Genomic DNA, 115,343 nt, shown 5'->3' with positions numbered 1-115,343 from the left:
GACAAAAAGCACTTTAAAATTACAGGTGATTTGACCGTAAAAGGTGTGACCAAACCTGTAGTCTTGGATGCTGTGCTTAATAAACAAGGCGAGCACCCAATGGCGAAAGTGCCAGCGATTGGTTTTAATGCGACAACATCATTTAACCGTTCTGCATTTGGCATCGGAAACTATGTGCCTAATGTAGGTGACAAGATCACTGTCAATATTACCACTGAAGCAACTGCTGCAAAGTAATATCAAACCAATCTTAGATTGATAAAAAAGCTCATGGAATTAATCCCTGAGCTTTTTTAATCTTACGTGTAAATTTGGTGTATTGATTCAATATTATGCTGTTGCGTTAAAAGCTTCGGCATAAACAACGCTACCTGTTGGGATGGTTTCGGAGAAAGCAAGCACCTGAAAATATTCAGCAGGTACATTTTCTAAAACCAGTCTTGAATCTGCTTTAAAGCCAAACCTGCCATAATATTCAGGTTCACCAAGCAATACACATCCTGCTGCTCCCAAATTCTTCAATGCAGCTAAACCATCATTGATTAACTTCGAGCCAACACCTTGTCCTTGATACTTAGGTAGAACTGAAACTGGCCCGAGACCATACCAACCTGTTGATCCATCTGAAATGGAAACAGGAGAAAATGCAATGTGTCCAATCACTTCATCGTTATATTCAGCAACCAGTGAAAGGGTTAATTGACCTGAATTACGCAGCGCATTCACTATAAATTGTTCAGTATGGCTGGAATATTGCTGATCTTTAAAAGCAACCTCAGTTAAATTAAAAATAGCCTGAATATCGGATCTTTGTTCATTTCGAATATGAAAGTTCATGTTTTGTTTGGTCCTAATAAAATTTCCCAATGTATGTATGGAATGAATATAAACGATAAATCATTGTTTCATGGTATCCATCCATCATGGCTTTGTGGAGTAGGATAGCTTAGGTTTTTGTATTTAATCTGATAGGATGAATAATTGTGTGAATTTGATTTTATAATCAGGATTAAACGATCCATTATTCTTTAGCTTAGGGCATGCACATGGTTGATCAGGATTTCATACAACAGGCAGTTGATTTGGCTTTGGAAAATGCACGGTCAGGTGGACGGCCTTTTGCCGCATTGGTTGTAAGAGATGGCAATGTGATTGCAACTGGCGTAAATCAGATTAAATTAACCAATGATCCTACGGCCCATGCAGAATTATCGGCATTGCGTGAAGCAGGAAAAGCTCTGGCAAGTCCTAATCTGGAAAATTGTGTGGTATATGCCAGTGGGCAGCCTTGTCCAATGTGTTTGGCTGCCATGCGTATGTCTGGGATTCACCGTATTGTTTATGCATTTTCCAATATTGAAGCTGAACCATTTGGTTTATCCACTACAAAAATTGCCCAGATATTAAGAATGCCACCTGAAAGCCAAGAGGGCCTTTCTTTTGTACAAGTCAAGCCGAAACAGGATCATGTTTTATATAGCCTATGGCAAAATTTACAGACCGAATAAATCAACAACCTGAATTTACGCCTACATATTTTAATCCTTAGCTTGTTTGTCCTTTGGTAATAAATATGCGGGAACAGACTTTTTCGTCTGTCTGTGCAGCATCATCTTGATATATAGGACGATTGCAAAACACGCCGTTGCAATCGTCAGCATAATACTGTTCATATAGCTCATGACTGAGCTGACATAACCAATGGTCGTGAGACGGCGTTGCATACGCTCAACCTGCGTGCTGGACTCAATACCCGTAACTGCCCATGTGCATAAATGTTCACAGTTGTTGATAATCAAATGATACTGGTTTTCATGCATACGTGAACGCATACGCTTCACTACAGCTTTGGCCTTGTAGCGAGGGGATGGATAATTCTTGATATGGATTGTTTTTCCATGTGAAAAACGTTGCAGTGAGGTTATTTCAATCGGCCGTTTCTTAAAAATATGGGCAAAGCCTGAATAGTGAATCACTCGCCCACGGCCTACATAAATACCATGATGGCTATAACCAAAATGTTTAACAATTAGATGGGCACCAAGTGGATAGTGTTGTTTCTGTTGCATGTGGATACAAAGTTGATTGTATTTACATTTGTATTTTAATAAAAAAATAAGAACCAATCGAGCAGATTTATAAGATCAATCATGTGAATATGTGGAGAGTTTGTATCTACTATTTTGTGCTTTGCCTGACTGTGTGAGAATAAGCCATATTCAAAAGAAAGTTTAATAGCCTAATGAAAAAATATCTTTTAATTGTATTGGGATTGGCAATTGTTCCAGCAACTTACGCAATGCGGCAACAAACATTTAACGTACAACATGTTCAATATGAGGTCATCAAAATTGAGGATCTGAAACAGCTTAAATTGTTTCTAAAAAGTCTTAACACAGATCGTTATTACCAGAAGTTTTCTAATATTCAACGGGAGTTGCCAAAATGTGTACAGTTAAATTTTGCCATGAATGCAGGGATGTATCATGCTGACTTTCAACCTGTTGGGTTATATGTCGAAAATGGAAAGGAAATAAATCAGTTAAATGAAGAAACAGGTTTTGGTAACTTCTTTATGCAACCGAATGGGGTGGTTGCCTGGAATGATAAACAAGCGGTGATTAAAACAACCACGGACTATAAACATGATGGGTTTAAGCCTCAGTTTGCCACTCAGTCAGGACCTATGCTGGTAAATAATGGCAAAATGAATCGCCAGTTCTTGCCTGGCTCAAATTCCTTAAAAATCAGGAATGGTGTGGGTATTAAGGATAATCAATTGTATTTTGTCATTTCGCAACAACGGGTCAGTTTCTATCAGTTTGCACAATTTTTTAAGCAACAGTTAAACATAGATGATGCTTTATATCTGGATGGTTCAATTTCAAGTCTGTACTCAGCACAAAATCATCGCCATGATAAAGCCTTTAATTTAGGGCCAATTGTTGGGGAAGTGAGTCGGAAAGATTGTCCCTAATCCCATTCAAGAGATTAGGGAGAATTTTATTTTTATTGGATTGGCGGCTTGATGAGTGCAAGTAATTCCTTGCGACTGTAGCCTCGGGAAATCAATACTTTTTTGATGCCTTTAATCACATCTTCATCTGTTGCTTTAACCAAAGCATCCAGCAGTTGTTCATTGGTTTTGCAAGAACAATCATTTTCAACGCAAGAAGTCTGGTTCTTGTGTTCGTTATATTGATGATCCGCATTGAACAATTTTTGCCAAAAACTCATAGGGCCTTCATAACTAACCTAACATAGCTCGAAATATAATCAATTTAAAATAAAATACAAGTCAACTAAAGTGATAAAAGCAGCAGTCAAACGTCAATTTTTTCGATGAATTTTCCCTGAATTAACGAAATTATGACAGCCTAATGACTTGACCTTTGAAAAACATACCTTTTTTATAAATATTCCTTGAGTAAAAATAAAGGGTTACTGGAACCCTTTATAAATTATTGTTACGTTGCAATAATTTGTTTAAATCTTCTCAAGTAAAATGCCTGACTCAACATGATGGGTAAAAGGAAACTGATCGAATAGGGCAAACTTCACAATTCGATGGGTTTGAGCCAGTGTTTTTAGATTGTCATGTAGGGTATCTGGATTACACGAAATATAAATAATACGCTCGAATCCTTGTAATAGTCTAAGCGTTTCATCATCAATTCCTGCACGAGGAGGATCGACAAAAACCGTGTCAAAGTCATAGCTTTGAATGTCGATTTCAGCTTCTTGTAAACGTCTAAATTCACGTTCACCTTGATAGGCTTGGGTGAACTCTTCCGCAGATAAACGTGCAACCTGAATATTTTCGATCTGGTTTTGCTCAATATTCCATTGCGCTGCATACACCGATGATTTTGCCAGTTCGGTTGCCAGTACACGCTTAAATTTTAAAGACAGTGGCAAGGTGAAGTTACCATTGCCGCAATACAGTTCTAATAGGTCTTTTTGCGCACCATTCGCAGCGTCACATGCCCATTCCAGCATATGTTGGCAAACCTGTGCATTGGGTTGAGTAAAGCTGCTTTCAATTTGTTTATATTTAAATGTGCGACCATGAACATTAAGTTGCTCAACCACATAGTCATCGCCAATAATGACTTTTTGCCCACGACTACGACCCATAATTTTAATATTCAGTTTTTCAGCTAGCACTTTAGCCGCTGTTTCCCATTCTTCATCCAGTTTACGATGGTAAATCAGCGTAACCAGCATTTCACCACTTAAGGTTGAAAGAAAGTCTGCTTCAAAAACACGTTGTGAGAGAATTGGGACTGCTTTTAATTCTTCTAATAGGCGGGGCATTAAATCATTAATGCTTTGATCCGCGATGGGAAATGTATCCACACGAATCACTTCTTTTTGCTTACCGTCTTCAGCACGTTCAAACATGGCATAGAACAAATCATCTTCGGTATGCCAGATACGAAATTCTGCACGCATACGGAAATGTTGTTCAGGCGATTGAAACACTTCTAAAGCTGGTGGATTGAACGGGGCAAACTGTGTGGTAATACGTTCAACTTTCTCTTGAAGTTGCTGTTTGTAAGATGCGGTCATAAAAAAGAAAACTACAGGTGAAATCTAAACGGGAATGGTATCAAAAAAGCGCAATCATTTGCAGGAAATTATGAAATTCGCTGATTTGCATCATTACTCCTGATCAAGGATTTGCTGAATAAAATTAGATTTAATTTCCCGATATTGCTCTTGAGATGAGCCAACACATCTTTGTTTGAGCTGATTATATTGAGTGACTAAATCAGGGAATCGTCTTAAGCGATCTCGGAAAGTCAAAAAGTTGCAAAATTCTGAACCTGTCACCACGATTTGCAATGCCACATCATGCTGTTGTGATTCCAGCATACAAAGTTCATGAGTACGTAGTGTATCAAGTTTTTCTTTGAAATTAAGCGTTTTCAGTTGTTCAATAGAATTTAAAAAATATTGAGATGGCACTTCAATATAAATATCTAAATCACCTTTTGAAATTGCATTGGGAATGGCGGATGAACCAATATGCTCAATAGTGGCATAAGGAATAAGCTGCTGGATTTTATTTTTATAATCTTCAAAAAGCTGAGCGCAGTTGGGTTGATATTCAGGAGCTGAGAAAAACTGCATATAAGTGATCTCATTTTATTATTGCTATTTAAAGGTAACGTTAAAATAATAAAAAACCCGAACCATGTAAACATGATTCGGGCTAGGATGAGGAACGTTCGAAGTTCCGCAAGAGACTGAAAATTAGTCTTCAGATAAAGTCATTAAACTCGCATTACCACCTGCTGCTGCAGTGTTTACGCTAATTGCTCGTTCAATGACTAGGCGTTCTAAAGGAATTTGTTCATTTGCTTGTAACTGGGTAATCCCGACAATCGCACCTGAACGATTCGCAACTTTAGTTTGCAAGTCTTGCAACTGTTCAACAGAACCATGATGAAGTACTGCATCAAAAGCATCTTTTTCAACACTTGAAATCACAGTGATTGCATCTAACACGTCTTTTGGTAAAGACGCTTTGTGTTTTACTAAGAATGCATTGTCTTTCAACACAGCCGCAGTACTGCTGACGGAGAAAATCGCAAGTAATTGTTGAAGCTGGCTTGCTTCATCATTCGCAATCGAAAGCACACGATGACGAGGCAAGATAATGTATTGGTTGCTTTCACCAGTAGGGCCTTGCAACTCGTAGAACTTACCTACACCAAATGCTGGAATCGTTGGAATTGCTTGAGGCATATTTTGGTTTGCCCAAGCCAATAAGCTTTGATAAGCAACATTTGAGACTGCATCAAAGTTAGAGATTTCAGCTTTCACCGCAAATGGGGTTGCCAATACTTTCTCTGAACAATGCTCCATCAAACGGTACATATAAAGAGGACCACCCGCTTTAGGACCCGTACCCGATAAGCCTTCACCACCAAATGGTTGCACGCCGACTACTGCACCCACGATATTGCGGTTGATATATAAGTTACCTACCTCAGCACGTTGGATCACTGTATTAATGGTTTCATCAATACGTGTGTGTAGACCCATGGTTAAGCCATAGCCTTTAGCATTGATACGGTCGATCAGTTGCTCAAGCTCACCATATTTATAAGTGATGATATGCAATACAGGACCAAAGACTTCACGTTCTAGATCATCAAGATTTGGTAATTCAATCGCTGTTGGCGGAACAAATGTACCTTGTGCAAGCGCTTGTTGGCTTACCGCATCGTTAAACATTAATTGATGAACAGGGTAGCCCTTAGATTTCATCTTTTGAATATGCGTATCGATGGTTTGTTTTGCTTCAGTATCAATTACAGGTCCAATGTCAGTTTTTAAGATTGCAGGGTTGCCTACGATCAACTGTTGCATTGCACCTTTCAACATTTTGATGACTATTGCAGCACTGTCTTCTTGCACACATAAGATACGAAGTGCAGAACAACGTTGACCCGCACTGTCAAATGCAGAACTGACGACATCGAGAACGACTTGTTCAGTAAGCGCAGATGAATCTACGATCATTGCATTTTGACCACCCGTTTCCGCGATTAACGGAATTGGTTGGCCGTTTGGAGACAAGCGTTTTGCGACAGTCTTTTGCAAAATTTTTGCAACTTCAGTCGAACCAGTGAACATGATGCCTTGAACACGATCATCTTGGCTCAATTGAGCACCAACTGTTTCACCGCGACCTGGAAGAAGTTGAACAACGCCGTGTGGCACGCCAGCTTCCCAAAGCATTTGAACCGCTTGTGCCGCAATCAATGGTGTTTGTTCAGCAGGTTTAGCAATAACACAGTTACCACTCACCAATGCAGCTGCAATCTGACCAGAGAAAATTGCAAGAGGGAAGTTCCATGGGCTAATACACAATACGGTACCCAATGGTTTGACTTGTGCATTTGCAGGCAAGTTTTCGATTTGTGTTGCGTAGTAACGTAAGAAATCGACTGCTTCACGTACTTCGGCAATTGCATTGGCATAGGTTTTACCACTTTCACGGCAAAGTAATACCATTAATTCTTGAATGCGAGCTTCCATCAAATCTGCAGCGCGTTTTAAGCAAGCTGCACGTTCTGCTTTATCAGTAACAGCCCAGCTTTGTTGTGCTTGTACCGCTGCTTCTAGCGCCAGTTGTACATCTGCGCTGGTTGCTTCATTGACATGACCAACAACTTCACTGTTTTGTGCTGGGTTTGTAATTGCAATCGCATTGCTTTGATCGTTAACTGTTGATTCAAAACCAAGTAACGGGGCGCTTTTCCATACGTGAGTACGAAGTTTTTGTGCAGTTGCATCTAAGTCTGCTAATGGTTGATCGTTATTCAGATCAAAGCCATTCGAGTTTGGACGTAATGGATAAAGATCATGCGGCAGTGGAATTGCAGGGTGTTTTAAGCCAAGCTGACCTTCGTCTTTTGCAGAAGTTTGAATGTCTTTGATTGGAGACTGAATCAGGTCTTCAACTTTTAAAGTCTTATCAGCAATACGGTTTACGAATGAGGTATTTGCACCATTTTCAAGTAAACGACGGACTAAGTAAGCCAATAAAGTTTCATGGTTACCCACTGGCGCATAGACACGACATGGTACGCCTAATTTACCATCTTCTTTAGACCCAACCACTTGTTCGTACAATGGCTCACCCATACCGTGCAAGCATTGGAATTCGTATTGACCAGGATAGTATTTGCTTGGATCAGCCAAGTTGTAAATCGTTGCAAGTGATTGCGCATTGTGTGTCGCAAATTGCGGATACACTTGATCAGGTGCAGCAAGTAATTTCTTCGCACAAGCAACGTATGACAAATCCGTGTGAACTTTACGGGTAAACACAGGGTAATCCGTCATACCATCAATTTGTGCTTTTTTGATTTCGCTATCCCAATACGCACCTTTCACCAAACGGATCATCATGCGTTTGTTACTGCGTTTTGCAAGGTCAACGATATAATCAACAACGTAGAAGCAACGCTTTTGATAAGCCTGAATAACGAAACCAATGCCTTTCCAGTTGGCAAGTTTTGGTTCGAAACATAAGCGTTCAAGTAATTCGAGTGAAATTTCTAAACGTTCAGATTCTTCAGCGTCGATGTTTAAACCGATGTCATATTGTTTTGCCAAGCACGCAAGTTCGAAGACTTTGCTATAAAGTTCGTGATGAACACGTGCGATTTGTGCACGTTGGTAGCGTGGGTGTAACGCAGAGAGCTTGATTGAGATACCAGGGCCATCATAAACGCCACGGCCATTTGATGCTTTACCAATGGCATGGATCGCTTGAGTGTAGTCGTTATAGTAACGCTCAGCATCATGTTCAGTTAGCGCGGCTTCACCCAACATGTCGTATGAGTAGCGGAAACCTTTGTGTTCGAACGGTTTAGCATGTTCAAGTGCTTCTTCGATGGTCTCACCCGTAACGAATTGTTCACCCATCATACGCATTGCAACATCAACCGCTTTACGGATGATGCCGCGACCACTACGCGCCAAAAGACCTGTCAAAACACTGGATAAGCTGGTTTGCTTAGGTGTTTCCATCAGCTTACCAGTCAGCATCAAACCCCATGCAGCAGCATTGACGAACATCAGGCTACTTTGACCAACATGCTCTTTCCAGTTGCCCTGGTTGATTTTGTCACGGATCAATAAATCACGGGTTGCTGTATCTGGAATACGAAGCAGGGCTTCTGCCAAACACATCAGAGCGACACCTTCCTGAGAAGAAAGGGAAAACTCTTGCAGTAGACCTTGAACGATACCAGCTTTACCTGCCGAGCTTTTACGCTCACGTAAGTTGTGCGCCAGGCTAAAAGCCAATTCATAAATTTTTTGATCAAGATCGGGAGAAATATTTGCTGCTTCAGCAAGCTCTGCGACTGCTTCAGGTTCTGCACGTCGCCAAGCGGTGTTAATGCGTTGCTCAAACTCACTTTTTTCTTTAAATTCGGTGATATAACCACCGTTGTTGTGAGTTGTGTCCATGTCTGCGGGGATATCCAAAGTATTCATGCTAAATTCCGATAACAATCTATCTCTATTGAGTAGAGAGGTTTAGATAATTTATGATTACAGAATAAAACCCGAGTAACTCACTATAATTTACCCATTTTTTAGAGGAAAATTCAGTTGAATGGCCCCATTTATAGCTTAGACCGTACCGATCTAAAAATTCTGGATATTCTTCAAACAGATGGGAGAATTTCCAATAGTAAATTGGCGGAATTAGTGAACCTTTCTCCCACTGCGGTGATGGCGCGTGTCCAGAAGCTTACCAAAGATGAATTTATCCTGGGATATGAGGCAAAACTCAATCCAGGCAAGCTCAATGCAAATTTTCTGGTGTTCGTTGAAGTGCTGTTGGATAAAACCACACCAAACGTTCTGGATGATTTTATTGATGCGGTGACGCAATATCCTGAAATTGTGGAATGTCATATGGTGAGTGGTGGCTTTGATTTCCTGATCAAGCTACGTTGTAGCAATATGGAGGAATTTCGCCGTATTTCAGGACAAATTTTGTGGCAACTGCCTGGAGTGAAAGAAACTCGCAGTTACCCAGTGATGCAGGTGGTCAAAGACAGTTCGAAAATAAAAATTAAGTCAAAAACAAAATTTTAGACCAAAGAAAAGGGGCTGATAAGCCCCTTAAATTTTCCCGTAATTAATTCATTTCACGGGTATAAATCTCATCCGCTTGTTCAAAACGGCTGGTTACTGTAGCGTTTGGTGCCTTACCGAGTAAGCTCACCACAACAATACTGATCAATGCAAAGATGAAGCCAGGAATGATTTCATAAATCCCTGTATCAGCAAATAAGTTTTTCCATACAATCACGGTGAGAGCACCAACCACCATACCCACCAAGGCACCGTTCAGGGTCATACGTTTCCAGAACAGGGACATGATAATCAATGGACCAAATGCGGCACCAAAACCTGCCCATGCATAAGACACCAAGCCAAGCACCTTACTCTCAGGATTCTGGGCGAGGGCAAGAGCCAGCATTGCAACAGCCAATACCATCGCACGACCAATCCAGACCAGCTCTTTTTGAGAGGCATTTTTACGGATCAAGCCCTTGTATAAATCCTCTGTCAGGGCACTTGAGCAGACCAATAGCTGACAACTCAAGGTACTCATTACCGCAGATAGAATTGCAGCAAGGATGACACCCACAACCCAGGGATTAAATAAGATTTTGGTGAGTTCCATAAACACGGTTTCTGGATTGGCACTTACCGCTGCTGCAAGTTCAGGATGCTGCTGGAAATAGGCAATACCGATAAAACCAGAACCGACAGCGCCACCCAAACACAAAATCATCCAGGCCATGCCGATACGACGGGCATTTGGAATGGATTTAACTGAATCGGCTGCCATAAAACGTACAAGGATATGTGGCTGACCAAAATAGCCTAAGCCCCAGGCTGCTGCTGAGAGTATCGCAACAAAACTTAAATTTGAAGCAAAATCATAAGCATGAGGGCGTGCTGTTTCAATAAGTGCGGTAAATTCTTCTGCACCTATACCCAAAGACATATAGGTCACAATTGGAAGCAACAGCAGGGCAAAAATCATGAGACCTGCCTGAAAGGTGTCCGTCCAGCTGATTGCCAGAAAACCACCAATACACACATAGCCAATGGTTGCAAATGCACCCAGCCACAAGGCTGTGCCATAAGGCAGGTGGAACAGGGTTTCAAACAGGCGCGCGCCAGCCACCATGCCAGAAGCACAATAAATTGCAAAGAAAATCAGGATGATCAATGCAGAGGTGACACGCAGGATTTTTTTCTGGTCATCAAAACGACCCGTAAAATAATCAGGCAGGGTAAGGGCGTTGTTCTGCACTTCGGTATGTACACGTAGGCGACCTGCAACCAGATACCAGTTCAGCCATGCACCAATGATCAGGCCAATGGCAATCCATGACTCTGATAATCCTGACAGGTAAATCGCACCAGGCAAACCCATGAGTAACCAGCCACTCATGTCGGATGCACCCGCTGACAATGCGGTGACAAAACTACCTAGACTTCGTCCTCCAAGAATATAGTCATCAAGGTTTTTGGTGGAAAAATAGGCGTAGAAACCAATGCCAAGCATGGCGATGATATACACCACGAATACAACCACAGTGGGATTCGAAAAATTCATAATGGATGCCTGTCCTTACATATCCATAATTGTGCAATCCAATCTGAATAGCCAAAAAATTGATTTACTATTCTAATAAGACTGATAAGGCCAGAGATTCAAGCACGAATGTTTTTTGAAATACTGTTATTTTTATGTATTTTATTTGTGTGTTTTATGTAATTTAAATTAAGTGCATGAATCTTAATTTCTAAATAGAAAAATCATCACTTTTTTTCTTATAAAAACTTATTTTATCCCATCAAAAAATAAGCGATATATTTGGAAAAATTACAAAGAGCAAAATTTCCTCTTAAATTATACTTTTTATACCTCAAAATAAGTTTAAGAATATGACACATGATGTTACAAAAGCAACAGTTTAGAGAAATTCCATTATAAAAAGAGTGTAAGGCTAAGCAATTTTGCTAATGAAAATTTACTTGAAATATTTCATATTATTTCTTTGCACCAACAGAGTGCATGTTCTGAGAGAAATGAAAAGTGAATACGGTTCAAACGGCAACCATAAGAATAGAGCATGATTTGCTCGGCGCGAAAGAAGTTCCAGCAGCATGTTATTATGGAATTCATACTTTACGTGCAATTGAGAATTTTAAGATTTCTTCGCAAAAAGTTGGACAGAATAGCCACTTTATTCGTGCATTGGCACAGGTAAAAAAGGCATCAGCTCAGGCGAATCTAAGTTTTGGTAAACTGACTGAAACACAAAGTTTGGCAATTCAGCATGCCTGTGATGCATTAATTACGGAAACAGAAAAGTGGCAAGACTCATTCCCGATTGATATTTATCAGGGGGGAGCAGGTACTTCAATTAATATGAATACCAATGAAGTCATTGCAAATATTGCACTTGAGTCGCTGGGACATCAAAAAGGCCATTATGATGTGATCCATCCAAATGATCATGTCAATAAATCACAATCGACCAATGATGTATATCCAACTGCAATTCGTCTATCAACCCATTGTTCATTGGATGCCTTGTTTACACAAATGGATAAGTTGATCACTTCATTTGAAAATAAGGCCATTGAGTTCCGCTATGTGTTAAAGATGGGACGTACCCAGCTTCAGGATGCGGTTCCGATGACATTGGGACAGGAGTTCCATGCATTTGCAACTCTGCTAAAAGAAGATGTTCGGCTAATCAAGCGTACCCGTGAGTTGTTGCTTGAGGTAAACCTGGGTGCAACCGCAATTGGTACAGGGGTCAATACGCCGAAAGGTTATGCGCTAAAAGTAATTTCTTGCCTGAAAGAGATTACAGGTTTAAAGCTTGTGGGTGCGGAAGATTATGTTGAGGCAACCAGTGACTGTGGCGTATTCATCATTTTATCCAGTGCACTAAAGCGTTTGGCCTGTAAACTGTCAAAAATCAGCAATGATTTACGATTGTTGAGTTCTGGGCCACGTACAGGTTTGGGTGAAATCCAGCTTCCTGAATTACAGGCAGGTTCTTCAATCATGCCTGCAAAAGTCAATCCAGTCATTCCAGAAGTGGTGAACCAAATTGCATTTAAGGTGATTGGTAATGATTTGACCATTACCTTTGCCGCTGAGGCAGGTCAGTTACAGCTTAATGTGATGGAACCCGTAATTGCAATTTCATTGAATGAGTCCATTGAATTACTGACACATGCCATTCAAAGTCTGGATGAAAAATGTGTACGCGGAATCAGGGCACATGAACAGGCTTGTCATGATGCTGTGATGCGTAGTGTCGGGATTATTACCTTGCTTGATCCATTATTGGGTCATGCGCTCTGTGATGAAATCGGTAAGCAATGTATTGCGGAGAACAAAACCATACAGGCCATCGTTTTGGAGCGTGGTTTATTGACTCAGCAACAACTTGATGAGATTTTCTCTTTTGAGAACCTAGTCTCTGAGGTTGATGGTATTCCAGTGGACTATGTCGCCTAGATTGCCCGATTCATATCTTTAAAAAAGCCCAGTTCAATATGACTGGGCTTTTTATCTTCAAGTTTATAAAGAATTATAAACCTGATTCGTATTCTTCATTGGAAAGCAGTTTTTCAACATCAGCGATATTGTCTGGCTTGATCTTGTAAATCCAGCCTTTGCCATACGGTTCTTCATTGACGAAATCAGGATCATCTTCAAGCGCAGTGTTGACTTCAACCACTGTACCTGAAACAGGGGCATGAATGTCAGAAGCAGTTTTGACTGATTCAACAATACCCGCCTGTTCAGTTGCAGTCACATGGCTGCCTACTTCTGGTGTTTCCACATAGACTAAATCGCCCAACTCATCCTGTGCATGGTCACTAATCCCCGTAACAACCAGGTCACCCTCAATTCTTACCCATTCATGCGTACGCGCATATTTCAAATCTGCTGGATGGTTCATGACAACTCCTTAACAATCTGTCTCATCATTTTTGTCTGGTTTTATACAGGTTTTTTGGTCAAAACAAAAGTATTTAAAATGAAGCACTTTGCAATATTACAAATAAGGGTCTTTACGCCAGTTGCTTGGGCTACGACCACTCCAGCGCTTAAAGGCACGGCTAAAGTTTGCCACATCAGAATAGCCCAATTCGTCCGCAATTTGTTCCAGACTATAATCTGTACGTGACAGTAGAGAGGTGGCATGACGATAACGCACTTCATCCACCAGTGTTGAAAAAGATGTACCCTCGGCTGCAAGCTGACGCTTTAAGGTGCGGTCAGACATGTGCAGACGTTCAGCAACGCTTTCAATACTTAAATAATGCTGTTCAGAATTGGTCAAAATATCACGGACACGCATGGCCAGACGGCGACGTTCACCTAAAGCAGACAGTTCAGTTTCACACTGGTTAATGGCAATCTGGCTGGCAATTGGGTCAGCATTGACCATCTTTAAGCCAAGATATTTTTTATCAAAACTTGAAATGAGATGCGGTTGGTTAAAGCGAATGGTGCTGCTTAATTTATCCCTATATTTGTCAAAACCCGCAGGTTCAGGAAAATCTAGGTCAACTTCACCTTTTAAATCCTCAATTCCAGTCAGGGCCTTTGCCATGGTCATAATACCGATGGTGAGGCCGAGAATAATTTCAGTGCGTAAAGGTTCAACTTCGATGTCACACTGCAACTGCAAGGTGGCTTTAGGTCCGAACGTAGAAAAATAGAGCTGTAAAAAAGGCAAGCGTAACTGAATAAAGCGGCTGGCGAGCGCAATGGCATCGGTAATGTCATGCGCGGTCATAATGGCATAGCCAATGAAGCCATGAATTGAAATTCGCATTTGCGTACCTAAATGAAAGCCAAGCGTGCTTTCACCCGTTAGGCTCAAAGAATGCTTCACCAGTTCATTTGCAATCGGTGTTGGAATTCGATAATTTGGATCGGCCAGTTGCTCACTGGTTAAACGAAATGGAGCAAATAAGGTTTCATCGTTATATCCCCAACGAGAAACAACATCCAATAGCAATAAGCCATAGACGCCTGGTATGCCTTGATCTTGACGAGTTGAGGTTGTTTTCATGTGCTTTCCGTGGCGCTCATCAATTTTGCCAATATCTTTTAAACATATAAGTCTTAAACATCTTTACATGAAATAAAATTATCAATCATAAAAATTGTTGGACAAAAGAGTCACCTAATCGTTCAAAAATCAGGTTGGTTTTCTGAAAACCATAATTTTGGTTGTAGATATTAATAGCACATCCCCATGTTGGTTCAAAGCCTGAGTGACATAGCTGACGATACCACGATCAATTTTGGTTTTAGATGGCACAATTGCCGTAATTTCAATTTCAACATGAATTTTATCGCCAACACGGGTTGGACGTGGCCAGCGTAAACTGGACTCTGTCCCCAACAGACCACCTGCGACAGGAAAACATTCAGTCCATAAACGCATGGTGACTGCTGAGGTGTGCCATCCACTCGCCGCCAAACCCTGAAAGACAGGATGCTGTGCGGCCGCATGCTCATCCAGATGAAAAGGTTGCGGGTCATATTGCCCAGCAAACTGTTTCACCTCATCAAGTGTCATTTCATATTCACGGCTGATGAAATGATCTCCAACCTTTAAGTCTTCTAAATACAACATTATTCTGTGTCCTGAGTCACTCGCTGTTCAACCAGGAAACCACCCGTTTGACGTTTCCATAGCTGAGCATACAAGCCATCATGAGTAATGAGCTGTTCATGTGTACCTTGCTCGGCGATTCTGCCCTGATCAAGCACAATGAGACGATCCATCTGGGCAATAGTAGATAAACGGTGTGCAATTGCAATAACCGTTTTGCCAACCATCAAGTCATTTAAACTGCTTTGAATGGCTGCCTCGACTTCTGAGTCAAGTGCACTGGTGGCTTCATCCAGTATTAGAATAGGCGCATCTTTCAGGAAAACCCTTGAAATTGCAATACGTTGGCGTTGTCCACCAGAAAGTTTGACACCACGCTCACCAACATAGGCATCAAAGCCAACACGACCTTTCTGGTCAGTCAGTTGGGGGATGAATTCTTCTGCCTTGGCTTTTTTGACAGCAAGCTGAATTTCAGCCTCAGTCGCGTTGGGGCGACCATACTTAATGTTTTCAGCAACCGTACGATGCAGTAGGGAGGTGTCCTGAGTCACGAGGGCAATGTTGGCACGTAAACTATCCTGTGTGACTTCCTGAATATCTTGCCCATCAATCAGGATACGGCCTTGCTTGATATTGTAGAAATGCAGGAGCAGTTGAATCAGGGTGGATTTTCCTGCGCCAGAGCGACCAACAATCCCAATTTTCTCACCTGGTTTGATGGTCAGGTTGAAATGATCAATGACATTCTTTTGGCTGTAGGCAAAACTGACATCTTCAAAACGAATTTCACCGCGTTGAACGGTTAACTGTTTTGCATGTGGTTTATCTTGAATCTGAATCGGTTTACCTAAGGTTTTCATACCATCCTGAATGGTACCGACATTTTCAAACAGCATGGTGACATGCCACATAATAAATTCTGCAAGACTGTCCAGTTTAAGTACCATTGCTGTGGTTGCCGCAATCACACCAATGGCAGCCTGACCCTGCGTCCATAACCAGACTGATGTGCCAATTACGCCAATAAACAGAAAGGCACTTAATAGGCGAATACTGATCTGGTATTTCACCCCCAGACGCATTTGCTTATAAACCGTGACCATAAATTCCTGCATGGATTCTTTGGCATACTGGCTTTCACGGCCTGCATGGGCAAACAGTTTCACCGTTTGAATATTGGTATAGGCATCGGTGACACGACCTGTCATCACTGCACGCGCATCAGCCTGTTCCTGCGAGACTTTGCCCAGACGGGGAATGAAGTAACTGGCAATCGCAATAAATAGGGCCAGCCATAAAATTAAGGGAATAATAAGTACAGGAGAGATTGAACCAAGTACCAGACTAATTGTAATAAAGTAGATCAGCACATAAACCAGCATATCACCGAGGATCATCCAGAATTCACGGATGGCCAACGCGGTTTGCATCACCTTGGCTGAAAGCCGTCCAGCAAAATCGGTATGGAAGAAATCCAGACTTTGTTGCAACAGTAAGTTGTGAAAAAGCCAACGCATACGCATTGGAAAATTACTGAACAAAACCTGATGCTTGATGACAGACTGTAGGCTGACAAAGAAAATATTGGCAAACAGGATGCTAATCAGAATAGTGAGGTTTTGTTGGTTGGCTTCTAAAAAGGTGTTGGGTTGGCTTTTTGTGAGCCAGTCAACTAATTTTCCAATATAGGAAAAGAACAATGCCTCGAAACAGGCTGCGGCTGCGGTACATGCGATCAATAAAAATAGAAAAGGGCGAATGCCTTTGGTGGCTTGCCAAACGAAAGCAAAAAAAGTGGTGGGTAATGGTTTGTTTAAGTCTTTCGTTGGATATGGATCAACTAGTTTTTCAAACCATTGCAGCATTGTTTCTTTCCTTTTTGCTTAAGGTGTTGATTATCAAAAAATAAGTGACTAATGTTTTAGAAACATATACTTAAGCTATGGTACGTTTCCTGTTTAAACATGCGTAAACCTGTTTGAAAACGCGCTAATCACTTTAAAATTACGCCAAAGTTTACGCCATAATAAAAAAAACCAAAAAGGCGTAAATCATGGGTTCAATCAGGCAAAGAAGCCTTACAGATGGTACGTTGCGGTTCAGGGCGGAGATTAGAATCAATCGTAAGGACTATCCTGAGTACAACGAAAGTAAAACCTTTAACTCCCGTAGAATAGCAGAAAACTGGCTATATAAACGTGAGAAAGAGCTTAATGATAACCCAGAATTATTATCGGGGAAAAATAATACTCAAAATCTAACACTGGGTCAGGCTATTGCAAAATACCTTGACGAGGTGGATGGGGTTTATAGCAAATCAAAAGTAAATACACTTAAACTGTTGCAGCGACTACCCATATCAAAAAGGCCATTAAAACAAATAAAGCCTGTCGATATTTCAGATCATGTGAACCTGAGAAAAGCTGGATATCCAAAGTTAAAGTTAAGCAGTGTTATTCCCAGCACCATACAAAATGAGTTAGTGCAAGTTCGGGTGGTTTTGGTACATGCATCAATTATGTGGGAGATGGATATAGATATTAACAGTTTTGACAAGACCACAGCGCAACTTAGAAAAACACGACAAATATCAGCCAGCAATAAAAGAGATCGGCTGCCAGACAGTGATGAGCTAAAAAAACTATTGCAGTTCTTTGCGCGTAAATGGAATGAGCAGAAACATAGTAGATATCCAATGCATTACATCATTCTTCTGGCCATTTTTTCATGCCGACGGGAATCTGAGCTGACACGTATGCACCTCAGTAATTTTGATGGTTACAATCAAACATGGTTGGTGAAGAATTTAAAAAATCCTAAAGGCTCACTTGGGAATAACAGGGAATTTACAGTTCTGGAGCCTTGCCAAAAGGTGATTGATTTATTTATGCAACCAGAATTAAGAAAAAGAATGTATAAAACCAGGCTGGATAAAGACCTTTTATTGCCATTAAACCCGAAAACAATCGCTTCTGAGTTTACCCGTGCCTGTATGATTTTGGGGATTGAGGATCTTCGCTTTCATGATTTTAGGCATGAGGGCTGTACACGCTTGGCTGAGCAGGGTTTTACGATTCCACAGATTCAACAGGTTAGCCTGCATGAGTCATGGAATACCTTACAAAGATATGTCTCTGTTAAAAAGAGAAGATATGTTCCTACTTTGGAGGATTTACTAAGCTTCATTGATGAAGCTTAGTATGGTCGCTGGCTGATTTTTCATACTCATCTTCTATCGCTTTTGCCAGGTCGTTGATATGGACCAGATAGGGCGCACGTTTACTCTTATCTAGCTTGAATACAGAAAATGGAAAAGCCTGATCACCCGCTTTTCTCAATGCTTCCGCCTTGCTTAAGTGGGGGTAATAGTCTTTCACAATATCCATGAGATTGGGTGTCATTGATCTGTACTTGACGAATAGTATCTCAGCAATAGTTAATTGAACTGCTGTCATTTTCTGCCCCTTAAACTTTCAGCGTCAATTTTTCTTTTTTTGTCCATATACCAGACATTATGTGTTGTTGTATTCATTACTGTCTCCAACACGCCTCTTTAAATTTTGCATCTGTCACAAGGTTTTCAATTTCACCTGGACACACATTTTGGTAAATGTGCGTCATGTGGTATCCCCAAACTGTTAAAACCCGTGTCCTTGAGGAGTAGCGATATTTCATGGCCATATCCTCATTTTTTCAAAAGACTGCTGACGTGCAGCCTTTTGGTTGGTCAATAGGGAAACTGAAACATCCCTGATCAGTTCATTGCCCTGCAATACCCTTTGTTTTGCCTGGAGAGCTGTCGTAGCCTCTACACGTCCCCGTAAGCTACCTTTGCCGTGAAGCTTGGCAACATACTTAAAGATGTAGGTTTTTACGCACTCCAACCCTCCATGTCCTTTTTTGCCTTGCACGCCTGTACAATCTGGTTTTCGTAGCGTGTTCCCTTAAACTGCTTGTAGATCACACCCAGATCGGCCTCGTTCTGTGTGTGGTGAATGGAGTTTAGGGCCTGCTGAAAATCCTGGGTCAGTTGCTGCGCCGCATTAGGCTGAACCGCTTGATTTTGCTGCTGCGGTTTCGGCTGTTGCTGTGCAGGCTGGTTCTGGCTGCGCTGCTGGTTTTGGGCAGAGGCATTCTGCTGGTTGTTCCGAGCCTGTGTATTGTTTTGCTCATGGAAAGCATCGGTATCAGGATCTTGGGTGTCATCAATCAGGAACAGGCCATTCAGTGCATATTTACGGGCATAGGAACTGGATGCGCCAAAAGTCTGGGCCACATCCATGCCTTTTTTGTTGATGTCCACACCTGCATGGGCGGAGATCACGGTCTGCTTGCCCTCGGCATCGGTAAAGACTGCCTTGGCGGTAATGACCACCACTGGTCCAACCTGCTGTACCTCATCACTGACCACAAGGGTCGCACCGTACTTTTTCAACAAGGGTTTTACACCCTCAAGAATGTCCTCAAGGCTACGGTAGTGAAAACTGCCAAACTTGTTCCATTTGCTTTTAGGTGCCTTTAACTCCAGCTGGATAAGCTGTAGGGCATCCTGAGTGGTGGCCGATGCCATTTGTTGATTCACTGCTGCATTCATCTTAAATCTCCTTAGGCACCGTTGTACTGCGCGTTGCGGTAAGCGATACGCTGCTCTTTGCTGTAGCGTGGAGTCTGGCTTTTAGCCCTGCGTTCTATAGCACGCTGGTAATTTACGATTTTCCTGATATTACCCTTGAACCAGTACATAGCCAGTTCATCCTCATTGATTGGGCGTGGCTGACTGTCTGGAGTTTCCTTTACCAGAATGGAATGCCAGTCAAAGGCGGCCGCCTGGGCACCGCCAAAAAATTCGGCATCAAACTCTGGTGTATAGTTTAATGACACCTTGGCCAGATAGATTTTTGGGCCAAGGCGTACGTTGTAGTAGCCGTTCACGTCTTTACAGATGAACTGCGCGAAAGGTGTGGTATAGCGTTTCTTTTGCATGACAGGCTCCAAATTACTGGTCTTACCCTGTGTATATGATGCTGAATCCCTAGTATTTACAGGGCTTTCAAGTCGCTGTGCGCCATAACTTGTCGGTTGTTTTTTGTGCGTCGATGATGGTGCAAAAGACTTGGTTTTAGGGTTTGAAATTGTTCGTAAATAGGTCATGGACTTACCCTCCAAACATGCCGTAAACGACAAAGGTAAGGGCAATCCAAAGCATGAATATCACCATAAGGACAGGTAATAGCTTTAGGGAATCTATGAAATTGGCTTTGAAAATTTCTATCTTGCTGACACGTAGTTCGGCAGCAGTAGGGTGCTGGTGTAAACGTTGGGACGTTTGACTAGGTATAGGCTTTTGTTTCATACTTATCTCGCTGTAATGCAAAGCCCCGTCGCCGTCCAAAGTTTCGGGGCTTTTTGTTAGTTACGAAATAAATATTACCAAAAAGGTAATTAATTGCAAGAATTATTACCTTGTGTTTTGTCAAAAGCACCTAGAGTGTAGGGGCTGATGGAGCTTTATTAATTAAGATGGGTAGTAGAACCCGAATCTTTGATCATTCTTGCGCCCAGTAAATTCAATAAAGTTCATTTGTGATTTAACAGTGTCTGGTGGAACGTCATTTTCGATTATAATAATTTGTCCTCTTAATTTATATTCAGAAAGCCAAATATAAAAATTATCTGCAACCGATTGTTGAATTGAGTCAAAATCATTTTTATTTATTTTTGGATCTTTGTGTGTAACTAGTGGCGAATCTATTATAATAAAACCCAAATGAGGATGATTATTTTCAATTGCATATTGCATTATTGCAACTAAATATGCTGTTAAAAATATAGCTCTTTTACCTTTACCATACGAGATTCGTTCTCTTTGGTTTATTCTTAAGTCCATAGTTTTTTCATCAATAAAAACATTCATATTGATGTCAAAACCCCATTTTATTAATAATGAATAACATATTTTTGAAATATTATTGTATTGATTTGATAATTCCCTTTGAATTTTAGGTTTTGATGTTTTTCTCTGGGTTGCTATAGATAATAGTTTCTCTAATTCATTTTTCTTGTTTATAAAGTAATGAGAACTTTTTAAATTAATTTGCTTTTCCAGTAGTTCATCAAAAAGATCATTGTTAATTTCATTATGATAACTTTCTTGAATATTTACATTGTTAAATATTGCTGAATCTAATTCTTTAATTTTATTATTAATTTCTATTTTTTCATCTTTAGTTGAATTCATAACACCCAATAGTTGTGATTTTAGAATATTAGTAGATTGGTATTCATAATTTATATTATGCATAAATTCTAGGTCTTTGGTTGGTTCTGGTAGCTCAGCAGAGCATAGTGGACATGCATGATTGTTATAAGTCTCTAAAATTCTTTGTGAGTTTAAAGTGGCGGATATCCTATCAATATCACTTTCATATTTATTTAAAAGAATTTGAAAATTAGTCATATTATCTTTAATGTTTGATAATAACTGAGATTGATAATCCCTTTCTGCTCTTAAATCATTAAGCTCACGGTTTAATTCGTTTATCATAATTTTAGATGTATATTTAACTTGATTTAAATTTTGTATTTGACTGTCAATTTTAATGATTTGATCTTCAACTTCTTCAGTAGTAATATTGTTGCTGAGTAGCCAGCTATTTATACTAATTAATTCATTTTGATATACATCTATTTTACCAGTTAATTGATTTTTTTCATCTGTTGATGGTGGTAAAATAATATCAGAGTCATCTCTACCGAGTAATGAAAATGCAAGGATTGACTTTTTCTTTGTGTAGTCACCATCTTTTATTTTACCAATAAAATGTTCTTGTGAAAGGGTTCTCGATTCATCAGAAAATGATAAAGACTTAAGGGCGGAAAGAGTTACATTGGATCTTATCCCTGATTTAGTAAGAATTTGTTTACCCTTTAAACCTAAATTTTCAATAAAAAATCATTAAATTTTTTTTCAATTAGATTATCATTGTTTTCTGGTAATCTTGAAATGAATCCCTTATAAATACGTTCGATATTAAAGGCATAGTCTCTTATAATGCTATACTTATCATTATTAATATGAAAATTTAATATAAATTTAGTATATCCATCTGATAAACCAATATTTCTCGGAATTTGAGTGCTGCCTAAACAATAATTTAAACAATCAATTATATAAGATTTCCCCGTATCCGAAGGACCTTGAATTATGGAATTTTTGTCTAAAAAATCTATAGATACAGGAATTTTATTTTCCCCATAAACGATTAAGCTATTTAATGTTATATACATTTTATTTTCCCAAAACTTCTGAGGATAGAATTAATTCGTAAAGTTCATTTTCGTTAAGATGGCCAAACCTTTCAGCAACAATTTGGCATTTAACTATTAAGTCTGTATGGTATTTATTATCTAATAAGTGAATAAAAGAAAAGGTGTTTTCACCTTTTTTATAGTGAATTTCATTATTTAAAATCTCAGTATTTACTATTCCTTTTTTTATCATCTGAATTAATCCAGATTTTAAAGCTTCATATCGCAAAAGAAACTCCATTTGATGCATTGGAACTTCAGGATGAAGGCTTTCTATTCCAGTATAATTTTTTGAATAAATTGCAATATAGTCTAAATATGAAATCTTATTTATTGTTGCATAATTAGGTGATATATAGTTTAGTAATATACTAGCTCTAATTCCAAGTTCGGTTGGTGTGTTATAAATCTTCATCGTCGACCCATTTTAGTTTTTTATCATTTACTAAGTGATGACAACATCCTGATAGATCACCTGATTTTAATCTAAGAGACAGAGGATTATTACTTACATTGCAGTTATTGGCATGTTCAATAATTTTTGTGTGTTTTTCCATATTATTTTGATAAAAATTATAAAGAATTACTTCAATTGAAGTGAGTAAATCCTTAAGTAAGTCGTCAAAAGCATTTGGTATTTTATCGCGGCTAAACCGTTTTAAGCCCTGAGCCATAAAAAACACTTTTCTCTGAGCATTTAAATGTCTTTTATATCTTTCTGCTAACGTATCTAAAGTGAAATCACCTTTGGTTATGTTGTTATAAAGAGCCAATAGCTCATTAATATAGGTTTCTTCAAAATTTTCATAACTTATTGGAAGAGCAGGATCTTCTCCACGTCTTGGAAGTTCCCCAAACTTTTCCCAGTGTTTCGGGGATGTGCTATGAATAGCAATTAAACTCTTTGGTAAATAATAATGAAAAATTGTAAAATCAAAATCTTTTACAAATTTTTTGAACTCATTAATTTCTGCTTTAACAGTATAATTAGAAAAAACCCCATTATTTTTTTCAATTTTGTCAAGAAAATGAGTTTTAAAATTTTCACTTTCCATAAAAAGATCATGCAGCGTAGAGCCGATTTTTAAAGCACATAAGTAGTATTTTCTCGGTTTCGTATATTCACCCGAAATTAGCATATCAAAAAATTTGGCTAATTCAGGATAGAAATTTGTCGGATTCATTGACTCAGAATTATAATATTTTGCCTGATAAAGATCCCATGTATTTTCATTGGCACTATTAACTTCTAGATAAGCACAAATATCTCGACCTTTATCGCCAGCACCTCCCAGTTTTATAATGTTTTTATAATTTTCTTTATTTTTTAACTCTATGACACAATCCTCAATAAAGTCTTCCCATTTTTGATCATCATTTAATAAAAACAATCTTTCAACTGGGGTTACGGGATTAGGTCCTAAATTGTATGACATATTTTTTCTCAGAATAAATTATACATCTCTATATAACCCAACAACTTTTCCGACCAATTTGCATCCTTCACGAAGCTCCATGATTTTTCCAAGCCATTTCGGGTTTAAGGGTTCTAAATACATACCGTTACTTTCTACTATTAATTTCTTGAACGTTGCTTCTGTTTCCCCATCGCAAGCAACGATAACCAAATCACCTGTTTTTAAATCACTAATTTGAAAGTCAGGATTTACATATATTTTGTCGCTAGGACGGAAGTCAGGAAGCATTGATTCTCCAACAACTTCTAAACCATAGCCATGTTTCCCAGATTTAGGATTTGGGGGAAGCCATTCTTCAAACTGGGTATTGGAAAGTATTGCTTCCGTTGATGTCCAAGTACCTGCTTGTACCCAAGAAATCACAGGGATCAATTTACCGATCAATGGTATTGCTTCAGAAACATTCGCATCTGAAGACTTAAATTCTTCATCATGTGGTAGGTCTAACCATCCATGTGGTTTCCCAAAAGCATCTTCGATTTCACGAGCTACCTTATTACCAATCCCTTTGATTGGCGTAGTGCCTGCAAACTGACTTGTTTGTGACTGACCTTTATTAATCTTATTAGCAAAGTTAGAAACACCTCCTACTTGGTCAACCAAAATACGAGTGTTGTTATATCTAATCGTTTTGCTGTCCATACATTAACTCAACTTTTTAGCAACATTTGCTACAGAAAACACCTAACAGGTAGTTTTTAAAGAGAAAACTACCTGTTAGGTGTAATTTTACTTTTGTCACCTTAAAGGTAAACAAGAAAAAAGGTTGTATTTTAATTACCTAAAAGGTAATATTTGGATTGATTAAAGAGGATCAATCTATGCGATTTAGAGACTTCATTTTAAAAATGACTCCTGAGCAATTAGACAAGTATGCAAAAGCTGCTGGTACAACAAGTGGTTATCTAAAGACCCATCTTTTATATGGGTATAAAGAACCACGTAGAAAGCTCCGTACAGCTTTAGTTAAAGCAAGTAATGGACAGGTTTCAGAACAGGAAGTCTTACAACATTTTGGGTTGTATCCAGTTCAACTATTACCTAACCAAAATGGTAATGAGGTAGCGATCTAATAAACACGTTCAAAAGGACAGCCAATGAACATATTAGATGCGGCTTACCACACGGTTCACGACTTTAAAGGCGGGGCAAATGCACTTGCATTACGCATGGGCATCAAAAGCCCTGCGGTACTCAACAGCAAGGTCAACCCAAACACTGAAACGCATCACCTGACTTTGCTTGAAGCCACAAAACTAATGGGCATAACAGGGGATTTCCGAATACTCCAGGCGATCTGTGCAGCACATGGCAAGGCAGCCATCGACTTACCCGATATACCAGAAAGCCATAGAGATAGTTGCCTGATGGATACCTTTTTAAATCTGGGTATCAAGAAAGGTGACGTAACGGAACTATTTAGGGAAATGCTGGCAGATGGACGAATTACCAGAGGCGAGGCAATTGATATGGCAAAGGTCATACACGACATGCACGTACTACTTGCCACGCTGGAACAACAAATCAACACCTGTATTGAGGGCAAATAAAACCGCCTCCAGTTTTAGCAGCGGGAAGCGGTTTATGGCCTTTTATTCATACTTGCTAAGCGAGAATAAATATGAACGAGCACAATCTAACAAAATTCCCTCCACGGGGCAAATACTTAAATGACCCGCAAGGTCGTTCACAAGAGCAGATAGACAACGACAACTATGCCGATGCGCTGGAACACTACCGAGATACCCGTAATGCACTAGAGCAGGCTCTAGGCGTAGACCGTGACTTTGAGAAAACCAGTTGGCTAGCAGCCGAGGCAGTCGAGGATTCACGCCGTAACGGGGATAAATATGCCCTGATCAATCGTTTTGAAACGGCAGTGATCGACAGGCTAAAGGCAAAGGAGAAACTCTGATGGCTAGAGCAAGAAATATTAAACCGTCATTTTTTCAGAATGAAGATATTGTCGAATTGCCTTGTGAAGCAAGATTGCTATTCATTGGACTGTGGACATTGGCAGATCGGGAGGGCCGTTTAGAGAATCGCCCTAAAAAGATCAAAATGTCCCTTTTTCCTGCGGATGAAATAAACGTTTCAGAACAGTTATTAAACATTTCCAAGTATGGTTTTATCGAGTTATACAACGTTGATGGTATGGACATTATCCAGATAACAAACTTTATCAAACATCAAACGCCGCATGGTTTGGAGAAAGATAGTGAGTTACCTGACCCAAATGGACTATATACGGTCTACAATCGCAACCCGAAAAACAAAACCATTGTTGGAAAACCGATTTATTTAAAACATGAAAAACTCCACGATTTCTATAATAAAACAGGGGAATTTTCAGTCAATAACACGAATCAGGAGGCTGAAAACAGTTTTAACAACTCAATTCAGGACGTCAATAACGATATAGGTTATTTTGCAGAACAGGATAATAACAGTTATGAAACTGTTTCTATCTCAGACCAAAACGCCCTGATTCCTGAATCCTTTAATCTGATTCCTGATTCACTGAATCCTGAAAATAATAAAAACATATGTCCATCTGACGATGAACCTGTGGCTGAGAAAAAAACAAAATCAAATTTTCAAAATGAAATTCAAGAAATCTTTGCGTTTTGGAAAACCACGTTTGGAAAAAATGATCGAACGATTCTGGATAACAAACGAAAGGGCAAGATATTAACCAGACTCAGGGAGGGCTACTCGGTTGAAGAGATCAAAAAGGGCATTGTCGGTTGTTCCAAATCAGATCATCACACACAGGGTAATTACACTGATATCGAACTCATCTGTCGTGATGCTACGCGTTTAGATCGGTTTATTGCCAATTCCAAACAAGTTCAAGGCGGGTATCAACAAGATACACCACACTCTAACGAACCAATAGATTTCTCAAAATACCGTGAAGTGGAGGCAGCTTGGTGATATCACGTATTCACAACATTCCGATGGAACAGGCAGTTCTAACCGCCTTGATGACCACAGCACTTTCGTATGATGTGGTTGGAAATGATCTTGATGAGGATTGTTTCTATCCTGAACGTCATAAGCAAATCTATAACGCAATTGTGGATTTATCGAACAATAACAAGCCGTATGACGCTGTCATGGTTGAACAATGGCTTCGTTCAAGAAATATGCTGCACCTGATGGGTGGTGAACAATATCTCATGGATTTGATGGCTGAAGCACCGAGTAGTTTTTTCAACTGTGACGCCTACATCACCCAACTGAAAAAATTCAAGGCGCATAGACAAGTGGAGTCCATTGGACAACGCATTACGGCAATGGCTCAGGATATGACTCAACCCGATGTATTCGCTGAAGCTGAGAATATTTTAGGACAAACCGATAGTGCTGAACAAAACGACAATGGCTCAAGCTTTGAGGAGGCAATCCAGAGTGCTTTGACACAAATGATTGAAAAAGCTGAGGCAAAGCACAAAAACCAATTTACTGGCGTGCAGTTCAACCTACCTCACCTTGATCGCCTCATTGGTACGGTCCAGAAAGGGCATTTTTGTGTTGTGGGCGGTAGACCAGGTTCAGGTAAATCCACACTGGCACAGATGCTGGCGATCAATACCGCAAAAGTACATGGCAAGGGTGTTTTGTTTGTTTCTGCTGAAATGGATCGGGAGACGCTAACGAACCGTATGATCAGCGCACTATGGTCTATTCCATACCACAATATCCACAACGCTGAGCTATATGATGGGCTTTTAGGTGATTACGCAGCTTGTAGACAGACCTATGAAAAACTACCTATCTGGATTCAACCAAAACAGAAACCATCCATTGGTGAAGTGCGGTCTTATGCCAGACGAGCAAAGCGCCGTTACAAGGGGCTAGGTTGCATCATTGTTGATTACTTGCAGCTTCTTAGAGACCCAAGCCGTAAAGACCGCTTTCACGAAGTGAGCTCGATTAGCCGTGAATTGAAATCAATGGCAAAGGAATTTGAATGTCCTGTGATTGCTCTTGTTCAGCTTAACCGTGAAGCGGAGAAAGGCAAACAGCCTAAAGCTTCGGATATCAAGGAATCAGGGCAAATTGAGCAGGATGCTGACCAGATCATTTTAGTAAATCCATTGGTTGATAAAGACAACCTAACGCCTTTAGGGATGACCCAGTTATGTGTTGTCAAAAACCGCCATGGCAAGAAAGGAAATGTCTGTGTTCGAGATTATTTAGATACATGCCGATTTAAGTGTGTTGAGGAGCAAACAGATCAATAACAACAAACCTCATAAATTTTAATTTGAATTGTTTTAGGTGATGAGATGAATACAGCAGTACACATTATGCAGACGGTGGATTGGAGCAAATATGACCTACCTGATTGGCTTCGTCAGTGTGGTGCTTGGCAACGTTCCTGTAAGGGTGGGAAACAGGCTGCCAACCCAATTGCTGTAGCGATGCAAAAGGCAAAAGTCAGGTTGAAGAAGAAAGATCGGGCCAAACTAATTGCCTACTACCTTTGTGACACTCAGGAGCTACAACAAACTGCACACCACAAAGTGTCGTGTCAGATCACAGATGATGAGGCGAGAGCTGTACAACGCTTAGTGCTTGATATTATTAATGGTACTGATAGTGAAGCGACTCTGGAATGGATGGACACCATCATTGGCCGATATTTCCATGACCGTTCGTGGGCTGAGCTGGAAACGCCTGATCGTACAGTAATGGATGCTAAATATGATGTTCGCTGTGGATTGGCCGCACTCCATGTACGGTATTCGTTCATTCGTTATGTGAAAGGTACGGTTTAATAAGAGGGTACTAAGATGTCAGCTCAACAATTTAAATTGATTCATAATTTTGAAGAAATATCAGCTAGACCAAACTTTATGGAGTCTGTTCATATCTCTCAAAATGAGGATGGTATCAAGATCAAGGATCTCGTTGGACACTATCAGTTTAAGGAACGCATTAAATGCGGTATTGCCCAGTGCGGAACAAAGCATCTGAAAGGCTACATCGTAAAGCTGACAAATGGATTTGAAATTGTTATAGGGCATGTTTGCGGAAAGAATAATTTCGGTGTGGACTTTACCAATAAAGAGCGGGAGTTTAATACTCAAAGAATCCATGCAGAGCAGTATCAGACCTTAAAAGAAACTTTTGAAAAGTTACCTGAGCTTCAACAGCAATTTGAAGAGGTACTGGACCAGACAGGTAGGCTCACGTTTATTGATATCAAAATGGGAATCAAAAGACTGCAAATGGAGGCTTTTGACTACTGGATGAATCAAATTATCAAGGCTAAGGTTACATCGAAAGGCGCGATTACTGAAGAGCAGTTTAAGACTGAACAAGAAAAGGAAATCGAGGAAGAATTTAGTCAGGGTTGGGGTAAAAAGCAGTATGTACGTGATACCAAGACCGTTACCGTTGCTGTCATTGATGAATATGATCTAGTTGCCGAATGGCACGAGGCAGAGAAGTTAAAGGCTTATTTTGAACGTATGCATCGGGAGATCAGAAACCCTGCTGGTATGCCTAATAACGTGTTTAAAAAGCTTATTAAAGACCTGAGAGATTACGAACATAACCTAGATGAGTTAAAACGGTTTTGCACACGTGGTAATCGGTTATTTACACAAGAAAATCTGATGAAGTTCTCGTTGCTATTTAACAAATCGGATGATTTGAGCAAGGTGAGGGTGTTTGCTGAGCGATATGCTTAGTGTTGACAATTGACAACAAGAGATTATAATTTGAACCATAGTAAAAGGATTATGAATGAATAGGCATCCTAATAAACATATCCGAGAGGCGATTGAATATGCAATTGAAAACGGTTGGGATGTTGTTGAAACAGGAAAATCAGGTCACGCATTTTGCCGTTTGAAATGTGTACTTGGTCATTCTGAGCATCAAATGAGTGTCTGGAGTACACCAAGAGACCCAGAAACCCATGCAAAGCAAATCCTTCGTAAAGTTAAGCAATGTAATGGAGATGAACTATGAATACTTATCACTTTACTATTGTGGTACGTGATGCTCGTTCTGACCTAGCCAATCTTGAAGATAAATTTTTTGAAGCAGGTTGTGATGATGCATTAATCTGTAGTTATAACGACACTGTGTATCTAGAGTTTGATCGAGAAGCTGAAAATGCAACACAAGCGATTAGATCAGCTTTGGATAACATTCGCTTATTAGGATTTTCAGATTTGATTGTAGAGGAACAAGGTTTCTCCGTACTTTCTGAAATGGCTGATCGAGCAGGGATGAGCCGTCAGGCACTTTCATTATATGCACAGAATAAACGTGGTGATGGTAATTTCCCTCGCCCTATGTATGGTTTATCTTCGAAATCTGCAATGTATTCTTGGCCAGAAGTAGCAACCTGGTTATTTAAACAGGGAAAATTAGAGAAAACCCATTATGAAGTTGCAAAGGCAGTGATTTAGGGTCTTGACCTTGATCAAGGCAAGTGCTATTTTTGCTTTATAGTGGTCGAAGTGTAAGTAAACCACAGATATTAAAGCTCATCGAAAGGTGGGCTTTTAATATTTTCAATAAGTATGAAGAATCTAAAAATTGGAAATCACGTTTCGATGAACACTTCTAAAAATCATCACTATGTCCACGAGTCGTATCAAAAGAGGTTTTATTCTCAGGATAAGAAGTTGTATGTAATCTTAAAAAAAGATAGATATAGGGTTCAAGAGACAACAGCAGCGAGAATTTGTTATATTCCTTATTTAAATACTATAGAATTTGAAAATAATAAATTTGAAGGAATCGAGACATTTTACAGAAATATAGAGAGCAAATTGGCAGAAATTCTTTTAGAAATAGATTTAATTAATAATGAATATTGTGGGATTTTTGGAAATGTTGTTAGTGAAGAGGAGGGACAGTTACTTTTTAAGACAATGATAGCTTTGATGTTTTGGAGAAATCCGAATCAGACTGTAATTGCGGAAAAATATATCGACAGTATTTTAGAAGTTTATGATGCCGCCCATAGCGAGGCAAAAAAAATGATAGGTTTTGATCGGAAAACAATAAAATTTTTTCAAAAAAATATAAAAAAAGAATCAATAAGGAAATTTGTGCAGTTTGTCTTACTACCGATTTTTACTTTTAAAATATATGAAACAAGCTGTGCTATCAGGAGTTTTAGCACAAACGGTGATATCCTCATTACATGTGATAATCCAATTATATTTAATGAAGACATATCTAAATTGTTTTCATTCGAAGATTTTATAATGCCTGTAGATTCGGGAAGATTTTTTTCTTCAGAACAAAGTAGATTATCGAAGCTAAATATATCTAAAATTAATAGATTATTAGCCGATAAAGCGGAAAGTTATGTTCTGGGTTCTGATCGAAAATATTTAGAAGATTTATCCAATGTTTTAAAAAATATATCTAATATAAGTAAGTAGATAATTTAATAGTCAAGAGAAACCACCTAAAGGTGGTTTTTTAATGGATGAGATTTATGAACGAAGTCGGATTTCTGATTCAGCAGCGCCCGTATCCTCCAGACTGGATTTTCGCACTTGATACCCCAAACTTTGTACCAGCACCTGAATTATGGCGATGGATAAAGTCAATTTTTCTCAATCCTGAACATAAGCTATTTAATCCTGATCATGCCCATTTAGGTGTATATCACTATCCGCAAATCGCTGTAATGTGGGCTAAAGGTGGATTTAAGAAACAAGGTCGCTTTGTCGTTGGCCAAGCCGAAAAGATCATGATCAATGCTGGTGGCTGGAAGAAAGAACGTCAGGAAGAACAGTTTTATCAATGGTTCAATGATCTGCCAGATTACCTAATCACAATTGATGCGACATATGCACAGCAAGCCAATGATATTGATTTCTGTGCCTTGATCGAACATGAGCTTTACCACATTGCACATAAGAAAGATAAATATGGGGTTCCATCCTATAACCGTGAGACTGGTAAACCTAATTTAGAAATAAAAGGCCACGATGTAGAAGAATTTACAGGTGTGGTTCGCCGTTATGGTGCAAATAAGGAAGTGCAGGAAATGGTGAATGCTGCAAATCAACGTCCAACAGTGGCTAAGGCCGATGTCTATCATGCTTGCGGAACTTGTTATTTAAGAGTGGTTTAGAATTTTTTTTACCATTCTACCTTGATGTACCTTGATGGAATGGTTGAAATGGCACGTATTACCAAAAAGGTGAAACTGTTCATCGTTAGGATGCTTGCTGAGTTTGAAACACCCACCAAAACATCCAAAGCAGTTAAAGACATTTTTAATGTTGATGTCTCGCCACAGCAATGTGAGCTATATGACCCTACAAAAAGAATGGGGCAGGATTTAAGTCAGGATTTGAGAGATAAATTTTTTGAGTATCGCCGTATAGCCAATCAAGAACTTGAAGCTATTCCAATTGCGAATATGCGTTATCGCTTACAGCTTCTACAGGGCTTGGTTGATAAATACCCAGACAATCCAGTTTTGATCCCCAAATGGGCTGAGCAGGCTGCAAAGGAAATGGGTGGGCAATATACCAACAAACAGGAGGTGGACCATACAAGCAAGGGGGAATCCATCAATAAACCTACGACCATTGAACTGGTAGCGCCTCATGTCAAAAGTACAGATTGAACTGCCGCCCAAACTCATTCCAATTTTTTCATACCCCAACCTGCGCTACCGATCGTCATGGGGTGGCCGTGGTTCAGGCAAGACACGTACCTTTGCATTAATGACCGCCATTAAAGGCTATATGTTTGCCGAGGCGGGTGTAAGTGGTCTGATTCTGGGTGCACGCGAGTTTATGAACTCTCTTGAAGAGTCATCAATGGAAGAGATCAAGCAGGCAATACGCTCGGTACCTTTTCTGGATGCCTACTACGAGATTGGTGAGAAATATATTCGGACCAGGAACCGCAGAGTACATTATGGTTTCTGTGGTCTACGCCACAATCTCGATAGCATTAAGTCCAAGGCAAGAATTTTACTGTGTTGGGTGGATGAGGCTGAGACGGTTAGTGAGATTGCCTGGCGCAAATTATTGCCAACCGTGCGTGAAGCCAATTCAGAGGTTTGGATCACATGGAACCCTGAACGTCGGGATAGCGCAACCAGTAAACGGTTTAGGCATGGTGAGATTCGGGACACCATTACAGGTGAATTGATTGGCCTGGGTGTGGAAATGAACTACACCGATAATCCGTGGTTTCCAGAGGAACTGGAGATTGAACGCCGTCAGGATCAGGCAAACCAGGATGATGCAACCTACCGATGGGTTTGGGAGGGTGACTATCTTGAAATGTCTGAGGCGCAGATATTTAGAGACAAGTTTGAGGTTAAGGACTTTGTTCCTGATCCATATGGCTGGGATGGTCCCTATCAGGGACTGGACTTTGGTTTTGCCAATGATCCGTTGGCCTGCACCCGATCATGGATTCATGATGATTGCCTGTGGATTGAATATGAAGCTGGCGGTGTGGGTGTTGATTTAGACGACACAATGGAATTGCTGTCAAATCTTATTCCTGACGTAGAGCTATATGTGACCTATGCCGATAATGCCCGACCTGAGTCCATTAGCCATTTAAAACGGCATGGATTAAGCAGGATCAAGCCATGTGAAAAGGGCAAGGGATCGGTTGAAGATGGAATTGCGTTTATAAAGTCATTTAGAACGGTCTACATTCATTCACGTTGCAAAGAGACCCTGAACGAGTTCCGAAATTACTCATACAAGAAAGACCGACTGACTGATGAAGTCTTACCGATCATCGTGGACGCATTCAACCACTATATCGACTCAATACGCTATGCCCTAGAGAAGATATCGAAAGGCAGACACAAATCAAAACCTGCAACGGCAGGGAGCCGTACATTCAATTAAGGTAAACAGCAATGGCAAAGTCTAAAAACAAGGACAAAGCGCCTAAAAAGGCTTTGTCCTATGGCAACTTATACTCTCAAGAAGCTGTTACACAGTTTTTAATCAACTTTGGACGTCAGCCTGATACTGATGAGGTGCTTCGCAAAGCTGGCATTGCACGTCATAAACTAAAGGTCTTGCTGGATGATGATGAAATTGCCCAGGCAGTTGAAACCCGTATAGATGCTTTATTGGCAACGCCGTTTCGCATAGAGCCGAGTGATACCAATGAAGCCGAATTGCTCAATATTGAGTTAAAGGAATGGTTCTTTGAAATCGCATCAGGATCGCTGAATGCACTGTTATTTGGCTATTCAGTTCAGGAAGCGGTATATGAATTTAAGCCAGATGGTTATGTTGGGTTGCAATGGATTGGTGAAAAGCCAATGCAATGGTTTGAACCCAAGAACGATGGACGCTTGATCTACCGTCAGGATGGTACTGGCAGGGAACATGAGGTAGACCAGAAACTAAAATTCTTTCTAACCCGCCGCAAGGCTTCCTATGAACAGCCTTATGGTAAAGCTTTATTGGCAACCCTGTACTGGCTGTTTTTCTTTAAGCAGAATGGCTTTAAGTTTTGGGCAAAGTTTCTTGAGCGGTTTGGTACTCCAATTTTACTGGGTAAGGTTGATACAACCGATACAGGTGATATGGCAGAGGCATTATTGAATGCACATGCCCAAAGTGTACTTGCTGTAGATAAAGAAGATGATGTCCAGGTCCTTACAGCTGGATCGAATGGAACAGCAGGTTCATCCTTTGATATGTTTCATACCGTACTGATTCGCCAAATTCAGAAAGTGGTCCTTGGGCAAACGCTTACAAGTGGCACTGATGGCACTGGTAGCCGTGCTCTGGGCGAAGTACATGAAAATGTACGTCAGGATAAATTAAAATCTGATATGCGTTTAACCGCACCGACATTGCAGGCAGTGGTTGATGCACTGTGCCTACTCAACGGATGGCAAGAACATAAGATCATCTTGGGTGAAAAACCAAAAACGCTAAACAAGGAACAGGCGGAACGTGATGCAAGCCTTTTTGCAAGTGGTACACGTTTTACCAATAAGTATTATATGCGTGAATATGGCTTTCAGGAGGGTGATTTGGCTGAACCGCAGACACAGCAGCCAGTGCCCCAGTTCACCGCGTTACCACAACGGGCTTTTTCATTTGCAGCCAGCGTGAAGAACCTATCGCCAGCACAGCAGGAAGTTGAGGAGCTTACAGACGGGCAGGGTTCAATTGAGTTGCTGAGTCAAAGGCAGGTCAATCAACTGGTCCAGCAAAGTGAAACACCTGAAGCATTGGCCTTTAATCTGATGCAGCTTATGCCAGGTGCATCCAAGACATCATTCACAACGAATCTGGAAAGGGCCTTGTATGCTGGTGATGTGCTTGGGTACGTGACTGCCAGTGGAGGAAAGTAAATGCAGCCAGTTACCTTTCTTGAAGCCATGCAGTACGCCCAGGCGCGTAAAATCATATTGCCTGATGAGTTCTACTCATTTGACCTGCGCACCAGACAGCTTGCTAGCACCGTTGGTTTTCTATCAGGTATCGAACAGATTGAAACGGTGATGAAAGCGGTCAACAAGTCCATTGCTGATGGTTCAACATTTAATGACTTTAAGAAGCTGGTGGCTGAAAGCGAAATTATATTGCCTGAATCTTATTTAGATAATGTGTTTCGGACTAACATCCAATCAGCCTACGCACATGGGCGGTGGCAGCAACAGCAGCGGAATAAGGCAGCTCGACCTTACCTGATGTATTCAGCGATTGATGACAGCAGGGTACGACCCATCCACTTGGCCATGAATCGGATTATCCGTCACATAGATGATCCGTTCTGGTTGACATGGTATCCGCCTAATGGTTTTCGCTGCCGTTGCACTGTAATCGCATTAACCGAGGCACAGGCATTGAAATACGGCATCACGTCAGATGAGGATTTACCACGAGTCGCCGTTGATCTGGGTTGGTCCACCAGTCCTGCTGATTTTGGTGACCTGTCTGATCTGGTTGACCAAAAGATTGCGGACTCAATTCTGGACAAGGAGTTTTTACTTGACCAGAAGCAGGTCATTAAGGCTGAATGGACTGCAAGTGAAAAGCTGACAAGCCTATTGGCACCGATGAATGAAAGGAGCCGTGACCTATTTGACACGATTGCCAATACGGTGATTCCACTTGACCCAACAATCAGGCCCAGCGCAATTAAAACGTTCCTTGATTATGTGATGGGCAATGATGCGGCACTTACAGCTTATCTGGGCAATCAACAAATCAGTTTGGCTGAGGAAGTGCTACGCCGTTGGATCAAGGCAGACATGGCGCAGATTCAGGCGGTGGCATCCAATACGGCCAAGGTTGTTTCAGGTGCATCAACGTTAAATTACGTGGCTTCATTACAGGTTGGGCAAACAATCACTTTGGATTCCCCATTGATGTTGGTGGCATCCAATACCGATGTGGTTATTAAGGTCGAGAATGCCAAGGGTTTGGGCATTGATCTGGAAAAGCTTAACGCTGGACAGGGGGTGTTGTTTGAAATTGGCATTTCATTTGAGGTTGTATCGATCACAACGGAGAAAGGGCAATTGGTTTACACGCTAAAAGCCTTGGTAAATTAACTTTATGAATCTTAAAAGCCGTCCATTTGGGGCGGTTTTTTATTGGGTGAAATATGGCAGATGAGCAAAATAAATTCTGTTTTCGGCTAAATGAGATCGCACTTGATCAGCCAGTTGAAAACAAAAAGCGCACTTTTTCAGGTGTGGCATATAGCGGTGAGGTAATTACCGACCATTGGTATTGGGATCGGGTGATTTTTGATCTTGACTCAATGCAGGTCAAGGGACGTATTCCCGCATTGCTTGAGCATTCATCACGGCAACGTGCTGGGGCAATCAATAGTCATGCAATCAACCATAAGGATGGCTTTACCGTTTCTAGTGACTTGATGAGTAATGAGTTTGGTACTCAGGTCGCCCAGGATTCGGACGATGGCTTTCCGTGGCAAATGTCAGTGCGTATTGAACCCTCAACCATTGAGGAGATTCAGGCAGGTACAGCAGTTACTGTAAACGGGAAAGTGCACCAAGGTCCAATTACTGTGTTCCGTGGTGGCCGTATTCGTGAAGTGTCTTTTTGTGCCCTGGGTGCAGATGACAATACCAACGCTGTGGCAGCAAGTCATAGCCCTAAAAAATTTAATCAACAAGAGGACACAGACGTGACCGAACTAGAACAGGCAAAAGCAGCACAGCAAAAGGCTGAACAGGAACGTGATGCAGCACAGGCTGAATTGAAAAAGTTCAAGGCTGACAAGCGAACTGCGGACATTACAGCACTGGAAACCGAATTAAAGGTTCAGTTTAGTGCTGAGGATAAAACAGCGTACACCAATATGGATGATGCAACATTTAGCTTTACAGCTAAACAGTTGCGTCAATTCTCAAGCAAAACACCTGAACAGCAACCAGCACCACAGCCTACACCTGCACAGCCTAATCCAGCATTAGCGCATCTATTTACGCATCAGGCAAATGGTGGACAGGGTGGTGCAGGTCAGCCGCAGGGTTCCGCACTCGACCAGGCATTTAATAAATTTGCAGCAGCACAAGGAGACCATCAATGAGTCGCACAGTAACAGTAACGGGTGGTAGCACTATCACAACCACTATTGAAAGCCGCCAACTCGTCGTTGGTGATGGTGTTCGTACTGAAAATGCCAAGCCAACAACGGCAACGGCTTATAAACGTGGTGACCTGATCGCCGTGAACGCGGCCAATGTTGCCACGCATCCTGCTGTAACAAGCGGTGTGGTGGGCGACTGGCATGCCATTGTGGTTGAGGACATGACAGCGGAGCAATCCACCTACCATGCCGCAAATGGCCTTGAAATGCCTATCTATGTGCAGGGGCCTTTTGATGTTGCCGTGGTAACGGTCAACGGCACCAAACTGGCTACCAACCAAGTGGATGCGGTTCGCGCACAGGGACTAAAGAACAAAATCGAATTACGCAAAGTCGTGGGGTAAATCATGAGCGTTAGTTTTACATTTCAAAATGCACCAGTAGAACTGCTGGACATTCCTCAGCTGGTCTTGTTAACCGACACCACAAAAAAGGTGGATACCTGGTTAATGGACCGTTTCTTCCCTCAACGGGTGTCTTACTCCAAGAAAGAGGTGCCTGTGGGCGAGTTGAACACGGCCACACCACTTGCGCCGTTTGTCAGCCCCAACGTTGCAGGCCGTCAAATCAATGTGGCTGAATCTGGCAAGGTTGCTTTTGTGAAGCCAGCTTACTTAAAGCCGATGGTGACCATTGTGCCAAGTGATGTTCAGGATTCTGCACTGGTCTCACAGTTACGCCGTTATGGGATTGTTGCAACAGGATCAAATCGTTTAAGTGATGCGGAGTTACTGCTGATTGACCAGGCACAAAAGGCGATTTACCTGCGCCAGTCAATTGAAAACCGAAAACTGCTGATAGCCCGTGATGTTCTGCTTTACGGTAAAACCACATTTGCATCGGCAGACTTTCCATCCTATACCGTTGACTACAACCGTGATGCAGCATGTAACTTTGCGCCGCTGGTGAAGTGGAACCTTGCCAATGCCACGCCTGTTCAGGACATGCAAGGCATGATCAACATTTCGGTTGAATATGCTGGGGTGGCACCCAACCTGGCACTGACCTCATCAAAGGTTTTCAATGCCTTGATCCAGAATGATGAGTTTAAGGAAAAGTTCATTAAGCCGTATGCAAGCATCAGTGTTCCAATCACGCCAACATTTGATGATCCAGCTAAACCGCAGTTCCGTGGCACAGTGGATAATGTCCAGATCTGGACCTATGACGGCACCCACAACATGAACGGATCGGTTGAGCGTTTCATTCCTGAAGATTTCTTTGGGATGATCTCTGATGCCAATGGCTGGATGGCGCACTGTGCGATTCAGAATATTGAGGCCTTTGGTCAGGCATTGGAGTTCTTCTTAACCCAGTGGCAGGAAAAGAACCCATCGAGCATTCAAATGTTGGCTGAGTCCTCACCACTTGCTGTGCCAAACAATAAAAACGGTTTGGTTGGTGGTCGTGGCTTTGTTTAAGGAGAACTAAATGCCAAAGTACATTGCAAAACAATCCATTGGTCATTTCCGACCAGGTAAGGAAGTCACGGGGCTTGAAGATAAACAACTTCAGGCCCTTTTAACATCTGGGGCAATTGAGGAATATACGGAGCCTCAACAGGAACAGTCCGATGATTCCTCCAGCCAGTTGCAGCAGCTTGCCGCTGAAATCGCTGATCTGAAAGCTGATAACCAACTGTTCTCAGATGGCAAGGTAAAAGCGGATGCCGAAATCGCTGATCTGAAAGCTCAGGTTGCCAAGCTTGAAAAAGACTTGATCGCAGCAACCGCGAAGTCCACCAAGGCTGGTAAAGCCACTGCGGATGAAAACGCAGACAAGGGGACGCCAGAACCAACCAAATAAGGTGATTTATGTATGCAACAAGACAAGACCTTGAGCAGAGGTTTGGCGCAGATGAAATAGCAAACCTTGAAGCCATGCAGACTGTACCAGGAGCGCTTGAGGAAGCGCTTCAGGATGCCACAGAGGAAATAGACAGCTATGTCGCTGTGGCCTATACATTGCCCTTGCCTGAAATTCCAAGCACCTTAAAACGTGTGGCCTGCAATATTGCCCGCTACCGTCTGTATTTTCAGCAACCAACGGAAGAAGTGACTAAACGTTACGACGCCGAGGTGAAATATTTACAGCGTGTGGCTGATAAAAAGGCAGTGCTGCCAATTAAGAATGAGCAGGATCAACCAACAGGCGAGCTTCCACCGCAGTCACCAGCAACCATGCCAATCGGCACCACCTACAAGAGTGGTGTTTTTGGCGATGCCGTGCTGGACATGATGCCAGGCATTAAGTGAGGTGCTTATGCCAATTGCCATAACAGTTAAGGCGGATGGTGAATCGCCAATCATGGCCTTAATGGAGCACCTTGTTGGATATGACAAGAAAGCCATGTTTGATGAGATCGGCGCTTATGGCGTTAGTTCGACTCAGATGCGGTTTATTGACCAGTCTGGTGTGGATGGCAATCCATGGAAACAGTCATGGAGAGCCAGGTTGCAGAATGGACAGACTTTGCGAGACACAGGCCGCCTGATGAACAGCATAACCTACAATGTTCTAGGTGATGGTGTTGAGTGGGGTACAAATGTGGAGTACGCCGCCACTATGCATTATGGAGTCACGATCTATCCCAAAACAGCAGGGTATTTGGTGTTTCAGGTGGCAGGTAACTGGCGCAAGGTAAAAAAAGTTGAGATTGAACCAAGGACATTTTTAGGTATCAACAATGAAGATGATGAGTCAATCCTCAACATCATCGGGAGGCACATAGGTGGCTAACTTTTTTGCTGTACGTGCTGAAATTGCTGAAAAGCTCAGGGAAATACCTGGGTTTAAGCAGATTTACACGCCGTTAAATTCTGTTTCTGTCACTGAAATGAGCCAAGTTACACCCGCAGCCCACGTTAATTTCCACCGAGTTCGCAAGGTGGATGATGCGGGACGGGGTAAAAGTAATCTGCTGGGACTGCAATGGGCGGTAACAGTGGCCTGCCGCAATGCCCAGTCACAGCGCAATGACATTACGGCTGTTGCTGATGAGGCGGGTGAATTTCTGGATCGGGTTATTGAGCTTCTGGGTGGATGGGAGCCTGACAGTTCAATAGCACCATTGCAGATTGTTGATGTTAAGGATGGGTATGGTCCAGCATTTGTCTATTACACCGTGATCTTTGAATCACAAATGATTATAGGAGCTGCTTAACATGGCAGAGAAACAATACAGGGCCCTACAACCTGTGGGGCGGTTCAGCAAGGGTGACTTTGTAGCGGGTTTAAGTGATAAGCAAATCACTGATTTACTTGCAGCAAAGGTCATTGCTGAAGTTGAAGAAGAAAAACAGGCCGAAACTGAAACACAGGTTGTGGAAGTTAAGGCAACACCGAAGTCTAATAAAGAGGTCAAGACAAATGGCTAAGGAATATATCTATCTTCAGGGTAAGTTCTATTTATCCAGGATTGCAAACGGTGTTGCAGGGGCAATGCGATTCATTGGCAATGTGCCAGAGTTTGAGATTGCAATTACCGCAGACCTGATTGAGCACACTGAAAGCACATCGGGCAACAGTACAACGGATTTCACAATGGTGAACACCACGGGTGTGGAGTTCTCAGGCCAGCTTGAGGAAATCAATCCTGAAAATCTTGAGTACATACTTTCTGGTACCAACCATGAAGTTGCATCAGCCACGGTGACAGACCAGAACATTGGTACCGTGGTGGCGGGTGAGGAAATCATGCTGGATGGATATAACCTGTCTGCCGTGTCATTTAAGGATTCCACTGGTACGCCCGTTACGGTAGACCCGTCCAAATACACGCTTGACAGTAAGTTTGGCACCGTGGTTTTCAATGATGTGACTGCACTGACCATGCCATTGAAAGCAACCTACACCACAGGTGCAGTGACCCACACCACGATTGCCTCTGATCTAGAGGAAGAGTATGAGCTTTTCTTCAAGGGCATCAACAAGGCCACCAAGAAACACATGGCGGTGCGGTTATGGCGTACCAAGAAGTCACCTGAGACCACATTCCCACTAATTCACAGTGAACTGGGGCAGTATGAGATTCAGGGGCAGGCTTTGTCAGATGTTGAAAAAGAGTCTGATTCAGCGCTTGGGTTATATGGTCATATCGTGACGATTCCAGCAGCAACTTAAACACACCGTGCAGGCACAGGGACGCATCAGCGTCTTTTTTTGTGCCTATATAAAAGCAAAAAGCCCACGATTCGCAGTCGATGGACTTTTTTATTTCCAACCTTTAAGAGTCACGGATAAAGGATGAAAAATTTCTTTAATTATACCCCCAAAAACCAAACAAAGGTAGACGGTAAGATGACAGCAAAAGATTCAGGTGTAGTTGGAAAAATCAACGCTTATGGCGACTTGCTTTTCAAGATTGGCTTAGTTATTTCCATGCTGCTAATTGCATTTACATATTTTTATGTAGGTGTTTTAAAGTGATAGATGAATTAAAAGAAAATTTAAGTGTCATTGTTGATGCTTTTTACCACAATCCAGTCGCTCTTGTATTGGTTATATTGATTGTATTGGGTTGTGGCGCATCAACAATTTTGACGTTTAGGCTTGTCAGGAAATATGAATTTTTAGCTCTATATTTCTTAATTTTTATCGCATTCTTGATCTTTAGCTTCTATGTGAATTTGTTTATAGAATTTATCAAACTAATTAGGTGATGAAATGAATGACTTTTTTCTAGCAAACAATGAATCATTGCCTTATACATTCATTGACCAGAATATCCAGATAAAGCAAATTCAGGTAAAGGATATAGATCGATTTGCACAATATGCCAGTCAGTTTAAAAAATTGGAAAGTTATTCAGTAGAAACAATTACGCCGTTAATAGAGCCATATATTCTTCAGGCTATGGGTGTTTGTTCCATGGCCACTACACTTGATGCAAATAATTTTGCAAAGCATTCAGAAGAGCACACATTAATAGCTGAACTGATTTTAAATATTATCCATGTGAATGAGGCCTATTTTAAGAAAGAAAAGGTGCATCAGGGTTCAGGGCAGAAAACCAAGGATGTGAGTTGGTTCCAGTCATTTGCATACCTGACCAAGTTTGGCGGCCATAGACCTGATGACATTATGAATATGTCATATGGCGCATTCCTAAAGTATCTGGATGAAGCTCAGGCAATCGAACGCCAGCAGATCAAGTCCTATGCGATTGCAACCAGAGTGGCTAACAATGCCAAGCAGAGTGGGTGGGATAAATATTTAAAGCAGTTGGATGGTTGATCTAGCTTAACGCTATTTTGGTGTGTATAATTACACAATGAACAGTAAAGACATTATCAAGCGCTTGGAACAAGAGGGCTGGGTCAAAGTGGGTGGTAAGGGTGATCATGAAAAGTTCAAGCATCCTGAAAAGCCTGGGCATGTAGTTGTGCCACACCCCCGCAAAGATATGCCTATTGGAACATTGCGTAATATATATAAACAAGCTGGCTGGGAATGGAGGTAAATATGTTGTATCCAGTATATGTTCATAAAGACCAAGATTCTGCTTATGGTTTAACTTTTCCTGATTTTGACGGGTGCTTTAGCGCCGCAGATGATATGCAGGATATTGCACGTATGGCTCAAGAAGCTGTAGAAGTGTATTTTGATGGGGAGGATTTAGAGTTACCTGAACCATCAAGTCCTGAGCAGTGGATTGGTGATGATCGTTTTGAGGGTGGGTATTGGTTGTTAGTGGATATTGATACCTCTAAAATCAATAGCAAGTCTGTACGTATTAATATCAGTATGCCAGAGGCATTGGTTAAACGTATTGATGCAGTTGCCAAGAAACAACATTTAAGCCGCTCTGCATTTTTAGCTAAAAGCGCAGAAATGGCGTTGCATTAATTATGGAAATCATAACAACTAGATAAAAGAAAGCCCCAAATGGGGCTTTTCCATTTAGTTAAGACTCAATGTACTGTCGCTCCCGATAGCCCAGTAACCAAGGATGGTAGCTGTATAGGCCGCTTAAAACTGGAAGCTTATACTATCTATAAAATAAAAAGTTAAATATTTCACAGTTTTATAAGCCACTTATCAGTTTTTTCTAAAAAATTTAGTTAGGTATGTATACTGAACTTTCTATATAAAAAGGGTAAAAAACCATGAAAAAAATAATCTTAGGTACATTAATCAGTGCAGCAACAATGGGAAGTACGTTTGCGGCTTGTACCTATAATTTTGATGCAACGGCAGCGCAGCTTGCCCAATTAAACACTGGCACGAGTGTATTTCCAAATATAAATAACCAGAAAGTGGGCTTTAACATTACAGCAAACATGGGAACAATTGGCTATGCAGCATTTAGCTCTGCCTATGCAGCAAATAAGAGCCCTAATAACAATAGTGGTGATGGCGATGTAACATTGCCAGCAACGCCAGGCATATTTGCATTTGAATATAAATTTAAGGTGCCTACCTATTTGTTATCAGGAGATGAGGGCCTAGCTTTTTTTCCAATTGCAGCAGTAGGAACATTCAATAACGAACAAGCTCAAGCTATTGGATTAGTTTATACAAATAATGTTTCAACCAATCCAAATAAAAATGAATTTAGATTATTTATGAATTTTACAGGGAATGGTTTTAGTATGCCTGTTACCACAACTGCTAGTGGATACCAAACCATAGGTATCTATGTAAATATGACTAATGGTCAGGTGGGTGTTGTACATAATGGGGTGAATAAAGGTTATATTGCAACCTTAACAAAATGGTTTGATAAATTTGCTTTTGCAAATGCTGGTGCGCAATATCAATTCGCGAATAACTCATCCAGCTTAGGTCAAGAAGTATCAGTTGAGTTAATCACTGACCACACCAAACTTCAAAATACTTACCCTACAGGAACAACTGATATTTGTGGAAACACAATTTAAACTAATTAACCCGCTTCGGCGGGTTATTAATGAGAACGAAAATGACATTACAAGGATTGATCATTGTTTTATTTGCGATGAGCTTAGCTTTTGTGACCTATTTATATGTAGATTACAAAGAGACAGGTGGATATGATAGAAACAGTCACTAAAGAATGGATGGGTGTAAGAAGTATTTTGAGGTTAATAATTGATTGCTGAAATTAAGAAGATTGTTTTTAGTGTCCTTAACTTATAAATTTTTTGAAAAATACCAAATTACAGTGATATTTAAGTTTTTATGGTCGTGCTACTTTTTAATCTTAATTAATAAATAGTGGTAAAAAATTATGGGAATAATAATCTTAAATCCTGAACAAGCTAAAGGTCAGCTTACCGAGGCGATAAAAACACAATATCCAAACGAATATTCAGATATTATAAAAACTGTTCAGTGGACTTGTGCTGATGAATTGAAGAAAAAGCTTGGTACAAAAGCTATTTTTGGTGTGAATCAAATTTCTGTTAAGGCAGCAGCAGAATTGGGTTTTTCTTTTGGTGAAGCCTCAGTGGATGCATCATCGGTAGTCTTTATTGCTGACTACCTACGCTCTATTACTCAAACCGATATTCCTGAGCTTCCTAAAGAGTTGAGAATAAATAACCCAATTAGCTCAGTTACGTGGGGAGTTGGTTTTAGAATTGCAATTTGTGTAAAACAATTAGAGGCACATGCCAAAATGAGTTTGGGCTTTTTAAGTGCAAGTGCAGATCTGAGTGCATTAGATTCGTCATTTCAATTTGCATCAATGGGTATGCCTGAAGAAACAGTTCCAGAAGTGATTCTTAACAATGATGGTACTTTTAAATCAGAACAGCGTATTGCCTTGGGCCAGTGGATGACTAAAGTAGATAAATTGATTATCAATGATGACGAAATAGGACAAATTAATCCGCTTATAATATCAGCATTTGTAGAGGGGATTAATCCAGCACCTCCAAAGATTCAAACTTCTGAAATTTATGCGTTATCATCTATTTCTAAAAATTTATCATTCAATCAGGCACAAACGGAACTTAAGAATAGTGAAGCCAAACTTAAGACAATTAATTTGTACTCAGTGGGTGATTATTATAAAAAATATATGGGTTATCCAGTATTAGGGGCAAATCCTGGCTTCAGTGAAACGATTCCAGAAGAGGTATTGGTTAATGGCATTCCATTGGATGTTTGGGCTACCAATTATCTTAATGAGTTGAGCTTGATAACAAACTCTTTAAAATAATGAGTGATAGAAATCACTTGATTCTTTTATTTTTAAACCTAATGAATTTACCTTTTAGAATTAAGTAAGATAATTCAGTAAATTGGGAAAAGTTCGAAAAATAAAGGTAGCACAGCAAAAGTTGTGCTACCTTACTAAACCTGCGTGCAATGGTCACACAGGAAAATGGTGAAGTTAAAACAACGAGCTACGCTGTAGCTGATGCATTTGGGAAAAAGCATTACAATGTGTTTCGAGATATAGATAAATTGCGTTGTTCTGAAAATTTTAAAAACCTCAATTTTGAGGTTTGCTATGAAAACAATGAGTTACAGAATGGAAAGCCTAGAAAGTTCTACCGAATGACCAAAGATGGCTGGATGTTTTTGGTTATGGGATTTACGGGTGAAAAGGCAGATTTAATCAAAGAGCAATTTATTGATGCCTTTAATTGGATGGCTCAACAATTAATACAAGTGTTTCAGTCGAAATGGGCGAGATACAATCAAATGTGTCTTGATTATAAAAATAGAAAAGAACAGGTGAGTTGTTCGGCCCGTAATATGCGTTATTGGCAAGATGATAAACCAGTATTTGAAAGTGAATTGACGAAACTGGAAAACGAGTTATCACCACAACTGCAACTTGTGTGACAACATTATGAAATTAGCAAATCAAGGGTGGCATTCGAAATGTCGCCCTTTTTTATTTCCACATTAGAAATGCCGAATTCAAGATTTTAAATCCAGAATTCTTGATTGGATTCTAAATGTGACCAAATTTATTGTGAGAATAAAATGTCTAAAGAACTAGTGTTTAAGGTTGTATTACAGGCTGATACCAAAGATTATGTATCTAATGTTAAGCAGTCGGAAGATGTTACCAAGGCGATTGTTAAAACAATTGCAGAGGAAGCGGATAAGCTACGTGAAGCATCAGAACAAGCGGGCAAGGAAGTCGGGAAGATTGTACCTGATGATTTAAAGTCAAAAGCCGATGATGCCAAAGCAGCAGTGTCAGAAGTTTCCAAGGCAGCAGATGAACTAGAAAAACAGTCGGGTGAAGCATCTGCAAAGGTCGCTGATCTTGGCGATAAGCTAAAAGAAACTGGTAATGATGCCAATATTGCCTTAAAAAATATTGGTGAGATTGTGCCAGAAAGCACAACAAAAATGGCAACTGCGCTTACCCAGAACTTGACCAATGCAACAACGGCCATTAAAAGTGCTGGCATAAATGCAGGTGAAACAGCCAAGAATTTCACTGAGTTTGGGCAGGTTTCAGAAAAAGCTTTGGGAGTACTGAAATCTGATTTAGATCAGGCTAAGCAGAAATTACAGGCTTTTTCTACAACCAACGCCAAGCCACAGGATATTGAGTCAGCCCAACGTGCAGTAGACCAACTTGAAAAAGAAGTTGAGCAGGCAGATCAGGCTTTCAACAACTTTACTCAGGCATCTAATAAGGCAAATCAGGAATTAAGGGAGACTGAAGCGACATCTGATAAAGCTCAGGTTGGCTTTTCAGTGCTTAAAACAACAATCGGGACGCTAACAGCAGGTTTGGCTGCACTGGGTTTGGGCTTGACCATAAATGAGTTGATAGCCACATCTGACGCAACTCAACAGATGGCATCACGTCTCAGAAATGCCACAGATAGTGTTGAAGAGTACAACCAAGTTCAAAGTAGGCTTTTGGAACTTGCAAATGCAACTTTCCGTCCACTAGCAGAAGCTCAGGAGGTTTACCTAGTTACAGCAGGGACAATGAAGTCATTGGGTTATAGCACAAATGAAGTGTTAACCCTGACTGATAGTCTGGCTTTATCATTCACCCATAATGCCACCCGCGCAGATCAGGCACAGTCTGCCCAAGATGCTTTAGCACAATCTTTAGCAAAAGGTTCTGTAGATGCTGATGCATGGATGAGCATCATCACTGGTGCTGATAATGTGGTGGGTGACCTTGCTCGAAGCACAGGACGTACTGAGTCGGAAATTCGCAAGTTAGGTGTAGAGGGTAAAATATCTGTAAATGAATTAACCAAGGCATTGATTGAATCAAGGGATCGAAACTTTGAACTTGCATCAGCAATGGAAAATTCCACTGCGGATGCCATGCAGCAGGTGAGAAACAATATTACAGCGCTCATTGGTCAGATGAATGAGCAATACAATATTTCCAGCCGACTAGCGAGTGTTATTCAGGGGTTGGGCGGTGATCTGGACTGGATCGCAGTATTGTTTGATGATGTCATGTTGGCTGTTGATGCTTTATCTGAAGAGTTCGACAGCATTGATCCAACTATTTTTGAGTCATTAAAGCAGGCTATTTCCTCAGCTTATGATGCCGTAAAGCAAATCAGCATTGGATTGTATGAGTTGGGTGAAATTTCAATCAAGCAGTTAAATGATGGACTCAACAATATTGTAGCAGTTTTGGGATCATTTACTGGAGAAGCAACAAAAGCAGGAGATCAAGTTAGTTTCCTGACACGTACCACCCAAGGCTTGAGTATCACATTTGAAGCTATATCCGATGTGGTATTTGCCTTGCGCCTTGTTGTGATGACTTTGGCTGGTGTTTTTTATGATTTAGGTGTTGTTATCAATGGTGTCTTGGCAACTATTACATTTGGTGATGTGAGTGACCAGTTTGCTGCCAATGCAGAAAAAATGCGACTCAAGGCAAAGCAATTCTATGATGATGTTGACCAGCTCGCTTTAGCACATGAATCTCAGGCTAAAAAGAGGCTGGATGAAGCTGTAGAAAGTGAAAGTGAGAAGAATGCTCGAATCCTTGCTGAAAACAAAAAAGCCCTTGATGATCTTTTGGCTATTCAGGAACAGGAGGAGCAGAATAGTGACAAGCTTCAGTCGCGTAAATTAAAGGCTGTCACTGACTACGCAACAGAAGCAGTGCAAGCCAATAGCGGTGTTTTAAGTTCAGCACTTGAACTGGAATTGGCGCAAAAGGGTTATTTCGCTACGGTTGATCAGGGTGGCAAAGTTGTTGTTACCCGTTTGACAGAAGCAGAACAGGCCACGGCAGCAGCTACCCTTGAGATCAAAAAACAAGAGCAGGCATTTAAGAATGCATCTGATACTGGCGCCAAACTTGGTGTCGATCTGGAACAGGTGGTTAATAAGGTATCTACTGGCTTTAGCGATGCACAAGGTCAGTTAAATAACTTCGTTAAGCAATTAATGATTGCTGGCATTGATGGTGAAAAGTCTGCGGATATGATCTATCAAGCTTGGCAAAAGTGGTTAAGTCAGGCAAAAAATACTGCTGAAATTGATGAAGCCAAGAAAAAGCTCATGGAAATGGGTGTTGCTGGGCAGGTGACTGGTGAGCAGCTTAATGCGGGTTTTAAACTTGCCAGTGCAGCAGCAAGAGACCTAGATCCTGCATTAAATGATGCAAGGGAGGCGGGTAAGGCTTTAGGCATTGATATTGATAAAACTGCCAATATCATGTCGCAAGGATTTAGTCAGGGCAGTACAAGTCTCGATACGTTAAAGCAAAAACTTGAAGAGGCAGGGATCACTGGTCAGGAAGCATCTAACACTTTATATCAAGGTTGGAAAACTTGGCTTGAAAAAGCTGACAGCCAGGTGGAGCTTGATGCAGCCAAGGCAAAGCTTAAAGAGTTTGAGGCGCAGGGCGTTTTCTCAACGAAGCAAGTTGAAATGGGCATGTTGGCTTTGAAATTACAAGCTCAAAAGGCTGCTGAGGCAACTGATGAAACAACAGAAGCATTTAAACGTCTTGGTATTCAAACCAAAGAGCAGTTAAAACTTGATGCTGAACTTGCATTGGCTGCCTTTAATAAAGTTCAAGCAAGTGGTCAGGCTACGGCTGATGGTTTAAAACAAGCTTATGAGCGTGTTATACAAGCTGCTATTGCATCTGGTGATCAGGCCGTTATTGCCAATGCCAAGGCGAAAGCCTCTTCACTGGGCTTGCAAGTTCAAATTGATGAAACAGGCAAGGCTGTTGTCAAAACGACTCAGGAGATCGTTGACGCTTTGTACCCGATTGGTTCTGCCGCTGAAAGTGCCACTGGTCGAGCAGCACAGGGCTTCAGGGACTTAGGCAGAACTGCCCGTGAAGAGGCTCAAAGCAGTGCCGATGCATGGGCTAAGGCAATGGAGGAGGTTGCTGCTAAACGTGCTGCACAGGCAGCGGAAACAGCCAAAGGCCTAGGTCAAATGGCTGATGGTCAGAATGCAATGGCACAGGACTTCTATGACCAACTGATTGCAGGTGGTATGGAAAAAGGCCGTGCAGAGGCACTTAAAAAAGAGGCCATGACACGGATGAACAACCAACTCATGGATAGTTTAAACGGTGGAACAGCGCAAGGCAGGTTTGATGCTGCGGTGGGTGCCAATGCATCAAAAGACTGGATGGACAATATCTTAAAAGGATTAAGCCATTCTGGTTCAGTGTCCACACCTCAGATCAATGCCCCAAGCATTCAGCCACCTGTTATTCAGCAGCCAACAATGCCGAATATCCCAACCGATAGTGGCCCATCTGTAACCTACAACATTCAGTTTGGTGGGAAAACCATGCAGATTAAAGGCTATGAATCCCAACGGGATTTAATGGATGAGTTTATGACAACCCTTGAAAGTTATAAAAAGAGTTCGTGAGATGAATTAAATGAGACTAATACGCAAAGCAACAACCGAAGCCGTTCCATTAGAGAACGGCTTTTTATTTTCTGATGAGTTTGACTGGAAGCCTGTCGAGCAGAATATTGAACGTGCGATCGATGGCACCTTGATTGTTCAAGAGGGCAAAAAGAAGTCAGGACGGCCAATTACCCTGCTATCCAAGACAGACAAACAGGGATGGATTAAACGTTCCAACCTTTCTGTAATTCAGGAATGGTCAGCATTGCAGGGGGAGCAGTTCACCCTTGTTTTTGAGTATCCGCACGACATCCGCCAGTTCAATGTGATCTTCAATCATGCCGAGGGTGCGATTGAAGCAACTCCAGTACGTGGCGTTCCATCCATTTCCGAGGGCGACTTTTACAGAGCCACATTTAGATTCTTAGAGGTGCCTTAAACTATCTATGTGGAAACCCAATAAATTTATCACTTTAAATTAAGGTAGATAATTCAGTAGGTTACTGGTTATTTAAAATCGTTGGGTAGCATAACAAAAGTTGTGCTATCTTGTTGATACTGTGAAAATTGCTGTTGGGTTTTTACTGTAGTTCATCGCACAGATGATTTAGAAAATTTATTAAATATGTCGAAATCAATTTCGAGTGTAGTTCATCGCACAGATGATTTAGAAATTTTAAAATCAAGGGGAATAAGCCTCTTGATCGTAGTTCATCGCACAGATGATTTAGAAAATGTTTTTATTCCTCGATTGTTTTAAGAAAATGTAGTTCATCGCACAGATGATTTAGAAATGACAAAATACCGCCAACATCTTCGTCAGTAAGTAGTTCATCGCACAGATGATTTAGAAATATCGCTTTATTTTTCTACGCGGGAACGCTGTGTAGTTCATCGCACAGATGATTTAGAAATCAACTTCAGAGGCGATAAACGCCTAGTTTTTGTAGTTCATCGCACAGATGATTTAGAAATGAAGCACCAGAGATTATAGATGGTGATCTAAGATTGTGGCTGCATAGAGGCAGAGGACAATATAGATTTACGTCAGTCCATGACGCATAGGTGATGTTGAGCATTTAACTGTATAAATATTTGTATATAATTAAATTTCCATCATAAAAGGAAATAAAATGAAAAGTATAATCTTAGGGGTATTGATTAATACAGCTACAATTGGAAGCGCATTTGCAACATGCACTTATAACCTAGATGCGACTCCAATAGAAATCTCTCAGTTATATTCAGGACAGAATATAACGGAAAAATTTCCTACAGTTGTTTCACAAGATTATGGCTATAAGGTTACTAGTACTTCTGGTGTTTTAAACTCACTTAGACTATATGCTGCTGGCAGTTCAACATTTGTACAAGCTGTATCCTCATGGGATGCCTCCAATTCAAAAGAGGCCACTCTTAATGGTGATATTACATTACCAGCAACAGGAATTTATGCTATTGAGTTTAAAATAAATAGTTTTCCCTACTCAGTGTTGTCTGGTTCCACTGAATATAATTTGGGAGCTATGATTATTGGTACAAGTAATAATCAAAGAGGGGTAAATATTATTCCAACCTTATCCAATACATCGACTGGATTAAAATTAAAAATTGAAATTGTTGATAAATTAGGGGGAACATATTACACCGTAAGTTATCCCGTGCCTACTCAGCTTGAAAATTTTAGATATGGTATATATTTTAATCAAGATTCCAAACAATTAGGAGTAATTGTTAATGGTATAAATAAAGGATATATTGGCAGTCCAATGTCTAATAAAATTGATGCTTTGGGCATTATTTTACAAGGGCGAAATTACAATATACCTAGCTATGCTGCATATTTAAATAAAAATATTACTGCTAAATTAATTACTGATAAAAATCAGATAATCTTTAATTATCCAGTAGGTACTAAGGATATTTGTGGTAATACAATTTAAGATTTGAACCTCTCATGGACGTTTTTTTAATTTTCTATTGAAAAGGTTTACTATTTTCTTAAGAGAAGCCGACCCACCGAGGTCGGTTTTTTTATTGGAGCATAAAATGCCAGTACAAACCAACAACCTTGTTTTATACAAGTCTGAGCGCTTGACTGACACCCCAGATGGCGGAGGTAAGTATTCAGGTCAAACTGTAGTGGACGGGGAAAGCAACAACCTTTTCACCGATGTGTCCGAACTTGACCGCACCATGGGCCGCGTGTCACTGCGTAAAATCTTTGCCGCCGTGAACAACAATGACACAGAGGCGCTGATGGGATCAACTGTATTCATTTCCAGGAATCCAGTTGATCCTAACGTTTCAGCACTGCTGTTCAGCACCCGTTCCCATACGGACACCCGCGATTCAGCACAGAACCGCCTGGAAAACTATCTGGCAAAAGGTGCTCAGGCAGTAGGTTCATTGCTTGATACCGCATATTCAGGCATGAAGTCATTTCAGGTGGCGATGGGTAAAAGTGAAACTGAAAACAATGTCGGTGACACTATTGTCCTGGTTGTAAGTGAGGGGACAGTCAACGAGTTTGCACAGTACGTGCGTATCACCAGCGTTGAAACCCGTATAGCAACCATACGCGTGAACAACAATGATGTTGAGTACAAGATTGCCACCTATGGTTTTCAGGACCCGTTATCCCGCGACTTTGTAGGAGTGTCTGCGTTGCAGTGGTACAACAATGCCAAGCCAGCCACCACGTTACGCGATTCAATTGTTGCCGATGCGGGTGTCTACAACGCAAGTGTTGCGCTGGCGGATGATGTTGCGGTGGGGAGTTTCACGGTTCAGGCTGAGTCTATTTTTTCCCAATTGATTCCCTCGTCACAGACCGAAACGCCGTTGCTGGACCTGAATGCAGTCAGCGAAAACCCTGCACTGGTGGCGGGTAATGTGGGAACCATCACTGTGCAGTACACAACAAACGTAAATACAGCACAGAGCCTTTACCTTGGATCTAGTGTATTACCTGGCTCTTTGTCATTTACCCTGTTTGGGCAGGCAATTACGGACAACGGTGGAACACTGCGGACGACAACAGGCACTCAGGTCGGAACAGTTGACTACCAGACTGGACGCATTGTGTGGACCAATGCCATTGGATCAGGCAACGCAATCCTGAACATTGCCTTTACGCCAGCGTCTGCGCCTGTACAGCCATTTGAATCCTATGCCTTGCCCGTAACCCAGAACAACCAGGGCACAAACTGGACGGGAGTGCTGGTTCCGATTCCCGCACCAGGTGCATTGTCCATTTCGTTCATGGCACAGGGAAAATTCTATGTGTTGAAAGACAATGGAACAGGGCGGTTGGTAGCAGCCAATGAGTCAATCGGTAGTGGCTCAATCAATTACACAACAGGGACATGGCTTTTAACCACAGGTGCATTGCCAGATGTGGGCACACCAATCCTGCTGCAATGGGGTAGCCCGATTACCACCTTTGCCCGTGCCAATCTGCCTGTGCTGCCAGCAGCAATTAATTTTGACCTGGAACAACAGGGAGTCAAGACAGGTGTGGTTGTTACATGGTTGCTTGAGGGTGTCGAAAAAACCGCAATAAGCAATGCACAGGGGCAGTTTACAGGTGATGCCACTGGGACGGTCAATTACGCCACAGGCATTGGCAAACTGATTCCAAACAAGTTGCCACAAAAAAACACCGTGTTTAATTTTGCCTTTGATTTTGGTGATCCAGAAACGCAGACAGCAAACAGCATCACGCCCGACAGCAACCAGAAGCTAAGTTTCACCATTGGCACAGGTACAGCAGTTCAACCCAACAGCGTTGAGCTGACCATTCCTGTTACTGATGAACTAATGGCTGGTGATCAGTATGTTGTACTGACTGACAGCCCAGTCAATGGTACGACTGGCAGTTTGGTGGATTCACTGGGTGTTGTTCGCGGAACAGTCATTTACTCAACTGGCGCAGTTGAGGTCACGCCAGTGTTGAATGCCACTGCTTATAGAAGAGTCTATACAACAGTTACTTATGGAGCAGCATAGTCATGGGTTTTATAATGCCACAAACGGACAACATATTGTCCGAGATAAAGACACTGAAAGCGTTTGGAGCAACAAATATCAGCGTAAAGTATCGCGACACGTCAAGCATATCCGCATCAACCAAACAGGTGACTGCAGATAAACTTGGCTTTGATTTGACTCAAGGTTTTGATGAGCAGATTCTGTCTGGGTCGGTGCGGTTCAAGCTGGGTGCCGATACCTTTATTGACCGTACAGGCTTGCTATACCGTAATGTGGATTCAGCCACAGGCAGTGGCATACAGTCTGGTACCATTCAATATGGTACGGGTATTGCCGAGTTTGACTCGTGGACTCCCAATGTTGACAACCAGCTCACCTTGCAGTCACTCACCACCACGACGGATATGCTGCCGATCCACCATGTCAGCTTTAGGACACCAACAATTCCGATTCGCCCTGGTTCATTGACGGTTGTTGTGGCGGCTATCGCGGGTAGCCAGTTGATATTAACTGCTGATGAGGCAGGCATTATTGAGACGGCTCAGGCGCATGGTTTTGTTAACTATGAGACAGGTTTTGTTGACATTTATTTCTATGTCAAAACTGAGATAACTGGTGCGAATAGAGATGCGATCGAGGCAGAGGAATGGTACCTGCCACAACTTGAGTTTACTGAGGCGGGCAAGACCTACATCAATGTGCCGTACTGGATTGATGCAACTTCTGTACGCTACAACGCCATTGCCTACACCTACATTCCGCTTGATTCAGAAATCCTTGGGTTGAGTGCTACCCGTTTGCCACCTGATGGTCGTGTGCCGATTTTCCGAGTGGGTGACATTGGTGTGATTGCATCATCAAAAAAACAGGAATTACCAAGCCATGTTGCGGGGCAGACTTACCAGCTTGATGACCAGCGTATTTCATGGTGTGAGCTTGAGGACAGCAACGGTGTTAAAGTCCCGTTCGATATGTATGTGGTTGATTATGACTATGGTCGAGTCACCTTAAGTGGTGACTTTGCACTTAATGCCCTGGTTGCGCCTATTTCAGCAGCATATCGCTACCAGGACATGGGCCTCATCAATGATGTGCAGATCAACGGCCAGATCACATTAACAAAGCCTGTCACCCACAACTATGATGCTGACAACTCGATTGTGGGTTCAGCGCTGGTGGTGGGCGATATGTTTAGCCGTTATACATCCAGGTTTGTGCAGGAAACCTGGAACAATGTTTGGGCTGATGTGCCAAGCGGTGCAGGCATTTCAGCAAACTATAACGATGCGCTGTACCCGATTCAGATAACAAATAAGGGCGCGATTCAGGAACGCTGGGCGCTAGTATTCACTGATAATGCAAATTTTAGGATTATTGGCGAAGTATCTGGACAGATCGACACAGGCAATCTGAACTCAGACTGTGCACCAATGAACCCTACAACCAATGCCCCATATTTTAAGGTTAAAAAGGAGGGTTGGGGTACAGGCTGGGCATCAGGCAATGTCCTGCGCTTTAATACAGTGGCAGCCATGTATCCAATCTGGTGTATCAGAACCGTGAAACAGTCTGAACCAACAACATTGAGTGACAACTTCCAGATTATGTTCCGTGGCGACATTGATCGCTAGATTTAAACCTAAACATGGCTGCAATCGCAGCCTTTTTTAATGAGGGAAATTTATGATTAAGCAAACGCAAACCAAGCTGTTTGACTTCTCAGATGTGGGTTTAGATTTTTGCATGGGTTCTAAAAACAAGTTTCCTGAAGTATTTAAAAAAATGCTCTCAGCAGGCTACAACCTAAAGATTGCAAATAGTGTCAGCATCTCAGGCAGTCAGGTCATCCTAACCTATGGTGTAAATCATGGCTATGTTGCTGATCGTGTACTACAGGTCACAGCAACAGGAGGCTTTAATAAAGAGGTTTATATAGACAGTGTGACTGCAAGTACAGTGATCTGTACGGTACTAGATGGAATCACAGCAGGTTTAACAGGGGCTATCAATACTAAAATTGCACCGCTTGGATGGAGTCTTGTCTATGAAGTCGGCAATATCCATGTCTACAAAATGAGGCATCTTGATGATACGGATAGATATGTACGGTTTTGCTTCCAGAATAATCCAAACCATCGAAATGCCATTGCCGTGTGCATTGGTAAAACAGCGAACTTAACAACGGGTGTGATTGATGACCCGCTTGCATTACAAAGCACGGCAAGCATTACGTCACCAAGTGCTGCATGGTTGCCCAAATGGGATACATACTCAACCACCAGTTCACAGGCGAATTTCTCATATTCTGAGGGTTATCCATCCTTTGGCAAGGGCATGTGCGTTGGTAGTCCCTATCATTTTGCTTTTTTGACAAATGATGGCTATACATCCGCCCCTCATCACGTTTATGGAATTTTTCCAACGGTTTGTTACGAATATGAGAAACTGGATTATCCTGTACTGATCGGGATTACCCCCACATCAGGTGGTGATGGTGCAGGGAGCAGCGCAGGCAATTTTTCAAGAACTACTGACACCAATGGTTTTGCATCAATCGGCAATATTCGGGTCCGTTTCGACAGTGCCAGTTCAACTGCATCAGAGTTGATGAACTCAATCACACCAGCGGCAGCAAATTCTTTTTTATCTGCGAATTTTGAAGAGTTCAATACAACAACAGTAAAACCCCTGGAGATTTATGAACACAGTACAGCACAGCATTTGGGCTACTGTTATGGCATATTTCTGTGTCAGTACGGGGTAACTGATACGCCATGGATTGGGATTACAAACAACCCCCTCATTACAACTGATACCGATTTCAACAACTTGATTATTGTTGCTGCTTCTGCCGCCTATAATGAATCTGCCCATACAGCAAGATTCCTTGCAGTACCTGTGGAGACTATCAAGCATGCTTAAAATTTTTAGATGTTTTTATGGTGGTTATGATCCTGACCACTTAAAACTGGCAGAACATGGCTATAAGGTTTTGCTGCTAAATGACTCAGCCAAACGTATTATTTCAATACTAAATTCAAGTCAGGGCTTTGGCAAAATCACAGGCACAACAAAAAAAAGAGGGGGAAACTATTCACCTGTGCCTGTATGTCTGTTTCGTCGTGACAATAGGCAGTTGCTTTGGGAAACACAATCCAAGGCTGATGGTTCTTATTTATTTAGAAATGTTGTGGTTGGGCTTGAATGCTTCATTGTTGCATTTGATCCAAACAATCAATACAACGCCGTGATTCAGGACAAGATAAAGCCATTTGATGGGAGAAAAGATGAATGAGTGTAATTCCATCCTTGGCCGCAGGGCTTGTACAACTGCAAGCACTGGCAAATTTTTTAGATCAGGGTAGCGGAAACGCTACCTTTGTTTATTTTGATAGTACAAAACCTGCAAATGTCGGGATTGCATCTGATCCAGCAGCAAAACTGGTAATGCTCAATTTGCCTAAACCATGTTTTAAAGCATTGCTTGTAGATGGCATTGAACTTCACCCTACAGACACAGGTATGGCAATCAATGCAGGGGTGGTTAAGTGGACACGTTTATATAATGGTGCTGGTGTTGCCGTAGCTGACTTTTCTATGGGTATCGACATTATCTTAAATAGCTACGACATTGCCCTTGGCTCATTTCAACAGCTTGACTCAATAATCTTAAAACCGTTTATGGGGTGATCTATGGCAGGTATTCGTTTAGAGTTTGCACAATTTGGTGACTTTGATTCATTTGATATTCACCGATCTACAACATCGATGGATGATATTGAAAACCTGCCAACAGCTTTGGCAACGGGTTTATCAACCATGTATTACATTGATGCTGATATTGTAAAAAATCAGAAATATCATTACCGAGTTGCGGTGTGGCGTGATGGTGTCAAATCAGTAAGTGAACAAATAACAGCTTGGGCTACAGAAAGTGTTGTTGCGATTTGGTCAGACTTTACAACAAATTTAATAGATGACACTGGGAAAACCTGGACAAAATATGGCGATGCAAAAATTCAGGGTGGAGCACTAACTTTAGATGGGGATGGCGATTATTTAACAACTCCGTTTAGCAATGACTATCATTTTGAAAACGGTGAAGATGTCACAATTCGCTTTAAGCTTAAGCTTACTGGCTACTCATCAGGCAATATTGCAGTTATCTTTTCAGCTTTTCAGCATACACCGACAGATCTTGGCTATGATGTTCGGGTGTCAACTACATATACAGGTTTTGTGACGTGGACAGGTGGATCAGCCATATTCCCTTATGTGATACCCCTGGACACTGAAACTGAAATATCACTTGAGAGAAAAGGGATGGTCTGGCGACTGTATGTAAATGGTGTTCAAAATGAGACATCAGTAACTCAAACATCAAACTACATAAAACCGATAAATCAGGCATCAGTAATCGGTTCGGGTGTACTCTCAGGCGATGGGCTAACCAGGGATTTAAACGGAACTCTACGTTATTTCCAGATTATCAAGGGCAAGGCATTAGGCAATGGGGGGAGTACAACACCCACAATAGTTGAGTAGGTTGTATGAGTGACAGTTACGAACATATCAAACCATATTCGCTCACATGGGTTTATCAAGAAACCCCTCAACAAAGCACACTGACTGCACCTTATGATTTGCATGCAACTTATATTAAAGATGAGGTTGTAAATAACGGGCAATTACTGGTCTTTATTAATGTCTCGTTTGTATCTGTGAGCCATGGAACAGCAGACATTAACTATGTACGTGGATTAAGCCTTGGTTGTGGCTTTAACTACAGGACAGCGGTGCCAGCGTTAATCGATACAGGCTTCAGGTTTGGTAAGGCACGATTCAAGGCGCATAACAGCGCCTTTGTTTTTGAGCGTGGCTTAAGTCTTTCCAATGCTGTGACTAGTGGTTTTGATAAGGGACAGACTCTCCAGCATGCCGTTCAAACTGTATTTGAGGAAGCAACAGGGCTTTCCAGTGATTTACGAATCGTATGGCAGGAGAATGACAAGCGGTTTATTGCCAGGACACTGGTGTTTGAAGAATCAGAAAAGCTGCTGATCAATCGTCAGACTGACTGGCAGGAAATGATCAGGAAACGCAGGAAATTTACCTTTAGTCATGAAGTCGCAGATGTGTTTGAAAAGTGGTTTACGTTCAAACATGACAAGGGACTGGAACTGGTCACGACTGATTCGATTCTCTGGGAAGTGGCAAGGGCTGTTTATTACCGCAAGTCATCTGTCGATCCAATTGAACCACAGCCAAAGCCTGAGTATGTCGGGTCCACCGACCTGAATTTTATCTGTCTGTGCAGTGGGCCTGATCCACATAACCTTGTTTTAAATTTTGGTGCTGATGACTGTATTCCGAGTCTGGCACCAGTCAACTGGTGGTATATCGTGAATGATTTAAAAGTGACACGTTTAGATAACGGGCAGGAAATTCAGGTCTACAATGGTGATTATCGCTGTGACCGTGGCTCATGGTGTTGGTCCTACAACCTGACCATTCCATTTTATGAAAAATCAAAACTGGATCCAGTGGACGGCCAACCTGTGATTTTAAAAATCATGATCAATGGTAATGAGCACCGCATGTTGCTTGAGAACATTTCGCGCTCTAAACAGTTTGCAAAGGATGTCTATAAGCTGTCTGGCCGTAGTCCTACAGCCTTGCTTGATGCGCCTTACTCGCCGACACGATCATTCACTCAGGAAAATGAGCGAACATCAGTACAGTTGGTCCAGGCAGAACTGGATCGGGTGAATAGCGACATTACCCTAAATTGGGAGCTGATTGATGCATTGGGTTGGGTATTACCTGCCAACAGCCTGAGCTATTCAAACCAGACACCGATTGCCGCAATCAAGCTTATTGCCGATGCCGCAGGTGGCTTTATCTACAGTGAGCCAGACAACAACACCTTGACGATCAAGCCTCTTTATAAAAAGACTTTTTGGGATCCAATTGACATATCAGACTATGACCGCGTGATTCCTGAATCTATTGTTACAGACCTTTCAACCGATTATGCAATGTATCCCGACTATAACGGGGTTTTCCTTACCAATGACCGCAATGGTGACACAGGACAGGTGAAACGGGTTGGGACAGCTGGGGATGTTCTTCAGGAGTCGATTAACAATCCACTGCTCACATCAGTAAGCGCCATGCATGAAAAGGGACGTGCAGTTTTAGCCAAGGCTGGCATGGTTGAAAGCCATAGCCTGTTGATGCCCGTGTCAGCACAGGTCGGCTTATGTACACCAGGTGAACTGATTGCATTTAATGGGGATTGGTGGGGTGTAGGTGATGGACTCAGTGGAACATTTTCGCATGATGTTGTGAACCAGACCGTATCAGTGGAGAGGGTGAACCGTGAGTAATGTTTTTAATCGGTTTCTTGATTTAATACCCAAGAATCCCGAATTTATAGCGACAGTGCAAAGTGCGGACCACCCAAGCTACAAGGTTTTGGTTGTGGATGGCACGGGGCTTGTGCTGTGTACCAGTTCAACAGTTTTTAACGTGGGAGACCGAGTTTATATTAGTGGAAATGAAATAAAGAGAAGTGCGCCAACAGGCGTTGTGTATCAGATCGAAGTATAGACTTAATTAAATAAATAGGCCGCTTAAATGCGGTTTTTTCTTTTTTGGAGAAATGAAAAATGGCAGAGCCAGTAAGCAGTGGTGTTGGAATGGCGGCAGCCATCAAGATGTACGGAATGGTTATTTTGTTGGGGATTATGATTTTATCAGCTGCACTGGTGTATCTGGTTGTAGTGATGACACGGATGCCGAGAACCCGCAGTGAATGGGTTGTGAGCCTGATTACCACAGTGGTGGGTAGTATAGCTGGTGGTGGTTTCCTGATTCAGTACTTTGAAATGCATGACTACCTTTTAACATGGTCGGGGTTATGTGCAATAGGTGGTATTTTCTTTGCCGCAGGTTTGCCGTTTTGGGCAATCATTCGGTGGACATTCAACTATGTGAACGCGCGGGAGAATGCAACGATCCTGGATGTAGGAAAAGAACTCAAAGATTTTAAAGACAACTTTTAACAACTCAATTTAAACCGATGCCGCCTTGTGCGGCTTTTTTTACGCTTAAAGGAAAGTGAAATGAAAATGACATCAGGTGGTTTTAATATTTTACGCAAAAGTTTTGGAAAGTTGACTCAGGATCAGGTAGACGGCATTAATTTTCTCGTATCAGCCTTTGATGCTGATAAGACAATTTCTTACCCGCAGGCTGCTTATATGCTTGCAACAGCATGGCATGAAACAGCACAAAAAATGCAGCCAATCACAGAATATGGCAGCGTAAAGTATTTTGATAAGTATGACACGGGTACATTGGCAAAGCGTTTAGGAAACACCCTAGCACTTGACGGTGATGGCTTTAAATATCGTGGACGTGGTTATACTCAAATTACAGGCACGGATAACTATAAGCGTGTCGGTAAAGCACTTGGGATAGAATTATTCAACAATCCTGATCTGGCTTTAAAACTAGATGTCGCTGTGAAAATCATGATTCACTGTATGAAAAATGGTGTATTCACAGGTAAAAAGCTTTCTGACTATATCAACGCAACATCTAAAAACTATTTGAGTGCTAGACGGATCATCAACGGTACTGACCAAGCGCAAAAGGTTGCTGACTATGCGGTGGTATTTGAAAAAGCTTTGAGGTGTCCCTGACATCGTGAAGCGTAATTGCAAACGTTCACTATCATCATTGATAGTGAGTATTTTCATCTACGCCTTTCTACCATAATTTATAAGTTTGTTTTATATTAATTTCTCATAACAAAATAAATAGGTTAATAAAATGACAACAGATGCAGATATTACCACTTGGTCAGGCCGTACTCAGGAAAGTAAGAATAAAGATTTTATAAATGTTGCTGATTATGGAGCCATTGGTGATGGCGTTTTGCATCCTCTATCAGAAAAATATAGTAATTTAGCTGCTGCGCAGATTGATTATCCTCAGGCAACTTCTTTGACAGATTCCATTGATTGGGCTGCATTTCAAAAGGCATTTAAAAATGATGTCAATGTCTATGCAAATCATGGTTTATTTATATTAAATAAACCATTGGTAGTGGGGAAACAATTACGAAGATTCATAGGGACAGGTCATGGGGCTTGGGATACTATTTTCCATAACCGTAAAAAAACATGGGATGGAACGAATTTAATTTTTACAGACTTGGCTAAACTAAATACCATTAAGGGAATTACCTCTCAAAACAAGTTTGGTGGCAGTCGCCCAGACAATGATGATCCAACCAAGATTTATAATTTAACTTCATTTATGCAAAAAGACGGTACAAATACCGCTAAACCATTCTCTGCTGCGATAAGCTTTGAATGGGCAGAGAACTCAGGTACTAATGCCCAAATTCTGGAAAGCTTTAGGTTGGTTCCTGCGAATGGTGAGAATTTTATTTCTGAATATGATAAACCAACAGATTCTCTAGGAGCAGATATTGATATTGGTATTTATCGGTTAAATACTGAATATAATCAGATTCGTAACTTCCAAGTAGTGGGTTATTGGCGTATTGCTGCTGTTGCAGATGTCCAAACTGGACAGGGTGTTGCAGGACGTGGTGAACGTAATACATTAGAAAATGGAACATTACAGGGCTTTTGTGGCTTACTGGAACGAGCTTCAGACCTACAACCAATCACGGCATATACGTCCAACTCTTTTACTATTCCATATTTTGATGAATGGTATTTTAACCCCACAGGTTCTTGTCAGTTAGGGGTTTTATCAGGTTACTACAACTGGACAGGTATAAATGTCAACCAATCAGTCGGTACAATTACATTTACTGGTGTGACACCTGAAATTACAACTAATATTATAGGTTTTCAATTTCGCTCTTTTTTTCGTGGGACTGGTAAGGCAGGAACACGTTATATTAATTTAATGGTACATGGCTTAAATCATAAGTCAGGCAAGACAGGAAAACAGTTAGGCTTCAGCGAGTTTACAAGGGCGCATGAGGTTAGCGGATGGCCTATTAGAGGTGTTGAATATTTTACTTTTAAGTCACAGATGGTGAGTAACGAGCCTCTAAGTGCTTTCTACGGAAACATGGCAGATGCACAATTTTATGGTTCACAGCACGAAAGTGGGAAAGTTCTTGCAACTCCATATACATCACAGCAAACATGGGCAGAATATCCCTGTTTTGATACTCGTGCAATTCGTATGTATTCATGGATTGCTAATGACAAGTCTATGTTTACTCCCCGCTCAAGTTACGATGATCAAGAGCTTTTCAGCATGTCTGACTTGTCTGGATATTTTAAAATCAATTTACCTGCTACTATGTCAACCCAAATAATCAAAAATAACTCGCAATCGATCTATTACTATAACAGTACGGCTGTATTGGGAGGGTGGAATACTTTAGGTAATTTTGAGATAAAACAAAACGTTGTGTTTACTGATAATAGTAGCAAATTAATATTTACTGGTAATGCATACTTACAGGCCAATAGCACGAATAGCCTAACAATTTATGGTGGTTCAGGAACAGTTGCACCAGGTAGAGGAACAAATATCCAATCGCTAGGTTCATCGGCAGAATCTTGGCTTTCTGTTTATTCTAAAAAGTATATGCATACTTCACAAGTTGGGATTTTGTTTGGAGAGGGTGATCCAAATGGACAAATTTCTGCGTCAGTTGGAAGCATGTATTTACGGACGGACGGTGGTGAGGGAACAACATTGTATGTGAAAGAGACTGGAGTGGGGAGTATGGGGTGGGTGGCAAAATAGTTGAAATAGAAAAGCCTCTAGAGGCTTTTCTTGTTACCAAGATATTTGTATAAATTTCCCTGAAAGCTACCTTAAAAATAGATTGATAGAAAAATATGCTTTTAGAGCGATCAATCGGCGCTTCTTTATAGATACACCATTTTACTCATAACCATGTCTCTTGATTAAGTTACAAAATCAAAATAACCATAGTTTCTAAATGAGTTTGATCTAAGTCCATTACCTCAAATAAAACCCAAGACATAAGATCAATACTCCAGGCAACATACATAAAAAGCCCATTGCCTTAGCTTCTTGAGTATTTCTGATGTGTCTATGAAATATATGAGAACCAAAGATCATTCCGAAAATAGCCAAAATGAATCCAATAATTATTAAAAATGCTGACATCGCTTTTTTACTCGTTAAGATGCTTTCTTATCAAAATTAGAGCTTAAATACACAACATTCTTTGGCTCAACCAAAGAGACATTTTTCTTTTCATCTATCACGGCACAAAGGGCAGAGCCGCATAAAATGCGATATTGTTTTGGGCCTGTATCTGTACCAGTTATTTTTACTAAGGGCTGTATTGTCATATCAGTAAGTATTGTTTGGCCAATTGCTTTGCCTTTTTGTTCAATATGGCTAAGAGAAAAAAGTGCCCCAATAAATAGTGTATAAATTATGAATGTTGTCAAAGTAAAAACCGAATAATTTCTTTCTCTTTCATCAGTCAAACTTATGTTATGTGGTTTAACTTCATGTGGAAGTCTGAAATTAATTTTACTTCTCAAAAAGCTAACGATTTTTTGATCTAATTCTGCTGTAACAAAAATATATCTTGAGACATAGAAAAGGGTAGTGATAATAAAAAAGTATATTAAAGGTGCTTGTCCTTTTATGAACCCCCAGTAAATTTTATCTTGGATACTAAAATTCAATACAACAGGGTCAACATAAAAAGGTCGTAGTAAACCCCCTAAGTAAGCTTGCCCCAATGCAAATAAAAAAATTGCTGTTAAAGTAACAATGATTGCTGTATCCAACGAGAAATTAAACTTCATGCTCTTTCCTTATTATTTCTTCTTGGGACAATTCTTGCCACTTCCACCTGGTAAGCAATCACATGCTTTGCCATCTCCATCGCGGTCTAAGCTTTTCCATCCAGTTTGATCAGCTTTTTTACGCTGTTCATACCATGTTTGAGCTTCTTTTTGAGTTCCAAAGTCTGCACATTTCTTTGCATAGATTGAAAGAGGTATGAGCATTAATAGCATTGATAAAATAAGTTTCATTATTTCCCCACTTAAAATATAAGTTTTACTAAACAATAAATTTAGATAAATAAATTAAAAAATACAGTGATTTATGCGCTAAATGGTAGCACAAAGTGCCCCAATATGAGTTATAGTTTATCTATTTAGATAAATTGATTGTTCCTAAATGGGTACTATCAATTCAAACTAGAGGTAAGGAATAATAAGGAATTATGGACACAAAACCCCATCTCTTTAATATAGCAGGCGTAATTCCTCCCGTTGATGAAAATGATGGAGCAAGTCGTCATCGATCACCATATACAATTTCCATTATTACCTTGATTGAACTATTTGCTTATACAGAAGAAAGAAAGGTCATTTTGGATGGTTTACTACGTTATCGAGCAGAATTATATAAAGCTGGAATAGTAACTGGTTATCAATGGCTCGATGGTAGTTTCACTACTGATATCGAGGTTTTAGAAAATAGACCTCCTAATGATATTGATGTTGTTACACTTTTCCATCTTCCAAATGGTGAAACACAACTAAGCTTTTTGCCAAAAATAAAAGATTTATTGACACCAAAACTTACTAAGTTGAACTTTAAAGTTGATGCTTATCCAGTAATTTTAGGGCAAAATTTAACTTATGACTTAATTCAACACATCACTTACTGGTATAGCATGTGGTCACATCGTAAAAGTGATAATTTATGGAAAGGATTTCTACAAGTGCCACTTAATTATGAGGAAGATCAACAAGCTATAACTTTACTTAATTGCAAAGGAGGTATAGAGTAATGAATGCTCTTATGTATGCCAACCTTACTGCGGAAAGAAACACCCTTAAAGAATTATTAGCAAATATTCCAGAAGAGAATGTTATTGATAGATATGGATTGGAAAATAGGCTTGAAGAGGTCGAGAGCTGTTTGGAATCAGTCAATCCTTATCATATTGTAAAAAGAGCCAAATTAACGTTTCGGGGTAATCCTGTTATTGGTAGTGAGGCTATTTCTGCCAGCTTTGCAACAAAGGCGACAAAGATATTTTCTGATGCAGTTTCTGCAATATCAGCAGGCCTAACTGGTGAGTTCCATTTTAAAGGTAAAATACCACATAGTAACTTGAATCAGCTTATGATCACTGGAACTGCTATTGGATCATTTGGTTTCGAGTTGGAGCTGCCAAGACCTGATCAAACTGATTTATGTCCTGAGGTTTCAATTACTGAAAAGTCGATTAATAATATTAGGACCTTATTTGAGTTAGCTGCTACTGGGACAGATGATGAATTAATTGATATTCTTGAAGAGATACATCCAAGAGCTATATCAAAAATCTATGAGTTTCTAAACTTTTTAGATGAACAAGATGCAAGATGTGGATTAGAATTCGATAATCATTTTTTCAGATTTCAGGACAGTAATCAGATTGCTTTTGCACTTTCTCGTTTAAATGAAGATAATTTTGTAGAAAAAATAATTCCATATAGAGGTATCTTTCAAGGGATTTTACCATCAACACATTCATTTGAATTTAAGACAGAGATTGATGGAGAATTGATTAAAGGTAAAATTAGTTCTGATATACCTAATAAGGATTTAATTAATCCTGAATGGTTATTTAAATCAGTTACAGTTAATTTTGCTGTCGCAACTATAGGAAATAGTAGACCTAAGTTTATTCTGAAATCTATAGATAATATTTCATTAAATAAGTGAAAAATTAGAAACCCACATATGTGGGTTTCTGCTTATACTTTATTATTGTATTCATCATCTATCTGATTACATACTATCGCCGTTTGCACTAATGGAGATAATTTATTTAAAAGCTCTATTAGGCTAGGTATGTTGCGAGCAGTAAAGTAAGTAATATCAGATCCTGTTGGACAAAATTCGACAATATATTTTGGTAAAGTAGAATCTTTACTCAATTCATAAAGCTGGATAGGATTACCTAAAACGCTATCATTAACTTGATAAGTACCGAACCCATCTCGATAGCCTAAAGAACTAATGACAATACTCAAATCAGACTCATGATTAATTTCTATGTATTCATCAATGAAATTGTTTTCTTCAATCCAGCCTTTCTTAAAGTCATAACCCCATAATTCAGACATTTTTGCTCCATCACATTTAATTCTAGTAAACGCATTCTATAAAAAGATTTTGTAGAATTTAACTACTCAAAACAATACAACACCTTACCCCGAAATTCCACCCCACAACACCCCCAAGTTGAGGTATATTTAGGGTTTGAACTATTGGTCTATGGGGGCGTAATGTATAGCAAGAATAATATCTTACTTCCAAGTAAATCAGCATATACATTGAAAGAAGCATGTAACGAATTAAATTTATATTTTAACCGAACTGATATTGATGAAAAATATATACTTGATCTGGTACATCAAGGTCATATTTGGTTTTATGCAAGATTTAGCAAGGAGAGTTATATTCTAACTCTTCCCATTCAATGGGAACTAGATGGTAAATTTGAATGTGAGGAGGAAAAAACCATTGAAGAGGTTCTATTTTTCAATAAAATACTGAGACATCAAACTAACTATAATGCTTATGGTGATTATGATTTATATTTAAAGTTAAGTATAATAGACGCATTTTATGCTTTAAATACAAATAGGATAATCGATCCTGTAGTCATTGATATATATGATCCTTACGATAACTTCCATTGGTTAAGCAATAAGCTAAGTGCAGAGAGTGCCCATAACTTAGAGTTGTATAAAGTTCCAGAAAATTTTAATAGAGATGATTTTTTTAGAGTAGTCCTTATCAATCACGAAAAAAAAATATGCATTAAAAAAATTACATGGTTTGATGTACATGATGAAATATATAGAGGGACAGATAGAGAGAATTATTATATAGAAACACCAGAAATGCATGAGATTGTAGAGCTTCATAATCAGGAAGTAGATAGAAAAATAAAACAATTTATCTTAAAAAAAGGCTGGACTCCTTATTATTGGTATGGAGACAAGGATATGGAATCATTAAAATTAGATTTTAGTCTGGAAGATATATTAATATTAAAAGAAGACATGGAGATTTTAAAAAAAGGCGACAGCCGAAGAATTAGAGAACAACCAGGATATACGCTACACTTAGATAAAAAAGAATCAAATGATCTATCTCCAGAAGCGATTCATGCTAATAAAAATGGGATTTCTAGTAGATCTATCAATAAAATTATCTATGCCCTTGCCGATATGGCAAATCTGGATATTTCTCAACCTCAAGCTGCTTTTTCGCAATTACAAATGTACTGTGAGAAAAATGGAGTTGAACTGCCCAATAAAGATACTTGTGGAAAAGCCTTTAAGAATGCAAAGTACCATTTTGATAATTTTAATTCTAAATAGACTCTAAATAGAACAAACCTAGAAAAAATCTAATCATACTAGCCCCATTACATAAAGGAGCTTTTTTATGAACTTATATATTTTAAAAATAAAGTTAATGCTAACTTACTTTTAAAAGTTTATGACTTAAAAAGCACTGGAAGATGTTTTTTTAAGTCTCTGAGGTAGAGTCGCCACGAATTTTTTTTATTAACGTAATACTATTACTTTCTTCCTCTGAAGCATCTTGTGAGACTACTGTTACTTTTGGATTATTTAGTAGATTCGGATCTTCTTGAATTGCCTTGATTGCCAAAATAACTGCATCTTGTATCAAGGATCGAGTGCTTTCATTGTGGCTAAAACTCTGCTCTAGACGAGCCACTACGTCAGCATTGATTGATCTGCCCAAGTTTGAAGCAGATTCAGTAATTTTATCTTTTAGTTCTTGAGGAAGGCGAACTTTTAACTGTGGATCTTCTCTGCTCATAAAGGGTAAACCATAAAAAATTAATCTTATTTTATAGATCACGGTGGTATTGACAATAGAACCACGGTGGTTTAAATTTAATTCGTATGAACCACCGTGGTTCTAAATTGGAGTAACAATGAAAAAAGTCAAAACAGTAGACGTAAAAGTTCGCCTCAACATTGAGCTACATCAAAAGTTAAAAGCGAAAGCACAGCTTGAAGAACGCTCAATGAATTATCTAATCAATAAAGCAGTTGAGTTATTGGTAAACCAAAGTAAGGAGGCAAAAGCATGAATGCACCTTTAAAGCCAATTATTACGATTAGCGGTAAACAACTACCTATTGTTGAGTATATGGGTAATCGTGTAGTTACTTTTGCAATGATTGATGAAGTACATCAACGTCCAGAGGGTACAGCACGTAAACGTTTCAATGATAACCGTGAGCGTTTTATTGAGGGTGAGGATTACTTTAAAGTTTGTGCGTCCGAAATTCGGACGCACAAAATCTGCTCAATATCACCCAAAGCCCATGAAGATGTCATCTTAATTACTGAGTCAGGTTATCTCATGTTAACTAAATCATTTACTGATGATTTAGCTTGGCAGGTACAACGCCAATTAGTGAGTAGTTACTTTAAAGTAAAAGAGTTGGTTCAGGTCTTTGACCCAATGAAAGCTCTATCAGATCCAAATGCTTTGCGTGGTTTACTGCTTGGATATTCTGAAAAAGTGATTGAGTTGGAGCAGAAAGTTGAAGTCATGCAGCCAACGATTGAAGCATTTGATCGTATTGCCAAGGCCGATGGGAGCTTTTGCCTGCGTGACACAGCAAATAACCTACAGATGCGCCAAAGTGATCTAATCAAATGGCTACAGTTAAACGGCTGGATTTACAAACGTCCTGGTAATACTGCATGGCATGGTTATAGCGATAAGCTACAGGCAGGTTATCTGGAACACAAAACTGAAGTGATTACTCGTCCTGATGGCTCAGAAAAAATTACAGAACAGGTGAGAGTGACACCAAAAGGTTTGACGAAACTTTCTAAATTATTAGGAAACAACAATGATTAATTCAGGCAATAAAAAAGCCCTCGACTTTGGACGGAAAAGGGCTTTTGGATTGCTAACACAGGAGTATTAACAATGAGCAGTATAAATGAATTTCCATATAATATGCAAAATATGAAAAAAGCAGAGGCAAAACCATTTGTACCGTATGGCTGTGTGCGCAATTTCTTTACTACTCATCAGGATGCGCAGGAACACCATGCTTACGATATAGCACAATGCTTTTTAACTCAGGCTTTAGCAACGGCTAAACTCCTTATTGATAATGGTGAGGATATAAACGGCTTTCGTTTCAACCACGAAGTGATTATTGATGCAATTTCTGGAATTGAGACTCAAATAGAAATGGCATTAAAAGCTTTGGAACATCAACCAAAGGGAGATACGGTATGAATGCTATTGTCCAGCCAAGTGCAGAAAAACAGGTTAAAACCTATGATGCAGGTGATTTATTGGATGTTTATGCCGTTGCTCATGAGTCAACAGAGTGGCTATCTACACTGATTACCCAAATTAAGAAAGAAGTGAAAAAAACTCAAACGGATCTTGAGGAGAGAGGTATTCATCCAGCAACTTTTTATACATTAGAAAGTTTGTTGGGTTTGACAGAGTATTTTGCTGAAGATCGAGCCAATTTCTTTGATGTACAACGAGAGGAATACGAAAAAGAATGGGAAGCCACTAAGTGATATTTCAGAGCCTTGCGAAAGCAGGGCTTTTAAATAACTTTCAAAGAAGAAAATATCTTTCTTTTATGGTTTGAAAAATTTTACAATTTAATTTTACGCTAAACTCTGCGTCATAAAAATATTTATATTATGTATCTTTTTGATTTTTAAATAATTTCAATAATATTCAAACCATTGCAGCATCATACTTTTCCTCTAATTCTAAAGTACTGATTTAAATTTCAGGGTAGGATAGCAGAAAATTGATCTTGATAGATGAGAAAAGCGTATCTCTAAAAATGAGACATTTGTCCAGCCTAAAGGTTAGGTGATTGATCAGTGGTGAAGAATCATATTTATTGCTCTAAAGCTATAACGTCGGGAAGATAGGCCAATTATTGTCTGAGCGAGATAAAATAATAGAACCTTGTTCAATTTATTAATGGCACTAAAGTAATACAACTGCACTTTATAGATTGTACTTAAAATCCATTGAATAAAAAATTTTGTTATTTAACTTAAAATAAATTATGCTTAAAGCTCCTAAATTTAAATAAAAACGGGCATTTAATGAGAAAAATATTTGCAGGGGTTATTGGGGGCGCAATCAGTTTGGTCGCTGTAAATGGATGGAGTGATACACCATTACAAATCAACTATGGCGCACCATATGCGTTAGGGGAGCAAACAACTCAACCACAAACTCCAGAATATCGGAATGAAACAAGTAGTGGTATTCAGTCATCGGTGTTTGCGGAATATTATGGTTCCAAGGTGGGAGGTGATGATTTTGACCAAGATGAAAAGCTTAATGGAATTGGGACAGGTATAACCTTTACCACGCTGGATACTTTTAGCACTACGCTAGGGATTAATTTCCAGAAAAACTCCGAGTGGAAAAGTACAGAAATAAATGTGAAAGGAGGTTATAAATTCTATAATCAGAACAATACCTATGCAAATGCCACATTGGGTGTCGGTTATGCGTGGTTCAAGGCGGATGATTATGATGTCAAGCTGCGTTATCTGACTTTACCTGTAGAATTTGAATTGGGGCATTATTTCCAGAAAGACATAGCAGGTTATATCGGGCTTGGTTATAAATGGTTATATATTGAAAATATGAAAGATGTATGCACAGGCTACTTCTGTTCCACAGAGGCTTCCGATGCCCTAGATATGGATGGCATCACTTATAAAGCTGGTGTTAGATATAATTTCTAGAAGTATTGTGAATTTTAATTTTAAAAGCTCATCTTATAGGTGGGCTTTTTTCTTAACCTTAATATAGATACTAGGAACATGGTTGGGCTTAACAATCTAGCTGGTCTTATTATTTTTTAACTGATTGAATATCAGTAGTTCCTCATTTACCTCTAATAACGGTTCACCACTGTGAAGCCATTTACTGATCATATCCAGAATATTTTCAGGATTTTTTCTATATTTTCGAATGACGCATTCCCAAATGTTACATACCCGCCAGCCTTTTAATGATCAAATTAACACCATATATTGTGTAAAGCCGTTAAAGGATGTTATTTCTTATTTCATCACTGTGATGTTGTTTTAATAAAACTGATGATCTGGAAATGATGAAAAAACCTGACTGATGTAGAAAGCTAAGAATTATTGGCCTATATATTTTTATAACCTTAAACTTTACATAAAATATGTTTAACTCATTTGGTGTTAAATAAAAATTACTGAATCAAACAGTTAAAAAAAGAATAGCTTTTAATATTAGACATGAATGTTGATATTAGAGAATCGTGAAATGTAAATAATCTTGAATATGAACACAATAACTTTACACAGGTTCCTAGCCTGATTGTGGAAACCCTCATCATTGATCGTTTTAGTCCTCAGTATTGGAGGATTGATGGTCCACAAACGATGTCTTTTGCCATTACAACCTATGGGAATGGCTTTGAGGCATGTTTTCGGTCACGTACCACAACAGACCTTGCGGGTATTAGCTGGGATTCCTATGATTCCAAGGACCACAAGTATTTGGCCTATGAGATCAAGTATGACTACACAGGTGTGATCTGGGATTTTGATATTGAATTGTCAGCTTCCATGCCAGTCCTAAATAATGAGGCCCTGACACCCACCTTAACAGTTCAATATCATGATAATGGTGAAGACAAGGTTGCCTATATTGTATTGTTCAACTATGCCGACCAACCAGCCTCAAGATCAGCACATATCCATATTGATTGGGATAGCGTGAAAGCAGGATTTTCCGCAACAGAGCATTTTCCTGTAAACAATATTCATCGAATTTCCTTTTCAGGAATTACTACCAGCTACACAGGTTCTGCAACAGTTCCATTGACACAAGCCGAGGATGGCTATATTCGTGTCACCAATTCCACTACCACAGGGCCAAACGCAACACTCACCTTAAATCGGGTGGCTGTATCGCAGCATCCCTATGGTATCTGTACGAGCTATGACGACCATTATGACCTGAATCCCCAGCGTCTGGTGGATAATATGCAGGCATTGGGCTATCACGGATTGATCAACCACTATTGTGGTATGTCCAAATATCCTGAAATGTCATGGCGAAATGATCTACATAAATGGCAGATTCCAGATACCCTTGTGACAGGTGAAGATGTAGTGAATCCCTGTACCCGTAAATGGCATGAGCATTTTGCACAGGCGCTGCATCATGCAGATATGCAGCCCGTATTTGGCGTTAGCTTTGAAATGTATTCTCTAGGTGCAAACGAGTTTTGGGCGCAAAGGGAATGGAACAGCAATTTGGGTCATACAGGCTATGAACCCCCAAGCTATTTCTTTAGTCTGTGTGACCAGAACGCGCTGGCATACCTGCATAAAGCATTTGTTGAGTTCGCCGATACCATGGTGATTGGTGGCTGTGAGGTGAATATGCAGATTGGTGAGCCGTGGTGGTGGTATAATCAGGGTACAAATCTGCCTTGTGTTTATGATTTTCCCACCAAGCTGGCATTTAATGCGGATACAGGTTTATATGCACCAGATTTAGGAACCATCTATGATGCCATGAATAAGGTGGGAACACCTTATGATGAGTTTAAGATCTGGCTAAGAAACAGGCTAGGACAAACCTGTCGGGAGATCAGGACGGTGCTTAAGGCAAAATATCCTGATGCAAAGGTCTGCCCATTGATCTTTTTCCCCACCATCCGAACACAGATCGAGACGCTTGCCAGCTATATCAATTATCCAAGTGAGCATTATTCATATCCAAATTTTGACTATATGATGACTGAAGCCTATGACTGGCTATTAGAGGCTAGGCTGGATCTGACTCATCAGACTGTTGCAGAAATCCCTACTCAGGAGCTGAACTATCCCGCAGACAAGGTGGCGTATTTATCTGGATTTGTACCAGACTCATCCATTGCGCATCTTTATGGTTTTGACCCAAACAAACCTTATCGCACACCTATTTGGCAACGTATTTTTGGTGATCTGAAAAATAATGATTCGCTGGGGCTGATGAAACAGTTGATCTGGGCATATCCGCAGGTGATGCAGGACTCAGTCACGATAGATATGGCACAGGCTCCAGATGGATTCTTTATGGAAAATACATTGCATTTCCCAATTACTGACAACACTCCGTATCCACCAGAGATTTATCTATAGGGGAAAGAGGCTGAAAAAATTCGCTTTCATTGATTTTTCAGTATAGATTGCTTATCTGGGTTATATTGAATACAACACTTTAAAGTGCATTGTTATGAAAAACAAAATTTTATTTCTCAGCTTTCTTTTAGTCTTGTTGACTGGTTGTAACAAACAGCCAGAAGTGAAAAATGAGAAAGCTCAAGAGAGTTTTGAGGCCGCGGATAACAAGATTTCCGAGTATCTGGATATTCTAGACAATCCTGACTCTCCAAAAGAGCAGCAGACACAGGTGCTGTGTAAGGACTATCCAAAACTGTATGAATCTAAATATGTACCCGCCTTGTTAAAGCTTGCGCCGAAAGACTATACCAAGGAAAAACTAATGGCTGACCTAAAGGTCTCAACTGACTATTATGCGGATAAGCTGGGTATTAGCTGTAAATAAGCCTGATAAAAATTGAAAAAAATAAAGCCCCAAATGGGGCTTTTCTTTGCGATAAATTTAGTATATTTAGTTAATAATGAGAAATTATGTACATATTTAAGGATAAATATGAGTGAAAAACATGAATTAAAAGAAAGCACAACCAATACCTTTATAGGATGGGCGGTCATCATCTTAAGCTTTATTGCAGGAAGTGTGTTTATTTTAATTTTTGGTCAGGTAGAAAGCCAAAATGACAGTTATGACACTGTGTATGTGTGGTCTGGCGTTATGGTCGCGATTGGATTGGGAATAATATTGAATGGCTTGCTATTTGGTTATTTGATCTTAAAAGTCAGTAGCATTTTGCAATACCATGAACAAAGAAGCATAACAAATATTGCAGAATAGGCACCATAGCCATACAAACAACAGGATATTCAGGTAATTCCAGCATGCTTAAATATTCCTAAAAAGAGGGATGTTTTTATGTGGATTTTCATCATTATGATTATTGTTGGTATTGTCATCACCCTGTTGGCCAAAAAAAATCAACATAATCAAACCTTGTCCACCTCTGCATCTGAGAATGAATCCTTTGCTGATAATGTGCTGTATACGTTTGAAATTGTGGGTGAACAGGCCTATCAGGAAAACCTAAGAAAGATTGCTGGAGTAAAAAATAAACAATCTAAATTTATCGAGGTGATGGCAAGGGTCTTTTCTGAACCATTGAACCAGTTTGACAAACATGCGATCAAGGTTGAAATTAATGGCTTAACTGTGGGGTATCTGAGCAAGGAGGGTGCAGGGAAACTTGCTGGCAATGTAATTGATACAAATGTTGCTGCGGTCATCAATGGTGGCTGGCTTGATGAAGAAGATGAGGGGAGTTACGTTGTAAAGCTTGCAATCCAAAGTTTGGACGATTTGCAAGGTAACCTATAATGATTTTTTGCATTTTTAAAATTTAATAGCCATATTTTATATTTAACGAAATAAAACACTTTTTACTTTTCATAACTCAATGTTGCTGTTTCATATCAGCTTAACTAAATAGATTATTTATTAATCATTTTTTGTTATTTAGTTGGAGCATAACATGGACTCAATCAGCTTTTCCGAATGTGCCAAAGCCTGTATTTCCTGTTCGTTGACCTGTACAACATGTGCAGACTTATGTCTCAGGGAAAATGATATCGACATGATGCGCGAATGTATCAAGAGATGTATTGAATGTTCAGAGATTTGTGCCTTATGTGCCAGGGCTGACCAGAGAAAATCATCTTTCAGTATGGAACTCTGTACGTTATGTGCAAAAATATGTGATGCCTGTGGTAAGGAATGTGCCCGACATAAAGCTGAGCATTGCCAGCAGTGTGCGCAGGCATGTCGTCAATGTGCAATTGAATGTCGAAAAATGGCCGCCTAAATATTTTAACCAGAGATATTAAAAACCGAATACATCGGTTAAAACAGGCGTATACTGAAAGACAACACCAGAACCAAACAGGACTAAAAGATGCTTGTTAAATTTGCAATTCGATTCATGGCTGTTTTGTTTTCAGTATTGGCTTTAGCCGCAATTGTTATTCACTTTTTCTTTTCGAGTGCCTTAACGACTGACTTATGGATTATTGTTGTTCCTGTTATTCTTGGTATCCCGATTCTGACCGCGGTGGTCGTTGCAAAAGATGAGGAACTTAGTGTTCATTGAATTGAGAATAAATCTTAATTTTACTTATTCATACTCAGTTCTATAATCTCATCATCGAAAGTAGATTCAATGTTTTGAGCTTTAAATAAAGCCTCCCATAGGGGAGGCTTATTCATTTGGAAATGGTGTAAAAGTTATCTCAGCCCTCACCCTCATTCAGACCTGTAAGAGAGGTTGGATTTGCAGCCCCAGTATTCAGGTTTTGAAAGTCATGACCTGATGGTGCCTGATAAATTCTCAATCCAAACTCAGGAATAATCGCAATCAAGTGATCAAAAATATCAGATTGAATTGCTTCATAAGATGCCCATGCCGTTGTATTTGCAAATGCATAGATTTCCAAAGGTAAACCCTCACTGATCGGCTGCAACTGACGGACCAATAATGTCTGGTTTTGGGCAATACCCTGATGCTGTTTCAGATAAAACTCAACATATGCCCTGAATGTGCCGAGATTGGTTAAACGTCTTTGGTTGTAGCGGGACTGGTTACTTAGGTGCTTGTTGAAATCCTCAATTTCAGATTGTTTGGCATCCAGATACTGATCCAATAGCAAGAACTCTTTTAACTTTTGCTGCTCCTCATCACTCATAAAATGTACGCTGCTTTGATCAAGAAAAAGTGACCGCTTGATGCGACGGCAACCTGCATTACTCATACCACGCCAGTTTCTAAAGGTATCCGTCACCAGTTTATTGGTTGGAATAGTGGTAAATGTCTTATCAAAGTTCTGTACGGTCACGGTATGTAATGACATATCAATGACATCACCATCCGCATTTAAAGAGGGCATTTCAATCCAGTCACCAATCCGCACCATGTCGTAAGAGGCGATCTGTACACTCGCCACCAAAGACAAAATGGTGTTCTGGAACACCAGCATCAGGACTGCCGCCATGGCCCCAAAGCCAGCAAGCAAGGTGAATACATCCTTTTTAAGGAAAGTACCCAGAATCATCAGACCACACACAACGAACAAAATAAGCTTAATCAACTGTAGATAACCCTTGATCGGCTTGTTCCGTGATTTTGGATTACGTTGATAAATCAGGTTAAAGATATTCAGTGCTTCACTGATGGTCAGTGCAATGGTGAGGAAAATGAATGCCTGGGCACCCATCTGAATAAACATGATCAATTTGGGTGAAAGATGAGGAATGGTGGTAATTCCATTCATAACCACAATGGCAGGCACAACATTGGCGAATCTGCGAATGATACTGTGCTGGGCAAAGATGGACTGATTGGTTGATTTTAGTTTGGTGACTAAATAGCGGATACCTCGAACAATCACTCTCTTGGCAATAAAGTTCGCTAACGCAGCAAAGAGAATGAGAACAATCAAGGCAAGCAGGGTTTCCAGCCACGGATAGTGGCTTAGTTCACTTCGAATATCAGCTATAAAATTTAAATAATCCAAACCTAAACACCTTAAAATTCTTGAAGTGGAATTTTAAGGTGTTAAACGCCGCTATGATAATTTGGTCACAGTTTATATACGATTCTTAAGAAATTTTAACATTTGTTAAAAATGAATTACCACATCAGGTCATCTGGAATCACATAGGCTGCGTATGGGTCTTCCTCATCCGTTGTTTGATCATTGGTCTGTGCATTATTATTCACAATGATAAAGCCCTGCATTTTCTGGTCAATTTTCTCAGCCAATGCTTTAGGGAGATAGGCATAACTCTCCTGATCCTTTGCAATCACAAGCGAACCTGAAACCAGCGCATTATAAACCTGTTGTGAGATATAGACTTTCTTGATCTTGCTGTCATCAATAAACTGGTAGACCGCATCACCGTCAGTTTGATTAACCTTATGTTGTTTAATCATCTGGATAATAGATGCCTTAAGGGCTTTTTCTTCCAATACACGCTGTTTTTCCAGATTGAGTGCCTGGTCTTTTGCCAGTTTCTCCTGATTGACACGGTCAATTTCCGCCTTTAATGCCGCATCATCATTCTGTCCAGTGCGCTGTTCATGCTGGGCTTGCTTGGTCAGTTTCTTTGCTTTTTTATTGTCAACTAAACCTGCTTTTAATAATTGCGCTTGTAGTGCATTTTTAACCATAATTTAATCCAGATTCGGGTGAGATGAAGAACGAAAATAAACGATCCAATACGTCATACTCATGACAAGGCTTAAACCTGCGGGTATGAGAAAGGTTTGTAATTTTAAATAAGGATAAAGCAAACTGGCAATCAGTCCACCCATTAAAAAACCAATAAAGATCAATAAATGTAAGGAAATACGGCGATTTTCAACTTTTAAGCCACGGGCCTTATATCCTAGTGTCAGACCAATATCGGTTAAGACACCAGATAAATGTGTGGTACGGATAATTGCACCTTTATAATGGCTGACCATCGCATTCTGCATGCCCATTGCCACACATGCCCAGAGCAGTCCATAACGTGGGAAAAATGGCAACAGGAGCCAGGTAAGAAACAGGAAAATGGCAACCAGACTAAGGGGAACGCCATAATGCCTGCCAAAGGTCACATGGCCATTCCCAAGAATTAGGCCGCTATAAAAAGACCCAATGATAAAACAAAGGATGACAAGGCTCAGATAGATAAAATGCTCAGGCTGCCAGTCAAGCAGACTCATTGCGAGCATGCTGACATTGCCTGTCATATGTGAAACAGACTGGTGTAGAACCGTGAATAAACCAAGAACGTTCACCATCCCTGCATTTAATGCCAATAGGAAAGCACCAAATTGAATCCAGTTAGGTAAACGTTGTAAGGGCATAGCAAACTCAGGCTACTAATTTTGGCGGTTTCGGAAATCTACAGCAGCAGTAAACAAAACATCGGTTGATGAGTTCAGCGCGGTTTCAGTTGAGTCCTGCAACACACTAATAATCATACCAATTGCAACGACTTGCATCGCAACTTCTGATGATATACCAAATAAGCTACATGCAACAGGGATCAGTAACAAAGAACCCCCCGCAACACCTGAGGCGCCACATGCAGAGACTGCTGCAACAATAGATAAAATCAGCATCATGCTTAAATCAACATGGATACCCAGTGTATTTACGGCGGCGAGTGTGAGTACGGTAATGGTGACAGCTGCACCCGCCATATTGATGGTTGCGCCAAGTGGAATGGATACACTGGCAGTGGCTTCATTGATGCCCAAACGTTCAGCAAGATCCAGATTGACAGGAATATTGGCGGCTGAGCTACGGGTAAAGAATGCAGTAATCCCACTTTCTTTTAGGCATTTAAACACCAGTGGATAGGGATTTTCTTTCATGGTAATGGCAACAAGGATTGGATTGATGACCAATGCCACAAAGGCCATAGTCCCTATCAGAACCATCAACAAATGTGCATAGCTGGACAGGGTTGCCAAGCCTGCATCGGCAAAGGTGACTGCCACTAAGCCAAAAATACCCACAGGAGCAAAACCAATAACGGTATGGATAATTTTATTGACTGCATCAGCAACATCGGTCAAGACTTGCTTGGTTGACTCTGAACTATGGCGGAGGGCTAGTCCTAGACCAATTGCCCATGCCAGAATACCAATAAAGTTCGCTTCGCTAATGGCTTGAACTGGATTTGCAATAAAGCTTAAAAGCAGGTTTTTTAAAATATCGGTAAGGCTTCCAGGTGCCTGTAAGGTTGTCTCGGTTGCCAAATGCAGGAATAGTTGGCTTGGAAATACGATGCTCGCAATCACGGCACTGAATGCGGCAAGCAACATCCCAACCACATACAGCACCAGTACAGGTTTTAAATTTGAGTTTTGTCCCACTTGGAAATTTGCGATTGAGGCAAGAACCAGAACAAACACTAAAATCGGTGCAACTGATTTTAATGCTTTAATAAACAATTCACCTAATAAACTTAGGTAGGGCGTAAAGCCAGGGAACAGCAATGCCACGCCAACCCCTAGAAAAATAGCGATAATAATTTTGCTGACTAAACTTAAGCGAGACAATACATTCAACATATAAAGGCCTTATAAACCAGTACACGGTTTAAGGTTAAACAAGCGCGGTATTCTATACCCAAGAACCGTGAATAATAAATTTTTTTTTGCAACCTAATTACGCTAAAAATATTGTAAAAAATAACGCAATGTTTTTAAAAGTCTTTTATAGAAACCTAGCATATCTTTTTGTATGAAAAAAGACCCGAAATATGGATTATTTGTTCAGGATTTCAGGTGAAAGCGTTTGTATTGCCTGATAGTGGGATAAAAATATTTTTCCATTTAACATATTGATTAACCTAGATGAATTCAGCCGATCCATGACTGGGCTCTTTACTTCAGATAAATGTAGCTGAATTTCCAGTTGCAATAATTCCCCATTAAGCTCTTCCAGCATTTCCACGGCACTCAGGTCAATATTGCTGATGCTGGAACAGTTAATCACCACATGCTGTATCTGTGGATTATGGCTGAGTTCCGTGATGATATAGCCCTTTAGCACATGCGCATTGAGGAAGTTAAGGTTCTCATCAATACGGAAAGATGCAATGGCTTCCGTGGTAAGCACATCATAGCGGGATACATTCCTAAAATGCTGTGTTCCTTCAACCAGACCAATCACGGCAATATGTGGACGGCTAATCCGCCATAATAAAAGAATAAATGTAAGGATGATTCCGATCACAAGGCCTGTCGAAATATCAATACAGGTGACACCAAAGAATGTGGCCCACATGGCCAGCCCATCGGCCTTGGAATATTTCCAGGTTTCAAAAAAGGGCAGGAATGTGACCAGTTTCCAGATGGAAACAAAAATGGTGGCAGCCAAAATGGTCAAAGGTAGGTTTTGAAAAAAACTGGTGAAATAAAGGCTGACCGCAATCATCAATAATGAAGACATGACCCCAGACATAGGCGTTTTGGCACCTGCATCACTATTGACAACCGTACGGGACAAACTTCCTGAAACTGCAAATCCCGTATTTATCCCTGCCGCAATATTGGCCAAGCCTAGAGCGATCAGCTCCTGATTGCTATTGAGGTCATCACGCTTTTGCAATGCGGTGGCCTGCGCAATCGCCAGTGACTCAACAAAACTAATCATTGCAATCATAAATGCGCTGGGAAGCAGTTTCTGAACCAGATCAAGATCCCATGTCGGAAAATGGAAACTAGGTAGACCTGTTGGAATGATCCCAACAGTTTTCAGCCCATGTTGATCCAGACTTAATAGATACACAACAATAATTGAGCTTAAAACCAATAACAGGGGAATGGTCTTATTTAAGAAATCTGATCGCACCCATTTAGGTAGAAAAACCAGTATGGCGATTGCAGCCAAACTCACGCCCACACTTAGAAAACTGATTTGATGGAAGTTGTTGACCAAACTTCCAACAAATTCTGGAATATTGTTGGTCTGTAATGGAATGTCGAGCAGAAACTTAAACTGTCCCAAAGCGATTAACAATGCAGATGCAATAATAAAGCTTTTGATAACGGGATGGCTAATGAGCTGGATCAGGAAGCCAAAACGGAACAGGCCTAAAATCAGTGAAATAATTCCGACCAGAATCGCCAGTAGACAGGCAGCCTCAATATAGGCGGTAGAGCCAATGGCAAAAAGAGGTTGAAGCGCTGAAAAAACCATCATTGAGATGATGGCAACAGGACCAATCGACAGTGTGGTGCTACTGCCTGTAAAGGCATAGATGATCATGGGTAGAATACTGGCATAGATACCCATCACTGGTGGAAGCCCTGCAAGCATGGCATAGGCCATTCCTTGGGGAACCAACATTGCAAGTACAATTAACGCAGCAACTATATCAGCCTTAAAGTGTGTAGGGTGATAGGTCTTTAGCCATTTCAGTGCAGGAAAGATGGACATATTCAGGTTGAACCGTTTTATGTATGAATAATTTATATTATATATAAATATATATTATCCATACAGAAAGCTAAAGCGATTCAGTACCAATTGCTTATTTAAGCGAAAGGTTTATATATTTGGACAGTAGTTTTCGTATAGGGTCTTTAAAACGACTTGGAGTTTAGGGTCACTAATTGAGTAAAAAATTTGTTTGCCTTCACGACGTGTCGTAACTACCTTGCTTTTTCTGAGCATCATTAACTGTTGGGAAAGTGTCGGTTGGAAGATCTGGGTAAGCACTTCAATCTGGGAAACATTCAGTTCCTGCTTGGCCAAGTGGCACAAGATGATTAAACGATCCGTATTTGCCAGAGACTTCAGCACATTTACAATTGAGTCGGCAGACTCTCTCATTGCCTCGATCTCAAGATCCTTTTGCATATTACTCTCACGACATTACAACCGAACTTAGTATAAGGTGAGTGAATCAAAAAATTGAAGTAAAACTGAATAATTGCAATGGTTTTTAATGAAAATATATATAAGTAAAAGTGATATATTGTCTTGTTTTTGCAGATTGCACTATTTTTTATTAAAAAAACGAGGAATATATCACTTTCCCTTTTATTTCATCTATTTTTAAAACATTGGGATAACTTTACAGAATGTGAGTAAACTCTATTATTTAATTTTACTAAACAATAGAATATGAATTTGTGGAATGATAAAGGTTAAAACACCAAAATATTTTCTAAAATCATGATTATATTTTGCCGTTTATCCTTGGTACAACAGAAAGGAAAAAAGTAGGGGAGAATGCTTCAATTTTGGCAAAAAGAATAAATATAAAAAAAATTCAAAAAGTGATTGCGCTTTAGAGAAAAGCATATATAATTAGAGTTAAGACAGAACGATCTGTCTGCATAAAAAGGAACTGGAAAGTACGTTATGTACAACAGCCAGAGGGTAATAATTTTATTATTCTTTATAACTCAGACGCAAGCGTGAGCCAGAAAAATAATTATAAATCACGCTTTATTTTTTCTTATCCATTCTCAGTTTGTTACTTCAAATTAGTTTATCTTCCCCATTTCTGCTTTCAGAAATGAAGAAGATTCGTTTACTCAGGCAAGTTCTTTTTCAAAATTGATTAAATGCTCAACACGTGACCAGTATTCATCTATTTGCACTGAGTCCTTATTGACGTGTGCCTGAATGGTCATGCCATCCAGAATACTGACAATCAGCGTGGCAAGGTGGGTAGGGTTGGGAATGTCGAGATTAGACAACAGGTTCTGGACCAATGCTGTCAACCAGACTTTATATTGTGTCGCAGGCTTTAAGGTAGACGGATAGATCTTAATCACCTCTTCCACTGCTTTCTGGAACATGCAACCATTAAAGTCATCAGTATGAAACCATGAATCGTACCATTTAAAAATCGCCCTGATTTGCGCTAAATGATCGGCTGGATCACATTGGGCCAAGGCTGTATTTAATGATGCCTGGAGGTCTGTATTACGCTGAAGTAGACATTCTTCAATAAGCTTTTCCTTGGATGGAAAATATTTATAAAAAGTCATCTTGGCTACGCCAGACTCACTGATGATTCGATCAACCCCGACCGAGTTATAACTATGCGAGTTAAAAAGTCTTAGTGCAGTGGTAATAATATCTTCTTTTTTTGACATACAAAGCCTCAAATTTGCTCATTGTCATTAGAGCATTGTTTGCATCCCGTTATGCAATTTTGGCAGCGATTTTACATGGTATTTAAAAAATATCATAGGGAAAAATAGCATTATTTATTTAACGGTTTTCTGGTTTTAATTTACTAAATATATGTTAAAAATAAAAACATGAATCTATAGGGTTAATTAAAATAATAAATTTATATACTGTTGTAAATAAATGAAATGGGTGCTTGAGATGGCTTTGATTTCTGAACACTTCTGACATAAAAATGAAATATTGAAGAAAAATAATAATATAATTTTATTTATTGATAATTATTTTCATTTATGCGTTCGATATTGATAAATATTAAAAAGTCAGTTGTTAGAATTACCTAAGTAACTGACTTTTATGATTTTATAAAATAATTTAACCTATTTGTCAGGCAGTCCTGCGATCAGGCTGGAAAAGTTTTGGTAAAGTGTTGATTTTTGAGTAGGGGTATAGACGGAACGTTTAATTACACCTTTATCTGTTTCAATGGATAATTCAACATTGTTTGCATTTTTAAATTCATAAAGAAATAAACTTGGAATTACAAAAACATTTGATGAACGTTTTGGAACTAAACGATTAATATATTTCTGTTCAGTTTTTTCACTCGCACCATAGTTAAAAGACTTTCCGTCGATCCAGAACGTTATCCCCTTGATGTCGTAATATTCATAGGTGCTATTTAATACAACATCCAGCTTTAATTTATCTTTTTGCTGTTTGTCCCACTCCACAACCACATTGGGGCACAGTTCATTTGACTTACAGTTTAAAGAACCTGCGGTGGCAAGGTGATCTATAATGCTTGAGGCTGTAGCGTTGTTTTGCATACTGCCACAACCATTCATCATTACACAGAGACTAAGTAAACAGAATGTTTTTTTCATATTTAATTCCCAGTTTTATAAAAAATTTTAATGATTAATGATGCTGTGCTGGACCAAGAAATTCAAATGGCTTTGTTATTTTAAATTGATCTGTCGCATCACCTGCAAAACTATTTTGCTGGTCTTTTCCAAGATCAAGCTTACGTGTCACACCATTCTTAAAATTGATTTTCTTTAAGTCAACCCAGAAAACATTCGGTGAAACCGCAGATTCAAAAAAATACAGTTGTTGTTTATGGTCAGCTACGGTTCTCCAGCGTGTGGAGGAAATATTGGGTTCCTCCGCAGTATTTAATCCATACGGCACAGATGCATTTCGTATCACACTAAAAACAGAAGCAATCGCTTCCTTGGCGTTGTCATTTTTTGGTATTGCATTGATATAAAAAGAGGCACGTGCAAAACGGTCAGCGGCTCTATTGGTTCCAGGCAACATAACGGTTCCGCCAATCTGTTGCCAATAGCTGTTAAGGGCAAGCTGTTGGTCAAAAGTTGGGGAATTGGTCATGACCTGATATTTTTTATCATGGTGGATGACTTGTTTGCCATTAATATATTCAATGATTGCGCTATCGCCTGTTTTATCTGAGAGTGATAAATGTAAGGTTGCTAGGCGCTGTTCACCTGGAACGCTATCTGTAATCAGATCAAAAGGTTCTTTTTCTAAAGCAGTCACAGCTTCAGAAACAGTTGCAAAATTGTCGAGTGCATATTGTGCCCAGGCGGAAATGCTGAGCTGTGGTTTATTGGATTGTTTGGTATCAGGATATTGGGATTCCACCAGCCATAGCACGTTTGCGACCAGACCTGCCTCATTCATTCCGTCAGTGGTAGAGATGTCATAGCCAGTGGCGATGACGCTACCATATTTGGCTTTCCATTTCAGCGATTTCGGTCCAGCATTGCTATCTCGGTTGACACCACTTGGCATGATCCAGAGATTGGTTCCAACATCCACTTTCCAGTCCATGGAGCGGGCAGTAATAGTATGATCATTATTGCCTAGATATACTGCGCGTGTACATGCCTGAACCGTTTGAAAAAATATCGTAGATGCAATAAATGAACAAAATAATGTTTTTTTGAACATTAAAATTCTCCGTTGTCATAAAAAATAGTTATAAAAGTGATCATGTTTTAATTTGTATATAAATGAGTTTATAAAATTTATTTTTTAATTCAAGGATTAAAATGTAGTCCTTATAGAAAAGCAGGTTTTTGGGTTGATGTTGGATCAATGAGGGCCTTTGATATTTTCCAGGCCCTCATTTTTAGTGATTCATTGAATAGCTGTGATTTTCCAGTTTAATTTGAAGGTAACAGCATTAAAATGGCATCATTCAGCAACTGGGCAATATCTTCCAATATTTCAGTATCATTCAACTGTTTATCAAATATCAGGCTTTCACCATTGGCCAGTTGTTTTAGTTGTTTCTCAAACGCTTCAGAAACATAAACAGGTTCGCCATTTGCCCAAAACTCTAATGATCCATTTTGCTCTCTGTAAAGTAGTCTCATCGCTGGTTCAAGCATCAGCGTATAGCCTGTACCCACGATTTCAATCAGGTCATTTGCCTCAAGTTCTTCTGGTTCAGGAATATTGTCTGGATATTTGACTTCGCTCATATATGCCATAATCGCTGCATCAAATTCGGGTGCTTGATGGAGATAGTCTAATAACTGGCTTTTTAAATAGCTAAATTCTGTCTCGTTTATCTCACCAATCCGTGTTGTGTGTTGACGAGCAATATCAAGCAATGGTTTTTTAAGTAAGCTATTTTCTGCAAATTGATCACTGATTCGATCCATCATTTCTGCGAGGTTTGGCATACGGAAACCAAATGAAAAAGTCAGGCATTCATCTTCCGCAACACCGTAATGGGAAAGTCCAGGTGGTACATAAAGTAAATCGCCTGGCGCAAGAACTTCATCAAAATGAACATCCATTTCAGGCAATAATTTTAAGGGTTGATCTGCCACAAACTCGGTTGATTCATCACACATCTGACCCAACTGCCAGTGGCGATGACCATGTCCTTGCACCAGAAAAACATCGTAAAAGTCGAAGTGTTTGCCGACTGATCCGCCTTTGGGTGCATAGGACACCATAATGTCATCACGTCGCCACTGAGGAATAAAAGGAAACTTTTTCCAAAGCTCTGCAATATCGAAAGAATAGTGATCAATTGCCTGAACCAGCAGTGTCCATAAGTTTGGCAGTTTTTGAAAATCACTTTTATTTAAAGGTGAGGATTTAACATGCCATTCATTTGGGTTCTTGTTTTTTTGACGAATTAAACGTGCGCTGACATGCTCTTCTAGCGCCAGTTCCTTAACATCATCAGGTTCAATCAACCCAACAATTTCGGGCATTGCATTACGTACCAGCAGTGGTTTTTTTTGCCAGTATTCAGTTAAAAATTGTTCTGCGGTAATACCGCCCAATACCGTTAAAGGTTGTGACATGATGATGAAGCCGAAAATAAATCAATAACGTGTATTGTCCCTTGAGTTTAAAGGCGGTGCAAGCCTTGTATCACAGCCAAAAACCCTAATTTTGATCAATCAGTTCGGGATTCATTCACAGCTTCTTAAAAACACAGTATGCTAAAGCGGCTATAAGGAGTATCCATGTATCAAGTATTGGCAAGAAAATACCGTCCACGTAATTTCAATGAGTTAGTGGGGCAGAATCATGTTTCCCGTGCGTTGACCAGCGCATTGGAGCGTGGACGACTGCATCATGCTTATTTATTTACAGGGACACGTGGTGTGGGTAAAACCACAATTGCCCGTATTTTAGCCAAATGCCTGAACTGTGAAACGGGTGTAACCTCAACGCCGTGTGAAGTTTGTGCGACTTGTAAGGCAGTGAATGAAGGACGTTTCATTGATTTAATCGAGATTGATGCTGCGTCACGTACCAAGGTTGAAGATACCCGTGAGTTACTGGACAATGTCCCTTATGCACCAACCCAGGGTCGCTTCAAAGTCTACCTGATTGACGAAGTGCACATGCTTTCAACGCATTCATTTAATGCCTTGTTAAAAACGCTGGAAGAACCGCCAGAGCATGTAAAGTTCTTGTTTGCAACCACTGATCCACAGAAATTACCCATTACGGTGATTTCCCGTTGTTTGCAGTTTACCCTGCGTCCTTTGGCTGTTGATGAGATTACCACGCATCTAACCGCAATTTTAAATAAAGAACATATCGAAGCTGATCAGGATGCGATCTGGCAAATTGCTGAATCGGCACAGGGTTCATTACGTGATGCACTATCCTTAACGGATCAGGCCATTGCTTATGGTCAGGGAACTGTGCATCATCAAGATGTCAAAGACATGCTTGGCTTGATTGACCGAACCATTATTTATGAGCTGATTTTAGCAATTCATCACAACCAGCAAGCGCATGTTAGCCAGTTGTTGTTGCAGTTTAGACAGCAGGCCTTAGATGTTTCTCTGGTTCTGGATCAGTTGGTTTCAACCTTGCATGAGTTGGCAGTGTTGCAGTATCTGCCTGATCTTGCCTTGAAATACAGTGAAGAAATCAATCGAAAAATTCTGCAATTATCTAAACTAATTTCTGCTCAGGATTTGCAGCTTTACTATCAGATTGCATGTAAGGGACGATCTGATCTGCAACTTGCAGTCACGCAAGAGCAAGGTTTTGAAATGTGTGTATTGCGTTTGCTCGCATTTAGACCGCTATCGACTGGTGAAGTCACTATTGCTGCTACAAGTCCACAAAATATTACTGTTTCTCATACACAAGTCGTTTCAACTGAGCCAAGCTCATCAGATATTCAGCAATTGCAGCAAGTTACTATTGTTGAAGAACCCCTTGTTGTTCAGCAAGAAATCGTTAGTGTTGAACCTGAACCTGAACCTGAACCTGAACCTGAACCTGAACCTGAACCTGAACCTGAACCTGAACCTGAACCTGAACCTGAACCTATTATTCAGGATGAGAATGTTATGGTTTTTGATGCAGCGGATGGGCAACTGATTGGGTTGGATGTTTCAACTACCCAGCAAAATGCTCATTCCAGTGAATTCACAGAATCAGATGAGGTATTGATCTTTCCCGTAGAAGAACAAACTGAAGTTACACAAATCATCAATCAAGCACCTGAGCTAAACGTTAAGGCTGAACCTGAATTGTTTGAAGAAACATTTATTGCTACGGAACAGCAAATTGATAACCAATTTGCCATGCCTGTGGTTGATGTAGTTCAACAGGTTGAAACGATGCATTTGGTAGACCAAGCCAATCTCATGCCTCAAGATATTCTTAAACTTCGTGAACAGGTTTTGGAGGGCGAGTGGAATCTGGATAAATGGGAATATTGGTTTAGAAATAGTGAACTTTCGCCAGCCGTTCAGGAGTTGGCACAGCATGGCATTATGCAGGGGCATATTAATGGTTCATCTGTGTTTCATATTCCGCAGAAATACGAGGGCATGTTGTCACAACTAAGGCAGGCATTGGAAGATGCTCTTAAATTACAGTGGCCGAATACACAGTTTAATGTGCAATATCAAGATATTGATTCGATAACACCTTTTACCATGCAGGTCATGCGTAAGGAAAAGGCGTTTCATCGGGCTGTTGAGTTATTACAGCAGGAACCTACCATTAAAAGTTTAATTGAAACCTTTGATGGTGAGTTACAGAATATTCAACTGAAACTGTAATCGGTTGGAATAAAAGGGCTGATCTTTTAGTCCACTAATAAGTATTCAGTCAGTACGTCGCGCATATCTTGTGGAATCGCGGTACTTTTCCGAGTTTCCCGATCCACAAACACATGCACAAAATGCCCTTGAGCCGCTGCTTGCGCTTGGTCTTGCTTAAAAATTGCCAGCTCATAACGCAGTGAAGAGTTGCCAATCTTTCCAATGGCTACACCAACTTCAACCATTTCAGGAAAGGAGAGTTCCTGTAAGAAACTACAGGCTGAATCCACCACCAAACCAATGATCTCACTGTTGTGAATGTTAAATCCCGTTTTTTGGATCAGTAACGAATTGGCTGCGGTATCAAAATAGCTGTAGTAAGTGACATTGTTGACATGACCGTAAATGTCATTATCCGCCCATCGGGTCTGAATTGGAAAAAAGAATTTAAACTGTCCGCGTGTTTTTAAAGTGGGTTTACTCATGCATAAATCGCCTGATAAATCTGTAAAGCATCTTGTTCGGTCATTTCTCTTGGATTGTTCTGCAACAGTCGGGTTTGCAGCATGGCATCCTTAGCCAACTGCGGTAATTTTGCCTCGGCAATATCCAGATCCTTTAGTTTTAGCGTTAGACCACTTTGATCCAGATGGTTTTGCATATGGTCAATGAATAAATCACATAGGCCATCGGTACAGCCTGTGCTGCGAGGGTCTAATAACTGCATTAACTCTGCATAGTGTTGTTTAGCTTTCGGCGCATTGAATTTTAGCACTTCAACCAGCACCAGTGCATTGGTATGCCCATGGGACAGATGGAAATGCCCACCGAGTGGATAGGCCAAGGAATGAACTGCACCGACAGGTGCATTGGCAAAAGCCTGGCCTGCCAACATTGAACCGACCAGCATATTTTGGCGAGCTTCTAAGTCCGCACCATTTTTTAATACCTTGGCAAGGTTATGGTTGAGCAGTTGCAAGGCATTTTTTGCCAGCATATCGGCATAAAAATTTTTCTTGATATTGGAGGTATAAGCTTCAATTGCATGGACCATTGCATCAATACCCGTTGCCGCAGTGATATGCGCAGGTAAGCCTTGCGTAAATGTCGCATCCAGAATGGCAACATCGGCATAAAGGATAGGAGAGACTACGCCCATTTTGGTGGTTGCACCAGTGGTGACAATCGAAATTGGAGTGACTTCTGAACCCGTTCCAGCCGTTGTTGGAATCAGAATAAGAGGTAAGCGGGGAGCCTTGGCCTGATTAACCCCATAAATCTCACTGAGGTTTTGTTGTTGTTCAGGATGTGCAAGCAGGGCAATGATTTTGGCGACATCCATGGAACTACCGCCGCCAAAACCGATGATGACATCAATTTTTTCCTGTTTGGCGAAATCAACCGCTTCTAAAACAATATGTTCAGGTGGGTCAGCCTGAATATCAGAATAAATGATAGGCTTGAGACCCACCTGATCCAGAATTTCCAGAATGGGTAAATGAAGCTGATGCTGAATCATGCCTGCATCAGTGACCAGAAGCGCTTTTTTATAATCATGTTGTGACAAGATGGTTTTAAGTTCTTGTATCGAACCTAAACCCGCAATAATGTTGGGAACGGTCTGGAACTGAAACTGGTTCATACATACATCCTTATTTCTATCTTTGACAAATCATTGTCCATACCTGACCTATGTCGCAATCCTAGACAAAATGCCAACAAATTCTAATAAATACAACATTTTTATATAAGGCAACTATAGGTTTCACTGCACAAATAAATTACCATAAGATGCTCTAAAAAGTGTAGTTTTGAGGTGATTATGCCATCCCCAACGCCCTATAAGGTGTTATGTGTCTGTTTAGGAAATATATGCCGTTCACCCACAGCGGAAGCAATCCTCAGACATTATTGTGATGTGCATGGTTTAAATGTATGGGTTGATTCGGCAGGGACCAGCAATTATCACCCAAACAAGGCACCCGATGCGCGAAGCCAAAAACATGCGCTACAGCGTGGTTATGATTTATCGGGCTTACGTGCCAGACAAATTATTCTTGAAGATTTCATTGAATTTGACCTGATTCTTGCAATGGACCATGAGAATTTTGATGATATTCAGTCACTCCTGTCGAAAGCGGTACGCCAGTTTGGTGCTGAACAGATTCGTGCCAAAATTGCATTGATGAGTGAGCATGATCCTCATTTTAACCAGCAGGCAGTTCCTGATCCTTACTATGGTGGGGCGGATGGCTTTGATCGTGTCCTGAATCAATGTGAATCAAGCAGTCAGGCATGGATCGATATTCTTAAAAAGCAAATGCAGGCAGGGCAATAGGATTTAATTACACATGCATGTACAACAGCAGGTTCAACTCAAAAGATTAAACACGCTCAATTTAAATGCCACTGTTTCGCATTATGTCCAGATCAATCAGCCTGATGATGTGGTTGAGGCATTGGCATTTGCTGAACAGCAGCAGCTCAATGTCCTGATTTTATCGGGTGGCAGTAACCTGTTGTTGCCACAGCGCATTCAGGCACTGGCAATTCATTTAAATATTCAGGGCATTGCAATCCTTACTGAGGATGACCAAACCATCACAGTTAAAGTGGGTGCGGGACAGGTCTGGCATGATTTTGTTTTATACAGCACCCAGCAGAACTGGTTCGGTCTGCAAAATCTGGCCCTAATCCCAGGTTTGGTTGGGGCATCACCTGTACAGAATATTGGTGCCTATGGTGTTGAGGTAGGTGAGTTTATTGAGTCGGTACAGGTGTATGACCGTAAACTGAAATGCTTTGACTCCATTTTAGCTCAGGATTGTCATTTTGCTTACCGTCACAGTATTTTTAAAGATCATCCCAATCGTTACATTATTGTTAGTGTCACTTTTAAGTTATTAAAACAAGCTCATTTGAAACTGAATTATGGTGATTTAAAGCAGGCGGTTGGAGATGAACAAACGGCTGAGAACCTGCAAAATCAGGTGATACAGATTCGTCAAAGTAAATTGCCTGATCCCAAAGCGTTTCCGAATGTGGGCAGTTTCTTTAAAAATCCCGTTCTGACTCATGCTGAATTTGAAAAACTTTCTCAACACTTTCCCAACATTCCGCATTATCCCCAAGCCAACGACAATGTTAAGGTGGCTGCTGGATGGTTGATTGATCAGGCGGGCTGGAAAGGCAGGCAACTAGGTTGTGTTGGCATGTTCCATAAACAGGCACTGGTTTTGGTTAATTATGCCGATGCAACGCTGGAAGATGTGAAAAGTACTTATAGTGCTGTACAAAATGATGTAAAACAAAAGTTTAGTATTCAGCTTGAACCTGAACCTGTGTTATATAGTGAGCAAGGTTTGATTCAGCCCCATACTGCATAAGGAGTGATATGGCGCAAGTACATTGGATGGTCAGTTTAGTGCGGATAGCCACCATACTATTTGTGCTATTGGGCTGCTTTGTGCTTTTTTTATATTCTCCATTTTACTCACAGCTTGTGGTGAAAGGGTTAAATTCTTTTGTACCTGTTGATGTCAATGAGGTGGCCGCTGAAAGCCAGAAGGCAGCGGCTTTAAGTGAGCATGAGAATCTGGAACCTGGTTCCAACTTATGGATTGCGCGTCAGGCCTATTTAAAGCTGATGGAAAAAACTTTTCAGTCAGAAAAACCTGAAGATTTAAGGTTGATACAGGCGCGCTATAAATTGCTGCAACAAACCATTATTGATGAACAGGAAAAAGAAGAGCAAAAAGAGAAGAAAAACAACATTCCATTGCTAAACCAAAAAGCAGAGCAGGATCAGGACAGTTCAGCCGTTGTGATCAGTTCTCCAACGGATTTCTTACAAGGCAATACACCTGATAATCAGGCGCTCATGGGTAAGTATCTGGCATTTTTAGAAACCTATCCTGTTGCATTGCCTGTGAATGAGGATGAAAAGGACGAGACCAATAAAGACCTGGTTGAACTTAAAAAGAATAAAGATGATGGTTTTGAGCCTAAAAATACCTCACAGCCTTATGCAATTGTGGTGCTCGGTGGAGGATTGACCCTTGCTGAAAATGGTAAAGATATTGTGGTGAACAACTACACACGCTTACGTCTGGAAAAGACCTTGAGTGTGGAAAAAAAGTATAACTTGCCGATTGTGTTAAGTGGTGTGGAAGCCCCCTATATGCAGGCATGGTTAAAGCAACGTGGTATTGAGGCCAAGCTGCTTGAAAATAGAAGCATGAATACCTGTGAGAATTCCAGATTCAGCTCTTTGCTCCTGCAAAAGAAAGGCGGCGCGCCCACCGTGATCCTGATTACTGATGAATATCATATGCCACGGACACGCCGTTTATTTGCCTTGAATGGTATTGAAACCGTTCCTGTGTTTGCACCCATGCCAACCAGCTTGACCCGTTGGCGACCTAGCCAACAAAATTATGACCATAGTCGCCGTGCCAATTATGAAATGCTTGCCACGGTTCGTGATATGTTATTTGGCTCTAGTGATTGTCGGGAGATACCATAATGTCCAATATTCCTTTTTTAAATCCGACAATACTCAAACAACTGGATTTACCTGTTCCGAATCGTGAAACCACACCACAGGTTTTGGAGCCACTGGATTTATCAACCACAACTGAACCCTCTAAACCTTTACAGGCCTATCGTAAGCTTTATGGCTTACACTTGCTGGACTGTGAGCATTGGCAGGGTTATGTGGAAATGCCGTTGTTCCGTTTGCATGTGCAGGTATTTCAGCCAAGACAACAAAAGATTCAGGGGACAGTCTGCCTGCTGCATGGCTATTTGGAACACAGTGGAATCTATCAGCCGATTATCCAGGAAATCCTGGATCAGGGATTTAGTGTGATTACCTATGATCTTCCTGGGCACGGACTAAGTAATGGTTCACCTGCCAGTATCCAGAATTTTGACCATTACCAACAGGTTTTACATGCAGTATATGAAGCGGTTCGTGGGGCCAAACAGTTGCCTAGACCGTGGTTAGGCATTGGTCAAAGTACAGGTGGTGCAATCTGGATGCATCATTTACTGGAGTTTGCAGAACGTCGTGAAGATCCAATTGTTGATCGGGTTCTGTTATTGTCACCGTTGATTCGTCCCGCTAAAACCGCCTGGTGGCACAATTCAGTTGGCCTAGGTATTATTCGTCGCATTAAAACCCAAGTGCCACGACATTTTCGCCGTAATAACCATAACCCTGAATTTTTGCGTTTTGTGCGTTTAAAAGATCCATTACAACCGCGTATGATGGGCATGGACTGGATTTTGGCCATGTCAAAATGGATGCTGGAAATGGAACAGCGTCCAGCCTGTCGTATTCCAGTTTGGTTGGCGCAAGGTGCACTCGATCAAACAGTCGATTGGCGCTATAACATTGAATATATTCGCCGTAAGTTTAGGTTGCAGACTTTGTTGATGCTGGAAGAGGGTTCACATCAATTGATCAATGAACGTGCTGATATACGTGCTGCACTGACAGGTTTGATTCCTGCTTTTTTACATGCGAAGCCAAATCACCACTATTACTAGTGGTGATTTCTTATTTAAATTTTGTATTAAAACTGATCCGCATCCGCCAGTTTCCACATTCGATAATAAAAATTTTCATCATCATCCAAATTATTTTGCAGTAATTCATTTTCCTTGAGGAAAAAATGAATCTGGGCATAATTTTTAATTTCACGATCATTTAAACGCTGCGCCAAATGATGCGCCTTAATATCTGAGGGATGACGTAAACCCGCGGCGGCGATCATTTCAGAAAGCGCATGCAGTGTATTTTTATGAAAATTAAAAACACGTTCCGCCTTGCTGGGTACATCAATGGCTTTTTGTCGATCTTTATCCTGTGTGGCAACTCCAACTGGACATTGATTGGTATGGCAACTTTGTGCCTGAATACAACCTACAGCGAACATAAACCCTCGTGCGGAATTGACCCAATCCGCGCCAAGTGCAAATGTACTGGCAATGTCAAACGCGCTGATAATCTTTCCACTGGCGCCGATCTTGACCTGACCGCGTAATCCTGCACCTACCAGCGTGTTATGTACAAAACGTAGGCCCTCTCGTAAGGGAGTGCCAATGTAGTCACTAAATTCAATTGGCGCAGCGCCCGTTCCTCCCTCGGAACCATCCACCACCACAAAATCAGGAATGATTCCAGTTGCAAGCATTGCCTTGACGATACTCATAAATTGCCAGGGCTGCCCAATACATAATTTGAAGCCAACAGGTTTGCCACCAGACAGGTCCCTCAGTTTTTGAATGAAATGCATCATTTCAATGGGGGTGTTAAAGCTTGGATGACGAGATGGGGAAATACAGTCGTGGTCTCTGGAAACACCGCGAATTCGGGCAATCTCCTCAGAGATTTTATGTTTGGGTAAAATGCCACCGTGACCTGGCTTGGCACCTTGCGAGAGTTTAAGCTCAATCATTTTAATTTTTGGATTTTGTGCCTGTAGAGCAAATTTCTCAGGATCAAATAATCCCTCAGGTGTACGACAACCAAAATAGCCACTGGCAATCTGCCAGACAATATCGCCGCCATTTTCCAGATGGTAAGGGCTTAAACTACCTTCACCTGTATCGTGGTAAAAGTTGCCCAGTTGGGCACCCTTGTTTAATGCCCGAATCGCATTGGCACTTAGGCTGCCAAAACTCATGGCTGAGATATTCATGATTGAGGCGCTATAAGGCTGGCTGCATTGCGCATTGCCAATCAGAACACGAAAAGTGGATGGATCGGCAGGTGGGCAGGGTGCCATCGAATGCACAATAAAACGGTAGTTGGGTTGATAGACATCAATGATGGAACCAAAGGGCTTGTCTGCATTTTCATTTTTTGCACGTTGATAAACCAGGCTGCGTTGCATTCTGGAAAAGGGCAATGCATCCTGATCGGCTTCAATAAAATACTGGCGGATTTCGGGGCGAACATCTTCAAAAATAAAACGGAAATGTCCCAGAATTGGATAATTTCTTAAAATCGCATGCTTTTTCTGGAGCAGGTCATATAAGCCAACCACACTGAGCAGGCTTGTCACAAGCCAAAGCCCATTCAATAAAGTGTCGGAAATAAAATAATAAATGCTATGCGGGGTATAAATGACCTTGAACCAGCTAATAGTCAGCGTGATCAGGATACAAAGGAACCAAACCGAATGTCTTGAAAAGAAAGTATTGAGTAATTTATGTCTTATAGCTTGTGCAGGGCTAGCCATAGGCAGGAGATTCCTATAATTAAGCAATCCACAAACCATGCCAAGAACGGTCTCTAACCACAAGTAATGAATTGTTAGACTTGAGAATTATTCTCTTAAATCAGCTAAAATTCAGTTCGACCTATCTGAATAAATTTTCCGATTTCAATATACATTTGCTGATAAGGCCCTTAAATTGTTGCAATCCCTGAATATCCAGACACGCTTGGGTGGTTTCTACCTGTTCTATTATTCCATAGTGGGAACGTTCATGCCTTATTGGAACCTCTATCTACAAGATCAGGGATTTAATTATCAGCAAATTGGGATTTTATCTTCGATTGCAATTATTACCCGTTTTTTTGCCCCCTTGATTTGGGGATGGATTGCAGATAAATCAGGCAAGCGGATGCTACTGGTACGAATTGCGACATGGATGGAAGCCTGTATCTGGTTTGCAATTTTTATAATTCCGAATAGCTTTCAATCGATTGCTTTATTGATGCTGGTTTTCAGCTTTTTCCAGAATGCGATTCTGGCACAGTTTGAGGGGGTGACTTTATTCTGGCTGGGTGAAAAGCGAGCTGAGCTCTATGGCAAGGTTCGGAAATGGGGTTCAGTCGGCTTTATTGTTGGGGTATTTGCCATAGGCGCATTATTGGAAATCATTCCAATTTCAATGTTACCGATTCTACTATTGTCAGTCTCATTTTTGGCCTTTTTATGGTCATTTAGCATTAAGGAGCCTGAACATGCGCCAAGCTCGCAAAAGAGGCTAGAACCTTTATTACCAATTTTAAAAAAACCAATGGTGGCCGCCTTTTTTGGTATTGAGTTTATTTTACTGTTTTCACAGGCACCTTTTTATAGCTTCTATAGCAATTTCCTGAAAGAAATCGGTTTTAGTACCATGCAGATTGGAACTTTATGGGCGACAGGTGTGATTGCTGAGATTGTGATGTTTGCAGTGGCGCAAAAAGTCTTTTTTATCCGCTTTTCCTGGAGGACACTTGTTACTGTTTGTTTGATATTGACCAGTTTACGCTGGTTGTTGGTGGGTATATTAAATACACATTTTGTTGGGCAGCTTTTAGCACAATGCCTGCATGCATTTAGTTTCGGGCTTTTTCACCTGATTGCAATGAAAGTTATCTTCCAGAATTTCTCTGCCGAACAGCAAGGTCGCGGGCAGGCACTTTATAGCACCATGTGGGGGCTTGGCGTAGCATCGGGAAGTTTATTGGCAGGGCATTATTGGCAAATTCTATCAGGTGCCACCATTTTCTTATGTGCGAGTGTGGTTGTTCTTTTAGGCTTGATTTTGGTGGTCTGGCTGCCGAATCAAATTGAAACGACAGCGCCTAAGTTAAATCAAAGCTGAATATTTTTATATTGTGGTATCCACGGTTGCGCCTGCTCAAGCTGTGCGGCAAGTTGAAGTAAACGGTCTTCACGCCCAAATGGTGCAATAAACTGACTGCCCAAAGGCAAGCCATTTTTATTCCAGTATAAAGGCACAGACATGGCGGGTAAGCCTGTGACATTCGCCAATTGGGTAAAAGGCACCCAGCTCAAGTTCTCTTGTACCATTTTCTCGACCAGCTTACCTTGTGCAAGATAATGGGCTTTTCCAACTTTTAATAAGCCTTTTAGGATAGGTTTTTGCCAACTAGGCATTGCAACTTGACCATTTTGGGGTGCAACTGATGCGGTGGTTGGGGTTAGGTAAAGGTCATATTTTTCAAAAAAGATATTCATTTGGGTGCTATACATTCCCCAATGACCCAAGGTATGAATATATTCTGTTGCTGTCGTTTTCGCACCAAAGGCTGCCAAGGCATTGGAGTCAAGCTCAAAATCCTCATCGGTGGCACCTGACATGTGTTTAATTTGTGCCTGCATGTAGGAGAACTGACTAAACCATGTGGTGATAAAGTCTTTAGCAAGTTCCAGACCATTTATTTGCGGACGGTCTTCAACCACGATATGTCCAAGTGACTCTAGAAGCTTGGCTGTTTGCTGAACCGCTTGAATCGCATCTTTTGAAACTTTGGTGCCAATCGGTGACTGGGTATTAAATGCGATTGTTAATTTTTTTGGAGTCTGCTGGATAATATCCAGATATTTCTGGGTTGGAGATTGAATGATAAAAAGTGAGGCCTGTTCTGGACCCTGAACTGCATCCAGCATGGCGGCACTGTCCCGAACGGTTTTACAGAGTACATGCTGCATGGCTGCGCCGTGCATGGCTTCACTAAACTGTGGCCCCCACGGTGTACGTCCACGGCTCGGTTTAAGTCCAAACAACCCACAATAGGAGGCAGGAATACGGATTGAACCACCGCCATCTCCAGCTCCTGCAACAGGGACCAGCCCACCAGCCACTGCTGAGGCAGACCCGCCCGAAGAACCGCCACTATTATGCTTTAAGTTCCAAGGATTATGACATGAACCCCATGCATCTGGCTCAGTAATACCCTTGATGCCAAACTCAGGTGTATTGGTACGGCCGAAAGTCACAATTCCCATTTTTTCCCAGCGATTGACAATTTCAGCATTAAAGTCAGGTGTGTAATTGATTCTTTTAAGGGCATTGCTGCCATAGGATGTGGGTACACCTTGATATTCCTGAAACAGGTCCTTGACCAAAAAGGGAACACCCGCAAATGCGCCCGTAAGGGGTTGCTGGGCACGCTGTTTAGCCTGTTCATACATAGGGATAATGATTGCATTCAGTTTTGGATTGGCTTTGTGGGTGTGTTCCAATGCCACCTGTAACAGTTCTGATGGGTGAATTTCTTTGTCCCTGACCAATTTGGCCAAACCGAGTCCGTCATATTGAATGTATTCAGAAAATTTCATGGCTTTTATCTCTAAAGCTAAACCGTTAATAAACTGGAAAATTTTAACTGTGATTGTGGATAAGAATACCTTAAAAAAATGCAGAACAATCAAATAAATTGCAGAATAAAAATATTGTGTTTATATGGTTATGATTGCGGGATTTTCTTTAAAAATATGCTAAGTTAAGCCAATGCAACGTTTAGATTACGACTTAATTAAATCTATGAAAAATATTTATATTATTGGATTGTTATGGGCTTGCTCAACATGGACTATGGCAGATACGGTTGTGAATGCGAAAACAGTGACACCGCAGCAAATTGCAAAAGCAAATGCAATTCGTGTCACCAGCCGCCCAGAAATTATGGGTTTGTGGGGAATGGAAATTACCAATAACAAGAAATGTGTCGAATATTATAATTTCCGTGGCATGAGTGATGTGGTGATAAAAAGTGGTCAGGAATGGTCTTATGGCCTGTATGATTACCAGCCCTCTGAAGATCATAAGGAACGTTTGCCTGCACTGATCTTGCAGATTAAGTATGACAATAATGAGATGGACTGTTCTGGTCAACAACAGGATCAAACGGGTGAGGTTTCACAATACTTTGTGAAATGGGCGAATGACAATACCATTGATTTTTGTGCCAATGAAAAAGGCGAAAAGTGCTTTGCAACCTTACGCCGTGTTTTACCATAAAGAATTAAGGCCAATAAAAAACCTCTTATAATTTTATAAGAGGTTTTTTTGTTTAAGCAGTTTCAGCCTGTTGTGCCAACTGTTTTAATAAATGCTTCTCAAGATAATGGATATCCATTGCCTGTTCACAGAAATTGGCATCCTGCAAAATCAGGTCTTTATGCAGTGGAATATTGGTCTTGATTCCTGTCAAAATCATTTCATCCAGCGCCTGACGCATACGGGCTAACGATGTTTCGCGATCTTTCCCATGTGCAATCAGTTTGGCAATCATGGAATCATAGTAAGGCGGAATGCTGTAACCCTGATAAATATGAGAGTCTAGACGAATACCTGCGCCACCTGGTGCATAGAAAGTTTCAATTTTTCCAGGGGATGGCAAGAACGTGGTCGGGTCTTCTGCATTGATACGACATTCAATAGCATGGCCCTTAACCTCAATCTCATCCTGTTCAAGGTTTAAACCTAAACCCGCAGCAATACGAAGCTGCTGTTCAATAATGTCCACACCCGTGACCATTTCAGTGACAGGATGTTCAACCTGTACCCGTGTATTCATTTCAATGAAGAAAAATTCGCCTTCTTCAAATAAAAACTCGAATGTACCAGCACCGCGATACTGCATCAATTTACAGGCATTGACACAGGCTTCCAGAATATCTGCACGCGCCTGTTCTGGCAGGTTTGGTGCAGGTGCTTCTTCCAGAACCTTTTGATGGCGGCGCTGTAGCGAACAGTCACGGTCATACAAATGGATTGCATGGCCATTGCCATCGCCAAGTATCTGAACTTCTACATGACGGGGTTTTTGCAGGAAACGTTCCATATAGACGGTATCATCGCCAAACCACATTTCTGCATCACGCTGGGCAGCCTGTACCGATTCAAGCAGGGTATCGACACGCTCGACAATACGCATACCACGACCACCACCACCAGCCGCAGCCTTGACAATCAATGGAAAGCCAATTTCTTTGGCTTCTGCAAGCGCGTTGTTTGGTGTCACCGCATGGGCGGAACCTGGTACAGTTGGAACACCAGATTTCTTCATTGCCATGATCGCTGAAACCTTATTTCCCATCAGGCGGATATGTTCAGGACGTGGACCAATGAAAATGAAGCCAGAATTTTCAACAATTTCAGCAAACTCGGCATTTTCTGACAGGAAGCCATAACCAGGATGGATGGCATCCGCACCTGTAATTTCTGCGGCGGTAATAATGGCAGGAATATTTAGGTAGCTTTCACTGCTTGCACCTGGGCCAATGCAGACCGCTTCATCAACAAAGCGTAGATGCATTAAATCCTTGTCAGCATCGGAATAAATTCCAACAGTTTTAATGCCAAGAGTTTTACAAGCCCGCGTAATTCGTAAAGCAATTTCACCACGGTTTGCAATGAGTACTTTTTGCAACATAGGAATCCCCAGACTCATTAGGCACGGTAGCGGAAAAGCGGTTGACCAAATTGGATCACTTCACCATTCTTAACCAGAATTTCTTCAATCACACCACTTTGAGTTGCCTCAATTGGATTCATGATTTTCATGGCTTCAATAATACCCAGAGTTTCACCTGCAGAAACTGTTTGACCCACATTGACAAATGGTGGTTCACCTGGGCTTGGAGCTGAATAGAAAACGCCAACCATTGGAGAGGTCTCAACCGCCCCACGTGGTGTTTTTGCAGCAGGCGCTGCTGGTGCTGAGGAGATTGGTGCTGCAACAGGAGCCGCTGCGTATACAGGCGTTGGACGAGTCAGTGAAATGGATTGGTCGCCTTCCTTAACTTCTATCGCTTGTAAGTCAGATTCAATCATCAGGTCGATGAGTTTCTTGATTTTACGGATATCCATGAGTGAGCATTCCTAAATGTGTAAATTAGTTAGAAGATTGAATTTTTTCGATGGCATAATCGAGTGCAAAGGAATAACCCCTGACACCTAGTCCACAGATCACGCCAATGGCTTTATCTGACAGGTATGATTGATGACGAAATGCTTCACGGGCGTGAACATTTGACAAATGCACCTCAATAAATGGGATGGCAACACCAAGTAGGGCATCACGTAAGGCCACAGAGGTGTGGGTAAGGGCGGCAGGATTGATAATGATAAATTTTATATTTTCATTTTGTGCCTGATGGATGCGATCCACAATTGCGCCTTCCCAGTTGCTTTGAAAGGTATCCAGTGTCAATGACGAATTTTTAGCCTGAGCAGTGAGTTGCTGGTTAATATCCTCTAGGGTGAGATAACCATAGACTTCTGGTTCGCGCTTTCCTAGCAAGTTTAAATTCGGTCCATGAATCACCAAAATGGTTGAGCTCATTCAGCCTGCTCCAATTCTAAAACTGCAAATATGTTTTGCAAGATGTCTGCAAAGTTTGCTTATTATGGCACAAAATTCTGCAATTTTTTTATAATTTATTTTAATCGATGAAGAAAGTTGCATACCAAGCATGCTGCATATAATGAAAACTTTGCAAGGAATTGGCAATGTTAAAATATGACAAATTTTAGGGTGTTTTGCTTTTGCATTATTCTAAACTGAATTGCCACTTTTCGTTCATGGGATTTGTGTAACTCAATGGTCAAACTCGCCAAATGATGATTTTTTAACTACATGCAAACTCATCATAAATTTCAACTAGCATATACGATTTTGATTCCATAAGGATTAAATTTTATTTTAATTTATTGTTTTTATTTGTTTTAGTTGAAATATATTGTTTTAGATTAATTTATATGGATAGCATTTGTGTTAGGTTTTGGACAGACACAAAAGGTTTTTAAAAAGTGATTGTTCGTTGTACAGCTTTAAAAAATTCAGGGTTGGCAAAAATGATGATTTTTACCATTTCGGGATGGCTGCTAATGACATAAAAATGTCCGAAAAAGATAACCCTTGTTGATTAAGATGGTGAGTACTTAAGAGACTACTTTTGATTGGCGTAATCTCTTATGGGTCTTTCAAAGCTGTCTTTAATTTTAAAGACAGCTTTTTTTTGCCTATTATTTGATGGTCTGTAATGCGATGTGATGTATATCAGGCAACAAACAGTTTTGAGCCTGATGAGTAACAAATTTCACGTCCTGATCAGAACCATTCCATTTCTGCATTTGTTGGAACAGCCATTCAAAGTCACTGAGCTTGGGTTCAGCATTCTCTTGGACAAAATTCCGAACAATATTTTGAATGATATAGTATTTTTCGACATGCACTTCTGTAGAGCAATTGAACTGAATCACATCAAACTCAATCAGCAATTGCCATATAGGTGCAAAATCATCTAGTTCCCGAAGTTCCTGCTGTGCCTTTAGAATGGCACCTGTTAATGCTACGAGGGTATTTGGATGCTGTTGTGCCCATTCCTGGGTCACAGCTAAAACCTTATCTGCCACATTTGGAATAATGTCCTGGCTTGAACAGACAATATGGCTCAGTCCTTGCAGCTCAGCTTGTGTATTCCACGGTTCTCCCACACAGAAACCATCAACCAGATGATTGCTCAAGGCTTCAACCATATACGGTGGGGGCAGTGTTTTCATTGAAATTGACTGAGCCAGTTCTGGATCGGCCAGTGCCAGCCATTCCCTTAAACAGTAATGATGAATGGAGTGTTTAAACACATGGGCTAAGGAAACAGTATGATTTTGTTTGATATGACTGAGCAGTTTTTTTGCAGATGTCTCGGCGGAATCATGTTTTTGAATATCAAGCTCATAACAGAGCTTTTGGCTTAAACTTATAAATGCACGGTTTTCACTTAATACTAAAGGGGTTTGTAAGGCAATACCAATTTGGTCTGCGCCAACCGCAGCAGCAGGTAACATTGCCGATAAACAATGCGCTGCATCCAACAGTCCAAAGGCAAGGCGATCACGTAAACTTGCCCAGGATGCTTCTTTCACCAGTGTGACATCTAGCCCAGCGTCATCAAAGAAACCACGATGTTTTGCCCAAAGCAGTGCAACACAATCCAGCAAGGGAATATAGCCAAGCTGTAATTCGGTTTTTTCCACTTTCTCTAATTCGACTAAATGACTCATCTATTCATCCTTTAGCTGGCTATTTAATTGATTGCTTAAAAGTTGTTGTGCATCGAGTAAACGGCGTGCCATTTCCCCAATAGTCATGCGATGGCTCATGGCGTTTTTGCGCAGTAATTGAAAGGCGGTATCTTCGGTTAAGCCATGCAACTGCATCAGCAATACTTTGGCCTTTTCGATATCCTTGCGGTCAGCAAGTTTGGTTTTGGCATCCTTAAGGTCACATTCCAGTTTTTTATGCTTTTTATATTGTTCAATTGAAATATCCAGAATGGTATGCAGGCGGCTAGGATCAATACCATCCACAATATAGGCGGTAATGCCTGCATCAATGGCCTGTTTAATAGTGTCTTTATCAGTATTTTTGGTAAACAGGACAGTAGGCAGGTCAAAATTGCTGACACAACTCTCAATCACATCGCGATGGGGATGGTCCATATCCAGCAGAATCACATCTGCCTGTAGATGTTCGAGTTTAAAAATATTCAGGTGATCAAGTGTAAAGCAGGCAACCACATCGAAGTCGTGTTCAATCAAACACGTTTTGATGTACTCAGCCCGAGACTGATCATCGTCAATGAGTGCAATTTTAAGTTTCGGCATAAGTGTACAGGGTCAACAGTAGATAGTTGCACATTTTAGGTCGTGCTATGAGTGGGTCTTATGGGCATTTCAACTGCGAAATATGAAAGATCCTATAATTTTTTGAAGCAAAATTAATGCCATAAAGTATGTTTTTAATTGTCTTATTCGGTGCAATTGCCCTCTAACTTATAGGGTTTATGCGCTTTATTGTATCGCTACCTCTCTATTGAAGAAATGAAAATCTGTATTTAGCTATGGAAAATAAGTTTGTGTTCATTTTTAGTGCATAAAAAGAGTTGTTTTGAAGCAGGGCGAATTGTGCTTTAAAACAGGTCAGTGCCTGCTAAGACGGTATGAGAATCCATTGGTCTATCTCCCGATATTTATTTTATATCTATAAAGTTTATAAAAAACAAAGGTTAATGGTAATTGTATAAATGTGTTGTGGAAGTTGGCACAGCATTTGCTAATTATTTTGTGAGTCGAAGATGACTTTTTTAAATTGTAAGACGGCCAACGATGTCCGATCTGATCGGTTTGTTTACACAAGTGAATTGTGTCAGCAAAGCAATATACGTTCAGTATGGGAGATGGCAATGTCTTTTTTATCTACAAATAAAGTAATCGTAAGCCTACTTAAAAATTTCAGTTCCAGCGTCGCGAGCTTGCTCAACAGGGTGGCTCGCTTTTTTATCTGTTCTGGTGCCAGCTGCACATTATTCAATTTCCCAAAACATTTCCAAGTCTTTATCTCAATTACACGCCATGCAAATGCAAGCCATGGCGTGTGGATAAATTCTGCCTTGGTTTTGCAAATCCTTATACCAGATATATCAGCAACAACAGCAACGCAAGCAACCGTTAGCTGAACAAATAGAGAAGAATTGAGGAGAGACACAATGAAATTAGTGATGATTGGTCACGGTATGGTGGGGCACAAATTCATCGAAGCCATCCTGGAGAAAGCTGATGATGAACTGGAAATTACGATTCTTGCTGAAGAGCCACGTATTGCATACGACCGTGTACATTTGACTGAATACTTTTCAGGTAAATCAGCAAAGGACCTATCCCTTGCACGTTTTGACTTTGCTGATGCCTATGGTATTGATCTACGACTGAATACCAAAGCCATTGCCATTGATACCGCAGCACAAACGGTAACCACAAGCCTTGGCGATGTGATTCGCTATGACAAACTGGTCTTGGCGACAGGTTCCTACGCTTTTGTTCCGCCAATTTCGGGCAATGATCGTGAAAACTGTTTTGTCTATCGTACCATTGAAGACTTGGATGCAATCCGTGCAGCAAGCTTAAATGCCAAGTCAGGTGTGGTAATTGGTGGCGGCTTGCTTGGTCTGGAAGCAGCCAAGGCATTGCGTGACTTAGACTTGGAAACGCATGTAGTTGAGTTTGCACCACGCTTAATGGCAGTGCAAATTGATGATCTGGGTGGCAAGGTTCTCCGCCGTAAAATTGAAAACTTAGGGGTAAAAGTCCACACTCAAAAAGCAACGTCATCTATTGAAGCAGGCAATCAATCGACTCATGTGATGAAATTTGCTGATGGCAGCGAGCTTGAAACAGATGTGATCTTATTCTCAGCAGGGATTCGCCCACGTGATGAGTTGGCACGTTCCAGTGGTTTAGCCATTGGTGAACGTGGCGGGATCAAGATTAATGATTATTGCCAAACTTCAGATACAAATGTGTATGCCATTGGTGAATGTGCACTTTGGGACAATAAAATCTATGGTCTGGTTGCCCCTGGCTATGACATGGCACGGATTGCAGCGAAGCATATTTTAGAAGAAGAAACTCATTGCTTTGCTGGTGCGGATATGAGCACCAAATTGAAGTTGATGGGTGTCGATGTAGCATCGGTGGGTGATGCACATGGTATGACTCCAAACTCACTCAGCTATTTCTATGCTGATGAAGATGCCTTGATTTATAAGAAAATCGTGGTGGATGCTGATAAAACCAAACTACTTGGTGCGGTGTTGGTCGGCGATGCAAAGGAATATAACGACCTTTTACAAATGATGTTGAATGGTTTGGCTGTGCCTGAGCTTCCTGAAAGTTTAATCATGCCAGGCTTTGCCGATTCAGGTGCTAAAGCGGGCGGTAGTGGTGTAGATTTACTGCCTGATAGTGCCACCATCTGTTCATGTAATAACGTATCTAAAGCGGATATTTGCCAAGCCATCTGTGACGGTTCAACTTCATTGGGTGCTTTGAAAAAGTGTACCAAAGCGGCAACCGCGTGTGGTGGTTGTGCGCCTTTAGTCACGCAAGTGTTGAAGTCTGAACTGCAACGTCAAGGTGTAACAGTCAATAACCATGTGTGTGAACATTTCCCATACTCACGCCAAGAGATTTATCACTTGGTGCGTGTCAATGAAATCAAAACTTTTGATGATCTTATTCATCAACATGGTCATGGCTTAGGCTGTGATATCTGTAAGCCGATGGCTGCCAATATCTTGGCATCATGCTGGAACGATTTTGTGCTTGAGCCAAGCCATGCAGGTCTACAAGACAGTAACGATTATTATTTAGGCAATATCCAAAAAGATGGTTCTTACTCAGTTGTGCCGCGTATGGCAGGTGGTGAAGTCACCCCAGATGGCTTGATTGCAGTGGGGCAAATTGCCAAAAAATATAACCTGTATACCAAAATCACAGGTGGTCAACGTGTCGATTTATTTGGTGCACAGTTGCATGAATTACCATTCATTTGGGAAGAGCTGAATGCGGCTGGTTTTGAATCGGGCCATGCCTACGGTAAATCATTACGTACCGTGAAATCATGTGTGGGTAGCACATGGTGCCGTTATGGGGTGGATGATTCGGTTGGCTTGGCGATTGAGCTTGAGAACCGTTATAAGGGTTTACGTTCACCGCATAAATTAAAAATGGCTGTTTCAGGCTGTACCCGTGAATGTGCCGAAGCACAAGGTAAAGATGTTGGGGTGATTGCGACTGAAAAAGGCTGGAATTTATACGTTTGTGGTAACGGTGGCATGAAACCACGTCATGCTGAGTTACTCGCTTCTGACCTTGATACCGAAACACTGATTCGTTATATCGACCGTTTCTTTATGTTTTATATCCAAACGGCTGACCGTTTACAACGGACCAGCGTATGGCGTGACAATATGGAGGGTGGGCTGGATTACCTGAAAGCCGTGATTGTTGAGGATTCTCTTGGACTTGCCGAAGAACTTGAAAACCGTATGCGTCATGTCATTGGCACTTATCAGGATGAATGGCGTACTGCGGTGGAAAATCCTGAAATCCGTAAACGTTTCCAAACTTATATCAATGCCAGTGCAGAGGAACAGGCTGATCCACACATTCAATTTACCCAGGTTCGTGATCAAATCCGTCCTTTAAATGATGCAGAGCGTTCGGTAGATCGTATCCCAATGGTAGAAGCATAAGGAGAATCAACATGACTAATTTAAAAATGAATATGCTTCCTGAACAAGAATGGGTTGAAGTCTGTAACCTTAGTGACATTACACCGAATACAGGCGTGGGTGCATTGGTAGGTGATCAAGCCGTAGCGTTATTCCGTGTAGGACATGAGAAACGTGTTTATGCACTCAGCAATAAAGACCCATTTAGCCAGGCCAACGTCATGAGCCGTGGCATCATTGGCGATGTGCAAGGTGAACGTGTTATTGCATCACCGATTTATAAACAACACTTTAGCTTAGCCACAGGACGTTGTCTGGAAGATAAAGATCAAAAGCTGTTGGTATTTCCAAGCAAAATTGTTGATGGTCAGGTTTGGGTCAGTCCAACGCCACAAAAAACGTATATTACCAATACGGGTGCATCATCAGACAAAATGAAACTGGTTCTGATTGGCAATGGTTTGGCAGGGATGCGTTGTCTTGAAGATTTGCTGGATATGGCACCTGACCGTTATGAGGTAACCGTGATCGGTGAGGAACCTTGGGGTAACTATAATCGAATTATGTTGTCACCTGTGCTTTCAGGTGAAAAAACCATTGATGACATCATGTTGCACCCACATGCATGGTATAGCGATAAAGGGATTCAATTTATTGCGGATGACCCAGCCGTTAAAATTGATCGTCCGCGTAAAGTGGTTTATACCGAAAAAGGTGAGAAAGTTGATTATGATCGTCTGATTATTGCGACAGGTTCCAGCCCATTTATTCCACCTGTTCAGGGCGTGGATTTAAAAGGCGTGATTAGTTTCCGTGACATTTACGATGTCAATACCATGATCAAATACTGCGAAACCAAGAAAAATGCCGTGGTGATTGGCGGTGGTTTGCTCGGTTTAGAGGCTGCTTATGGCCTAAAACAACGTGGTATGAATGTGACGGTACTGCATTTAATGGACCGTATCATGGAGCGTCAGCTTGATGGTCGTGCCAGCCGTATGTTGCGCCAAAGTATTGAGCAAAAAGGCATCAAAATTATCACTGAAGCGAATACCGAAGCCTTGATTGGTAAAAAAGGTCATGTGTCTCAAGTCCGCTTAAAAGATGGTACGGTGCTGGATGCAGATCTGGTTGTGTTTGCAGTCGGTATCCGTCCAAATATTGCCTTGGCACAAAGTGCGGGTTTACGTTGTAACCGTGGCATTTTGGTGAATGACACCATGCAAACCTTTGATCCAAGTATTTATGCGGTAGGTGAATGTATCGAACATCGTGGGCAAACCTTTGGTCTGGTTGAGCCGTTGTGGGGACAAGCCTTTATTTGTGCCACCCATTTGGCTGAGCATGGCAGCCTAACCTTTAAATCGCCAACCGTGCCAACGCAGTTAAAAGTCAGTGGTGTGGATGTGTTTTCGGCAGGTAACTTTGAGCCGAAAGAGGATTATGAAGACATCATCCTGAACGATGAAAAACGCCAAATCTACAAGCGTATTATTATCCAGAAAGATAAAGTGATTGGCGCGGTGTTGTTTGGTGATACCGAAGATGGCATGTGGTATGCCGAGCTGATTGCAGATCAGACCCCAATTGTCAGCTTTAGAAATAAATTGTTGTTTGGTAAAGACTTTGCAATGAAAAAAGCAGGCTAAGCAAGACAAGGAAAAAGATTCAGCATGATGCTGAATCTTTTTTAGGGGTGAAGTAAATGCAGCTCAAATAGATTTCTTCTCACTAGATAATTTGCTAGACTAAATCAAAAGATTGGGAGAAAAAGTAGATGAATCATGCAATTCTTGAACAACGCCTGATTGAGCTTGCCCATGAACTGGATGAGCAGGATTTACTGCGTATTTTGTCTTTAATGCAAGAAATAAAACATCATAAAGAATTTGAGCTTTCACAACCAAGTGAAACCTTAGACCTGTCTAAAATTTCAATTGCTGCATTTGCCGATATTCAAGATCCTGTTGGATGGCAACGTGAAATTCGGGATGTATGGTAAATCATGACACTAAAGTTATTTGTTTGATACCAAGCATTGGTATCAATGATTTATAGATTGCGAGTCATGCTTTAGTACAGGAATGTATTTTGGTTACTAATAATACCAAAGAGTTTCAAAGGATTTCTGAATTAGAGCTACAAAATTGGATGTTGGAGTAATTTACTTTTAAAAGGCTGCTAAAAAAACAGCCTCTTTACAATTTTATTCCTATATTGCAATCAGCTTATAAATGTAGAATGCCATTCTCCTTTTCGCATTTTTTTACTCACTAAAGATTTATATGCTTTTGCACTTTTTGGCTGCAATGCTCCTTGATGTCGATAACGATTACAGTAAAGACAAGCGGCAACAATGTTTTCTTTACTATTGTTACCACCATCTTGTTTTGCAATTACATGCTCAGCTGTACATTTAAGCCATTGCGTTTTATCTGATTCAACCGAGAAAGTTTTACTGAATTGCTCAGGTTTCTTTTCCCACATAGGTTGATTGCAATAATAGCATCGCTTGTTTTGATTTACATAAGCTGTATGGCGATTTTTTTGAATTGTATTTTGTTTTCTTTTCATAGTAAGAACTACTCAACTTCACAATATAATAATCAAATTTATAAAAATTTTTAAAAATTAATACCATAAACACAATAAGATAAATTACTGCATTTTAATATTAGCTTAGAAAATATTTTATAAATAAATAACTTTATTAAGCTCTATACGCAAGACTTTTGCTTTTTGTAAGTCATTAATAAGTTGATTACGTTCAGATTCAGAGATACTTCCCTTAAATTGAAACATGGCATCAATAAAGTTTTCTAAGGACTTCACTTTGCTAGGTTTACTTTTTAAAAGACGTTCTTTGATTGAATTGAAGTCAAGTAATTCTTCATTAGCAGAAGATTCATTTACTTGTATGGGTTTGGTGTGTGATTCTTCATTTTCTAATGCTAATTGCATCAGCAAACTAGCTAAACGCAATTTTTCACGAGAAGACAAAGAAATTGCTTCTTTGAAAATAGTATCAAAATTCATAATGAAATTTCTCCTTAAATAAAGAGGGAATAAACACAATGAACTGCACATCCTAAAATAAATCTAATAATGTCAATTTAAACAATAGACATATTAAAGATATAAAAGAATATTCAATCCATATGAACTAAAAATTATAAAATTAATTATAGCAAGTCAAGTATTATTTTCTATACATTATTTTTAATAATGGCATAAATTTTGCTTTTACTATTGTATGTATGGCAACGATGCCAGATCACAAACTAATTTACCGTAAATAAGCGCAAGGCAACGCCGCCTAAGACTGAAAGATGTCTTAGGCGGTTTTTGTTTTTAGCATATGTAGGCCTGAATTTTGTTATTTGCACTGAAATGATCTTTATCAAATAACTGAAAAGCCTAAAATTATTGACTTAGTTATGCTAAAAAGCACTATTTTGGAGCAATGATGAAGAATATGGACAACCTCATGCACATTACAAAAACAACTTGTCCCTATTGTGGAGTTGGATGCGGTGTGGATGTCACTGTCCAACATAAAGCGCAAGGTACAACGATCAAGGTCTCTGGAGATGCAGTACATCCATCAAATCTGGGTCGTTTGTGTATTAAGGGTAGCAATCTGGCGGATACCTTGGGGCTGGAAACCCGTATGCTTAACCCGATGTTTGGGCGAAAAAATCATCGTAAAGTCACCACATGGGATGTGGCGATTGAAAAAATTGCAGATCAGTTTCAAGCCTGTATTGAGCAATATGGGCGAGACAGTGTGGCTTTTTATGTTTCTGGTCAGTTGCTTACCGAAGACTATTATGTGGTGAATAAATTCGTTAAAGGTTATTTAGGTACAGCCAATATTGATACCAATTCACGCCTATGTATGTCCTCTGCGGTTGCTGCACATAAACGCGCCTTTGGTGAGGATATTGTTCCTGCCAGTTATGAAGATTTTGAATATACCGATATGGTGATCTTGGTTGGCTCAAATACCGCATGGTGCCATCCAGTGTTGTATCAACGAATCATGCAAGCGAAAAGTAAAAACCCAGACTTGTTTGTTGTCGTTGTCGATCCACGTTTTACCAGTACCTGTGAACAGGCTGATTTACATTTACCTATTTTACCAGGGCAAGATGTCGCTTTATTTAATGGTTTATTGCAGTACCTTTATAAAAATGATCATGTAGATCACCACTTTGTTGAAAGCTATACCGAGGGTTTAGCAGCACTTTTAGATGCGAGTGAAACAGAAGCAGATTTTAATGCATTGGTGAAGCGCACAGGAATTTCAGCAGAAAAATTACAACTTTTTTTTGATAAATTTGCCAGTACTGAAAAAGTGATGACCTTATTTTCAATGGGAGTCAATCAATCTTCTCAAGGGGTCAACAAAGCCAATAGTATTATTAACTGTCATTTACTCACTGGGAAAATTGGCAAATTGGGTGCTGCGCCGTTCTCGATGACAGGACAACCGAATGCGATGGGGGGACGTGAAGTAGGTGGGCTGGCCAATATGCTGGCAGCACATCTGGACTTGGATAATCCCTCACATCAAGATTTAGTGCAGAGTTTTTGGAATAGTCCCGTGATTGCCAACCAAGCAGGTTTAAAGGCAGTTGATTTATTTCAGGCGGTTGAAAGTGGCAAAATTAAAGCCATTTGGATTATGGCGACCAATCCAGTGGTGAGTTTACCCGATGCTGATCAAGTCAAACGGGCACTGGAAAAATGTGAGTTTGTGGTGGTTTCCGATATTTGTGCGGATACAGATACCACCGCTTATGCTGATGTATTGCTGCCCGCTTTGGGCTGGGGTGAAAAAGACGGTACCGTCACCAATTCAGAACGCCGTATTTCCCGCCAGCGTGCTTTTCTGGCTGCACCAAAACAGGCGAAAGCGGACTGGTGGGCAGTGTGTGAGGTGGCAAAGAAACTGGGTTTTAATGGTTTCGATTTTAACAATATCTGTGACATTTTTAACGAACATGCTGCTTTATCTGCCTATCAAAATGCCAGTGTCGATCAGCGTGATCAGGTTGAAAACTTCCGTTATTTCAACTTAAAAGGCTTAATGAATTTAAGCATGGATGAATATAATCATTTACGCCCAATCCAATGGCCAGTGTGGGAAAAAGGTCAAAGTATTGCGGTTGAGCAATTATTTGATCGAGGTGGTTTTAGCCATAACAATAAAAAAGCCAAACTGATTCCAACAGTGGCTATTGATCCTGTTCATTCGATTTCCGAAGATTATCCATTGGTGTTGAATACAGGGCGTATTCGTGATCAATGGCATACTATGACGCGTACAGGTTTGTCAGCGAATTTAACTACGCATCGTGCTGAACCATTTTGTGAAATTCATCCCAACGATGCCTTGAAGTTTGGTATCCGTGATAAAGCACTGGTTGAGGTTCGTTCAGTTTGGGGCAGTTGTGTATTACGGGTCACGCTGGCACAGGGCGTTCGTCGTGGACAAATTTTTGCTCCAATTCACTGGACAGAGCAAGTGGCTTCGGATGCCCGAATTGGTAAAGTGGTGAATCCAATTGTGGATGCGATTTCAGGCGAACCAGAGTTTAAGCATACACCTGTTTTGATTCAGCCGTTTCATACGACCTGGCAAGGGGTGTTGTATGTTCGAGAGGGTTTTGAGCAGCAGATCAAGGCATCGTTGCAAAGCTGTGCGTGGTGGACCAAGATCAAAACTGCCAAAGCTGTGCGTTATGAACTTGCTGACCGCCAAAGTATTGACCAAACTCAAAAGAACCTCAAAAACTTTTTGCCTTTTGTGGATGAAACCTATGAATGGCTGAGTCTGGAAGATATTTCATCGCAACTGAGCCATAGTATCATTTTAAAAGACGGCATTTTGATTGCCAGTTTATATATTGCACCACCTGACTTATTGCCTGATCGGGACTGGGTGGCAAGTTTGTTTAAACGTGAGCGTTTAAGCGCCTTGCACCGTAAAGCCTTGCTTGCGGGGATGCCAATGACAGCGGCGAATAATGATGGACCATTAGTATGTAGTTGCTTTAAAGTAGGAAAGAACAAGATTATTGAAGCTATAAAAACACAAAAAATGACCCATGAGAAACAGGTCACCGCATGTCTAAAAGCAGGTGGAAACTGTGGTTCATGTTTACCTGAGATTCGTGGCTTGATCAAAACCTGTCAATTGGAGGCAGAAGTATGAGTACAGAATTTCCCGCTACAGATTTGGTGATCCTGGCGGGAGGACAAGCACGCCGTATGAATGGTGTGAATAAATTATTACAACAGTTTGATGACCAGATTCAACTCTCCAAAATCTGTCAACGCTTCAAACCAGAAGTACAACAGCTTTGGGTGAACAGTCACCGTGATAATTCCATCTACAAACAAATTGAGCCAAGCATTCAGTGTTATGCCGATGATCAAACTGGTTTTTTAGGACCATTAATGGGCATGAAAAGCGCATGGACCCATGTGCAATCAGACTATGTGTTATTTGTGCCCTGTGATGTCACCTATATTCCTGCTCAGGTACTTTCGAGGCTACATCGTACACTACAAAAAA

122 protein-coding genes and 1 CRISPR repeat array (2 of these 123 only partly in view) are annotated in these 115,343 nt (G+C 40.6%); of the genes, 77 read left to right on the top strand and 45 right to left on the bottom strand.

The window, feature by feature from the left end:
* Positions 1 to 237, top strand: partial view of a YceI family protein gene (locus QTA56_RS03715; protein ID WP_267979598.1) — the final stretch only. 342 nt of this gene lie to the left of the window's left edge; the window shows 237 of its 579 coding nt (coding positions 343-579); its start codon lies beyond the left edge, outside the window; its stop codon occupies positions 235 to 237.
* 93 nt (positions 238 to 330) lie between these two features.
* Here QTA56_RS03715 and QTA56_RS03710 read toward each other — a convergent pair whose 3' ends face one another.
* Positions 331 to 837, bottom strand: a complete 507-nt coding sequence (locus QTA56_RS03710) for a GNAT family N-acetyltransferase (protein WP_267979597.1) — start codon at positions 835 to 837, stop codon at positions 331 to 333.
* Between the two features lie 209 nt (positions 838 to 1,046).
* Here QTA56_RS03710 and QTA56_RS03705 point away from each other — a divergent pair, with 209 nt between their 5' ends.
* Positions 1,047 to 1,508 (top strand): nucleoside deaminase, encoded by a 462-nt coding sequence (locus QTA56_RS03705; protein WP_267979596.1) that lies wholly within the window; start codon positions 1,047 to 1,049, stop codon positions 1,506 to 1,508.
* A 30-nt stretch (positions 1,509 to 1,538) separates the two neighbouring features.
* Here the strand turns inward: QTA56_RS03705 and QTA56_RS03700 are convergent, their stop codons facing one another.
* On the bottom strand, positions 1,539 to 2,069 hold the full coding sequence (locus QTA56_RS03700) for a lecithin retinol acyltransferase family protein (RefSeq protein ID WP_267979595.1): 531 nt from the start codon (positions 2,067 to 2,069) through the stop codon (positions 1,539 to 1,541).
* 173 nt (positions 2,070 to 2,242) lie between these two features.
* Between QTA56_RS03700 and QTA56_RS03695 the strand changes: the two genes are divergently transcribed.
* Positions 2,243 to 2,977: a phosphodiester glycosidase family protein gene (locus QTA56_RS03695; RefSeq protein WP_267979594.1), complete on the top strand. Its 735-nt coding sequence runs from the start codon at positions 2,243 to 2,245 to the stop codon at positions 2,975 to 2,977.
* Between the two features lie 32 nt (positions 2,978 to 3,009).
* Here the strand turns inward: QTA56_RS03695 and QTA56_RS03690 are convergent, their stop codons facing one another.
* From QTA56_RS03690 to putA, 4 genes are all read right to left on the bottom strand, one after another.
* Complete coding sequence (locus QTA56_RS03690; RefSeq protein WP_267979593.1) at positions 3,010 to 3,237, bottom strand: hypothetical protein; 228 nt, start codon at positions 3,235 to 3,237, stop codon at positions 3,010 to 3,012.
* A gap of 249 nt (positions 3,238 to 3,486) precedes the next feature.
* A complete protein-coding gene (gene trmA, locus QTA56_RS03685; RefSeq protein ID WP_267979592.1) occupies positions 3,487 to 4,572 on the bottom strand; it encodes a tRNA (uridine(54)-C5)-methyltransferase TrmA in 1,086 nt (361 codons plus the stop codon).
* Positions 4,573 to 4,665: 93 nt separating this feature from the next.
* The gene (locus tag QTA56_RS03680) at positions 4,666 to 5,136 is read right to left on the bottom strand and encodes a GrpB family protein (RefSeq protein ID WP_267979591.1); all 471 of its coding nucleotides are present in this window, start codon (positions 5,134 to 5,136) and stop codon (positions 4,666 to 4,668) included.
* A gap of 123 nt (positions 5,137 to 5,259) precedes the next feature.
* On the bottom strand, positions 5,260 to 9,024 hold the full coding sequence (putA, locus tag QTA56_RS03675; RefSeq protein WP_267979590.1) for a trifunctional transcriptional regulator/proline dehydrogenase/L-glutamate gamma-semialdehyde dehydrogenase: 3,765 nt from the start codon (positions 9,022 to 9,024) through the stop codon (positions 5,260 to 5,262).
* Positions 9,025 to 9,141: 117 nt separating this feature from the next.
* Here putA and QTA56_RS03670 point away from each other — a divergent pair, with 117 nt between their 5' ends.
* Positions 9,142 to 9,633, top strand: coding sequence for an Lrp/AsnC ligand binding domain-containing protein (locus QTA56_RS03670; protein ID WP_267979589.1), 492 nt, complete (start codon positions 9,142 to 9,144; stop codon positions 9,631 to 9,633).
* A 43-nt stretch (positions 9,634 to 9,676) separates the two neighbouring features.
* Here QTA56_RS03670 and putP read toward each other — a convergent pair whose 3' ends face one another.
* Positions 9,677 to 11,173: a sodium/proline symporter PutP gene (gene putP / locus QTA56_RS03665; RefSeq protein WP_267979588.1), complete on the bottom strand. Its 1,497-nt coding sequence runs from the start codon at positions 11,171 to 11,173 to the stop codon at positions 9,677 to 9,679.
* Between the two features lie 483 nt (positions 11,174 to 11,656).
* On the opposite strand from putP, the gene aspA reads away from it, so the two are divergent.
* Positions 11,657 to 13,099 (top strand): aspartate ammonia-lyase, encoded by a 1,443-nt coding sequence (gene aspA, locus QTA56_RS03660; RefSeq protein ID WP_267979587.1) that lies wholly within the window; start codon positions 11,657 to 11,659, stop codon positions 13,097 to 13,099.
* Positions 13,100 to 13,172: 73 nt separating this feature from the next.
* On the opposite strand, the gene gcvH is transcribed toward aspA, so the two are convergent.
* The 4 genes from gcvH to QTA56_RS03640 form a co-directional block, all read right to left on the bottom strand.
* Positions 13,173 to 13,547 carry a glycine cleavage system protein GcvH gene (gcvH, locus tag QTA56_RS03655; RefSeq protein WP_004677823.1) on the bottom strand — a complete coding sequence of 125 codons (375 nt, stop codon included), beginning with the start codon at positions 13,545 to 13,547 and terminating at the stop codon, positions 13,173 to 13,175.
* Positions 13,548 to 13,643: 96 nt separating this feature from the next.
* A complete protein-coding gene (locus QTA56_RS03650) occupies positions 13,644 to 14,669 on the bottom strand; it encodes an AraC family transcriptional regulator (RefSeq protein ID WP_267979586.1) in 1,026 nt (341 codons plus the stop codon).
* Between the two features lie 129 nt (positions 14,670 to 14,798).
* Positions 14,799 to 15,239 carry a MaoC family dehydratase gene (locus tag QTA56_RS03645; protein WP_267979585.1) on the bottom strand — a complete coding sequence of 147 codons (441 nt, stop codon included), beginning with the start codon at positions 15,237 to 15,239 and terminating at the stop codon, positions 14,799 to 14,801.
* Positions 15,239 to 17,086, bottom strand: a complete 1,848-nt coding sequence (locus tag QTA56_RS03640; protein ID WP_267979584.1) for an ABC transporter ATP-binding protein — start codon at positions 17,084 to 17,086, stop codon at positions 15,239 to 15,241. The genes QTA56_RS03645 and QTA56_RS03640 overlap by 1 nt, the downstream gene beginning before the upstream one ends.
* A 188-nt stretch (positions 17,087 to 17,274) precedes the next feature.
* Here QTA56_RS03640 and QTA56_RS03635 point away from each other — a divergent pair, with 188 nt between their 5' ends.
* Positions 17,275 to 18,420, top strand: a complete 1,146-nt coding sequence (locus QTA56_RS03635; protein WP_267979583.1) for a site-specific integrase — start codon at positions 17,275 to 17,277, stop codon at positions 18,418 to 18,420.
* Here the strand turns inward: QTA56_RS03635 and QTA56_RS03630 are convergent.
* From QTA56_RS03630 to QTA56_RS03590, 8 genes are all read right to left on the bottom strand, one after another.
* Positions 18,404 to 18,676: a pyocin activator PrtN family protein gene (locus tag QTA56_RS03630; RefSeq protein ID WP_267979582.1), complete on the bottom strand. Its 273-nt coding sequence runs from the start codon at positions 18,674 to 18,676 to the stop codon at positions 18,404 to 18,406. The genes QTA56_RS03635 and QTA56_RS03630 overlap by 17 nt on opposite strands.
* Positions 18,677 to 19,092: 416 nt before the next feature.
* On the bottom strand, positions 19,093 to 19,815 hold the full coding sequence (locus QTA56_RS03625) for an ERF family protein (RefSeq protein ID WP_267979581.1): 723 nt from the start codon (positions 19,813 to 19,815) through the stop codon (positions 19,093 to 19,095).
* Between the two features lie 11 nt (positions 19,816 to 19,826).
* Positions 19,827 to 20,372 carry a hypothetical protein gene (locus QTA56_RS03620; RefSeq protein ID WP_267979580.1) on the bottom strand — a complete coding sequence of 182 codons (546 nt, stop codon included), beginning with the start codon at positions 20,370 to 20,372 and terminating at the stop codon, positions 19,827 to 19,829.
* Positions 20,373 to 20,736: 364 nt separating this feature from the next.
* The gene (locus tag QTA56_RS03610; RefSeq protein ID WP_267979578.1) at positions 20,737 to 21,765 is read right to left on the bottom strand and encodes a hypothetical protein; all 1,029 of its coding nucleotides are present in this window, start codon (positions 21,763 to 21,765) and stop codon (positions 20,737 to 20,739) included.
* A 389-nt stretch (positions 21,766 to 22,154) separates the two neighbouring features.
* A complete protein-coding gene (locus QTA56_RS03605; protein WP_267979577.1) occupies positions 22,155 to 22,508 on the bottom strand; it encodes an AAA family ATPase in 354 nt (117 codons plus the stop codon).
* Position 22,509: 1 nt separating this feature from the next.
* Complete coding sequence (locus tag QTA56_RS03600; protein ID WP_267979576.1) at positions 22,510 to 22,944, bottom strand: ABC-three component system middle component 2; 435 nt, start codon at positions 22,942 to 22,944, stop codon at positions 22,510 to 22,512.
* Positions 22,931 to 23,965: an ABC-three component system protein gene (locus QTA56_RS03595; protein WP_267979575.1), complete on the bottom strand. Its 1,035-nt coding sequence runs from the start codon at positions 23,963 to 23,965 to the stop codon at positions 22,931 to 22,933. Before QTA56_RS03595 ends, QTA56_RS03600 begins: the two co-directional genes overlap by 14 nt.
* Positions 23,966 to 23,983: 18 nt before the next feature.
* Entirely contained in the window at positions 23,984 to 24,649 is a 666-nt protein-coding gene (locus QTA56_RS03590) for a LexA family protein (RefSeq protein ID WP_267979574.1), read from the bottom strand.
* 179 nt (positions 24,650 to 24,828) lie between these two features.
* On the opposite strand from QTA56_RS03590, the gene QTA56_RS03585 reads away from it, so the two are divergent.
* The 45 genes from QTA56_RS03585 to QTA56_RS03365 all read left to right on the top strand — a co-directional run bounded on the left by QTA56_RS03585 (position 24,829) and on the right by QTA56_RS03365 (position 64,198).
* Positions 24,829 to 25,080, top strand: a complete 252-nt coding sequence (locus QTA56_RS03585) for a hypothetical protein (protein WP_267979573.1) — start codon at positions 24,829 to 24,831, stop codon at positions 25,078 to 25,080.
* Between the two features lie 24 nt (positions 25,081 to 25,104).
* On the top strand, positions 25,105 to 25,557 hold the full coding sequence (locus tag QTA56_RS03580) for a phage regulatory CII family protein (protein WP_267979572.1): 453 nt from the start codon (positions 25,105 to 25,107) through the stop codon (positions 25,555 to 25,557).
* Positions 25,558 to 25,628: 71 nt separating this feature from the next.
* Positions 25,629 to 25,922, top strand: a complete 294-nt coding sequence (locus QTA56_RS03575) for a hypothetical protein (protein ID WP_267979571.1) — start codon at positions 25,629 to 25,631, stop codon at positions 25,920 to 25,922.
* Positions 25,922 to 26,944 (top strand): hypothetical protein, encoded by a 1,023-nt coding sequence (locus QTA56_RS03570; protein WP_267979570.1) that lies wholly within the window; start codon positions 25,922 to 25,924, stop codon positions 26,942 to 26,944. The genes QTA56_RS03575 and QTA56_RS03570 overlap by 1 nt, the downstream gene beginning before the upstream one ends.
* Positions 26,945 to 26,967: 23 nt before the next feature.
* A complete protein-coding gene (locus QTA56_RS03565; protein ID WP_267980033.1) occupies positions 26,968 to 28,257 on the top strand; it encodes a replicative DNA helicase in 1,290 nt (429 codons plus the stop codon).
* A 45-nt stretch (positions 28,258 to 28,302) separates the two neighbouring features.
* Complete coding sequence (locus QTA56_RS03560; protein ID WP_267979569.1) at positions 28,303 to 28,794, top strand: hypothetical protein; 492 nt, start codon at positions 28,303 to 28,305, stop codon at positions 28,792 to 28,794.
* A gap of 15 nt (positions 28,795 to 28,809) precedes the next feature.
* Positions 28,810 to 29,712 (top strand): hypothetical protein, encoded by a 903-nt coding sequence (locus QTA56_RS03555; protein ID WP_267979568.1) that lies wholly within the window; start codon positions 28,810 to 28,812, stop codon positions 29,710 to 29,712.
* A gap of 55 nt (positions 29,713 to 29,767) precedes the next feature.
* Positions 29,768 to 29,995, top strand: coding sequence for a hypothetical protein (locus QTA56_RS03550; protein ID WP_267979567.1), 228 nt, complete (start codon positions 29,768 to 29,770; stop codon positions 29,993 to 29,995).
* Entirely contained in the window at positions 29,992 to 30,441 is a 450-nt protein-coding gene (locus tag QTA56_RS03545) for an XRE family transcriptional regulator (RefSeq protein WP_267979566.1), read from the top strand. The genes QTA56_RS03550 and QTA56_RS03545 overlap by 4 nt, the downstream gene beginning before the upstream one ends.
* A gap of 147 nt (positions 30,442 to 30,588) precedes the next feature.
* Positions 30,589 to 31,428 (top strand): DUF4238 domain-containing protein, encoded by an 840-nt coding sequence (locus tag QTA56_RS03540; protein ID WP_267979565.1) that lies wholly within the window; start codon positions 30,589 to 30,591, stop codon positions 31,426 to 31,428.
* Between the two features lie 56 nt (positions 31,429 to 31,484).
* The gene (locus tag QTA56_RS03535) at positions 31,485 to 32,129 is read left to right on the top strand and encodes a putative metallopeptidase (RefSeq protein ID WP_267979564.1); all 645 of its coding nucleotides are present in this window, start codon (positions 31,485 to 31,487) and stop codon (positions 32,127 to 32,129) included.
* Positions 32,130 to 32,177: 48 nt separating this feature from the next.
* Positions 32,178 to 32,630, top strand: coding sequence for a DUF2280 domain-containing protein (locus QTA56_RS03530; RefSeq protein ID WP_267979563.1), 453 nt, complete (start codon positions 32,178 to 32,180; stop codon positions 32,628 to 32,630).
* Entirely contained in the window at positions 32,611 to 33,882 is a 1,272-nt protein-coding gene (locus QTA56_RS03525; protein ID WP_267979562.1) for a PBSX family phage terminase large subunit, read from the top strand. Before QTA56_RS03530 ends, QTA56_RS03525 begins: the two co-directional genes overlap by 20 nt.
* A gap of 11 nt (positions 33,883 to 33,893) precedes the next feature.
* On the top strand, positions 33,894 to 35,354 hold the full coding sequence (locus QTA56_RS03520) for a phage portal protein family protein (RefSeq protein ID WP_267979561.1): 1,461 nt from the start codon (positions 33,894 to 33,896) through the stop codon (positions 35,352 to 35,354).
* Positions 35,355 to 36,560 (top strand): phage head morphogenesis protein, encoded by a 1,206-nt coding sequence (locus tag QTA56_RS03515; protein WP_267979560.1) that lies wholly within the window; start codon positions 35,355 to 35,357, stop codon positions 36,558 to 36,560.
* A gap of 53 nt (positions 36,561 to 36,613) precedes the next feature.
* Complete coding sequence (locus QTA56_RS03510; protein WP_267979559.1) at positions 36,614 to 37,567, top strand: hypothetical protein; 954 nt, start codon at positions 36,614 to 36,616, stop codon at positions 37,565 to 37,567.
* Positions 37,564 to 37,971, top strand: coding sequence for a hypothetical protein (locus tag QTA56_RS03505; RefSeq protein ID WP_267979558.1), 408 nt, complete (start codon positions 37,564 to 37,566; stop codon positions 37,969 to 37,971). Before QTA56_RS03510 ends, QTA56_RS03505 begins: the two co-directional genes overlap by 4 nt.
* A 3-nt stretch (positions 37,972 to 37,974) precedes the next feature.
* Complete coding sequence (locus QTA56_RS03500) at positions 37,975 to 39,048, top strand: major capsid protein (protein WP_267979557.1); 1,074 nt, start codon at positions 37,975 to 37,977, stop codon at positions 39,046 to 39,048.
* A 10-nt stretch (positions 39,049 to 39,058) separates the two neighbouring features.
* Positions 39,059 to 39,433 carry a hypothetical protein gene (locus QTA56_RS03495; protein ID WP_267979556.1) on the top strand — a complete coding sequence of 125 codons (375 nt, stop codon included), beginning with the start codon at positions 39,059 to 39,061 and terminating at the stop codon, positions 39,431 to 39,433.
* A gap of 8 nt (positions 39,434 to 39,441) precedes the next feature.
* Positions 39,442 to 39,882, top strand: a complete 441-nt coding sequence (locus QTA56_RS03490; protein WP_267979555.1) for a gp436 family protein — start codon at positions 39,442 to 39,444, stop codon at positions 39,880 to 39,882.
* Between the two features lie 7 nt (positions 39,883 to 39,889).
* Positions 39,890 to 40,366 (top strand): phage virion morphogenesis protein, encoded by a 477-nt coding sequence (locus QTA56_RS03485; RefSeq protein ID WP_267979554.1) that lies wholly within the window; start codon positions 39,890 to 39,892, stop codon positions 40,364 to 40,366.
* The gene (locus QTA56_RS03480; protein ID WP_267979553.1) at positions 40,359 to 40,790 is read left to right on the top strand and encodes a phage tail terminator protein; all 432 of its coding nucleotides are present in this window, start codon (positions 40,359 to 40,361) and stop codon (positions 40,788 to 40,790) included. Before QTA56_RS03485 ends, QTA56_RS03480 begins: the two co-directional genes overlap by 8 nt.
* A 1-nt stretch (position 40,791) precedes the next feature.
* Complete coding sequence (locus tag QTA56_RS03475) at positions 40,792 to 41,004, top strand: hypothetical protein (RefSeq protein ID WP_267979552.1); 213 nt, start codon at positions 40,792 to 40,794, stop codon at positions 41,002 to 41,004.
* A complete protein-coding gene (locus QTA56_RS03470; RefSeq protein WP_267979551.1) occupies positions 40,997 to 41,749 on the top strand; it encodes a phage tail tube protein in 753 nt (250 codons plus the stop codon). The genes QTA56_RS03475 and QTA56_RS03470 overlap by 8 nt, the downstream gene beginning before the upstream one ends.
* A 123-nt stretch (positions 41,750 to 41,872) precedes the next feature.
* Complete coding sequence (locus QTA56_RS03465) at positions 41,873 to 42,055, top strand: hypothetical protein (RefSeq protein ID WP_267979550.1); 183 nt, start codon at positions 41,873 to 41,875, stop codon at positions 42,053 to 42,055.
* A gap of 237 nt (positions 42,056 to 42,292) precedes the next feature.
* Complete coding sequence (locus QTA56_RS03460; RefSeq protein WP_267979549.1) at positions 42,293 to 42,862, top strand: hypothetical protein; 570 nt, start codon at positions 42,293 to 42,295, stop codon at positions 42,860 to 42,862.
* Between the two features lie 37 nt (positions 42,863 to 42,899).
* On the top strand, positions 42,900 to 43,088 hold the full coding sequence (locus QTA56_RS03455) for a type II toxin-antitoxin system HicA family toxin (RefSeq protein ID WP_267979548.1): 189 nt from the start codon (positions 42,900 to 42,902) through the stop codon (positions 43,086 to 43,088).
* A gap of 2 nt (positions 43,089 to 43,090) precedes the next feature.
* On the top strand, positions 43,091 to 43,474 hold the full coding sequence (locus QTA56_RS03450) for a type II toxin-antitoxin system HicB family antitoxin (RefSeq protein WP_267979547.1): 384 nt from the start codon (positions 43,091 to 43,093) through the stop codon (positions 43,472 to 43,474).
* 260 nt (positions 43,475 to 43,734) lie between these two features.
* A complete protein-coding gene (locus QTA56_RS03445; RefSeq protein ID WP_267979546.1) occupies positions 43,735 to 44,508 on the top strand; it encodes a DUF4882 family protein in 774 nt (257 codons plus the stop codon).
* A gap of 329 nt (positions 44,509 to 44,837) precedes the next feature.
* Positions 44,838 to 45,773 (top strand): hypothetical protein, encoded by a 936-nt coding sequence (locus tag QTA56_RS03440; protein ID WP_267979545.1) that lies wholly within the window; start codon positions 44,838 to 44,840, stop codon positions 45,771 to 45,773.
* Between the two features lie 149 nt (positions 45,774 to 45,922).
* On the top strand, positions 45,923 to 46,405 hold the full coding sequence (locus QTA56_RS03435) for a Rha family transcriptional regulator (protein WP_267979544.1): 483 nt from the start codon (positions 45,923 to 45,925) through the stop codon (positions 46,403 to 46,405).
* A gap of 144 nt (positions 46,406 to 46,549) precedes the next feature.
* A complete protein-coding gene (locus QTA56_RS03430; RefSeq protein WP_267979543.1) occupies positions 46,550 to 50,413 on the top strand; it encodes a tape measure protein in 3,864 nt (1,287 codons plus the stop codon).
* Positions 50,414 to 50,423: 10 nt separating this feature from the next.
* Positions 50,424 to 50,834: a hypothetical protein gene (locus QTA56_RS03425; RefSeq protein WP_267979542.1), complete on the top strand. Its 411-nt coding sequence runs from the start codon at positions 50,424 to 50,426 to the stop codon at positions 50,832 to 50,834.
* 147 nt (positions 50,835 to 50,981) lie between these two features.
* Positions 50,982 to 51,369: a CRISPR direct-repeat array (repeat unit 28 nt; unit sequence GTAGTTCATCGCACAGATGATTTAGAAA).
* A gap of 159 nt (positions 51,370 to 51,528) precedes the next feature.
* Positions 51,529 to 52,338: a DUF4882 family protein gene (locus tag QTA56_RS03420; protein ID WP_267979541.1), complete on the top strand. Its 810-nt coding sequence runs from the start codon at positions 51,529 to 51,531 to the stop codon at positions 52,336 to 52,338.
* 106 nt (positions 52,339 to 52,444) lie between these two features.
* Entirely contained in the window at positions 52,445 to 54,406 is a 1,962-nt protein-coding gene (locus QTA56_RS03415) for a hypothetical protein (RefSeq protein WP_267979540.1), read from the top strand.
* A gap of 2 nt (positions 54,407 to 54,408) precedes the next feature.
* On the top strand, positions 54,409 to 56,019 hold the full coding sequence (locus tag QTA56_RS03410; RefSeq protein ID WP_267979539.1) for a hypothetical protein: 1,611 nt from the start codon (positions 54,409 to 54,411) through the stop codon (positions 56,017 to 56,019).
* Positions 56,020 to 56,071: 52 nt separating this feature from the next.
* Positions 56,072 to 57,310, top strand: coding sequence for a hypothetical protein (locus tag QTA56_RS03405; RefSeq protein ID WP_267979538.1), 1,239 nt, complete (start codon positions 56,072 to 56,074; stop codon positions 57,308 to 57,310).
* Positions 57,303 to 57,683: a hypothetical protein gene (locus QTA56_RS03400; protein WP_267979537.1), complete on the top strand. Its 381-nt coding sequence runs from the start codon at positions 57,303 to 57,305 to the stop codon at positions 57,681 to 57,683. Before QTA56_RS03405 ends, QTA56_RS03400 begins: the two co-directional genes overlap by 8 nt.
* Positions 57,680 to 58,078, top strand: a complete 399-nt coding sequence (locus QTA56_RS03395; protein ID WP_267979536.1) for a hypothetical protein — start codon at positions 57,680 to 57,682, stop codon at positions 58,076 to 58,078. Before QTA56_RS03400 ends, QTA56_RS03395 begins: the two co-directional genes overlap by 4 nt.
* Before the next feature lie 3 nt (positions 58,079 to 58,081).
* Complete coding sequence (locus QTA56_RS03390; protein ID WP_267979535.1) at positions 58,082 to 58,933, top strand: hypothetical protein; 852 nt, start codon at positions 58,082 to 58,084, stop codon at positions 58,931 to 58,933.
* Positions 58,934 to 58,938: 5 nt separating this feature from the next.
* Positions 58,939 to 60,777 (top strand): hypothetical protein, encoded by a 1,839-nt coding sequence (locus QTA56_RS03385; RefSeq protein ID WP_267979534.1) that lies wholly within the window; start codon positions 58,939 to 58,941, stop codon positions 60,775 to 60,777.
* On the top strand, positions 60,770 to 61,000 hold the full coding sequence (locus QTA56_RS03380; RefSeq protein WP_267979533.1) for a hypothetical protein: 231 nt from the start codon (positions 60,770 to 60,772) through the stop codon (positions 60,998 to 61,000). The genes QTA56_RS03385 and QTA56_RS03380 overlap by 8 nt, the downstream gene beginning before the upstream one ends.
* A 59-nt stretch (positions 61,001 to 61,059) precedes the next feature.
* Positions 61,060 to 61,455: a hypothetical protein gene (locus QTA56_RS03375; protein WP_267979532.1), complete on the top strand. Its 396-nt coding sequence runs from the start codon at positions 61,060 to 61,062 to the stop codon at positions 61,453 to 61,455.
* Positions 61,456 to 61,515: 60 nt separating this feature from the next.
* A complete protein-coding gene (locus QTA56_RS03370) occupies positions 61,516 to 62,097 on the top strand; it encodes a glycoside hydrolase family 19 protein (protein WP_267979531.1) in 582 nt (193 codons plus the stop codon).
* 130 nt (positions 62,098 to 62,227) lie between these two features.
* Entirely contained in the window at positions 62,228 to 64,198 is a 1,971-nt protein-coding gene (locus tag QTA56_RS03365; RefSeq protein ID WP_267979530.1) for a hypothetical protein, read from the top strand.
* A 404-nt stretch (positions 64,199 to 64,602) separates the two neighbouring features.
* Here QTA56_RS03365 and QTA56_RS03360 read toward each other — a convergent pair whose 3' ends face one another.
* Positions 64,603 to 65,244, bottom strand: coding sequence for a hypothetical protein (locus QTA56_RS03360; protein ID WP_267979529.1), 642 nt, complete (start codon positions 65,242 to 65,244; stop codon positions 64,603 to 64,605).
* A gap of 12 nt (positions 65,245 to 65,256) precedes the next feature.
* Positions 65,257 to 65,475: an excalibur calcium-binding domain-containing protein gene (locus tag QTA56_RS03355; RefSeq protein ID WP_267979528.1), complete on the bottom strand. Its 219-nt coding sequence runs from the start codon at positions 65,473 to 65,475 to the stop codon at positions 65,257 to 65,259.
* Positions 65,476 to 65,669: 194 nt separating this feature from the next.
* Here QTA56_RS03355 and QTA56_RS03350 point away from each other — a divergent pair, with 194 nt between their 5' ends.
* Entirely contained in the window at positions 65,670 to 66,242 is a 573-nt protein-coding gene (locus tag QTA56_RS03350; RefSeq protein ID WP_267979527.1) for a DUF6932 family protein, read from the top strand.
* On the top strand, positions 66,242 to 67,165 hold the full coding sequence (locus tag QTA56_RS03345) for a hypothetical protein (RefSeq protein WP_267979526.1): 924 nt from the start codon (positions 66,242 to 66,244) through the stop codon (positions 67,163 to 67,165). Before QTA56_RS03350 ends, QTA56_RS03345 begins: the two co-directional genes overlap by 1 nt.
* 32 nt (positions 67,166 to 67,197) lie before the next feature.
* On the opposite strand, the gene QTA56_RS03340 is transcribed toward QTA56_RS03345, so the two are convergent.
* Entirely contained in the window at positions 67,198 to 67,569 is a 372-nt protein-coding gene (locus QTA56_RS03340; RefSeq protein ID WP_267979525.1) for a hypothetical protein, read from the bottom strand.
* 162 nt (positions 67,570 to 67,731) lie between these two features.
* Between QTA56_RS03340 and QTA56_RS03335 the strand changes: the two genes are divergently transcribed.
* Entirely contained in the window at positions 67,732 to 68,835 is a 1,104-nt protein-coding gene (locus tag QTA56_RS03335; protein ID WP_267979524.1) for a hypothetical protein, read from the top strand.
* 151 nt (positions 68,836 to 68,986) lie between these two features.
* Here QTA56_RS03335 and QTA56_RS03330 read toward each other — a convergent pair whose 3' ends face one another.
* Positions 68,987 to 69,304 carry an Arc family DNA-binding protein gene (locus QTA56_RS03330; RefSeq protein WP_267979523.1) on the bottom strand — a complete coding sequence of 106 codons (318 nt, stop codon included), beginning with the start codon at positions 69,302 to 69,304 and terminating at the stop codon, positions 68,987 to 68,989.
* A gap of 118 nt (positions 69,305 to 69,422) precedes the next feature.
* Here QTA56_RS03330 and QTA56_RS03325 point away from each other — a divergent pair, with 118 nt between their 5' ends.
* The 11 genes from QTA56_RS03325 (at position 69,423) to QTA56_RS03275 (ending at position 76,799) form a co-directional block, all read left to right on the top strand.
* Positions 69,423 to 69,581, top strand: a complete 159-nt coding sequence (locus QTA56_RS03325) for a toxin-antitoxin system HicB family antitoxin (protein WP_267979522.1) — start codon at positions 69,423 to 69,425, stop codon at positions 69,579 to 69,581.
* Positions 69,578 to 70,363, top strand: a complete 786-nt coding sequence (locus QTA56_RS03320; protein WP_267979521.1) for a phage antirepressor KilAC domain-containing protein — start codon at positions 69,578 to 69,580, stop codon at positions 70,361 to 70,363. The genes QTA56_RS03325 and QTA56_RS03320 overlap by 4 nt, the downstream gene beginning before the upstream one ends.
* Before the next feature lie 72 nt (positions 70,364 to 70,435).
* Positions 70,436 to 70,753 carry a hypothetical protein gene (locus QTA56_RS03315; RefSeq protein ID WP_267979520.1) on the top strand — a complete coding sequence of 106 codons (318 nt, stop codon included), beginning with the start codon at positions 70,436 to 70,438 and terminating at the stop codon, positions 70,751 to 70,753.
* Complete coding sequence (locus tag QTA56_RS03310; protein WP_267979519.1) at positions 70,750 to 71,049, top strand: hypothetical protein; 300 nt, start codon at positions 70,750 to 70,752, stop codon at positions 71,047 to 71,049. The genes QTA56_RS03315 and QTA56_RS03310 overlap by 4 nt, the downstream gene beginning before the upstream one ends.
* Positions 71,050 to 71,598: 549 nt before the next feature.
* On the top strand, positions 71,599 to 72,252 hold the full coding sequence (locus QTA56_RS03305; RefSeq protein WP_267979518.1) for a hypothetical protein: 654 nt from the start codon (positions 71,599 to 71,601) through the stop codon (positions 72,250 to 72,252).
* A 603-nt stretch (positions 72,253 to 72,855) separates the two neighbouring features.
* Entirely contained in the window at positions 72,856 to 74,676 is a 1,821-nt protein-coding gene (locus QTA56_RS03300) for a non-contractile tail sheath protein (protein WP_267980032.1), read from the top strand.
* A 94-nt stretch (positions 74,677 to 74,770) separates the two neighbouring features.
* The gene (locus tag QTA56_RS03295; RefSeq protein ID WP_267979517.1) at positions 74,771 to 75,103 is read left to right on the top strand and encodes a hypothetical protein; all 333 of its coding nucleotides are present in this window, start codon (positions 74,771 to 74,773) and stop codon (positions 75,101 to 75,103) included.
* Between the two features lie 108 nt (positions 75,104 to 75,211).
* Positions 75,212 to 75,493, top strand: coding sequence for a hypothetical protein (locus QTA56_RS03290; RefSeq protein ID WP_267979516.1), 282 nt, complete (start codon positions 75,212 to 75,214; stop codon positions 75,491 to 75,493).
* A gap of 78 nt (positions 75,494 to 75,571) precedes the next feature.
* Positions 75,572 to 76,030, top strand: a complete 459-nt coding sequence (locus QTA56_RS03285; RefSeq protein WP_267979515.1) for a hypothetical protein — start codon at positions 75,572 to 75,574, stop codon at positions 76,028 to 76,030.
* A gap of 154 nt (positions 76,031 to 76,184) precedes the next feature.
* A complete protein-coding gene (locus tag QTA56_RS03280) occupies positions 76,185 to 76,514 on the top strand; it encodes a four-helix bundle copper-binding protein (protein WP_267979514.1) in 330 nt (109 codons plus the stop codon).
* Positions 76,515 to 76,604: 90 nt separating this feature from the next.
* The gene (locus QTA56_RS03275) at positions 76,605 to 76,799 is read left to right on the top strand and encodes a hypothetical protein (RefSeq protein WP_267979513.1); all 195 of its coding nucleotides are present in this window, start codon (positions 76,605 to 76,607) and stop codon (positions 76,797 to 76,799) included.
* 139 nt (positions 76,800 to 76,938) lie between these two features.
* On the opposite strand, the gene QTA56_RS03270 is transcribed toward QTA56_RS03275, so the two are convergent.
* The 10 genes from QTA56_RS03270 to QTA56_RS03225 form a co-directional block, all read right to left on the bottom strand.
* Positions 76,939 to 78,219, bottom strand: a complete 1,281-nt coding sequence (locus QTA56_RS03270) for a mechanosensitive ion channel family protein (RefSeq protein WP_267979512.1) — start codon at positions 78,217 to 78,219, stop codon at positions 76,939 to 76,941.
* A 116-nt stretch (positions 78,220 to 78,335) separates the two neighbouring features.
* Positions 78,336 to 78,875, bottom strand: a complete 540-nt coding sequence (locus QTA56_RS03265; protein ID WP_267979511.1) for a DUF2058 domain-containing protein — start codon at positions 78,873 to 78,875, stop codon at positions 78,336 to 78,338.
* 3 nt (positions 78,876 to 78,878) lie between these two features.
* On the bottom strand, positions 78,879 to 79,559 hold the full coding sequence (locus tag QTA56_RS03260) for a YoaK family protein (protein WP_267979510.1): 681 nt from the start codon (positions 79,557 to 79,559) through the stop codon (positions 78,879 to 78,881).
* 15 nt (positions 79,560 to 79,574) lie between these two features.
* The gene (sstT, locus tag QTA56_RS03255; protein WP_267979509.1) at positions 79,575 to 80,774 is read right to left on the bottom strand and encodes a serine/threonine transporter SstT; all 1,200 of its coding nucleotides are present in this window, start codon (positions 80,772 to 80,774) and stop codon (positions 79,575 to 79,577) included.
* A gap of 196 nt (positions 80,775 to 80,970) precedes the next feature.
* Positions 80,971 to 82,668, bottom strand: coding sequence for a SulP family inorganic anion transporter (locus tag QTA56_RS03250; RefSeq protein ID WP_267980031.1), 1,698 nt, complete (start codon positions 82,666 to 82,668; stop codon positions 80,971 to 80,973).
* Positions 82,669 to 82,758: 90 nt separating this feature from the next.
* The gene (locus QTA56_RS03245; RefSeq protein WP_267979508.1) at positions 82,759 to 83,070 is read right to left on the bottom strand and encodes an ArsR/SmtB family transcription factor; all 312 of its coding nucleotides are present in this window, start codon (positions 83,068 to 83,070) and stop codon (positions 82,759 to 82,761) included.
* A 683-nt stretch (positions 83,071 to 83,753) separates the two neighbouring features.
* Positions 83,754 to 84,320: a TetR/AcrR family transcriptional regulator gene (locus QTA56_RS03240; RefSeq protein WP_267979507.1), complete on the bottom strand. Its 567-nt coding sequence runs from the start codon at positions 84,318 to 84,320 to the stop codon at positions 83,754 to 83,756.
* A gap of 417 nt (positions 84,321 to 84,737) precedes the next feature.
* Positions 84,738 to 85,244 (bottom strand): hypothetical protein, encoded by a 507-nt coding sequence (locus QTA56_RS03235; protein WP_267979506.1) that lies wholly within the window; start codon positions 85,242 to 85,244, stop codon positions 84,738 to 84,740.
* A 34-nt stretch (positions 85,245 to 85,278) separates the two neighbouring features.
* Positions 85,279 to 86,334 carry a linear amide C-N hydrolase gene (locus QTA56_RS03230; RefSeq protein ID WP_267979505.1) on the bottom strand — a complete coding sequence of 352 codons (1,056 nt, stop codon included), beginning with the start codon at positions 86,332 to 86,334 and terminating at the stop codon, positions 85,279 to 85,281.
* Positions 86,335 to 86,549: 215 nt separating this feature from the next.
* On the bottom strand, positions 86,550 to 87,710 hold the full coding sequence (locus QTA56_RS03225; protein WP_267979504.1) for a ribosomal protein uL16 3-hydroxylase: 1,161 nt from the start codon (positions 87,708 to 87,710) through the stop codon (positions 86,550 to 86,552).
* A gap of 165 nt (positions 87,711 to 87,875) precedes the next feature.
* Here QTA56_RS03225 and dnaX point away from each other — a divergent pair, with 165 nt between their 5' ends.
* Entirely contained in the window at positions 87,876 to 89,945 is a 2,070-nt protein-coding gene (gene dnaX, locus QTA56_RS03220; RefSeq protein ID WP_267979503.1) for a DNA polymerase III subunit gamma/tau, read from the top strand.
* A 26-nt stretch (positions 89,946 to 89,971) separates the two neighbouring features.
* Here the strand turns inward: dnaX and QTA56_RS03215 are convergent, their stop codons facing one another.
* Complete coding sequence (locus QTA56_RS03215; RefSeq protein ID WP_267979502.1) at positions 89,972 to 90,412, bottom strand: acyl-CoA thioesterase; 441 nt, start codon at positions 90,410 to 90,412, stop codon at positions 89,972 to 89,974.
* Positions 90,409 to 91,569, bottom strand: a complete 1,161-nt coding sequence (locus QTA56_RS03210; protein WP_267979501.1) for an iron-containing alcohol dehydrogenase — start codon at positions 91,567 to 91,569, stop codon at positions 90,409 to 90,411. The genes QTA56_RS03215 and QTA56_RS03210 overlap by 4 nt, the downstream gene beginning before the upstream one ends.
* Positions 91,570 to 91,749: 180 nt before the next feature.
* On the opposite strand from QTA56_RS03210, the gene QTA56_RS03205 reads away from it, so the two are divergent.
* Genes QTA56_RS03205 through QTA56_RS03190 form a run of 4 tightly spaced genes read left to right on the top strand, consistent with a single transcriptional unit; the run spans position 91,750 to position 95,480 of the window.
* Positions 91,750 to 92,265: a low molecular weight protein-tyrosine-phosphatase gene (locus QTA56_RS03205; protein ID WP_267979500.1), complete on the top strand. Its 516-nt coding sequence runs from the start codon at positions 91,750 to 91,752 to the stop codon at positions 92,263 to 92,265.
* Positions 92,266 to 92,278: 13 nt separating this feature from the next.
* Positions 92,279 to 93,313 carry a UDP-N-acetylmuramate dehydrogenase gene (gene murB, locus QTA56_RS03200; protein WP_267979499.1) on the top strand — a complete coding sequence of 345 codons (1,035 nt, stop codon included), beginning with the start codon at positions 92,279 to 92,281 and terminating at the stop codon, positions 93,311 to 93,313.
* Positions 93,314 to 93,321: 8 nt separating this feature from the next.
* On the top strand, positions 93,322 to 94,452 hold the full coding sequence (locus tag QTA56_RS03195; RefSeq protein ID WP_267979498.1) for a YdcF family protein: 1,131 nt from the start codon (positions 93,322 to 93,324) through the stop codon (positions 94,450 to 94,452).
* Positions 94,452 to 95,480 (top strand): alpha/beta hydrolase, encoded by a 1,029-nt coding sequence (locus QTA56_RS03190; protein WP_004799324.1) that lies wholly within the window; start codon positions 94,452 to 94,454, stop codon positions 95,478 to 95,480. Before QTA56_RS03195 ends, QTA56_RS03190 begins: the two co-directional genes overlap by 1 nt.
* A gap of 26 nt (positions 95,481 to 95,506) precedes the next feature.
* Here the strand turns inward: QTA56_RS03190 and QTA56_RS03185 are convergent, their stop codons facing one another.
* Entirely contained in the window at positions 95,507 to 97,177 is a 1,671-nt protein-coding gene (locus QTA56_RS03185) for an FMN-binding glutamate synthase family protein (protein ID WP_267979497.1), read from the bottom strand.
* A gap of 175 nt (positions 97,178 to 97,352) precedes the next feature.
* Between QTA56_RS03185 and QTA56_RS03180 the strand changes: the two genes are divergently transcribed.
* On the top strand, positions 97,353 to 98,537 hold the full coding sequence (locus QTA56_RS03180) for an MFS transporter (protein WP_267979496.1): 1,185 nt from the start codon (positions 97,353 to 97,355) through the stop codon (positions 98,535 to 98,537).
* Here QTA56_RS03180 and QTA56_RS03175 read toward each other — a convergent pair.
* Positions 98,528 to 100,018: an amidase gene (locus tag QTA56_RS03175; protein ID WP_267979495.1), complete on the bottom strand. Its 1,491-nt coding sequence runs from the start codon at positions 100,016 to 100,018 to the stop codon at positions 98,528 to 98,530. The genes QTA56_RS03180 and QTA56_RS03175 overlap by 10 nt on opposite strands.
* A gap of 205 nt (positions 100,019 to 100,223) precedes the next feature.
* On the opposite strand from QTA56_RS03175, the gene QTA56_RS03170 reads away from it, so the two are divergent.
* Positions 100,224 to 100,700: a hypothetical protein gene (locus tag QTA56_RS03170; protein WP_267980030.1), complete on the top strand. Its 477-nt coding sequence runs from the start codon at positions 100,224 to 100,226 to the stop codon at positions 100,698 to 100,700.
* A gap of 52 nt (positions 100,701 to 100,752) precedes the next feature.
* Here the strand turns inward: QTA56_RS03170 and accC are convergent, their stop codons facing one another.
* From accC to QTA56_RS03140, 6 genes are all read right to left on the bottom strand, one after another.
* Complete coding sequence (accC, locus tag QTA56_RS03165) at positions 100,753 to 102,117, bottom strand: acetyl-CoA carboxylase biotin carboxylase subunit (RefSeq protein ID WP_267979494.1); 1,365 nt, start codon at positions 102,115 to 102,117, stop codon at positions 100,753 to 100,755.
* A 17-nt stretch (positions 102,118 to 102,134) separates the two neighbouring features.
* Entirely contained in the window at positions 102,135 to 102,554 is a 420-nt protein-coding gene (gene accB, locus QTA56_RS03160; RefSeq protein WP_267979493.1) for an acetyl-CoA carboxylase biotin carboxyl carrier protein, read from the bottom strand.
* 25 nt (positions 102,555 to 102,579) lie between these two features.
* Positions 102,580 to 103,029 carry a type II 3-dehydroquinate dehydratase gene (gene aroQ, locus QTA56_RS03155; RefSeq protein WP_267979492.1) on the bottom strand — a complete coding sequence of 150 codons (450 nt, stop codon included), beginning with the start codon at positions 103,027 to 103,029 and terminating at the stop codon, positions 102,580 to 102,582.
* A gap of 683 nt (positions 103,030 to 103,712) precedes the next feature.
* The gene (locus tag QTA56_RS03150; RefSeq protein WP_267979491.1) at positions 103,713 to 104,750 is read right to left on the bottom strand and encodes an ABC transporter substrate-binding protein; all 1,038 of its coding nucleotides are present in this window, start codon (positions 104,748 to 104,750) and stop codon (positions 103,713 to 103,715) included.
* The gene (locus QTA56_RS03145) at positions 104,751 to 105,353 is read right to left on the bottom strand and encodes an ANTAR domain-containing response regulator (RefSeq protein ID WP_267979490.1); all 603 of its coding nucleotides are present in this window, start codon (positions 105,351 to 105,353) and stop codon (positions 104,751 to 104,753) included.
* Positions 105,354 to 105,894: 541 nt separating this feature from the next.
* The gene (locus QTA56_RS03140) at positions 105,895 to 106,233 is read right to left on the bottom strand and encodes a hypothetical protein (protein ID WP_267979489.1); all 339 of its coding nucleotides are present in this window, start codon (positions 106,231 to 106,233) and stop codon (positions 105,895 to 105,897) included.
* Between the two features lies 1 nt (position 106,234).
* Between QTA56_RS03140 and nirB the strand changes: the two genes are divergently transcribed.
* The 3 genes from nirB (at position 106,235) to QTA56_RS03125 (ending at position 110,762) form a co-directional block, all read left to right on the top strand.
* Positions 106,235 to 108,781, top strand: a complete 2,547-nt coding sequence (gene nirB / locus QTA56_RS03135; RefSeq protein ID WP_267979488.1) for a nitrite reductase large subunit NirB — start codon at positions 106,235 to 106,237, stop codon at positions 108,779 to 108,781.
* Between the two features lie 11 nt (positions 108,782 to 108,792).
* Positions 108,793 to 110,409, top strand: coding sequence for a nitrite reductase small subunit NirD (nirD, locus tag QTA56_RS03130; protein ID WP_411956077.1), 1,617 nt, complete (start codon positions 108,793 to 108,795; stop codon positions 110,407 to 110,409).
* A gap of 128 nt (positions 110,410 to 110,537) precedes the next feature.
* On the top strand, positions 110,538 to 110,762 hold the full coding sequence (locus QTA56_RS03125; protein ID WP_267979487.1) for a hypothetical protein: 225 nt from the start codon (positions 110,538 to 110,540) through the stop codon (positions 110,760 to 110,762).
* A gap of 221 nt (positions 110,763 to 110,983) precedes the next feature.
* Here the strand turns inward: QTA56_RS03125 and QTA56_RS03120 are convergent, their stop codons facing one another.
* Both QTA56_RS03120 and QTA56_RS03115 read right to left on the bottom strand, forming a co-directional pair.
* Complete coding sequence (locus tag QTA56_RS03120) at positions 110,984 to 111,334, bottom strand: HNH endonuclease (protein ID WP_267979486.1); 351 nt, start codon at positions 111,332 to 111,334, stop codon at positions 110,984 to 110,986.
* A 117-nt stretch (positions 111,335 to 111,451) separates the two neighbouring features.
* Positions 111,452 to 111,796: a hypothetical protein gene (locus tag QTA56_RS03115; RefSeq protein ID WP_267979485.1), complete on the bottom strand. Its 345-nt coding sequence runs from the start codon at positions 111,794 to 111,796 to the stop codon at positions 111,452 to 111,454.
* Between the two features lie 427 nt (positions 111,797 to 112,223).
* Here QTA56_RS03115 and QTA56_RS03110 point away from each other — a divergent pair, with 427 nt between their 5' ends.
* Together QTA56_RS03110 and mobA are read left to right on the top strand one after the other, a co-directional pair.
* A complete protein-coding gene (locus QTA56_RS03110; protein ID WP_267979484.1) occupies positions 112,224 to 114,980 on the top strand; it encodes a nitrate reductase in 2,757 nt (918 codons plus the stop codon).
* Positions 114,977 to 115,343 carry the 5' portion of a molybdenum cofactor guanylyltransferase gene (mobA, locus tag QTA56_RS03105; protein ID WP_267979483.1) on the top strand. It continues 263 nt past the right edge of the window, so the window shows 367 of its 630 coding nt (coding positions 1-367); it begins with the start codon at positions 114,977 to 114,979; its stop codon lies beyond the right edge, outside the window. The genes QTA56_RS03110 and mobA overlap by 4 nt, the downstream gene beginning before the upstream one ends.

Source organism: Acinetobacter thutiue (assembly GCF_030385805.1).
In the GTDB taxonomy this organism is placed as follows: Bacteria; Pseudomonadota; Gammaproteobacteria; order Pseudomonadales; family Moraxellaceae; genus Acinetobacter; species Acinetobacter corruptisaponis.
This window is presented reverse-complemented; position numbering and strand designations above follow the sequence as displayed.

Bases quoted from the DNA above. Each gene is read 5' to 3' on its own strand.
- QTA56_RS03710 (WP_267979597.1), bottom strand. From the start codon at position 837: ATGAACTTTCATATTCGAAATGAACAAAGATCCGATATTCAGGCTATT.
- QTA56_RS03705 (WP_267979596.1), top strand. From the start codon at position 1,047: ATGGTTGATCAGGATTTCATACAACAGGCAGTTGATTTGGCTTTGGAA.
- QTA56_RS03700 (WP_267979595.1), bottom strand. From the start codon at position 2,069: ATGCAACAGAAACAACACTATCCACTTGGTGCCCATCTAATTGTTAAA.
- QTA56_RS03695 (WP_267979594.1), top strand. From the start codon at position 2,243: ATGAAAAAATATCTTTTAATTGTATTGGGATTGGCAATTGTTCCAGCA.
- QTA56_RS03690 (WP_267979593.1), bottom strand. From the start codon at position 3,237: ATGAGTTTTTGGCAAAAATTGTTCAATGCGGATCATCAATATAACGAA.
- trmA (WP_267979592.1), bottom strand. From the start codon at position 4,572: ATGACCGCATCTTACAAACAGCAACTTCAAGAGAAAGTTGAACGTATT.
- QTA56_RS03680 (WP_267979591.1), bottom strand. From the start codon at position 5,136: ATGCAGTTTTTCTCAGCTCCTGAATATCAACCCAACTGCGCTCAGCTT.
- putA (WP_267979590.1), bottom strand. From the start codon at position 9,024: ATGAATACTTTGGATATCCCCGCAGACATGGACACAACTCACAACAAC.
- putP (WP_267979588.1), bottom strand. From the start codon at position 11,173: ATGAATTTTTCGAATCCCACTGTGGTTGTATTCGTGGTGTATATCATC.
- gcvH (WP_004677823.1), bottom strand. From the start codon at position 13,547: ATGAACCATCCAGCAGATTTGAAATATGCGCGTACGCATGAATGGGTA.
- QTA56_RS03650 (WP_267979586.1), bottom strand. From the start codon at position 14,669: ATGAAAACAACCTCAACTCGTCAAGATCAAGGCATACCAGGCGTCTAT.
- QTA56_RS03645 (WP_267979585.1), bottom strand. From the start codon at position 15,239: ATGTTGTATTTAGAAGACTTAAAGGTTGGAGATCATTTCATCAGCCGT.
- QTA56_RS03640 (WP_267979584.1), bottom strand. From the start codon at position 17,086: ATGCTGCAATGGTTTGAAAAACTAGTTGATCCATATCCAACGAAAGAC.
- QTA56_RS03635 (WP_267979583.1), top strand. From the start codon at position 17,275: ATGGGTTCAATCAGGCAAAGAAGCCTTACAGATGGTACGTTGCGGTTC.
- QTA56_RS03630 (WP_267979582.1), bottom strand. From the start codon at position 18,676: ATGACAGCAGTTCAATTAACTATTGCTGAGATACTATTCGTCAAGTAC.
- QTA56_RS03625 (WP_267979581.1), bottom strand. From the start codon at position 19,815: ATGAATGCAGCAGTGAATCAACAAATGGCATCGGCCACCACTCAGGAT.
- QTA56_RS03620 (WP_267979580.1), bottom strand. From the start codon at position 20,372: ATGACCTATTTACGAACAATTTCAAACCCTAAAACCAAGTCTTTTGCA.
- QTA56_RS03610 (WP_267979578.1), bottom strand. From the start codon at position 21,765: ATGATAAACGAATTAAACCGTGAGCTTAATGATTTAAGAGCAGAAAGG.
- QTA56_RS03605 (WP_267979577.1), bottom strand. From the start codon at position 22,508: ATGTATATAACATTAAATAGCTTAATCGTTTATGGGGAAAATAAAATT.
- QTA56_RS03600 (WP_267979576.1), bottom strand. From the start codon at position 22,944: ATGAAGATTTATAACACACCAACCGAACTTGGAATTAGAGCTAGTATA.
- QTA56_RS03595 (WP_267979575.1), bottom strand. From the start codon at position 23,965: ATGTCATACAATTTAGGACCTAATCCCGTAACCCCAGTTGAAAGATTG.
- QTA56_RS03590 (WP_267979574.1), bottom strand. From the start codon at position 24,649: ATGGACAGCAAAACGATTAGATATAACAACACTCGTATTTTGGTTGAC.
- QTA56_RS03585 (WP_267979573.1), top strand. From the start codon at position 24,829: ATGCGATTTAGAGACTTCATTTTAAAAATGACTCCTGAGCAATTAGAC.
- QTA56_RS03580 (WP_267979572.1), top strand. From the start codon at position 25,105: ATGAACATATTAGATGCGGCTTACCACACGGTTCACGACTTTAAAGGC.
- QTA56_RS03575 (WP_267979571.1), top strand. From the start codon at position 25,629: ATGAACGAGCACAATCTAACAAAATTCCCTCCACGGGGCAAATACTTA.
- QTA56_RS03570 (WP_267979570.1), top strand. From the start codon at position 25,922: ATGGCTAGAGCAAGAAATATTAAACCGTCATTTTTTCAGAATGAAGAT.
- QTA56_RS03565 (WP_267980033.1), top strand. From the start codon at position 26,968: ATGGAACAGGCAGTTCTAACCGCCTTGATGACCACAGCACTTTCGTAT.
- QTA56_RS03560 (WP_267979569.1), top strand. From the start codon at position 28,303: ATGAATACAGCAGTACACATTATGCAGACGGTGGATTGGAGCAAATAT.
- QTA56_RS03555 (WP_267979568.1), top strand. From the start codon at position 28,810: ATGTCAGCTCAACAATTTAAATTGATTCATAATTTTGAAGAAATATCA.
- QTA56_RS03550 (WP_267979567.1), top strand. From the start codon at position 29,768: ATGAATAGGCATCCTAATAAACATATCCGAGAGGCGATTGAATATGCA.
- QTA56_RS03545 (WP_267979566.1), top strand. From the start codon at position 29,992: ATGAATACTTATCACTTTACTATTGTGGTACGTGATGCTCGTTCTGAC.
- QTA56_RS03540 (WP_267979565.1), top strand. From the start codon at position 30,589: ATGAACACTTCTAAAAATCATCACTATGTCCACGAGTCGTATCAAAAG.
- QTA56_RS03535 (WP_267979564.1), top strand. From the start codon at position 31,485: ATGAACGAAGTCGGATTTCTGATTCAGCAGCGCCCGTATCCTCCAGAC.
- QTA56_RS03530 (WP_267979563.1), top strand. From the start codon at position 32,178: ATGGCACGTATTACCAAAAAGGTGAAACTGTTCATCGTTAGGATGCTT.
- QTA56_RS03525 (WP_267979562.1), top strand. From the start codon at position 32,611: ATGTCAAAAGTACAGATTGAACTGCCGCCCAAACTCATTCCAATTTTT.
- QTA56_RS03520 (WP_267979561.1), top strand. From the start codon at position 33,894: ATGGCAAAGTCTAAAAACAAGGACAAAGCGCCTAAAAAGGCTTTGTCC.
- QTA56_RS03515 (WP_267979560.1), top strand. From the start codon at position 35,355: ATGCAGCCAGTTACCTTTCTTGAAGCCATGCAGTACGCCCAGGCGCGT.
- QTA56_RS03510 (WP_267979559.1), top strand. From the start codon at position 36,614: ATGGCAGATGAGCAAAATAAATTCTGTTTTCGGCTAAATGAGATCGCA.
- QTA56_RS03505 (WP_267979558.1), top strand. From the start codon at position 37,564: ATGAGTCGCACAGTAACAGTAACGGGTGGTAGCACTATCACAACCACT.
- QTA56_RS03500 (WP_267979557.1), top strand. From the start codon at position 37,975: ATGAGCGTTAGTTTTACATTTCAAAATGCACCAGTAGAACTGCTGGAC.
- QTA56_RS03495 (WP_267979556.1), top strand. From the start codon at position 39,059: ATGCCAAAGTACATTGCAAAACAATCCATTGGTCATTTCCGACCAGGT.
- QTA56_RS03490 (WP_267979555.1), top strand. From the start codon at position 39,442: ATGTATGCAACAAGACAAGACCTTGAGCAGAGGTTTGGCGCAGATGAA.
- QTA56_RS03485 (WP_267979554.1), top strand. From the start codon at position 39,890: ATGCCAATTGCCATAACAGTTAAGGCGGATGGTGAATCGCCAATCATG.
- QTA56_RS03475 (WP_267979552.1), top strand. From the start codon at position 40,792: ATGGCAGAGAAACAATACAGGGCCCTACAACCTGTGGGGCGGTTCAGC.
- QTA56_RS03470 (WP_267979551.1), top strand. From the start codon at position 40,997: ATGGCTAAGGAATATATCTATCTTCAGGGTAAGTTCTATTTATCCAGG.
- QTA56_RS03465 (WP_267979550.1), top strand. From the start codon at position 41,873: ATGAAAAATTTCTTTAATTATACCCCCAAAAACCAAACAAAGGTAGAC.
- QTA56_RS03460 (WP_267979549.1), top strand. From the start codon at position 42,293: ATGAATGACTTTTTTCTAGCAAACAATGAATCATTGCCTTATACATTC.
- QTA56_RS03455 (WP_267979548.1), top strand. From the start codon at position 42,900: ATGAACAGTAAAGACATTATCAAGCGCTTGGAACAAGAGGGCTGGGTC.
- QTA56_RS03450 (WP_267979547.1), top strand. From the start codon at position 43,091: ATGTTGTATCCAGTATATGTTCATAAAGACCAAGATTCTGCTTATGGT.
- QTA56_RS03445 (WP_267979546.1), top strand. From the start codon at position 43,735: ATGAAAAAAATAATCTTAGGTACATTAATCAGTGCAGCAACAATGGGA.
- QTA56_RS03440 (WP_267979545.1), top strand. From the start codon at position 44,838: ATGGGAATAATAATCTTAAATCCTGAACAAGCTAAAGGTCAGCTTACC.
- QTA56_RS03435 (WP_267979544.1), top strand. From the start codon at position 45,923: ATGGTCACACAGGAAAATGGTGAAGTTAAAACAACGAGCTACGCTGTA.
- QTA56_RS03430 (WP_267979543.1), top strand. From the start codon at position 46,550: ATGTCTAAAGAACTAGTGTTTAAGGTTGTATTACAGGCTGATACCAAA.
- QTA56_RS03425 (WP_267979542.1), top strand. From the start codon at position 50,424: ATGAGACTAATACGCAAAGCAACAACCGAAGCCGTTCCATTAGAGAAC.
- QTA56_RS03420 (WP_267979541.1), top strand. From the start codon at position 51,529: ATGAAAAGTATAATCTTAGGGGTATTGATTAATACAGCTACAATTGGA.
- QTA56_RS03415 (WP_267979540.1), top strand. From the start codon at position 52,445: ATGCCAGTACAAACCAACAACCTTGTTTTATACAAGTCTGAGCGCTTG.
- QTA56_RS03410 (WP_267979539.1), top strand. From the start codon at position 54,409: ATGGGTTTTATAATGCCACAAACGGACAACATATTGTCCGAGATAAAG.
- QTA56_RS03405 (WP_267979538.1), top strand. From the start codon at position 56,072: ATGATTAAGCAAACGCAAACCAAGCTGTTTGACTTCTCAGATGTGGGT.
- QTA56_RS03400 (WP_267979537.1), top strand. From the start codon at position 57,303: ATGCTTAAAATTTTTAGATGTTTTTATGGTGGTTATGATCCTGACCAC.
- QTA56_RS03395 (WP_267979536.1), top strand. From the start codon at position 57,680: ATGAGTGTAATTCCATCCTTGGCCGCAGGGCTTGTACAACTGCAAGCA.
- QTA56_RS03390 (WP_267979535.1), top strand. From the start codon at position 58,082: ATGGCAGGTATTCGTTTAGAGTTTGCACAATTTGGTGACTTTGATTCA.
- QTA56_RS03385 (WP_267979534.1), top strand. From the start codon at position 58,939: ATGAGTGACAGTTACGAACATATCAAACCATATTCGCTCACATGGGTT.
- QTA56_RS03375 (WP_267979532.1), top strand. From the start codon at position 61,060: ATGGCAGAGCCAGTAAGCAGTGGTGTTGGAATGGCGGCAGCCATCAAG.
- QTA56_RS03370 (WP_267979531.1), top strand. From the start codon at position 61,516: ATGAAAATGACATCAGGTGGTTTTAATATTTTACGCAAAAGTTTTGGA.
- QTA56_RS03365 (WP_267979530.1), top strand. From the start codon at position 62,228: ATGACAACAGATGCAGATATTACCACTTGGTCAGGCCGTACTCAGGAA.
- QTA56_RS03360 (WP_267979529.1), bottom strand. From the start codon at position 65,244: ATGAAGTTTAATTTCTCGTTGGATACAGCAATCATTGTTACTTTAACA.
- QTA56_RS03355 (WP_267979528.1), bottom strand. From the start codon at position 65,475: ATGAAACTTATTTTATCAATGCTATTAATGCTCATACCTCTTTCAATC.
- QTA56_RS03350 (WP_267979527.1), top strand. From the start codon at position 65,670: ATGGACACAAAACCCCATCTCTTTAATATAGCAGGCGTAATTCCTCCC.
- QTA56_RS03345 (WP_267979526.1), top strand. From the start codon at position 66,242: ATGAATGCTCTTATGTATGCCAACCTTACTGCGGAAAGAAACACCCTT.
- QTA56_RS03340 (WP_267979525.1), bottom strand. From the start codon at position 67,569: ATGTCTGAATTATGGGGTTATGACTTTAAGAAAGGCTGGATTGAAGAA.
- QTA56_RS03335 (WP_267979524.1), top strand. From the start codon at position 67,732: ATGTATAGCAAGAATAATATCTTACTTCCAAGTAAATCAGCATATACA.
- QTA56_RS03330 (WP_267979523.1), bottom strand. From the start codon at position 69,304: ATGAGCAGAGAAGATCCACAGTTAAAAGTTCGCCTTCCTCAAGAACTA.
- QTA56_RS03325 (WP_267979522.1), top strand. From the start codon at position 69,423: ATGAAAAAAGTCAAAACAGTAGACGTAAAAGTTCGCCTCAACATTGAG.
- QTA56_RS03320 (WP_267979521.1), top strand. From the start codon at position 69,578: ATGAATGCACCTTTAAAGCCAATTATTACGATTAGCGGTAAACAACTA.
- QTA56_RS03315 (WP_267979520.1), top strand. From the start codon at position 70,436: ATGAGCAGTATAAATGAATTTCCATATAATATGCAAAATATGAAAAAA.
- QTA56_RS03310 (WP_267979519.1), top strand. From the start codon at position 70,750: ATGAATGCTATTGTCCAGCCAAGTGCAGAAAAACAGGTTAAAACCTAT.
- QTA56_RS03305 (WP_267979518.1), top strand. From the start codon at position 71,599: ATGAGAAAAATATTTGCAGGGGTTATTGGGGGCGCAATCAGTTTGGTC.
- QTA56_RS03295 (WP_267979517.1), top strand. From the start codon at position 74,771: ATGAAAAACAAAATTTTATTTCTCAGCTTTCTTTTAGTCTTGTTGACT.
- QTA56_RS03290 (WP_267979516.1), top strand. From the start codon at position 75,212: ATGAGTGAAAAACATGAATTAAAAGAAAGCACAACCAATACCTTTATA.
- QTA56_RS03285 (WP_267979515.1), top strand. From the start codon at position 75,572: ATGTGGATTTTCATCATTATGATTATTGTTGGTATTGTCATCACCCTG.
- QTA56_RS03280 (WP_267979514.1), top strand. From the start codon at position 76,185: ATGGACTCAATCAGCTTTTCCGAATGTGCCAAAGCCTGTATTTCCTGT.
- QTA56_RS03275 (WP_267979513.1), top strand. From the start codon at position 76,605: ATGCTTGTTAAATTTGCAATTCGATTCATGGCTGTTTTGTTTTCAGTA.
- QTA56_RS03265 (WP_267979511.1), bottom strand. From the start codon at position 78,875: ATGGTTAAAAATGCACTACAAGCGCAATTATTAAAAGCAGGTTTAGTT.
- QTA56_RS03260 (WP_267979510.1), bottom strand. From the start codon at position 79,559: ATGCCCTTACAACGTTTACCTAACTGGATTCAATTTGGTGCTTTCCTA.
- sstT (WP_267979509.1), bottom strand. From the start codon at position 80,774: ATGTTGAATGTATTGTCTCGCTTAAGTTTAGTCAGCAAAATTATTATC.
- QTA56_RS03245 (WP_267979508.1), bottom strand. From the start codon at position 83,070: ATGCAAAAGGATCTTGAGATCGAGGCAATGAGAGAGTCTGCCGACTCA.
- QTA56_RS03240 (WP_267979507.1), bottom strand. From the start codon at position 84,320: ATGTCAAAAAAAGAAGATATTATTACCACTGCACTAAGACTTTTTAAC.
- QTA56_RS03235 (WP_267979506.1), bottom strand. From the start codon at position 85,244: ATGAAAAAAACATTCTGTTTACTTAGTCTCTGTGTAATGATGAATGGT.
- QTA56_RS03230 (WP_267979505.1), bottom strand. From the start codon at position 86,334: ATGTTCAAAAAAACATTATTTTGTTCATTTATTGCATCTACGATATTT.
- QTA56_RS03225 (WP_267979504.1), bottom strand. From the start codon at position 87,710: ATGTCACAACCTTTAACGGTATTGGGCGGTATTACCGCAGAACAATTT.
- dnaX (WP_267979503.1), top strand. From the start codon at position 87,876: ATGTATCAAGTATTGGCAAGAAAATACCGTCCACGTAATTTCAATGAG.
- QTA56_RS03215 (WP_267979502.1), bottom strand. From the start codon at position 90,412: ATGAGTAAACCCACTTTAAAAACACGCGGACAGTTTAAATTCTTTTTT.
- QTA56_RS03210 (WP_267979501.1), bottom strand. From the start codon at position 91,569: ATGAACCAGTTTCAGTTCCAGACCGTTCCCAACATTATTGCGGGTTTA.
- QTA56_RS03205 (WP_267979500.1), top strand. From the start codon at position 91,750: ATGCCATCCCCAACGCCCTATAAGGTGTTATGTGTCTGTTTAGGAAAT.
- murB (WP_267979499.1), top strand. From the start codon at position 92,279: ATGCATGTACAACAGCAGGTTCAACTCAAAAGATTAAACACGCTCAAT.
- QTA56_RS03195 (WP_267979498.1), top strand. From the start codon at position 93,322: ATGGCGCAAGTACATTGGATGGTCAGTTTAGTGCGGATAGCCACCATA.
- QTA56_RS03190 (WP_004799324.1), top strand. From the start codon at position 94,452: ATGTCCAATATTCCTTTTTTAAATCCGACAATACTCAAACAACTGGAT.
- QTA56_RS03185 (WP_267979497.1), bottom strand. From the start codon at position 97,177: ATGGCTAGCCCTGCACAAGCTATAAGACATAAATTACTCAATACTTTC.
- QTA56_RS03175 (WP_267979495.1), bottom strand. From the start codon at position 100,018: ATGAAATTTTCTGAATACATTCAATATGACGGACTCGGTTTGGCCAAA.
- QTA56_RS03170 (WP_267980030.1), top strand. From the start codon at position 100,224: ATGAAAAATATTTATATTATTGGATTGTTATGGGCTTGCTCAACATGG.
- accC (WP_267979494.1), bottom strand. From the start codon at position 102,117: ATGTTGCAAAAAGTACTCATTGCAAACCGTGGTGAAATTGCTTTACGA.
- accB (WP_267979493.1), bottom strand. From the start codon at position 102,554: ATGGATATCCGTAAAATCAAGAAACTCATCGACCTGATGATTGAATCT.
- aroQ (WP_267979492.1), bottom strand. From the start codon at position 103,029: ATGAGCTCAACCATTTTGGTGATTCATGGACCGAATTTAAACTTGCTA.
- QTA56_RS03150 (WP_267979491.1), bottom strand. From the start codon at position 104,750: ATGAGTCATTTAGTCGAATTAGAGAAAGTGGAAAAAACCGAATTACAG.
- QTA56_RS03145 (WP_267979490.1), bottom strand. From the start codon at position 105,353: ATGCCGAAACTTAAAATTGCACTCATTGACGATGATCAGTCTCGGGCT.
- nirB (WP_267979488.1), top strand. From the start codon at position 106,235: ATGAAATTAGTGATGATTGGTCACGGTATGGTGGGGCACAAATTCATC.
- nirD (WP_411956077.1), top strand. From the start codon at position 108,793: ATGACTAATTTAAAAATGAATATGCTTCCTGAACAAGAATGGGTTGAA.
- QTA56_RS03125 (WP_267979487.1), top strand. From the start codon at position 110,538: ATGAATCATGCAATTCTTGAACAACGCCTGATTGAGCTTGCCCATGAA.
- QTA56_RS03120 (WP_267979486.1), bottom strand. From the start codon at position 111,334: ATGAAAAGAAAACAAAATACAATTCAAAAAAATCGCCATACAGCTTAT.
- QTA56_RS03115 (WP_267979485.1), bottom strand. From the start codon at position 111,796: ATGAATTTTGATACTATTTTCAAAGAAGCAATTTCTTTGTCTTCTCGT.
- QTA56_RS03110 (WP_267979484.1), top strand. From the start codon at position 112,224: ATGATGAAGAATATGGACAACCTCATGCACATTACAAAAACAACTTGT.